The sequence below is a fragment of the Amycolatopsis cynarae genome (assembly GCF_026802195.1).
In the GTDB taxonomy this organism is placed as follows: domain Bacteria; phylum Actinomycetota; class Actinomycetes; order Mycobacteriales; family Pseudonocardiaceae; genus Amycolatopsis_E; species Amycolatopsis_E rhizosphaerae.
The window spans coordinates 3,782,211-3,897,553 of record NZ_CP113836.1; the positions used below are offsets into that span (position 1 = coordinate 3,782,211).

At 70.9% G+C, this 115,343-nt stretch carries 97 protein-coding genes (2 of these 97 cut by a window edge); 44 read left to right on the forward strand and 53 right to left on the reverse strand.

What is annotated here, in order from left to right; translation table 11 throughout:
- A protein-coding gene (locus ORV05_RS18095) for a non-ribosomal peptide synthetase (RefSeq protein WP_268440609.1) crosses the window boundary here: on the reverse strand, positions 1 to 3,597 show its 5' portion. Its footprint begins 1,389 nt before the window's first position; the window shows 3,597 of its 4,986 coding nt (coding positions 1-3,597); its start codon is at positions 3,595 to 3,597; its stop codon lies beyond the left edge, outside the window.
- 294 nt (positions 3,598 to 3,891) lie between these two features.
- Here ORV05_RS18095 and ORV05_RS18100 point away from each other — a divergent pair, with 294 nt between their 5' ends.
- Positions 3,892 to 4,887 (forward strand): TauD/TfdA family dioxygenase, encoded by a 996-nt coding sequence (locus ORV05_RS18100; RefSeq protein ID WP_268440610.1) that lies wholly within the window; start codon positions 3,892 to 3,894, stop codon positions 4,885 to 4,887.
- 52 nt (positions 4,888 to 4,939) lie between these two features.
- Here ORV05_RS18100 and ORV05_RS18105 read toward each other — a convergent pair whose 3' ends face one another.
- Positions 4,940 to 5,725, reverse strand: a complete 786-nt coding sequence (locus ORV05_RS18105; RefSeq protein ID WP_268440611.1) for an AfsR/SARP family transcriptional regulator — start codon at positions 5,723 to 5,725, stop codon at positions 4,940 to 4,942.
- Positions 5,726 to 6,005: 280 nt separating this feature from the next.
- Here ORV05_RS18105 and ORV05_RS18110 point away from each other — a divergent pair, with 280 nt between their 5' ends.
- The 5 genes from ORV05_RS18110 to ORV05_RS18130 are packed head-to-tail and all read left to right on the forward strand — an operon-like array spanning position 6,006 to position 12,288.
- The gene (locus ORV05_RS18110; protein ID WP_268440612.1) at positions 6,006 to 7,115 is read left to right on the forward strand and encodes a DegT/DnrJ/EryC1/StrS family aminotransferase; all 1,110 of its coding nucleotides are present in this window, start codon (positions 6,006 to 6,008) and stop codon (positions 7,113 to 7,115) included.
- A gap of 11 nt (positions 7,116 to 7,126) precedes the next feature.
- Complete coding sequence (locus tag ORV05_RS18115; protein WP_268440613.1) at positions 7,127 to 8,488, forward strand: NDP-hexose 2,3-dehydratase family protein; 1,362 nt, start codon at positions 7,127 to 7,129, stop codon at positions 8,486 to 8,488.
- Positions 8,489 to 8,502: 14 nt separating this feature from the next.
- Positions 8,503 to 9,111, forward strand: coding sequence for a dTDP-4-dehydrorhamnose 3,5-epimerase family protein (locus tag ORV05_RS18120; protein WP_268440614.1), 609 nt, complete (start codon positions 8,503 to 8,505; stop codon positions 9,109 to 9,111).
- Positions 9,098 to 10,114, forward strand: a complete 1,017-nt coding sequence (locus ORV05_RS18125) for an NAD-dependent epimerase/dehydratase family protein (RefSeq protein ID WP_268440615.1) — start codon at positions 9,098 to 9,100, stop codon at positions 10,112 to 10,114. Before ORV05_RS18120 ends, ORV05_RS18125 begins: the two co-directional genes overlap by 14 nt.
- Before the next feature lie 53 nt (positions 10,115 to 10,167).
- A complete protein-coding gene (locus tag ORV05_RS18130; RefSeq protein WP_268440616.1) occupies positions 10,168 to 12,288 on the forward strand; it encodes an AfsR/SARP family transcriptional regulator in 2,121 nt (706 codons plus the stop codon).
- 20 nt (positions 12,289 to 12,308) lie between these two features.
- Here ORV05_RS18130 and ORV05_RS18135 read toward each other — a convergent pair whose 3' ends face one another.
- Positions 12,309 to 14,228: an AfsR/SARP family transcriptional regulator gene (locus ORV05_RS18135; RefSeq protein WP_268440617.1), complete on the reverse strand. Its 1,920-nt coding sequence runs from the start codon at positions 14,226 to 14,228 to the stop codon at positions 12,309 to 12,311.
- A 279-nt stretch (positions 14,229 to 14,507) separates the two neighbouring features.
- Positions 14,508 to 15,416 (reverse strand): sulfite exporter TauE/SafE family protein, encoded by a 909-nt coding sequence (locus ORV05_RS18140; RefSeq protein WP_268440618.1) that lies wholly within the window; start codon positions 15,414 to 15,416, stop codon positions 14,508 to 14,510.
- A 457-nt stretch (positions 15,417 to 15,873) separates the two neighbouring features.
- Here ORV05_RS18140 and cysD point away from each other — a divergent pair, with 457 nt between their 5' ends.
- Positions 15,874 to 16,770, forward strand: coding sequence for a sulfate adenylyltransferase subunit CysD (gene cysD, locus ORV05_RS18145; RefSeq protein WP_268440619.1), 897 nt, complete (start codon positions 15,874 to 15,876; stop codon positions 16,768 to 16,770).
- Entirely contained in the window at positions 16,770 to 18,686 is a 1,917-nt protein-coding gene (cysN, locus tag ORV05_RS18150; RefSeq protein WP_268440620.1) for a sulfate adenylyltransferase subunit CysN, read from the forward strand. Before cysD ends, cysN begins: the two co-directional genes overlap by 1 nt.
- Positions 18,687 to 18,767: 81 nt before the next feature.
- On the opposite strand, the gene ORV05_RS18155 is transcribed toward cysN, so the two are convergent.
- Positions 18,768 to 19,502, reverse strand: a complete 735-nt coding sequence (locus ORV05_RS18155; protein ID WP_268440621.1) for an alpha/beta fold hydrolase — start codon at positions 19,500 to 19,502, stop codon at positions 18,768 to 18,770.
- A gap of 62 nt (positions 19,503 to 19,564) precedes the next feature.
- On the opposite strand from ORV05_RS18155, the gene ORV05_RS18160 reads away from it, so the two are divergent.
- Entirely contained in the window at positions 19,565 to 20,512 is a 948-nt protein-coding gene (locus ORV05_RS18160; RefSeq protein WP_268440622.1) for a helix-turn-helix transcriptional regulator, read from the forward strand.
- A 21-nt stretch (positions 20,513 to 20,533) separates the two neighbouring features.
- Here the strand turns inward: ORV05_RS18160 and ORV05_RS18165 are convergent, their stop codons facing one another.
- Together ORV05_RS18165 and ORV05_RS18170 are read right to left on the reverse strand one after the other, a co-directional pair.
- Positions 20,534 to 21,100, reverse strand: a complete 567-nt coding sequence (locus tag ORV05_RS18165; RefSeq protein WP_268440623.1) for a TetR/AcrR family transcriptional regulator — start codon at positions 21,098 to 21,100, stop codon at positions 20,534 to 20,536.
- 5 nt (positions 21,101 to 21,105) lie between these two features.
- Entirely contained in the window at positions 21,106 to 21,951 is an 846-nt protein-coding gene (locus ORV05_RS18170; RefSeq protein ID WP_268440624.1) for an alpha/beta fold hydrolase, read from the reverse strand.
- Between the two features lie 225 nt (positions 21,952 to 22,176).
- Between ORV05_RS18170 and rpmG the strand changes: the two genes are divergently transcribed.
- Together rpmG and ykgO are read left to right on the forward strand one after the other, a co-directional pair.
- Entirely contained in the window at positions 22,177 to 22,341 is a 165-nt protein-coding gene (gene rpmG, locus ORV05_RS18175) for a 50S ribosomal protein L33 (protein WP_268440625.1), read from the forward strand.
- Positions 22,342 to 22,427: 86 nt separating this feature from the next.
- Positions 22,428 to 22,550, forward strand: a complete 123-nt coding sequence (ykgO, locus tag ORV05_RS18180) for a type B 50S ribosomal protein L36 (protein WP_268440626.1) — start codon at positions 22,428 to 22,430, stop codon at positions 22,548 to 22,550.
- 110 nt (positions 22,551 to 22,660) lie between these two features.
- On the opposite strand, the gene ORV05_RS18185 is transcribed toward ykgO, so the two are convergent.
- Positions 22,661 to 23,128, reverse strand: a complete 468-nt coding sequence (locus ORV05_RS18185; protein ID WP_268440627.1) for a MarR family winged helix-turn-helix transcriptional regulator — start codon at positions 23,126 to 23,128, stop codon at positions 22,661 to 22,663.
- A gap of 59 nt (positions 23,129 to 23,187) precedes the next feature.
- Here ORV05_RS18185 and ORV05_RS18190 point away from each other — a divergent pair, with 59 nt between their 5' ends.
- Positions 23,188 to 23,592 carry a hypothetical protein gene (locus ORV05_RS18190; protein WP_268440628.1) on the forward strand — a complete coding sequence of 135 codons (405 nt, stop codon included), beginning with the start codon at positions 23,188 to 23,190 and terminating at the stop codon, positions 23,590 to 23,592.
- Positions 23,589 to 23,915, forward strand: a complete 327-nt coding sequence (locus tag ORV05_RS18195; RefSeq protein WP_268440629.1) for a YrdB family protein — start codon at positions 23,589 to 23,591, stop codon at positions 23,913 to 23,915. Before ORV05_RS18190 ends, ORV05_RS18195 begins: the two co-directional genes overlap by 4 nt.
- A gap of 3 nt (positions 23,916 to 23,918) precedes the next feature.
- Here ORV05_RS18195 and ORV05_RS18200 read toward each other — a convergent pair whose 3' ends face one another.
- On the reverse strand, positions 23,919 to 24,704 hold the full coding sequence (locus ORV05_RS18200) for an ion transporter (protein WP_268759803.1): 786 nt from the start codon (positions 24,702 to 24,704) through the stop codon (positions 23,919 to 23,921).
- A 191-nt stretch (positions 24,705 to 24,895) separates the two neighbouring features.
- Here ORV05_RS18200 and ORV05_RS18205 point away from each other — a divergent pair, with 191 nt between their 5' ends.
- Positions 24,896 to 25,348 carry a nitroreductase/quinone reductase family protein gene (locus ORV05_RS18205; RefSeq protein ID WP_268440630.1) on the forward strand — a complete coding sequence of 151 codons (453 nt, stop codon included), beginning with the start codon at positions 24,896 to 24,898 and terminating at the stop codon, positions 25,346 to 25,348.
- A 34-nt stretch (positions 25,349 to 25,382) separates the two neighbouring features.
- Here ORV05_RS18205 and ORV05_RS18210 read toward each other — a convergent pair whose 3' ends face one another.
- Positions 25,383 to 26,000, reverse strand: coding sequence for a dienelactone hydrolase family protein (locus ORV05_RS18210; protein WP_268440631.1), 618 nt, complete (start codon positions 25,998 to 26,000; stop codon positions 25,383 to 25,385).
- Positions 26,001 to 26,181: 181 nt separating this feature from the next.
- On the opposite strand from ORV05_RS18210, the gene ORV05_RS18215 reads away from it, so the two are divergent.
- Positions 26,182 to 28,440 carry a hypothetical protein gene (locus tag ORV05_RS18215; RefSeq protein ID WP_407652786.1) on the forward strand — a complete coding sequence of 753 codons (2,259 nt, stop codon included), beginning with the start codon at positions 26,182 to 26,184 and terminating at the stop codon, positions 28,438 to 28,440.
- Here ORV05_RS18215 and ORV05_RS18220 read toward each other — a convergent pair.
- Positions 28,427 to 29,212 carry an enoyl-CoA hydratase/isomerase family protein gene (locus ORV05_RS18220; RefSeq protein WP_268440633.1) on the reverse strand — a complete coding sequence of 262 codons (786 nt, stop codon included), beginning with the start codon at positions 29,210 to 29,212 and terminating at the stop codon, positions 28,427 to 28,429. The two genes, ORV05_RS18215 and ORV05_RS18220, sit on opposite strands and share 14 nt — an antisense overlap.
- 10 nt (positions 29,213 to 29,222) lie before the next feature.
- The gene (locus ORV05_RS18225; protein ID WP_268440634.1) at positions 29,223 to 30,185 is read right to left on the reverse strand and encodes an ATP dependent DNA ligase; all 963 of its coding nucleotides are present in this window, start codon (positions 30,183 to 30,185) and stop codon (positions 29,223 to 29,225) included.
- Between the two features lie 468 nt (positions 30,186 to 30,653).
- Here ORV05_RS18225 and ORV05_RS18230 point away from each other — a divergent pair, with 468 nt between their 5' ends.
- The 4 genes from ORV05_RS18230 (at position 30,654) to ORV05_RS18245 (ending at position 36,745) form a co-directional block, all read left to right on the forward strand.
- On the forward strand, positions 30,654 to 31,595 hold the full coding sequence (locus tag ORV05_RS18230; RefSeq protein WP_268440635.1) for an EamA family transporter: 942 nt from the start codon (positions 30,654 to 30,656) through the stop codon (positions 31,593 to 31,595).
- A 37-nt stretch (positions 31,596 to 31,632) separates the two neighbouring features.
- Positions 31,633 to 35,466 carry a non-ribosomal peptide synthetase family protein gene (locus ORV05_RS18235; protein WP_268440636.1) on the forward strand — a complete coding sequence of 1,278 codons (3,834 nt, stop codon included), beginning with the start codon at positions 31,633 to 31,635 and terminating at the stop codon, positions 35,464 to 35,466.
- A 185-nt stretch (positions 35,467 to 35,651) separates the two neighbouring features.
- Positions 35,652 to 36,173: a DoxX family protein gene (locus ORV05_RS18240; protein WP_268440637.1), complete on the forward strand. Its 522-nt coding sequence runs from the start codon at positions 35,652 to 35,654 to the stop codon at positions 36,171 to 36,173.
- A 74-nt stretch (positions 36,174 to 36,247) separates the two neighbouring features.
- Positions 36,248 to 36,745, forward strand: coding sequence for a flavin reductase family protein (locus ORV05_RS18245; RefSeq protein WP_268440638.1), 498 nt, complete (start codon positions 36,248 to 36,250; stop codon positions 36,743 to 36,745).
- A gap of 97 nt (positions 36,746 to 36,842) precedes the next feature.
- Here ORV05_RS18245 and ORV05_RS18250 read toward each other — a convergent pair whose 3' ends face one another.
- The 10 genes from ORV05_RS18250 to ORV05_RS18295 form a co-directional block, all read right to left on the reverse strand.
- Positions 36,843 to 37,421 carry a Rho termination factor N-terminal domain-containing protein gene (locus ORV05_RS18250; protein WP_268440639.1) on the reverse strand — a complete coding sequence of 193 codons (579 nt, stop codon included), beginning with the start codon at positions 37,419 to 37,421 and terminating at the stop codon, positions 36,843 to 36,845.
- 66 nt (positions 37,422 to 37,487) lie between these two features.
- Entirely contained in the window at positions 37,488 to 38,612 is a 1,125-nt protein-coding gene (locus ORV05_RS18255; protein ID WP_268440640.1) for a calcium:proton antiporter, read from the reverse strand.
- A gap of 11 nt (positions 38,613 to 38,623) precedes the next feature.
- Positions 38,624 to 39,808, reverse strand: a complete 1,185-nt coding sequence (locus ORV05_RS18260; protein WP_268440641.1) for a Cmx/CmrA family chloramphenicol efflux MFS transporter — start codon at positions 39,806 to 39,808, stop codon at positions 38,624 to 38,626.
- A 219-nt stretch (positions 39,809 to 40,027) separates the two neighbouring features.
- Entirely contained in the window at positions 40,028 to 40,261 is a 234-nt protein-coding gene (locus ORV05_RS18265) for an HNH endonuclease signature motif containing protein (RefSeq protein WP_326938065.1), read from the reverse strand.
- 312 nt (positions 40,262 to 40,573) lie between these two features.
- Positions 40,574 to 41,449 carry an LLM class F420-dependent oxidoreductase gene (locus ORV05_RS18270; RefSeq protein WP_268440642.1) on the reverse strand — a complete coding sequence of 292 codons (876 nt, stop codon included), beginning with the start codon at positions 41,447 to 41,449 and terminating at the stop codon, positions 40,574 to 40,576.
- Positions 41,450 to 41,602: 153 nt separating this feature from the next.
- Positions 41,603 to 44,080 (reverse strand): LamG-like jellyroll fold domain-containing protein, encoded by a 2,478-nt coding sequence (locus tag ORV05_RS18275; RefSeq protein ID WP_268440643.1) that lies wholly within the window; start codon positions 44,078 to 44,080, stop codon positions 41,603 to 41,605.
- 49 nt (positions 44,081 to 44,129) lie between these two features.
- Positions 44,130 to 45,128, reverse strand: a complete 999-nt coding sequence (locus ORV05_RS18280) for an ABC transporter permease (protein WP_268440644.1) — start codon at positions 45,126 to 45,128, stop codon at positions 44,130 to 44,132.
- Positions 45,125 to 46,084 (reverse strand): ABC transporter permease, encoded by a 960-nt coding sequence (locus ORV05_RS18285; RefSeq protein ID WP_268440645.1) that lies wholly within the window; start codon positions 46,082 to 46,084, stop codon positions 45,125 to 45,127. The genes ORV05_RS18280 and ORV05_RS18285 overlap by 4 nt, the downstream gene beginning before the upstream one ends.
- Positions 46,056 to 47,657, reverse strand: a complete 1,602-nt coding sequence (locus ORV05_RS18290) for a sugar ABC transporter ATP-binding protein (protein WP_268440646.1) — start codon at positions 47,655 to 47,657, stop codon at positions 46,056 to 46,058. The genes ORV05_RS18285 and ORV05_RS18290 overlap by 29 nt, the downstream gene beginning before the upstream one ends.
- Positions 47,657 to 48,745 carry an ABC transporter substrate-binding protein gene (locus tag ORV05_RS18295; protein WP_268759804.1) on the reverse strand — a complete coding sequence of 363 codons (1,089 nt, stop codon included), beginning with the start codon at positions 48,743 to 48,745 and terminating at the stop codon, positions 47,657 to 47,659. The genes ORV05_RS18290 and ORV05_RS18295 overlap by 1 nt, the downstream gene beginning before the upstream one ends.
- Before the next feature lie 159 nt (positions 48,746 to 48,904).
- Here ORV05_RS18295 and ORV05_RS18300 point away from each other — a divergent pair, with 159 nt between their 5' ends.
- The 3 genes from ORV05_RS18300 (at position 48,905) to ORV05_RS18305 (ending at position 51,345) form a co-directional block, all read left to right on the forward strand.
- The gene (locus ORV05_RS18300) at positions 48,905 to 49,906 is read left to right on the forward strand and encodes a LacI family DNA-binding transcriptional regulator (RefSeq protein ID WP_268759805.1); all 1,002 of its coding nucleotides are present in this window, start codon (positions 48,905 to 48,907) and stop codon (positions 49,904 to 49,906) included.
- Positions 49,907 to 50,175: 269 nt separating this feature from the next.
- The gene (locus ORV05_RS36510; RefSeq protein ID WP_407652787.1) at positions 50,176 to 50,226 is read left to right on the forward strand and encodes a tryptorubin family RiPP precursor; all 51 of its coding nucleotides are present in this window, start codon (positions 50,176 to 50,178) and stop codon (positions 50,224 to 50,226) included.
- A gap of 75 nt (positions 50,227 to 50,301) precedes the next feature.
- Positions 50,302 to 51,345, forward strand: coding sequence for a cytochrome P450 (locus ORV05_RS18305; RefSeq protein ID WP_268440647.1), 1,044 nt, complete (start codon positions 50,302 to 50,304; stop codon positions 51,343 to 51,345).
- Positions 51,346 to 51,390: 45 nt separating this feature from the next.
- On the opposite strand, the gene ORV05_RS18310 is transcribed toward ORV05_RS18305, so the two are convergent.
- Entirely contained in the window at positions 51,391 to 52,983 is a 1,593-nt protein-coding gene (locus ORV05_RS18310) for an aldehyde dehydrogenase (NADP(+)) (protein ID WP_326938066.1), read from the reverse strand.
- A 215-nt stretch (positions 52,984 to 53,198) separates the two neighbouring features.
- Here ORV05_RS18310 and ORV05_RS18315 point away from each other — a divergent pair, with 215 nt between their 5' ends.
- Genes ORV05_RS18315 through ORV05_RS18330 form a run of 4 tightly spaced genes read left to right on the forward strand, consistent with a single transcriptional unit; the run spans position 53,199 to position 57,584 of the window.
- Positions 53,199 to 54,569: an MFS transporter gene (locus ORV05_RS18315; RefSeq protein WP_268440648.1), complete on the forward strand. Its 1,371-nt coding sequence runs from the start codon at positions 53,199 to 53,201 to the stop codon at positions 54,567 to 54,569.
- A gap of 32 nt (positions 54,570 to 54,601) precedes the next feature.
- The gene (locus ORV05_RS18320) at positions 54,602 to 55,489 is read left to right on the forward strand and encodes a LysR family transcriptional regulator (RefSeq protein WP_268440649.1); all 888 of its coding nucleotides are present in this window, start codon (positions 54,602 to 54,604) and stop codon (positions 55,487 to 55,489) included.
- A 29-nt stretch (positions 55,490 to 55,518) separates the two neighbouring features.
- A complete protein-coding gene (gene kdgD / locus ORV05_RS18325; protein WP_268440650.1) occupies positions 55,519 to 56,433 on the forward strand; it encodes a 5-dehydro-4-deoxyglucarate dehydratase in 915 nt (304 codons plus the stop codon).
- A 14-nt stretch (positions 56,434 to 56,447) separates the two neighbouring features.
- Positions 56,448 to 57,584: an L-talarate/galactarate dehydratase gene (locus tag ORV05_RS18330; protein ID WP_268440651.1), complete on the forward strand. Its 1,137-nt coding sequence runs from the start codon at positions 56,448 to 56,450 to the stop codon at positions 57,582 to 57,584.
- Between the two features lie 11 nt (positions 57,585 to 57,595).
- On the opposite strand, the gene ORV05_RS18335 is transcribed toward ORV05_RS18330, so the two are convergent.
- The 4 genes from ORV05_RS18335 to ORV05_RS18350 form a co-directional block, all read right to left on the reverse strand.
- Complete coding sequence (locus tag ORV05_RS18335) at positions 57,596 to 59,203, reverse strand: MFS transporter (RefSeq protein ID WP_268440652.1); 1,608 nt, start codon at positions 59,201 to 59,203, stop codon at positions 57,596 to 57,598.
- Positions 59,204 to 59,336: 133 nt separating this feature from the next.
- Positions 59,337 to 61,034: a glycerol-3-phosphate dehydrogenase gene (gene glpD / locus ORV05_RS18340; protein ID WP_268440653.1), complete on the reverse strand. Its 1,698-nt coding sequence runs from the start codon at positions 61,032 to 61,034 to the stop codon at positions 59,337 to 59,339.
- A 31-nt stretch (positions 61,035 to 61,065) separates the two neighbouring features.
- Complete coding sequence (gene glpK / locus ORV05_RS18345; RefSeq protein WP_268440654.1) at positions 61,066 to 62,583, reverse strand: glycerol kinase GlpK; 1,518 nt, start codon at positions 62,581 to 62,583, stop codon at positions 61,066 to 61,068.
- Between the two features lie 48 nt (positions 62,584 to 62,631).
- The gene (locus tag ORV05_RS18350) at positions 62,632 to 63,459 is read right to left on the reverse strand and encodes an MIP/aquaporin family protein (protein WP_268440655.1); all 828 of its coding nucleotides are present in this window, start codon (positions 63,457 to 63,459) and stop codon (positions 62,632 to 62,634) included.
- Between the two features lie 156 nt (positions 63,460 to 63,615).
- Here ORV05_RS18350 and ORV05_RS18355 point away from each other — a divergent pair, with 156 nt between their 5' ends.
- From ORV05_RS18355 to ORV05_RS18385, 7 genes are all read left to right on the forward strand, one after another.
- Positions 63,616 to 64,380, forward strand: a complete 765-nt coding sequence (locus ORV05_RS18355; protein WP_268440656.1) for an IclR family transcriptional regulator — start codon at positions 63,616 to 63,618, stop codon at positions 64,378 to 64,380.
- Positions 64,381 to 64,417: 37 nt separating this feature from the next.
- Positions 64,418 to 66,394: a glycerol kinase GlpK gene (gene glpK / locus ORV05_RS18360; protein WP_268440657.1), complete on the forward strand. Its 1,977-nt coding sequence runs from the start codon at positions 64,418 to 64,420 to the stop codon at positions 66,392 to 66,394.
- A gap of 32 nt (positions 66,395 to 66,426) precedes the next feature.
- The gene (locus ORV05_RS18365; protein WP_268440658.1) at positions 66,427 to 67,440 is read left to right on the forward strand and encodes a M48 family metallopeptidase; all 1,014 of its coding nucleotides are present in this window, start codon (positions 66,427 to 66,429) and stop codon (positions 67,438 to 67,440) included.
- Between the two features lie 348 nt (positions 67,441 to 67,788).
- The gene (locus ORV05_RS18370; protein WP_268440659.1) at positions 67,789 to 70,695 is read left to right on the forward strand and encodes a ribonucleoside-diphosphate reductase subunit alpha; all 2,907 of its coding nucleotides are present in this window, start codon (positions 67,789 to 67,791) and stop codon (positions 70,693 to 70,695) included.
- 10 nt (positions 70,696 to 70,705) lie between these two features.
- Complete coding sequence (locus ORV05_RS18375; RefSeq protein ID WP_268440660.1) at positions 70,706 to 71,773, forward strand: ribonucleotide-diphosphate reductase subunit beta; 1,068 nt, start codon at positions 70,706 to 70,708, stop codon at positions 71,771 to 71,773.
- 323 nt (positions 71,774 to 72,096) lie between these two features.
- Positions 72,097 to 73,578, forward strand: a complete 1,482-nt coding sequence (locus tag ORV05_RS18380; protein ID WP_268440661.1) for a cytochrome P450 — start codon at positions 72,097 to 72,099, stop codon at positions 73,576 to 73,578.
- Positions 73,579 to 73,736: 158 nt separating this feature from the next.
- Entirely contained in the window at positions 73,737 to 75,584 is a 1,848-nt protein-coding gene (locus ORV05_RS18385; protein WP_268440662.1) for a putative bifunctional diguanylate cyclase/phosphodiesterase, read from the forward strand.
- A gap of 10 nt (positions 75,585 to 75,594) precedes the next feature.
- Here the strand turns inward: ORV05_RS18385 and ORV05_RS18390 are convergent, their stop codons facing one another.
- The 3 genes from ORV05_RS18390 to ORV05_RS18400 all read right to left on the reverse strand — a co-directional run bounded on the left by ORV05_RS18390 (position 75,595) and on the right by ORV05_RS18400 (position 78,198).
- Complete coding sequence (locus ORV05_RS18390) at positions 75,595 to 76,143, reverse strand: GNAT family N-acetyltransferase (protein WP_268440663.1); 549 nt, start codon at positions 76,141 to 76,143, stop codon at positions 75,595 to 75,597.
- 95 nt (positions 76,144 to 76,238) lie between these two features.
- A complete protein-coding gene (locus tag ORV05_RS18395; protein WP_268440664.1) occupies positions 76,239 to 77,417 on the reverse strand; it encodes an LCP family protein in 1,179 nt (392 codons plus the stop codon).
- Positions 77,418 to 77,517: 100 nt separating this feature from the next.
- A complete protein-coding gene (locus tag ORV05_RS18400; protein ID WP_268440665.1) occupies positions 77,518 to 78,198 on the reverse strand; it encodes an alpha/beta hydrolase in 681 nt (226 codons plus the stop codon).
- Between the two features lie 50 nt (positions 78,199 to 78,248).
- On the opposite strand from ORV05_RS18400, the gene ORV05_RS18405 reads away from it, so the two are divergent.
- Complete coding sequence (locus ORV05_RS18405; RefSeq protein WP_407652508.1) at positions 78,249 to 78,965, forward strand: sugar isomerase domain-containing protein; 717 nt, start codon at positions 78,249 to 78,251, stop codon at positions 78,963 to 78,965.
- A 4-nt stretch (positions 78,966 to 78,969) separates the two neighbouring features.
- Here the strand turns inward: ORV05_RS18405 and ORV05_RS18410 are convergent, their stop codons facing one another.
- Positions 78,970 to 80,838 carry an ABC transporter ATP-binding protein gene (locus ORV05_RS18410; RefSeq protein WP_268440667.1) on the reverse strand — a complete coding sequence of 623 codons (1,869 nt, stop codon included), beginning with the start codon at positions 80,836 to 80,838 and terminating at the stop codon, positions 78,970 to 78,972.
- A gap of 160 nt (positions 80,839 to 80,998) precedes the next feature.
- Here ORV05_RS18410 and ORV05_RS18415 point away from each other — a divergent pair, with 160 nt between their 5' ends.
- Positions 80,999 to 82,321 carry a glycosyltransferase 87 family protein gene (locus ORV05_RS18415; RefSeq protein ID WP_268440668.1) on the forward strand — a complete coding sequence of 441 codons (1,323 nt, stop codon included), beginning with the start codon at positions 80,999 to 81,001 and terminating at the stop codon, positions 82,319 to 82,321.
- Here ORV05_RS18415 and ORV05_RS18420 read toward each other — a convergent pair.
- From ORV05_RS18420 to ORV05_RS18435, 4 genes are all read right to left on the reverse strand, one after another.
- A complete protein-coding gene (locus tag ORV05_RS18420) occupies positions 82,299 to 82,508 on the reverse strand; it encodes a helix-turn-helix domain-containing protein (RefSeq protein WP_005437638.1) in 210 nt (69 codons plus the stop codon). The two genes, ORV05_RS18415 and ORV05_RS18420, sit on opposite strands and share 23 nt — an antisense overlap.
- 180 nt (positions 82,509 to 82,688) lie before the next feature.
- Complete coding sequence (locus tag ORV05_RS18425) at positions 82,689 to 84,317, reverse strand: ABC-F family ATP-binding cassette domain-containing protein (RefSeq protein ID WP_268440669.1); 1,629 nt, start codon at positions 84,315 to 84,317, stop codon at positions 82,689 to 82,691.
- A 125-nt stretch (positions 84,318 to 84,442) separates the two neighbouring features.
- A complete protein-coding gene (locus tag ORV05_RS18430; protein WP_268440670.1) occupies positions 84,443 to 85,099 on the reverse strand; it encodes an acVLRF1 family peptidyl-tRNA hydrolase in 657 nt (218 codons plus the stop codon).
- A complete protein-coding gene (locus ORV05_RS18435) occupies positions 85,096 to 86,658 on the reverse strand; it encodes a deoxyguanosinetriphosphate triphosphohydrolase family protein (RefSeq protein ID WP_268440671.1) in 1,563 nt (520 codons plus the stop codon). The genes ORV05_RS18430 and ORV05_RS18435 overlap by 4 nt, the downstream gene beginning before the upstream one ends.
- A 39-nt stretch (positions 86,659 to 86,697) precedes the next feature.
- Here ORV05_RS18435 and ORV05_RS18440 point away from each other — a divergent pair, with 39 nt between their 5' ends.
- Entirely contained in the window at positions 86,698 to 87,789 is a 1,092-nt protein-coding gene (locus ORV05_RS18440) for a lycopene cyclase family protein (RefSeq protein ID WP_326938067.1), read from the forward strand.
- 98 nt (positions 87,790 to 87,887) lie between these two features.
- Positions 87,888 to 89,567: a GGDEF domain-containing protein gene (locus tag ORV05_RS18445; protein WP_268759807.1), complete on the forward strand. Its 1,680-nt coding sequence runs from the start codon at positions 87,888 to 87,890 to the stop codon at positions 89,565 to 89,567.
- Positions 89,568 to 89,586: 19 nt separating this feature from the next.
- Here the strand turns inward: ORV05_RS18445 and ORV05_RS18450 are convergent, their stop codons facing one another.
- The 8 genes from ORV05_RS18450 to ORV05_RS18485 form a co-directional block, all read right to left on the reverse strand.
- A complete protein-coding gene (locus ORV05_RS18450; protein ID WP_268440673.1) occupies positions 89,587 to 90,120 on the reverse strand; it encodes a snapalysin family zinc-dependent metalloprotease in 534 nt (177 codons plus the stop codon).
- A gap of 190 nt (positions 90,121 to 90,310) precedes the next feature.
- Positions 90,311 to 90,706, reverse strand: coding sequence for a metal-sulfur cluster assembly factor (locus tag ORV05_RS18455; protein WP_268440674.1), 396 nt, complete (start codon positions 90,704 to 90,706; stop codon positions 90,311 to 90,313).
- Positions 90,703 to 91,149: a Fe-S cluster assembly sulfur transfer protein SufU gene (gene sufU, locus ORV05_RS18460; protein WP_268440675.1), complete on the reverse strand. Its 447-nt coding sequence runs from the start codon at positions 91,147 to 91,149 to the stop codon at positions 90,703 to 90,705. Before sufU ends, ORV05_RS18455 begins: the two co-directional genes overlap by 4 nt.
- Positions 91,146 to 92,450, reverse strand: a complete 1,305-nt coding sequence (locus tag ORV05_RS18465; RefSeq protein ID WP_268440676.1) for a cysteine desulfurase — start codon at positions 92,448 to 92,450, stop codon at positions 91,146 to 91,148. Before ORV05_RS18465 ends, sufU begins: the two co-directional genes overlap by 4 nt.
- A 44-nt stretch (positions 92,451 to 92,494) precedes the next feature.
- Positions 92,495 to 93,265 carry a Fe-S cluster assembly ATPase SufC gene (gene sufC, locus ORV05_RS18470; RefSeq protein ID WP_144586013.1) on the reverse strand — a complete coding sequence of 257 codons (771 nt, stop codon included), beginning with the start codon at positions 93,263 to 93,265 and terminating at the stop codon, positions 92,495 to 92,497.
- A 55-nt stretch (positions 93,266 to 93,320) separates the two neighbouring features.
- Positions 93,321 to 94,493 (reverse strand): Fe-S cluster assembly protein SufD, encoded by a 1,173-nt coding sequence (gene sufD, locus ORV05_RS18475; RefSeq protein WP_268440677.1) that lies wholly within the window; start codon positions 94,491 to 94,493, stop codon positions 93,321 to 93,323.
- A gap of 1 nt (position 94,494) precedes the next feature.
- A complete protein-coding gene (sufB, locus tag ORV05_RS18480) occupies positions 94,495 to 95,943 on the reverse strand; it encodes a Fe-S cluster assembly protein SufB (RefSeq protein WP_268440678.1) in 1,449 nt (482 codons plus the stop codon).
- Positions 95,940 to 96,692: a helix-turn-helix transcriptional regulator gene (locus ORV05_RS18485; protein WP_268440679.1), complete on the reverse strand. Its 753-nt coding sequence runs from the start codon at positions 96,690 to 96,692 to the stop codon at positions 95,940 to 95,942. Before ORV05_RS18485 ends, sufB begins: the two co-directional genes overlap by 4 nt.
- A gap of 95 nt (positions 96,693 to 96,787) precedes the next feature.
- Here ORV05_RS18485 and mptB point away from each other — a divergent pair, with 95 nt between their 5' ends.
- From mptB to ORV05_RS18510, 5 genes are all read left to right on the forward strand, one after another.
- Positions 96,788 to 98,416 carry a polyprenol phosphomannose-dependent alpha 1,6 mannosyltransferase MptB gene (gene mptB / locus ORV05_RS18490; protein ID WP_407652509.1) on the forward strand — a complete coding sequence of 543 codons (1,629 nt, stop codon included), beginning with the start codon at positions 96,788 to 96,790 and terminating at the stop codon, positions 98,414 to 98,416.
- An 11-nt stretch (positions 98,417 to 98,427) separates the two neighbouring features.
- The gene (locus ORV05_RS18495; RefSeq protein ID WP_268440680.1) at positions 98,428 to 99,354 is read left to right on the forward strand and encodes an ABC transporter ATP-binding protein; all 927 of its coding nucleotides are present in this window, start codon (positions 98,428 to 98,430) and stop codon (positions 99,352 to 99,354) included.
- Between the two features lie 56 nt (positions 99,355 to 99,410).
- Positions 99,411 to 100,136: an ABC transporter permease gene (locus ORV05_RS18500; RefSeq protein WP_268759809.1), complete on the forward strand. Its 726-nt coding sequence runs from the start codon at positions 99,411 to 99,413 to the stop codon at positions 100,134 to 100,136.
- 25 nt (positions 100,137 to 100,161) lie between these two features.
- Complete coding sequence (locus ORV05_RS18505; RefSeq protein ID WP_268440681.1) at positions 100,162 to 101,139, forward strand: COX15/CtaA family protein; 978 nt, start codon at positions 100,162 to 100,164, stop codon at positions 101,137 to 101,139.
- A gap of 145 nt (positions 101,140 to 101,284) precedes the next feature.
- The gene (locus ORV05_RS18510) at positions 101,285 to 102,220 is read left to right on the forward strand and encodes an acyl-CoA desaturase (RefSeq protein WP_268440682.1); all 936 of its coding nucleotides are present in this window, start codon (positions 101,285 to 101,287) and stop codon (positions 102,218 to 102,220) included.
- Between the two features lie 17 nt (positions 102,221 to 102,237).
- Here ORV05_RS18510 and ORV05_RS18515 read toward each other — a convergent pair whose 3' ends face one another.
- The gene (locus ORV05_RS18515) at positions 102,238 to 102,552 is read right to left on the reverse strand and encodes a hypothetical protein (RefSeq protein ID WP_144586005.1); all 315 of its coding nucleotides are present in this window, start codon (positions 102,550 to 102,552) and stop codon (positions 102,238 to 102,240) included.
- Positions 102,553 to 102,640: 88 nt separating this feature from the next.
- Between ORV05_RS18515 and ORV05_RS18520 the strand changes: the two genes are divergently transcribed.
- Positions 102,641 to 103,612 (forward strand): quinone oxidoreductase family protein, encoded by a 972-nt coding sequence (locus ORV05_RS18520; protein ID WP_268440683.1) that lies wholly within the window; start codon positions 102,641 to 102,643, stop codon positions 103,610 to 103,612.
- A gap of 100 nt (positions 103,613 to 103,712) precedes the next feature.
- Here the strand turns inward: ORV05_RS18520 and hpnH are convergent, their stop codons facing one another.
- From hpnH to hpnC, 7 genes are read right to left on the reverse strand one after another with little or no spacing between them, the layout of a single operon-like run.
- Complete coding sequence (hpnH, locus tag ORV05_RS18525) at positions 103,713 to 104,717, reverse strand: adenosyl-hopene transferase HpnH (protein ID WP_268440684.1); 1,005 nt, start codon at positions 104,715 to 104,717, stop codon at positions 103,713 to 103,715.
- A gap of 3 nt (positions 104,718 to 104,720) precedes the next feature.
- Positions 104,721 to 106,193 carry a 4-hydroxy-3-methylbut-2-enyl diphosphate reductase gene (gene ispH / locus ORV05_RS18530; protein ID WP_268440685.1) on the reverse strand — a complete coding sequence of 491 codons (1,473 nt, stop codon included), beginning with the start codon at positions 106,191 to 106,193 and terminating at the stop codon, positions 104,721 to 104,723.
- Positions 106,190 to 108,097, reverse strand: coding sequence for a squalene--hopene cyclase (shc, locus tag ORV05_RS18535; protein ID WP_268440686.1), 1,908 nt, complete (start codon positions 108,095 to 108,097; stop codon positions 106,190 to 106,192). Before shc ends, ispH begins: the two co-directional genes overlap by 4 nt.
- On the reverse strand, positions 108,097 to 109,107 hold the full coding sequence (locus tag ORV05_RS18540) for a polyprenyl synthetase family protein (RefSeq protein WP_268440687.1): 1,011 nt from the start codon (positions 109,105 to 109,107) through the stop codon (positions 108,097 to 108,099). Before ORV05_RS18540 ends, shc begins: the two co-directional genes overlap by 1 nt.
- The gene (gene hpnE, locus ORV05_RS18545; RefSeq protein WP_268440688.1) at positions 109,104 to 110,462 is read right to left on the reverse strand and encodes a hydroxysqualene dehydroxylase HpnE; all 1,359 of its coding nucleotides are present in this window, start codon (positions 110,460 to 110,462) and stop codon (positions 109,104 to 109,106) included. The genes ORV05_RS18540 and hpnE overlap by 4 nt, the downstream gene beginning before the upstream one ends.
- The gene (gene hpnD / locus ORV05_RS18550) at positions 110,459 to 111,316 is read right to left on the reverse strand and encodes a presqualene diphosphate synthase HpnD (RefSeq protein ID WP_268440689.1); all 858 of its coding nucleotides are present in this window, start codon (positions 111,314 to 111,316) and stop codon (positions 110,459 to 110,461) included. The genes hpnE and hpnD overlap by 4 nt, the downstream gene beginning before the upstream one ends.
- Positions 111,313 to 112,158, reverse strand: coding sequence for a squalene synthase HpnC (hpnC, locus tag ORV05_RS18555; protein ID WP_268440690.1), 846 nt, complete (start codon positions 112,156 to 112,158; stop codon positions 111,313 to 111,315). The genes hpnD and hpnC overlap by 4 nt, the downstream gene beginning before the upstream one ends.
- A 205-nt stretch (positions 112,159 to 112,363) precedes the next feature.
- Between hpnC and ORV05_RS18560 the strand changes: the two genes are divergently transcribed.
- Positions 112,364 to 113,584 (forward strand): PucR family transcriptional regulator, encoded by a 1,221-nt coding sequence (locus ORV05_RS18560; protein ID WP_268440691.1) that lies wholly within the window; start codon positions 112,364 to 112,366, stop codon positions 113,582 to 113,584.
- A gap of 55 nt (positions 113,585 to 113,639) precedes the next feature.
- Here the strand turns inward: ORV05_RS18560 and ORV05_RS18565 are convergent, their stop codons facing one another.
- Together ORV05_RS18565 and ORV05_RS18570 are read right to left on the reverse strand one after the other, a co-directional pair.
- A complete protein-coding gene (locus ORV05_RS18565; RefSeq protein ID WP_268440692.1) occupies positions 113,640 to 114,905 on the reverse strand; it encodes a wax ester/triacylglycerol synthase domain-containing protein in 1,266 nt (421 codons plus the stop codon).
- Between the two features lie 46 nt (positions 114,906 to 114,951).
- A protein-coding gene (locus ORV05_RS18570; RefSeq protein WP_268440693.1) for an SDR family NAD(P)-dependent oxidoreductase crosses the window boundary here: on the reverse strand, positions 114,952 to 115,343 show its 3' portion. It continues 367 nt past the right edge of the window; 392 of the gene's 759 nt are visible here — the last part of the coding sequence; its start codon lies off the right edge, out of view; the stop codon is at positions 114,952 to 114,954.

A 115,343-nucleotide genomic window follows, 5' to 3' on the forward strand; every position in this document is an offset into this window, starting at 1 on the left:
GGTGACGTCTTCGCTCGGCAGCGCGCCGAGCACCGCCACCGTATGCGGATCGTCCAGCACGACGAGGTTTCCGTCGACCGGGAGCGCACCGGCGGCCTCGGTACTGGTGAGTACCAGCACCGGATCGAGGTCGGTGAGCGTGAACGCGATCCGCTCCCGCGGATAGCTCAGGTCGACGGCCAGGTAGGCCGCGCCCGCCTTGAGCACCGCCAGCATGGCCACCACGAGATCGGTCGATTTCGGCAGCGCGACCGCGACGAACCGCTCCGGCCCGACTCCGGCCCGCACCAGCATCCTGGCCAGCCTGTTCGCGCGGGCGTCGAGTTCGGCGTAGGTCAGGGTCTCGTCCTCGAACACCACCGCGGAGGCGCCGGGCGCCCGGCGCACCTGAGTGGCGAACAGCTGCGGCAGCACGGCGTCGGGCACGTCGATGCCGGTTTCGTTGCACGCCACCAGCACCTCGTGCCGTTCGGCGACGGAGAGCAGGTCCAGCCGGCTGATCGGCGCGTCCGGCTCCGCCAGCGCCCCGCACAGCAGACGCACCAGGCGGGCCACGAGTTCCTCGGCCGTCACGGCGTCGAACAGATCGGTCGCGTAGTCGAGATAGCCCTCGATGGCGGAGGCGGTCTCCCAGACGAAGAAGGACAGATCGAACTTCGTCGTGCGCGAGCCCGCGAGATAGGGTTCGGCGGACAGCCCGGAAAAGTCCGGCCGGACGTCGGCGCCGCTGTCATAGGTGAGAATCACCTGGAACAGTGGGGTGTGGGACACCGACCGCGCCGGGTTGAGCGCTTCCACCAGCCGTTCGAAGGGGACGTCCTGATGGGCGTATGCGGCCAGGTCGGTCTCCCGCACCCGTCGCAGCAACACACGGAAGCTCGGATCGCCCGAGGTGTCGGTGCGAAGGACCACCGTGTTCACGAAGAACCCGATGACGTCGTCGAGCGTCTCGTCGTCGCGACCGGCGAGCACGGTGCCGACCGGGATGTCCGTACCCGATCCCAACCGGGTCAGCAGCGCCGCGAGCGCCGCGTGCACGACCATGAACACCGTCGTGCCCGTTTCCCTGGCCAGTCCGAGCAATTGCCGGTATGCCACGCCGTCCAAGGTGAAACGGACGCGGTCGCCCTGGTAACCCGCTTCCGCGGGACGTGGCCGGTCGGTGGGTAGTTCCAGCAGCTCGGGAGAGCCGTCGAGCGTGCGCCGCCAGTACTCCAGCTGCCCGGCGACCGGGCCCGGGTCGTCCCCGTCCGTCCCGCCGAGATGCTCTCGCTGCCACAGTGCGAAATCCGCGTACTGGATGCGAGGCGCCGGCAGGCCGGGCTGCCGCCCGGCCCGGCGTGCCGTATACGCCGCCGACAGATCGCGTACCAGAGGAACGATCGAACCGCCATCGGCGGCGATGTGGTGCATGACCACCAGCAGCACCTGCTCGAGCTCGCCCAGCGAGAACAGGGTCACCCGCAACGGGATGTCGACGGCGAGGTCGAAGGTCTGGGCGGCGGCCGCGGCGACCGCTCCGTCCAGCCCGGCCTCGTCCACGTCTAGAATGGACAACTCAGGACGGGTGCTTTCCATGCCCAGAACCAGCTGGTAGGGCTCGCCGTCACGTTCGAAGAACACCGTGCGCAAGGATTCGTGGCGGGCCAGCACATCGCCGAGCGCGCTGCTCAGCGCCGCCCGGTCCAGTTCGCCCGAGATCCGCACCGCCCAGACGACGTTGTAGGCCGGATTCGGCCCGTGAAACCGGTGCAGGAACCACAACCTGCGCTGCGCGAGCGAAAGCGGCACCAGCTCCGGCCGCTTCGCCCGGCTGATCGGCCGGCGCGCGCGGCTTTCGCCCTCGAGCCGGTCCAGCAGCGCGGCGGGCGACGGTGCCTCGAACACCGCTTGCGGCCGCACTTCGACACCCAGGGCCGACCGGATGCGGCTGATCAGGCGGAACACCAGCAGGGAATGGCCACCCAGCGCGAAGAAGTCGTCGTCCGCGCCGACCTGCCCGGCTCCCAGCACGTCGGCGAACAGCTCGCACAGGATCCGTTCCCGCTCCGACTCCGGCGCCCGCCCGGTGCCGGTGATCTCCGGTGCGGGCAGCCGCTTCCTGTCGAGCTTTCCGTTCGGCGACAACGGAAGCGCGTCCAGCGCGACGAACGCCGACGGGATCATGTAGGCGGGCAGCCGCTCACCCAGGTACGCGCGCAACCGTGCCGGTTCGAAGTTCCCGACCAGGTAGCCGACGAGCCGCTGGTCGCCGGGCCGGTCCTCGCGCACGGTGACGGCTGCCTGCGCCACACCGGGAACCTCCGCCAGCACTGCCTGGATCTCGCCGAGCTCGACCCGGTTGCCCCGCAGTTTCACCTGGTCATCGATCCGGCCGTGGAATTCCAGCGCACCGTCGGCCCGCTGCCGTGCGAGGTCGCCCGTACGGTACATGCGGGAACCGGGCACCCCATGGGGGTCGGCCACGAAGCGTTCGGCGGTCAGGGCAGGACGGCCCGCGTAGCCGCGGGCGATCTCGTCGCCGCCCAGGTACAGCTCCCCCACGGTGCCCGGCGCCACCGGCCGCAACCGTTCGTCGAGCACGGCGCACCGGGCGTTCGGAATCGGCCTGCCGATCGGGATCCGGGGCCCCCGTTCCCCGTCGACCGGGTGCCAGGTCGCGACCATCGTGCATTCGGTGGGGCCGTATTGGTTGATCAGCTTCCAGGCAGCGCCCACCGCGCCGGCGCGCCGGGTGTGTGCCAGGGTCAGTTCCTCGCCGCTCACCAGGCCCACCCGCAGCCAGGGTGACGGGGCTGTTCCGGTGGCCTCGGCCGCGTCGGCGAGCGCGCTGAGCATCGTCGGCACCAGCGCGGGCAGCACGGTCACCCGGTGCCGGTTCACCGCGGTGAGCAGCGCCCGGGGGTCCTTCGCCTCCTCGGGCGGCACCATGGCCAGCGTCGCACCCGCCGTCAACGGCCCGAAGATGTCGCGCACGGAGGGGTCGAAGGACACCGAGGCGAGGTTCAGCACGGTGTCCCCGGGGCCGAGCCCCGTGCACTCGTGCAGGTGCGCCAGGTAGCCGACGACACCGTGGTGCGGCACGACGACGCCCTTCGGCCGTCCGGTCGAACCCGAGGTGTAGATGACGTAGGCCGGGTGGGCGGCGGTCAGGGGAGCGCTCCGGTCCGCGTCGGTCGGATCGGTTTCCGGGTAGCCCGCCGGCTCGTCGAAGGTGCGCTCGTCGATCCGCGCCACCACGCGCACGTCCTCGTGCATGAAGGCGATCCGCTCCGGCGGATAGTCCGGGTCGATCGGCAGGTACGCCGCGCCCGCCTTGAGCACGGCCACCATCGCCACGACCAGTTCCACCGACCGCGGCAGGCACACCGACACGACCTTCTCCGGGCCGGCGCCGCGCGCGATGAGCGCGTGGGCGAGCCGGTTCGCCCGGACGTTCAGCTCACCGTAGGAAAGGCTTTCCGTACCGCAGACCACCGCCACGCGGCCGGGATCGCGGCGGACCTGCCGCTCGATGTGTCCGGGGAGCGGCTCCCCGGCATTCCGGTGCGCCGTTTCGTTCCGTCCCGCGAGCATCCGACCCGCCTGATCATCCATCGTGCAGACTCCAGTTCGCCCTGTCAGACACCCGAGAGAACGTTAGACCGCAACGGTTTCACCACGTTATCGGCGCGCTCTGGCCGTCCGCGCCGGGCTCCGGGGCCGAACCGGATCAGGTCGGAGGAGTTTTCGGGATCTTTTCGTCGCGATTTACCCCGTTCCGCCGGAAGTATCGAGGTCGACTCCGTCCCCGGCACCGTCCGGCCAATCAGCAAAATGGATTCAAAATTCGCCTCCGCTAGCGTCTTCGACACAACTTTCGCCGTTGTCCGGTATCTCCTGGAGGTCGTCGTGCCGTTGAGCGCCACCGAAATGCCCAGCTACCCGCTGACCGTCGAGGAGCGGCGCGCCTTCCACCGGCCGGCCGCCGATCTGGCCTGCAGGTTCGACTCCGCGCCGCAGGACACCGCGATCGCCGTCGAGGGCGTCCCGGCCGGCCTCGCGGCCTTCGTCTCGCGCTTCGCCGAGGATTCCGGCCGCCGCGGTTTCGCGGTGATCCGGGGTATCCCGATCGACGCGCTGCCCCCCACCCCGGACTCCTACACCACGGGTTTCCTCACAGAACACAGCACCAGCGGATTTCTCCTGCTGGTGGCCGGACTGCTCGGCTCACCGGTCGGCTACGCCGACGAAAAGGGCGGCACCCTGATTCACGAGGTACATCCGGTGCGGGGCGAGGAAACCCGCATCGAGAACACCGGCGCCCGCAACCTCGGTTTCCACACCGAGAACGCGCACCATCCGCTGCGCCCGGACTTCCTCGGCCTCCTGTGCCTGCGCCAGGATCGCGCCGGCCTCGGCGCGTCGCGGTTGTCGTCGGTGCGCGAGGCCGCGGAAGGGTTGTCCGCGGAGACCATCGCGATCCTTCGAAGCCCCGTCTTCCACAGCCTCTACCCCACCTCCTTCACGCGCGGTAGTGCGGGAGAGCGCCCGTCCAGCCCGCCCCATCCGGTGATCTCCGGCGAGGACGACGGCCTTCTCATGCGGTTCGACGCGCACAACACCTACTCGTACGATTCCCGGGGCAAGGCCGCGCTGCGGGAGCTGTCCGCCGCGCTCGACGCCAGTTGCCGGGAGATCATGCTGGAACCGGGCGACCTCATCCTCATCGACAACCACGTGGCCGCCCACGGCCGGTCGGCCTTCACCCCGCGATACGACGGCAACAACCGCTGGCTGCGCCGCTTCTACTCCCTGCGCACGGTGCCAGCGTGGATCCGCGACCACATGCCCGCTCCGCGCGTGCTGCCCTCGGTATCCGAAGTCACCCGTCTCGCCCGCGCCTAGGGTCTCCGCCAGGGGGACCACTCGCGCGGCCGCGGTGCCGTGAGGGGCCCCCTCACGGCGCGTCGGCAAGGCCGGGTGCCATGCCCAGCGTGCCGTCGCGGATCGCGTCGCGCAGCCTGCACAGGCGCGCGCTCGGCTCGATGCCCAGTTCCGTCAGGAACAGCTTCCTGGTGACCTGGTAGACGCTGAGCGCCTGGGTGCGGCGGCCGGACCGGTAGAGTGCGATCATCAGCTGTTCGCGGGGCCGCTCCCGCATGCCCCGGTCGGCGACCATCGCGGTCAGTTCGCCGATGACCGCCCGATGCCGGCCAAGGTCCAGGTCCCGTTGCACGCACTGTTCGAGCAACTCCACCCGGCGTTCCTCCCAGCGCACGATCTCCGGCGCGAGCGACCGGCCGCCCAGTCCGGGCAGCACCGGCCCGCGCCAGCACCGCAGGGCCGAACGCAGCTGAGCCAGTGCCTCCTCCCGCTCTCCCCTGGCCTCCGCGTCCCGTACGCGCGCGAGGTGGGACTCCACCCGCAGGGTGTCCAGCTGCCCCGGCTCGAGCCGGATGAGGTAGCCCGGTGACCGGGTGATGATGAACTCGCGCGGGGCTCCCGCCGCCCGCAGCCTTCTGCGCAGCGCGAGCACGCAGATCGCGATCTGGTTGGCCGGGTTCGCCGGCAGGTCGTCGTCCCACACCGCGGCGGCCAACCTGCCCGTCGACACGATTTCGTTGGGATGAAACAGCAACGCGGCCAGCGTGGCCCGTTCGCGGTGCGCCTTCACCGCGACGGGCCTGCCGCCCACCCGCACGTCGAGCGGCCCAAGGACACGGAAGTCGACCGGATCGGTCATTTTGCCCCCTCTGTCGCTCGCCTGGGCGCGATCGGCGCGCGCTTCACGACCGTCGACGACGCTATGGCGTGCCCTTTTCGTCTGCATATCGCGGCTCGGCCCACGGGCTTGCCGGCCCGCTGACCAGCCACTAAGGCGGCATGACACCGGCATTCGTCTGGTGAAAGCTACGTTTTGTGTCAGGCTGAAAAAAATCAGGATGCGGACGTCTGGGGTAGCGCACGCGCCGGTTTGCCCGGCAGCCGGGTGTGCGCCGCCGCCCTGTGGAGGTGAGTTTGCTATGACCCAGCTGGTGTGGGGATATCTGGACGAATACGAACAGGAACGGGACGACATACTGGACGCGGTGGACACCGTCTTCCGTTCCGGCAAACTCGTGCTCGGACCGAGTGTGAAGCAATTCGAAGAGGAGTTCGCCGCCTATCACGGCATTTCTCACTGTGTCGGTGTCGACAACGGGACCAACGCGATCGTGCTGGGCCTGCGCGCGCTCGGGGTGGGTCCGGGCGACGAGGTCATCACCGTTTCGAACACGGCGGCGCCGACCGTCGTGGCCATCGACGCGGTCGGCGCGACCCCGGTGTTCGTGGACGTTCACGACGACACCTGCCTGATGGACGTCGGACAGGTGGAGGCGGCGATCACCGACCGGACCCGGTGCCTGCTGCCCGTGCACCTGTACGGCCAGTGCGCCGACATGGACGCGTTGACCGCGATCGCCGAAAAGCACGGGTTGACCGTTCTCGAGGACTGCGCCCAAGCTCACGGCGCACGCTACCGGGGCAGGCTCGCCGGAACGATGGGTAAGGCCGCGGCCTTCTCCTTCTACCCCACGAAGGTCCTCGGCGCCTACGGCGACGGTGGTGCGACGATCACCGGCGACGCGCAGGTGGACGGAAATCTCCGCAGGCTGCGCTACTACGGCATGGAGCAGGTGTACCACGTCGTTCAGACACCCGCGTACAACAGCAGGCTGGACGAGGTGCAGGCGGAGATCCTGCGCCGGAAACTGCGCAGACTGGACGCCTACATCCAGGCACGCCAGGCGATCGCGGCGCGCTACGCCGAGGCGCTGGCCGGCACCGACCTTGTCCTGCCCCGGATCGCCGAGGGCAACAGCCACGTGTACTACCTCTACGTCGTCCACCACCCGGCACGCGACCAGATCCTCGCGGCGCTGCGCGAGCGCGGCATTTCGCTGTCGATCAGCTACCCGTGGCCGGTGCACCGCCAGAAGGGTTTCGCCCATCTCGGTTACCGCCAGGGCGCGCTGCCGGTGACCGAACGGTCGGCGGAGCAGATCTTCTCGTTGCCGATGTACCCGTCCCTGTCGCGCGGTGACCAGGACAAGGTCATCGACGCGCTGCTCGATGTCCTCGCGACGATGTGAAGGAAGTGGGCGTGACCGAGCGAACAAGGAGATCGCCGGGCGATGTGGTCCGGCCCGTGCGGGACGAAGTGCTGGCCGACGCCGAGGAGTTCCAGCGCTGGTGGACCCAGCGGCACCGCAGCGGAACCTTCGAAGTGACCAAGGTGCCCTTCGCCGACCTCGATCCGTGGAGCTTCGACCTCTCGACCGGGAACCTCAGCCATGCCAGCGGCCGGTTCTTCACCATCGAAGGGCTCCAAGCCGAGACCGGCGGGGTGGCCCTGCGCACCCAGCCGGTGATCAACCAGCCGGAAATCGGCCTGCTCGGCATCGTGGTCAAGACCCTCGACGGGGTGCTGCACTGCCTCATGCAGGCGAAGATGGAGCCCGGCAACATCAACACGCTGCAGCTGTCCCCGACCGTGCAGGCCACTCGCAGCAACTACACCCAGGTGCACCGGGGCCACCGGACCCGGTATCTGGAGCATTTCCTGGGCGCGGACCGGGGGGAAGTGCTCGTCGACGTCATCCAGTCCGAGCAGGGCTCGTGGTACTGGCGCAAGCGCAACCGCAACATGGTCGTGCACGTCGCCGGAGAGGTCCCGGTCACCGACGACTACCGGTGGATACCGCTGCCCCTGGTCTACGACCTGCTCCGGGTCGACAACCTCGTCAACATGGACGCCCGCACCGTGTTGTCCTGCATACCGCCCGGGGACGCCATCGCTCCCCACGACCACGACGACGACCGGGAGGACGACCGGGCGCTGCACGGCCTCGGCGAGATCCTGAGCTGGCTGATCGAGGCGAAGACCCGCTGCGACTGGAGCACCCGCCTGGTCCCGCTGCGCGACGTGTCCGGGTGGCGGCGCACCGAGGACGAGATCGCCGACCCCGACGGCCGGCACTTCCGGATCATCGGGGTCCGGGTCGCGGCCGGGAACCGGGAGGTCACGACGTGGCGACAGCCGCTGCTCGCGCCGTACGGGCCCGGCCTGGCGGCCTTCGTGCTGTCCCGGATCAACGGCGTGCCGCACCTGCTGGTGCAGGCCCGGCCGGAGATCGGCCTGCTGGACATGGTCGAGATGGGACCCACGGTTCAGCTGCTGCCCGGTGAGGACCCTTCCTCGGTCGGCCATCCGCTGCTGAAGGAAATCGCGCTCGGCGGGCTGGGCCGCCCGCGATACGACGCGACGCTCTCCGAGGAAGGCGGTCGCTTCTACCACGCCACGACGCGCTACCAGGTGATCGAGGTGGGCGAGGACTTCCCCGTGGACGTGGCCGACAACTTCCGGTGGGTGAGCCTGCGCCAGCTCATGACGCTGCTGCGGCACGGGCACTACGTGAACATCGAGGCGCGCACGCTGCTCGCGTGCGCACAGGCCGTCCTGTGACCAAGGAGATTCCCATGCAGGTACGCGAACTCGCCGTCGAGGGCGCTGTCGAATTCACCGCCAAGGCCTATCCCGACGACCGCGGGTATTTCGTCTCGCCGTTTCAGGAGGAAGCCTTCGTCGCCGCGGTGGGCAGGCCGTTGTTCCCGGTGACGCAGACGAACGTCAGCAAGTCCCGGCGCGGAGTGGTGCGCGGGGTCCATTTCACCGTCACCCCGCCAGGCGGCGCCAAATACGTCTGCTGCGTGCGCGGGCGGGCGATCGACATCGTGGTCGACCTCCGGGTCGGCTCACCGACGTTCGGGCGGTGGGACAGCGTGCTGATGGACCAGGAGTCCTTCCGCGCGTCCTACTTCCCCCTCGGCGTCGGACACGCCTTCATCGCGCTCGAGGACGACACGGTGATGAACTACCTGGTCTCGCAGAGCTACGTGCCGGAGTGGGAACTGGCGGTGTCCGCCCTGGACCCGGAGCTCGGGCTGCCGATTCCCACCGACATCGACCCGATCATGTCCGAACGCGACACGGTCGCGCCCACCTTGGCCGAAGCACTGGCGGCCGGCCTCCTGCCGGACTACCGGCAGTGCCAGGAACTGACGAGGAACCTGAATGCGATCGGCTAGCGCGGACGAGCGCAGGACCGTCGTGCTCGGCGCCTCGGGCCTGCTCGGTACCGCGATCACCAGGGAACTCGCGGCGCGCCCGGGACGACTCAGGCTGGTCGGGCGGCGGGAACCGGTGGTGCCCGCCGCCCCCCGGGCCGAAGTGGAGGTCCACCGCGCCGACCTCACCGAGCCGGGCGAACTCGCGCGCGCGGTTTCGGGTGCCGACGCGGTGGTGCATCTCGTCGCGCACACCACCGGAGCGGGGCAATGGCGGTCGGCGGAGAACGACCGCGCCGCCGAACGCGTGAACCTGGGCTTGATGCGCGACCTGATCGAGGTGCTCCGGGCACAGGAGGCCGCCACGCCGCCCGCCGTGGTGTTCGCCGGGTCGACCTCGCAGGTGGGCAAGCCGTCCACGCCGTTGCTCGACGGCAGCGAACCCGACCGGCCGATCACCGAATACGACCGTCACAAGCTGGCGGCCGAACGTGCGCTGGAAGCCGCCACCACCGCGGGAGTGGTCCGCGGCTGCACACTCAGGCTGGGCACCCTGTTCACCCAGGGCGCCGTGCCGGGCTCGCTCGACCGCGGGGTGGTCGCCACCATGATGCGCCGCGCGCTCGCCGGCCAGCCGCTCACCATGTGGCACGACGGCACTGTCCGGCGCGATCCGATCTGCGTGGACGACGTGGCGCGCGCGTTCGTCGCCGCGCTCGACCACGCGGACACGCTGGCCGGGCAGCACTGGCTGATCGGTACCGGACGAGCCGTCACCGTGCGCGACCTGTTCACCTCCATCGCCGCCGCGGTGGCGGAACTGACCGGAAAACCGCCGGTCCCGGTGGAGTGCGTGGCACCACCCGAGGAGTCGATCGCCGGCGACCTGGTGGACTTCGTGGCCGATCCCTCGGCCTTCCGCACCGCGACCGGGTGGTCCGCGCGGATCCCGCTACCCGAAGCGCTGGCACGCATGGCTAGCTCCTTCGCGGCGGAAGGGAGCCCTCCCACCACCGGCCGGTGAAGAGAAAGCGGTGCGACGAAACCCGTTGAAGCCGAAAAACTGGGGAACCAAGAATGTCGATCCAATTGGAGTTCTTTCTTTTAGGCGCGCTCGAGGCCAGGGTCGGCGACCGTCCGGTGGTGGTGGGCAGTCCACGGCAGCGGACCATCCTGGCCATGCTCCTGCTGTCCGCGGATCGGGTGATTTCGGTGGACAGCCTGATCGAGGCGGTCTGGAACGGGAGCCCGCCGGCCACCGGACGGACGCAGGTCGCGATCTGCATCGCCGCTCTGCGCAAGGCGTTCAAGGCCGCGGGCTATCCCGGGGAGGTGATCGTCACCGCGGCTTCCGGCTACGTGCTGCGCTCGGCCGAGCATCGTATCGACGCGGTCGAATTCACCGCCGCGGTGCAGGCCGCGCACCTCGCGGTGGAACGCGGGCAGATCGCCGAGGCCACCGACCTGCTGGGCCGGGCACTGAGCCTGTGGTCCGGACCGGCGCTGACCGGCGTGACCGGGTACCCGGTGGAGAGCGAGGCCGCACGGCTGGAGGAAGAGCGCCTGACCGCCTACGAGATGCGGACGGCGTTGCAGCTCGAACAGGGCCAGCACGGCCCCCTGATCAGCGAGCTCGCGGCGATGGTCCAGGAACATCCGCTGCGCGAACAGGTCCGCGCGCAACTGATGCTCGCGCAGTACCGGGCCGGCCGGCGGGCCGAGGCGCTGGAAACCTTCCGCACCGGACGCGATCACCTCGTCCGGGAAATCGGCATCGAGCCCGGGCGGGCGCTGCAGGAACTGCACAACGCGATCCTGGCCGACGACCCGTCGCTCGCCCTGCTACCGCACCTCGGCATCCAGTTCGGCGACGCGCTGACCCCTGCGCAGCTCCCGCCGGACCTTCCCGGTTTCATCGGGCGGGGCCAGGAGTTGCAGATCCTCGACGGGCTGCTGTCAGCCGAGACCGGGAACGCGCCGGCCGTCGGCGTCGTGATGGGTGCGGCCGGCGTGGGCAAGACCGTCCTGACCCTGCACTGGGCGCATCGCGTGGCGCACCGGTTCCCGGACGGTCAGCTCTTCGCCGACCTCAACGGCTACGACGAGCATGTCCAACCTCGCGAACCGCACGCGGTGCTCGAAGTTTTCCTGCGGACCCTCGGGGTCCCGGATGAGCGGATCCCGGACGAACTCCCTGAGCGCGTGGCCCTCTACCGCAGCCTTCTCGACCGACGGCGCGTCCTGGTGGTCCTGGACAATGTCCGCGGCCCCGAACAGATCCTTCCGCTGCTGCCGGGCAGCAGCCGGTGCTGCGTGGTGGCCACCGGACGCAGCGAGGTCGGCAGGCTGCTCGGCGGGCACGGCACGACCCAGGTCCGCCTCGGCGTCATGGCCGAGCGCGAGGCCGTGGAACTGCTGGACGTCGCCATCGGCGACAGCAGGCCGGCCAGCGAGCCGGAAAGTGTGGCCGAACTCGGTAAGCTGTGCGGCCACCTGCCGCTCGCACTGCGGATCTCCGCGACCAGGCTGGCCAGGAAGCCACATTGGACGGTCAAACACCTGGTGAGCCGGCTGAAGGATCATCGGCGCCGGCTGGACGAGCTGGATGCGGACAACGATCTGCGCAACAGCTTCGAACCCAGCTATCGCCTGCTGAGGCCGAACGCGGCGTTGCTGTATCGCAGGCTGGGCCTGCTCGATTCCGCGAACTTCGAGCCGTGGGTGGCCGCCGCCCTGCTCAACACCGATCTGGACCATGCCGAGGACCTGCTCGAGCAACTCGTCGACGCCCAGCTGCTGGACGTCGGTTCCGGCAGGTTCACCGCGCGGTACCGGTTGCACGAGCTGCTGTGGTTGCACGCCCGTGAGCACGCCTTCCGCGAGGAGACCCGCACGCAGTTGCGGGCCGCCAGTGAACGCGTGCTCGGTGGCTGGCTCGCGCTCACCGAAGAGGCGCACCGGCGCGACGTCGGCGATGCCCCGCTCGTCCTCGCCGACGTGTCGCCGCTGTGGCACTGGGATCGTGACTACCTCAACGAGTTGCTGCGTGAGCCCCGCGCATGGCTCGAGCAGGAGCGCGCGTCGATCGTGGCCGCGATGAACGAGGCGGTGCGCCTGCAGCTGGGGAACCTGGCCAGCTGCTTCGCCCACACCGTGGGCAAGCTGTTTCCCGGCCACGACGCGATGTGCCTTTTGTGACGCCGTGGCGCCCGGGCGTCTCAGGGCGGGCAGGAGGTGGACGGCGTCGGATACGGGCCGAGGACGAGGACGGCCTCCTGGCCGCCCTCGGGCTCGACCCCGCATCCGAGGGAAGCGGCGTACTGCCGCATGAGCTCCAGGAACCGGTAGCGACCGGGTACCAGTTCCTGCAGCATGTGCGCGTCCACGAGGTCCTCGAGCAGCGCCCCGGCGGTCTCGAGGCCGACACCGGCCAGCCCGGCGGCGGTGCTGGTGTCGAAGTCGCGGCAGGGGCAGGTGCCCAGGAGCCGGAACATCCGCTGCTGCTCCCGGGTGAGATTGCGGTACGAGACGCCGAACGCGGCGGTCACCCCTCGATCGCCCGCGGTGAGTTCGGCCAGCCGCCGTTTCCCCTCGCGGAGCCGGTCGGCCAGGTAGCCGATCGTCCACACCGGACGGTTGCGCAGCTTGACCGCGGCGCTCCTGACCGCCAGCGGAAGGTACCCGCAGAGACGCACCACCTCCTGGACGGCGTCCCTTTCGGTGCCCGCGCGATCCTCGCCGACGATGCGAGCGAACAGCGCGGAAGCCTGTGGCGGGGACAGCACGTCCAGGGACAGGTGCCCGGCGCCTTCGAGTTCCGCCAGGCGATGGCGGCTGGTGACCAGTGCCAGGCACCGGGCCGTGCCCGGCAGCAGCGGCCGTACCTGAGTGGTGTCAGAGGCGTTGTCCAGCACCACCAGGACCCGGCGGCTGGCGAGTTCGGCGCGCCACAGCGCGGCTCTCCCGTCCAGACCGTCCGGAATGGCCGCGGCGGGCACGCTGAGCGCACGCAGCAGGTCTTCCAAGGCCGTCGACGGATCGACCGGGCGGCGGCCGTAGGTGTGGCCGTGAAGGTCGAGATAGAGCTGGGCGTCGGGGTAGTTCCACGCGAGCCGGTGCGCCAGGTGCACGGCCAAGGCCGTTTTGCCGACCCCCGCCATGCCGTCGATGACCTGGACCGTGGCCGCGCCCGTCGAGGCGCCCGTCGAGGCGGACGGCAGGTCGCCGAGCACGCGCACTACTTCCTGCCGCCTGCCGGTGAAATCGATGACGTCGGCGGGGAGATCGTTGCGCCGGACGAACCGCTTGATCAAGGTGGATCTGGCCATCCCCACGTCGCCGCGCAGGATCCGCTCGTGCAGTTCCCGCAGTTCCGGGCCGGGATCGATGCCCAGCTCGTCGGCGAGCCTGCGGCGGACGTCCTGGAAGACCGCCAGCGCCTCGGCCTGCCGGCTGGCGCGGTAGAGCGCCAGCATGAGCAGTGCCGACAGGTGTTCCCGGCCGGGGTGCAGCGCCACCAGATCCGTGAGTTCGGCGATCGCCTCGGTCGTCCGGCCGCGGTCGATGTGGATCTGCGCGCGCAACTCCTTGGCGGTCAACTGCAAGTCGGCGAACCTTCGTCGCTGGGCCTCCACCACGGGTCCGTCGAGCCCGGTGAACGGATGGCCTTGCCACAGTTGGAACGCCAGGTCCAGTTGCGACCAGGCGGCAGGCAGGTCGCCGTGCTGGTGGCGCTTCCGCGCGGCGACAAGATGCCGCTCGAACATTTCCAGGTCCACCAGCGCCGGGTCACCCCGCAGCAGATACCCCGAGCCGGTGGAGACCAGCACTCTGTACGGCCGGCCCACGCCACGGGCCGGTTCTAGCAGACGGCGCAGCCTGCTGACATAGGTCTGGACCGCGTTGCGCGCGTCCCGGGGCATCTGCCGTCCGTGCCACACCGCCTCGATGATCGTCGCCATCGGCACCGGCCGGTTCATTTCGACCAGCAGTGTCGCCAGCACGGACTGCTGCTTGGCCCAGCCCAATTCGACCTCGCGGCCCGCTCGCTGCACGCTCAGCGGGCCCAGCGCCCGGTACCGCAGCTGATCGTTCACCTCGTTGCCGCCCTCGCGAGGGATCGGCACTTTCTTCGTCACGCTGCCCCCAGCCGACGGTGTGCGATCTTCGAACCTTACGTTTCGCCATGGTATCCATGAAAGGGCAGTACCGCAGGGGGCAGGTGCCGCAGTGGACTAGTCCAAATGACCGAGACCAGCGTCCGCACCAATTGCCCGCCATCGCGCCGCCATCGATTTCGGATTAATCACGGAAAGGTCGCGTGAAATGATGGCAGACACCGTTTTCGGCCGGATATCGAACGTGCCTTCGGCAGCGGCCGGACCAGCGCCCGCGGCCCGCGGAAGGCGCGGCGGGCGTCACCCGCCGGTGACGCCGTTCTCTTCCGATGCCGCCGCCGAGGCCGGCGTGGATTCCTCAGCGGCGGCCTGGCCGGCGCGCCATCGGGAGCCGATCAGGGCGGTGGTGGCGGCGACGACCGCGGTCGAGGCGATGAGCGCCGGGTCGCGGGTGAGCAGGGTGGTGCCGGTCGCCGCGAGCAGCACCGCCAGCACGCCGCGCAGGAACCGCGCGGGGATCCGGCCGGCCAGCAGGCTGCCGACCACGACCGCGGGCACGCTGCCGAGCAGCAGCGGCCAGGCCACCGACAGGTGGAAGTCGCCGATCAGCAGGTGGCCGATCGCCGCGGTGACGACGATCGGCAGCGCCTGGACGATGTCGGTCGCGACGATCGCCGACATGCGTAGCGCGGGGTATGCGAGCAGCAGAGATGCGGCCACGGCCGAACCGGACCCGACGGATGTGAAACCGACGAGCAACCCGGTCACGGCGCCGAGCAGCAGCGTCGGCACCCGGCGCACGGGAACCTGCCGCGGCCCCCACTGCCCGCGCGGGTCCCATTTCGACAGCGCCACCACCATCACGGCGGCGACGGCGAGCAGGATGACGCCCAACAGGATGTTGAGGACCCGCTGCACCACCGGTGTCGTGCCCATGTAGTGGATCACCACCGGGCCGAGGAGACTGGCCGGAACGCCGCCGAGCGACAGCCAGCCGACGATCGGCCAGTGCACGTCGCCGCGCCGCTGGTGCACCACGCTGCCCGTGAGCTTCATGCAAGCGGCGACGAGCAGATCGCTGGACACCGCGGCCGTCGGCGAGAGCCCGAACACCAGCACCAGAACCGGCGTGAGCACAGCGCCGCCGCCCACCCCGCTCATCCCGACCAGAAATCCGACGAGCATCCCGGCTGCCGTCAGCGACAACACCGGATCGACCCCGTTTCCATTGCGTCCCCCATTTACCGAAAAACCGATCCTTTCGCATACTACCCGCACCCGGGGATCTCATTCAGCACAATGGACTACTACTTGCGAAGTGGGCCGTTCGGCGCACGGGCCAACTGGTTCGACCGGACCAGCGAAGCCACGTTGACACCTCGGTTACCGAACAGATAGTTTCAATGCTTGTCTGGACATGGCCGCTGGGGAACCGGTGCGGGCGCGGGGTGATCACGCCAATCTGGTACAGACCACTATCCCGTAAGCGGCGGGCATCGAGCGCACCGAAGTGGACCGGCAGGCGCGAACGGGGAAACACACGGCATCGCGGACTCGCTGCCCGGCGCACGCGGCGCGGACATCTTGACCGGATTGCCGGCCAGCTGGGAGGAGACCTGACCGTGGGCGACCACGAACCGACAACGCAGCTCGCCGGGGCCGAGCCGTGCTGAGCCACTTGCGCCGCCTGGAGGCCGAGAGCATCCACATCTTCCGCGAGGCGGTGGCGGAGTCGGAGAACCCCGTGCTGCTGTACTCGGTCGGCAAGGACAGTTCGGTGCTGTTGCACTTGGCGCGCAAGGCTTTCCACCCCGGACCGGTGCCGTTCCCGCTGCTGCACGTCGACACCACGTGGAAGTTCCGGGAGATGATCGACTTCCGGGACCGGGTGGCGGAGGAGTACGGGCTGCGACTGCTGGTGCACCAGAACCCGGAGTGCGTAAGCCGAGGCATCAACCCGTTCACCCACGGCTCGGAACTGCACACCCGGCTGTGGAAGACCGAGGGGCTCAAGCAGGCGCTGGACGAGCACCGGTTCGACCTCGCCTTCGGCGGTGCCCGGCGGGACGAGGAGAAGTCGCGGGCGAAGGAGCGGGTCTTCTCCCTCCGCTCGGCCGGGCACACCTGGGACCCCAAGCGGCAGCGGCCGGAGCTGTGGCAGCTCTACAACGCGCGCACCGGACCGGGCGAGACGGTGCGCGTCTTCCCGTTGTCGAACTGGACGGAGCTGGACGTCTGGGCGTACGTGCACCTGGAGGCCATCCCCGTGGTGCCCCTGTACTTCGCGGCGGAACGCCCGGTGGTGCGACGCGACGGCGGCCTGATCATGGTCGACGACGACCGGATGCCGTTGGCGCCCGGTGAACGGCCCGTGCCGACCAAGGTGCGATTCCGCACGCTCGGCTGCTACCCGTTGACGGCGGCGGTGGAGAGCGCCGCCGACACCGTCGCGGCGATCATCGCCGAACTGGCGGCCGCCACCACGTCCGAGCGTGCCGGCCGGGTGATCGACCACGACACCGCGGGCTCCATGGAGCGCAAGAAGCGCGAAGGGTACTTCTGATGCTGACCGACACCGGCAAGGACGACAGCGCCGACGTGCTCGAGTTCCTGCGCGCGCACGCCGAAGCGGACCGGCTGCGGCTGGTCACCTGCGGCAGCGTGGACGACGGCAAGAGCACACTGATCGGGCGACTGCTGTACGAGTCCCGTGCGCTGTTCGCCGACCAGCTCACGACGCTGGCCGCGGACTCGTCGCGGTTCGGCACCCGGGGCGGCGAGCTGGACTTCGCTCTGCTGGTGGACGGCCTGGAGGCCGAGAGGGAACAGGGCATCACGATCGACGTGGCCTACCGGTTCCTCACCACACCGCGGCGGCACTTCGTGGTGGCCGACTCCCCCGGCCACGTGCAGTACACCCGCAACATGGTGACCGCGGCGTCCACTTCGGACGTGGCGGTGATCCTGGTGGACGCGCGCAAGGGCGTGCTCACCCAGACCCGCAGGCACACCCGCCTCGTGTCTCTGGTCGGCATCCGGCGCGTGGTGCTCGCGGTGAACAAGCTCGACCTGGCCGGGTACGCGCAGGACGTGTTCGACGGCATCAGCGCCGAGTACGCGGAACTGGCGGCGGACCTGGGTATCGAGGACGTGTCCGCGGTACCGGTTTCGGCGCTGCACGGCGACAACATCGTGCGGCCGAGCGAACACCTGCCTTGGTACCCCGGGAAACCGCTGTTGCGACTGCTGGAGGACATGCCGGTCCAGCGGGTGGGCGAGGGGCCGCTGCGGCTGCCGGTACAGCGGGTCGAACGGCCGGACCCGGACTTCCGCGGCTACTCCGGCTCGATCTGCGGCGGACGGATCGAGGTGGGCGACGAGGTGGCGGTGCTGCCGTCCGGGTCGCGGTCGCGCGTCACCCGGATTCTGTCGGCCGGGCGTGAAGCGACCGCCGCGGGCACCGGCGAAGCGGTGACCCTGGTACTCGCCGACGACATCGACGTCAGCCGAGGCGACCTGCTCTGCGCGGCGGACGACCGCGCACACTCCGGGCGCCGGTTCACCGCCCGGATCGTGTGGATGGCCGAGGAACCGATGCTGCCGGGCCGCCAGTACCTGCTCAAGATCGGCACGCTGCGCGCGGGCGCGCGCGTCACCACGCTGCACCACCGGGTGGACGTGGACACCGGCGAGCGGCTGCCCGCCGCCGAACTGGCGCTCAACGAGATCGCGCTCGCCGAGGTCGAACTCGAGACGGCGGCCGGCTTCGACCGCTACGCCCGCTGTCACGGCACCGGCGGGTTCATCCTGATCGACCGGCTGACCGGACTCACCGTGGGCGCCGGGATGGTCGAGGAGCCCAGTGCGCAATCCGCCGAGGTGCACTGGCAGGACCTGGACATCGACAAGACGGCGCGCACCCTGCTGCACCCGCACCGCCCCTGCGTCATCTGGTTCACGGGCCTGTCCGGCGCCGGCAAGTCGACCATCGCGAACCTCGTCGAACGCAAGCTGTACGCCCACGGCGTCCACACCTACCTGGTGGACGGCGACAACCTGCGGCACGGCCTCAACGCCGACCTCGGGTTCAGCGCCGCGGACCGGGTGGAGAACGTGCGCAGAGCGGCCGAGGTGGCCGCGCTGATGGTCGACGCCGGCCTGGTCGTGCTGGTGTCGCTGATCTCGCCGTTCCTCGCGGAGCGGGCCAGAGCACGGTCGCTGGTCGCACCGGACGAGTTCTGCGAGGTCCACGTCGACGTGCCGCTGGCCGTCGCCGAACAACGCGACCCGAAGGGCCTCTACCGCAAGGCACGCACTGGCGGACTCGCGGACTTCACCGGCATCAGCTCACCGTACGAGCCACCGCCCGACCCCGACATCCGAGTGGACACCACCGCGGTATCGCCGGAACAGGCGGCCGAGGAGATCCTGCGGGCACTGCGTGACCGGGGAACGCTGCAGCCACGAACGAGGCCGTGAGGGGTTCGCAGGGTCGTGCCCTCAAGGTGGCCTTGAGGGCGTTTATGACCCTGAAGGCCACCTTCAGGGCGCCGGGCAGGGTCAGCCCTGCTGGTCCAGGATGCGGGCGAGTTCGGCGGGCTTGTCCAGCATCGGCCAGTGCCACGTCGGCAGTTCGGCGAACTCCCACTGCTCGTCGGCCATGTGCCGGAACAGCGGCATCGCCGCCATCGCGCGCGCCTGTTCGGCGGTGAAGCTGGAGAGGATGCCCAGCCGCGGCAGCTTTTCCCAGGCACCGGTGAGGTGCACGGGTGAAGTCGCCGAAGCCCACGGATGCGGCACGGTCCGTTCCTCGAGCGCCTTCAGCATCGCCGGATCGAGATCGGGCACGGCCGCCGCGACCTGGGCCCACGGGGGCGGCGGCAGTTTCCAGCCCTCACCGGCCGAGGCCACCAGTTCGGCGTTGCGTGCCTGCTCTTCCGGCGAGCCGAACTCCGCCTGGGCGGTGCCGTCGGGCAGCGGGCCGGTGTCGACGAACACCAGCTTCTTCACCCGCTCCGGTGCCCGGTCCGCCACCGAGGTGATGACCACGGCACCGGCGTAGCTGTGGCCGACCAGGACGACGTCGTGCAGATCCTCGAAGCGCATCAGGTTGAGCACGTCCTCGACGTGCACCTCCAGGTCGGTCTCGGGCCGGGCCAGGTGCACCCGCTCCCCCAGGCCGGTCAGGCTGAGCGGGTGCACCTCGTGCCCCCGGGCCCGCAGATCTTCGGTCACTCCCCGCCAGGCCCAGGCGCCGAGCCACATTCCGGGAATGAGTACGTAGGTTTTCGTCATACCCCGACCGTAAGGTCAATACCGGGCAGAACCCGCCCGCTTTCGGGGAAAAGGACTCCATCGTGAACCGACCGACCGCCCGCGTGCTCGCCCTGCTGGAGATCCTGCAGGCCGGGGGCACCCGCACGGTGCCCGATCTCGCCACCCGGCTCGGTGTCGACGAACGCACGGTCCGCCGCTACGCCGGGCATCTGAGCGACCTCGGCGTTCCCGTCGAGGCACGGCGCGGGCGCTACGGCGGCTACCGGCTCGCACCCGGCTACAAACTGCCGCCCCTGATGTTCACCGACGACGAAGCCCTCGCGGTGCTGCTCGGGCTGCTCGCGGGAAAGCAGGCCGGGCTGGTCACGACCGCCGCGGAAAGCGCCTCCGCCAAGGTGCGCCGCGTGCTGCCCGCCGCGCTGGGACGCCGGCTGGCCGCGCTGCTCGACACCGCCGGGTTCACCTCACCGCCGCGCGCCGTCGCCCCGCCGGGCACGGACGTCCTGCTCACCCTGGCCGAAGGCGCGCGGCGCGGGCAACCGGTCACCATCACCTACACCAGTTGGCGCGGCACACCGAGCGAACGGGTCCTCCACCCCTACGGCCTGGTGTTCCATTCAGGACGGTGGTACACCACGGGCGCCGACGCGTCCCGTGGCGAGGTCCGCACCTTCCGCCTCGACCGCATCGGCTCCGCCACCCCCGCCCCGGGCCGGTTCGACCCGCCCCCGGACTTCGATCCGGTGTCGCGGGTGCTGTCGGGACTGGCCGGGGTGCCCTACCCGCACGAGGTGTCCGTGCGGCTGCGCGCCGGGATCGAGGAGGTGCGCCGCCGTGTCCCGCCCGGCATCGCGACGCTGACCGAGACCGCCGACGGGGTGCGGCTCGTGCTGCGGGCCAACCGCCTCGACTGGGCGGCCGGGGTGCTGGCCTGGCTCGGCTACCCCTTCGTCATCGACGGCCCGGAAGAACTGCGCGCCGAGGTGCGCGGCCTCGGCACCCGGCTCACCGAGTGGGCCGCGGAGTGAGCGGCGCCGCGATCCCCCCGGTCATTTCATCCGCCTGAGGCCCTCGTCGAGGAACCGGATCATCCAGTCGAAGCTCTCCTCCGGATCGCCGCTCCACCGGAACGCCCGGGAAGCCTGCAGCGTCGCGAAGCCGTGCAAGGTGCAGCGGATCGTGCGCATGGCGTGATCCAGCTGTCCCGGCTCGAGGTCGTAACTGCTCAGCATCGCCTCGACGGAACCGACCACCCGCGAGCTGGCCCGGAAGAGTTCGTCTTCGGGCCCCGCGAAGTCGGTGCTGATCGTGGCCGTGTACCGGCCGGGATGCGCCGTCGCGTAGAACCGGAAGGCCTCCGCCAGCGCGGCGAGCGCGTCGCGGCCGGCCTTTCCCTGCATCCGGTCGCGGATCTCGTCACCGAGTTCGGACACGGCCAGCACGGCGATGCGGCGCTGCAGGTCCGCCAGGCCGTCGACGTGCTTGTAAAGCGAAGGAGTGCGGATACCCAGCCGCTCGGCGAGCAGCCCCATGGTGAGCTCGCGGTAGCCCACCTCGTCGACCAGCTCGGCACCGGCACGGACGACGTCGTCGAAGGTCAGACGCTTCCTCGCCACCCGGCTCACCGGTCCGAAGCGGACATGGCGTGCTCGCTGAGGAAGGGCACCACGGCCGCGGCGATCTCGTCGGGGAACTGGGTGTGCGGGTAGTGACCGGCGCCCTCGATCGCGCACACCTGTCCGAGCCCGGCAGGCAGTTCGGCGACGATGCCCGCCGCTTCGGCGAGGGGGTCGGTCCAGTCGGGGTCGAGCGTGCCCATGACGATCAGCGCCGGGCAGCGCACGTTCGCCAGTTGCGCTCCGGCGTCGGTGGGTTTCGCGGTCGCCATCTTCTTCAGCACGGCCATCCGGCCGGGCTCGCCCAGGCTGGTCCGCAGCGCCGCGATCGCCTCGGCGTAGTCGGCCGGCCTGGTCCCCGGATAGGCGTGGTCGAGGTAGCGGACCCAGTGGCCGAGGCTGCCCATGGCACCGACCGTCACCAGCCTCAGTCCCTTGCGGTACCTGCCGTTGCGGAGCAGCCCGCCGAGGTTCAACCGCTGCGCCCGGGTGAACGAGCCGATCTCGACCACCGCACTGACCAGTCCGGGTTCCTTCGCCGCCGCGATCGTCGCGGCGCCGCCGGAGAACGAATGCCCGACGATCGCGGCCGGACCGCCCAGCCGCCGGATCAGGGCCAGCAGGTCTTCGGCGACGTCGGTGCGGGTGTAGGAGCTCCATCCGGTGCTCGACTCCCCCTGGCCCCGTAGGTCGGCGTTCGCCACCCGGAAACCCGCGGCGACCAGGCGGGGAGCAAGGAAGCGGAACGCCTGGCGGCGGTCGCCCATGCCGTGGGAGAGCACGACCAGCGGCCCCTCGCCGGCGACCTCGTAGGCGATCCGCTCTCCGTCGCGCTCCAGGAACTCGGTCATCTTGATCCTCCCAGTTGGCTAATCTGTGTAGCTAAAAGCTAATTGAATTAGCCTCAAGGGTCAAGACCCCCATCAACCACACGGCAGTGCCCCCCCGCGCGCGAAATAAAACGAAAATGACTATCGTTAGCAACGAGTGAAGACGGGTCCACCGTAGGCCAGTCACCAGCGTGGGAGGTGGCGCCGTGGTGGCCGAACCGCGCACGGAAGGGATGAAACTCCGACATGGCTCGAAACGCCGCAAGGCCGATCGTCAAGGTCCGCTCCACCGCCGGAACCGGCTACACCTATGTGACCCGCAAGAACCGCCGCAACGACCCCGACCGGATGGTGCTGCGCAAGTACGACCCGGTCGCCCGTCGGCACGTCGAGTTCCGGGAGGACCGCTGACGACGAGGAGATCGAGCGTCAGCAGGTCGGCCCGGTGAGCGGTGAGCAGCCCGCCGACACCCGGAACCAGCACCAAGGAGGCATCGATGAAGGTCCGTAACTCGCTTCGTTCGCTCAAGCGGAAGCCCGGCGCTCAGGTCGTCCGGCGGCACGGCCAGGTCTTCGTGATCAACAAGCGGGACCCGCGCTTCAAGTCTCGCCAAGGCTGAGCGCGGCCGACGGGCCCGTGCCTCGCGACGATCGAACTCGTCGCGAGGCACGGGCCCCGGCCGACCTCGACCGGGTTTCGGCGATCCTGCGCCGCATCCAGTCCGCCATCTCAGTCCACACGCGACTCCTCGGGAACCGGAAAACCGTTGCCCCCGGCCAGAATCCGCAGCGCAGTGCGCAATCCCTCGCGCTGTTCGCGCGTGAGCGCGGCGGTCAGCTCGGCGTCGACGGCGTGCGCCGCCGCGACACAGCTCTTGAGCAGGGCCCGCCCGTCCCCGGTCAGCGACAGGACCTGACGCCGCCGGTCACGGGGGTCCCGCTCGCGGACGATCGCCCCCAGCCCGGCCAACTGGTCCGCGAGCGTGACCACCAGGCTGGGCGCGACCCGCATCCGCTGGGCGATTTCCTGCTGCGATGCGCCACCTCCCTCGTCGAGCACGGCCAGCAGGCCGACGTGCTTGAGCGTCAGTGCGTGCTTCTCGAAACGCTCCGCGACCGCCGCGTTGGCGGTGGCGCCGAGCACGCCGAGCCGGAACGCGATCGTGCCGGTCAGCGGAAGACCCTTGACATCCTTCACGCCGAGAATGCTAGTCTCAGTCAATCATTCGACGCTAGAACGATTCCAGGAGAGAACGAATGGCCGCGAAGTCCGCCAAAGGGTTCCGCACCCTCGCCATCGCCAACGCTCTCGGCGCCGCCCTCTCCGTGGGCTCGGCCGTGGCCGGCCTGATCAAGCCGGAACTCGCACTGCCCGGGGCGAGCGGGAACGCCCTCTCCGGCATCTACACCCAGGCCTACGTCGCACGAGCGGTTCCGCTCGGCCTCGCCGTGCTGTGGCTGCTCGCCACGCGCCATCGTGCCCTCAAGCCGGCACTCGTCCTCGCGGGCGTCGTTCAGGCCGGAGACTCCGCCATCGGCCTTGCGCACCACAACTCCGGGATGACGGCCGGCGCGGCCGCGGCGGCCATGCTCCACCTCGGTTCGGCCTGGTGGCTCGCCCGCGCGGACCGCACGGCCGCTCCCGCCCCTGCCGCCGCATGATGTCCACAGTGGCCACCGACGCGGGGATGGTGCTGTCCCTGCTGCTGGAACTGTCGGTGTACGCCGCCACCGGATACTGGGGTTTCACCCTTCGGAAACCATGGCCTGTGCGCTGGCTCGCCGGCCTCGGCGTGCCCTTGCTGCTCGCCATCGCCTGGGGGCTCTTCGCCGCGCCCCGAGCGTCCCTCCCGCTGCACGGTTTCCCCCGCGGCGCCCTGGACGTCCTGTGGTTCGGCACCGGTTGCGCCGCCCTCGCCGGGCGGCGGCGCCGGGCGCTCGCCGCCGCGTTCGCCATCGTCTATCTGGTCGACCTCGCACTCTGACGGCTACCCCTTCGGCTCCGGCGCCTCCTCGGGGTGGTGCCGGTCGAACTCGTGCACGGCGGTCCGCTGGGTGCGCACGCGCAGCAGTCCGTCGTACGCCTCGTCCTCGGTTTCGTGCATGCCGAGTTGCACCGCCCGGCGGATCTGTTCCCGGTTCTCCCGCACCACCGAAGAGAAGAACTCGTCGACCCGCGGGTCGAGCAGCACTTCGAGCAGCACGCGGAACGAGGTGTCGACCACGGCGCGCACCATCTCGCCGTGGAAGGGCAGCCGCCGGAGCTTGCCCAGTTGAGGATCCTCGGACAGCTTCTCGGTGATGATGGCCATGAGCTCCGCCCGGTGCGCGGTGAGCGATCTGGCCAGATTCTCCGGATAATTGCCCGTTTCGAGCACCTTGACCACCTCGTCGAGCACCGCGATGGTGACCGGCTTCTTCACCGCCCGCACGATCGGATCGGACAGCTTGTCCACCAGGCGATAGGTGAACTGCTCCCCCACCGTGCGGTCGATCGCCCGGCCGATGCGCACCAGCAGCAGCATCGCGAGGACGAACCGGTGCCCGATCAGCGCCGGGTTCGTGACCGGGATCATCGCGAACAGCTCGTACCAGTTGCGGACCAGGAAACCCCGCGCCCACCCGCGTTTACGCCACCGCCACAGGAAGTCCCCGAGGAACACCGCGCAGACGGCGGAATCCGCGGCGAAGATCCACCACACCGTCTCGTGGTCCGGCTGGCCGAACAGCACGTACCCGAGCAGGCCCACCGACAGTACGGACAGGGCGAACATGACCCAGTCGTCGGCGCGGACATTGCCGGGAAGGACCCCGCTGTTCAGCTCCGGCTCGCCGGCCTCGCTCAGGTTGGGCATGCCCGATGATCGCATGCCCCGGCACGCCGCCGGGGCGGCCCACGACCGCCCCGACATGATATCCATCCAAGATATTATGAGTTTCATAGTAACTGGAGTACGGTGGGCTCATGGCACAGCAAGAAGCACAGAGCTACCGGCGCAAGGTCAACCGCATCAACAAGATGATCACTGGCCTCCAGCGGGTCGGGATCGCGTTCGGGCCGATGTATCTGCTCACCGTGCCGGGCCGCCGCTCCGGCGAGCCCCGCACGTTCCCGCTCGCCGTCCTGTCCCTCACCGGCGGGCGCTACCTCATCCAGGCGTTCCCGAAGGCCGCCTGGGTGGCCAACGCCCGCGCGGCGGACACCGCCGTCCTCACCCGGGGACGGCGGTCGAAGACGGTCCGTCTGGTGGAGGTGCCGGTCGAGGAGCGGCCGCCCCTGCTGCGCGAGGTGGTACGGACCAGCCCGCCCAGTGTGGGCAGGCGATACGTGACCACCGGCCTGGCCGAATCCCCCACCCCCGACGGCGTCGCCGCCGCCGCGGAACGGATCGCGGTGTTCCGGGTCGAGCCGGTGTGAAAGGCGAAAGACCGCAGGTGCGGCAGAAAGGTCCTCAGGGAAGCCACGCGCGCAGGCGGTCGAGGACGCGGGTTCGCGCCAGGGCGAAGGCCGCGGCGTCGAACGCGGGCGAATCCCGTTCGGCGAACCAGTGCCCGGCGTTGTAGCGATACGTACGCACCTCAGCCCCGGCGGCGCGGAAACCGCTCTCGGTGGCGGCCAGGTCCTCCTCCGGGAAGTACTCGTCGCCGGGCGCCACGTGCAGGTGCACCACGCGGGTGCGGGTCGCTTCGCCCCGGGGGGGCGCCCCGCCGTAGAACAGGATCAGCTCGTCCGGGCCGGCCTGGCCGCGTGCGGTGAGGGAGCACGCGAAGTCCGCGCCGAGGGAGAAGCCCATCGCCGTCCACGGACGCTCCGCCGCCGTGAGTTCGTCCGCGCAGGCGCCGATCAACCGCAAGGCCGACTCGGTGTCCATACCGTCGCGGGCGGCCTCGGCCTCTTCGATCGTCGTGGCGATCTTCCCGCCGTACAGGTCCGGCACCAGCACCCGGCGGCCCGCCTCGGCGAGGCTTTCGGCCCACTCGACGACCGCCGCCGTCACACCCCACCACGGGTGGAGCAGCAGCACTCCCGGCCGGTCGTCCATCCCGAACCGGCGTACCGAATCCCCCACCGCTGACCCTCCTCGCCCCTGACCTCCACGGACCGGCGGATCGTATCAGCGGAGTCCGACAAAACCGGGCCGCTCGGAGCGGGTGCCCCACGCACCGGAAAGAACGGCCGCACCACCGGCAGGCGAACTGTCCCGTTTCCCGCCGCGGGCACCGTCTCCTGTCCTACCCTCGACCTCCGTGATGGACGGCACCGAGCACCCGGGAGCGGCGGAACGGGAACTGGCCCACCTGATCCTCCAGGCGCTGGAGGACGAGGAACTCCGCCAGGCACTCGACGAGGAACTCATCGGGGAGGACGAGATCCGGGAACTGGCCGTGGCCGACGGGGTGATCCCGGCCCGGTTGCGTGACGAGCGCGAGACGTTCCTCCGCGACCCGGAACAGACCATGGTGGTGACCACCGAAATCGCCCGGCCCGGGCGCCGGGAAATGGGTGTGCTGACGATCGCCCTCGGCGTGGTCCTCGGATACCACCTGCTGCTTTTCGGCGCGTGGCCGGCGATGCCGCTGTGGCCCGCGCTGCTGGGCCTCGCCGGTTATGCCGCCGTCGTGCTCACCGCGGGGCGGTGGGCTCACCGCCGGGTCCTGCCGCTGCGCCAGGCGGTCGACCTCGTCGTGTCCGGGAGCGCCGCCCGGCTCTGGCAGAGCTTCGCGGTGGACGGCATCGTCCTCCCCGAACTGCGCAGGATCGTCCGGACCGAGCGAGACCCGCACTACGGCACCGAACTGACCTTCCGGGGAGTGCGCGACCTGTACTCGGAACAGACGGGGACGGCACCGGTGATCACGGCCGGGCGGGCCCAGCTGTGGCATGCGGTCGCCCGCTCGGACACCGGCGCCATCGCGCTCGCGGGGCATCGCGGGGTCGGCAAGACCACCGCGCTGCGGCACGTCGCGTCCGGTGTGCTCGGGGAACCGCGCGGCCCGGGGCCACTGACGGTCATCGCCTCCGCCCCCGCCCGCTACGACGCCCGCGACTTCGTTCTGTACCTGCATGCTCTGCTGTGCAAGGAAGTCCTGCACCGCGTCGCGGGCGAGGGCGGAGAAGCCGGAGAGCGCCGTCCTGCCTTCGCGCGCGTGACGGGGCCGGTGCGGCAGCGGGAACGGGCGCGTCACGCGTTGCGCCGGGCGCTCGGCCACGCGAGCGCGATCGCCGTCGTGGCGCTTCTCGGCATGTGGTCCTGGGGCGGGCCCGCCGCCTTCGCCGCCGGGCTGCGCCGCCTGCTGGCGGGCTTGCCGTCGTCGGCCTGGGAGGAAGTGCCCCTTCTCTCCGCGGGACGGATCGGGGTGCTGGCCGCGGGGGCGCTGGTGGCGCTGGGACTCGCCCGCGACCTCGTGCTGCTCGGCGTGTTCGTCCTGCGCCGGCTGCTCGGGAGGAGGGCCGGCGGCAGCCGCCCGCCCGCGGATCTCCGGCTGCGCGAACTGCAGGCGGTCGCCACGCGGGAACTGCGGCACATCCGGTTCCTGCAGACCTTCACCACGGGCTGGTCGGGAAAATTCGCCCTGCCGTTCCAGAACGAGGCGGGCTGGACCTCCTCGTCGCAGAGCGCGGAGCAGCAGCTCACCTATCCCGAGGTGGTCGACCAGTTCCGGGCTTTCGCCGAGTTCGCGGCCGAAGTGCTCACCCGCGCCGAGGTGGCCCAGCGCCTGATCGTGGCGATCGACGAACTCGACAAGATCGCCTCCCCGGAGCACGCGCAGGAGCTGGTCAACGACATCAAGGGCATCTTCGACGTGCGGGGCTGCCTGTTCCTGGTGTCGGTCTCCGACGACGCGATCATCGCGTTCGAGCGGCGCGGGATCCCGGCCCGCGACGCCTTCGACAGCGCGTTCACCGAGATGATCCGCCTGGAGAACTTCACCGCCGAGGAAAGCTGGACGTGGATCAGCCGGCGGATACTGGCGCTTCCGGTTCAGTTCTGCGCGCTGTGCCACTGCCTGTCCGGCGGTCTGCCCCGCGATCTGGGCCGCTACACCGTAGCGCTGCTCGACGTGGCCCGCGATTTCGACCGGCCCACCCTGGGCCCGGTCACCACGGCCCTGCTGCGGCAGGACCTGGCACGCAAGGCCCACGCCTTCCGCGGCGCCGCCGCCACTCTCGAGAGCTCTCGCGCCCGCTCGGCCTTGATAGCCCGGATCATCGCGATCCCGTCCTTTCCCGGAATGGACGAACTCGCCGCCCTCGCGGCCGACCTGATCGGTGAGGTGGGGGACCCGGCGCTGGACGCCCTGCGCCATCAGGTGGCGAGCTATCTGTTGTTCTGCGCCACGGTCGGGCAGGTGTTCACCGACGAACTGACCAGGGACGGGCTCGACGGCGTGCCGGGCGGCGAGGTTTCCCTGCTCGCCCTGGCCCGCCGTCAGCTCGCCGCCGATCCCGGTGTGTCGTGGGAACTGCTGGAGAAGTTCCGCGTGGCGCGGGGGCTCAGCGACCGGTGAACACCGGCTTCTCCTTGGCGAGGAAGGCATCGACGGCATTGCGGTGGTCCTCGCTGCCGCCGAGGCGCGTCTGCGCCTCACCCTCGCGGCGCAGCACGTCCTCCAGCGGGAACGCCGCCGCCAGCGCCCGCTTCGCCTCGGCGTAGGCCAGCGTCGGTCCGGCGGCCAGCGCCGCGGCGAGACCGGCAGCGGTCGCGGCCACCTCCGCGGCGGGCACGACGCGCCCCGCGATGCCCCATTCCGCGGCCTGCGCGGCCGTGAACGGCGAACCGAGCAGGATCAGTTCGGCAGCCCGCGCCGTGCCCACGGCTCTCGCGAGCGTTGCCGACAGACCCGAGTCGCAGGTCAGCCCGATGCCGGTGAACGCCGTGCCGAAGCGGGCCGTCTCCGCGGTCACGCGGACGTCGCAGGCGAGCGCGAAGCCCAGCCCCGCGCCGACGCAGGTGCCGTTGATCGCCGCGATGACCGGCTTCGGCATGGTCGCCAGTGTGGTGACGATGGGGTTGTAGTGCTCGTCGATGGTGGCGAAGGCGGCCGCCGGTCCGGCGCGCAGCGCCTCGGCGTGCTCGGCCAGGTCCTGCCCGACGCAGAAGGCCTTGCCGGTTCCGGTGAGGACCACCGCCCGCACACCCTCGTCGCGCGCCACTTCCGACAGCGCCTCGCGCAGCGCCACCTTGACCGCGGCGGTGAGCGCCGGGCGGAGCAGTGTCACCGTGGCGACCGCGTCCTGGCGGGCCAGGAGAACCTCGTCGTTCCTGCTTTCGTCAGCCATGGCGGCCAGGCTAGCGCACTTTCTGAACGTTCGGTAGGTTATCCAGCTGCAGCCGCAGCGACCCACGCCACACCGGATCGTGCGGGTCGATGTCGGTGCGGAGGCCTCGCCACGAGGGCCGTTCGAGGCGGCCGCCCGCGCCGATCGCCCGGTAGCCGACCTCCGCCACCAGTGTCGGGCGCACCCACCGGGCGAACCGGCTCTCCCCCGCCGGAGGCGGCGTGCCGAACGGGCACTCGTCCCGCGCGAGTTCTCGCAGGACGGCCCGGACGGCCCGGCGGGAGGCCTGGGTGAACCCCGTGCTCACCCGTCCTATGTAGACCAGCCGCCGGTCCTGGTCGTACACGCCGAGCAGCACCGAGCCGAGCCGGTCCTCTCCGCCGCCGCGCTCGGGAAGCCAGCCGCCGATGACGGCTTCACAACCGCGCAGGAGCACGAGCTCGATCCAGTCCTCCGACTCCCGGCCCAGCCGGTACGGGGAGGCGAGCCGCTTGCCGACGATGCCCTCGACGCCATGCTCCCTGGCCAGCTGCGCCAGCTGCGTCGCGGACAGGTCCCGGTAGCTGGGCGGCACCTCCATCCCCGGCAGCCGGTCGAGCGCGAGGCTGGCCAGCAGTTTCCGCCGCAGCAGGTACGACTCGCCGGTGAGGTCCTGCCCATCAAGGCACAGGATGTCGAAGGCCCGGTACGACACCGGCGCCCGGCCCCGGCCCGGCGGGCCAGGGATCACCCCGTCGAGCACCATCCGCCGTCCGGCCAGCGGGCGCGCCATCGCGGCGAGAGCGGGCCGGGCCGCGGCGACCGGCCGCCCACCGGGGCCCAGCAGGGTCACTCCACCGTCGTCGAAGGCGGCCAGCGCCCGCACCCCCGCGGACTTCAGTTCCCAGGCCCACCCCTGCTTGTGCACCGGGAGCCGTCCGGGCACCGCCCGCATCGGCCCCAGCACGAGCCGATCCCGTATTCGCGTCGTCACGGTAGGCAATGGAAACAGCGGGAACCAAGAAGCGGGCAACCTCCGTCCGGACGTCGCGTGAACGTTCGGTTGCCCCGGAAACGGGCACCGGCGGGCCGGCGGGGCAAGTGGCGACGATCACCGGGGCACCCTCGCAGGCCCGCTCCCGGGGGCGGGAGCGATCCCACGCTCGCAACCAGAGCACACGATTTCGGCCGTTCGGCACCGGAAGCGGGCAGAGCGGGCGTTTTCCCTGCTCCATCCGGCGCAGCGCACGCATTGTTCACCCGTCATTCGCTTGAGCGGCCGCGAAACACCGGCTTAGGCTGAAGCTTTTCCCTTTCCCGGCCGCCCGCGCGCGCGGCCACCCCTCGTTGGAGTCCGGTTCACCGGATGTTGCTTGAACCGGCCGCGGGCCCCATCAACGATGAGACGGCCCTTTCAGCAGCCGGATCGAAAATCCCTCTTACCGACGACACGGGGAAAACGATGCCCGCTCCACCCCGCCCTGGTCCCGCAACCGCACGCCGCAAGACCGCCACCGACACGGCGCTGACCGCGCTGGCCCCCGCGATCTGGGGCAGCACCTACCTGGTCACCACCCAGTTCCTGCCGCCGGACCGGCCACTGCTCGCCTCCGCGGTGCGGGCCCTGCCCGCCGGCCTGGTCCTGCTGGCCGTGACCCGCACCCTGCCCCGCGGCCGGTGGTGGTGGCGGGCCGCAGTGCTCGGCATCCTCAACATCGGCGGCTTCTTCTCGTTGCTGTTCGCCGCCGCCTACCACCTGCCCGGCGGACTGGCCGCACTGGTGGTGTCCGTGCAGCCGATGCTGGTGCTCCTGTTGTCCGCGCTGCTGCTGGGGGAACGGATCCGCACCCCGCAGGCCGCCTCGTGCCTGCTCGGCACGGGCGGGATCGCGCTGCTGGTACTGCGGCCGGACGCCGGCCTGGACACCGCCGGTGTCCTCAGTGGACTCGGTGCCGCCCTCTGCATGGCCTCGGGCATCGTGCTGACCAAACGCTGGGGCCGTCCGGAAGGCGTGGGCGTGGCCGCCTTCACCGGCTGGCAGCTGACCGTCGGCGGACTCGCCCTGGTACCGGCCTTTCTCGCGGTGGAAGGCGTTCCCGGCCACCTCACCGGCAGGAACCTCGCCGGTTTCGCCTACCTGAGCATCGTCGGATCGCTGTTCGCCTATGCGCTCTGGTTCCGCGGTATCGAACGGCTGCCCGCGCTCACCGTCTCGTTCCTGGGTTTCGCCAGCCCGCTGACCGCCACCGTGCTCGGCTGGCTCGTGCTCGGCGAGCGGTGGTCGCCGTGGCAGACGGCCGGTGCGGTGGCCGTGCTCGCCGCGGTCGCGCTGGCCCAGCCCCGGACGCCGCGCGCGGTCCGCGAGCGCCCCGACCGCGCGCGGCTGAGCACCCACGCCTCCTGACCGGACAACTCGCCCACGAGGAAGACAGAGGAATCCAGTGGAAACGACCCGGCTCCGCTCCCCCGAACCCACCCCGGCCCGCACCGGCACCGTCACCGTCCTGCCCGACCTGCTCCGGCGCCAGGTGCTGGCGCAGCCCGGCGCCATCGCGCTCACCTGTGGTGAAACGCGCTTGAGCTACGCCGAACTCGAACGGTCCGCGCTCCGGCTCGGCGCCTTCCTGCGCGAGCGCGGCGTGACGACCGGCGAATGCGTCGGCCTCTACGTCGAACCGTCGCCGGAGACGATGACCGGTGTGTGGGGAATCCTCTCCGCCGGGGCCGCGTATCTGCCGCTTTCACCCGACTATCCCGAAGAGCGCCTCCGGTACATGCTCGAAGACAGCGGCACCACCACCGTGGTCACCCAGCCCCATCTCGCCGGCAGGCTGGCCGCGATCGCCGCGCCCGGGACGCGCATCGTGACGCCGGGCGACGCACAGGGGTGCGAACCGGCCGTGAGCGCGGCCCCGTCCGCGGAGGATCTCGCCTACGTCATCTACACCTCCGGCAGCACCGGCCGCCCCAAGGGAGTGATGATCGAACACCGCAGCATCGTTTCGCAGCTGCGCTGGCTGCACACGGTGGGGCATCTGGGCAGTGACACCGTGATCCTGCAGAAGACTCCGATGAGCTTCGACGCGGCGCAGTGGGAGATCCTCGCGCCCGCCTTCGGCGCCCACGTCGTCATGGGTGCCCCCGGCATCTACCGGGACCCGGATGCCCTCGTCGAAACCATCGCCCGCCACGGCGTCACCACGCTCCAGTGCGTGCCGACCCTGCTGCAGGCGCTGCTGGACACCGAAAAGCTCGGCACCTGCACCACGCTGCGCCGCGTCTTCTCCGGTGGCGAAGCCCTTTCCCGCCCGCTGGCGCGGCAGTTCGTCGCCGAGATGCCCGGGGCCTGCCTGATCAACCTCTACGGACCGACCGAGTGCACCATCAACGCCACCGCCTACCTGGTCGATCCCGAAGCCATCGAGGACGGCGCCGGGTCGATCCCGATCGGGGTACCGGTGGACAACACCCAGTGCTTCATCCTGGACGACGAACTCTCGCCCGCGGACATCGGCGAGATCGGCGAGCTCTACATCGGCGGTACGCAACTGGCCCGGGGCTACCTCGGCCGGCCTGAGCAGACCGCGGAGCGCTTCGTCCGCTCGCCGTTCGTGCCCACCGACCGGCTCTACCGCACCGGGGACCTCGCCCACTGGAACCCGGACGGCAGCATCCAGTTCGCCGGCCGGGCGGACAACCAGGTCAAGCTGCGCGGCTACCGCGTCGAACTCGACGAGATCGGGCTGGCCATCGAGGAACACACCTGGGTCAAGCGGGCGGCGGTGCTCGTCACCGGCGACACCCGCACCGGCTTCGACAACCTGGTGGCCTGCGTCGAACTGAACCCGAAGGAAGCGGCCCTGATGGACCAGGGCAGCCACGGCGCGCACCACCAGTCCAAGCAGAGCAAGCTCCAGGTCAAGGCGCAGCTGTCCAATCCGGGTGTCCGCGATGCCGCGCAGCTGGACGGGAAGCCGGTGCTGCCGCTGCCGGGACGGCAGGAGACCGAGCGCCAGCGCCGCGAAACCTTCGCCCGCAAGACCTACCGGTTCTACGAGGGCGGCGAGGTCACTGTGGACGATCTGCGGGCCCTGCTCGGGTACCGGCCCGGGCGCGGGCGATCCCGCGCACTGGAAGAGCTGACGCTCACCGGGCTCGGAGAGATCCTGCGCTGGTTCGGTCAGTTCCACAGCGAGCAGCGGCTGTTGCCGAAGTACGCCTACGCCTCCCCCGGCGCCCTCTACGCGACCCAGTTGTACCTCGAGGTCTCGGGCGTGGCGGGCCTCGCGGCGGGTGTCTACTACTACCACCCCGTCGACCACAGCCTGGTGCGCATCGCGGACCGGGAAGCTGGTCCGAACGCGAAACTGTCGGTCCACTTCGCGGGCAGGCACTCGGCGATCGAACCGGTGTACAAGAACAACATCGTCGAGGTGCTGGAGTTCGAAGCCGGGCACATGCTCGGTGTGTTCGAGGAGATCCTGCCCGGGTACGGGCTCGAAATCGTTCCCCAGGGCCATTTCCCGTCCGAAAAGGACAATCTGGAGATCGCCGCCGAGGACCACTACCTCGGCACTTTCGGGATCCGCCCCGGCACGAACACCCCTCGGCACGACCCGTTGGAGCTCTACGTGCAGGCCCACCCCGGCCGGGTGGCCGGACTGCCCGCGGGCCTGTACCGCTGGGCGGAAGGGGACTTCGCCCGCGTCGCGGACGAAGTCGTGCGACGGCGCGACGTGATCGCCATCAACCAGCGCGTGTACGACCGGGCGAGCTTCGGCATCGCGGCGGTCGGCCGCGCCACCGAGCCCTGGCTGGACTACCTCTGCCTCGGCGCGAAACTGCACCACCTCCAGCGCAACGGCCTGGGGCTGGGCTTCATGTCCTCGGGCTACAGTTCCAAGACCGGTCACCCGCTGCCCGCCGCGCGGCGGCTCGACGCGATCCTCTCCGGCGCCGGGATCGCCCCTGGCGCGTCGTACTTCTTCCTCGGCGGGCGGGTCAGCGACGAACAGATCCGCAGCGAGGGCATGCACGAGGACGCGGTGCACATGCAGGGCCCGGCGGAGCTGATCCGCGACGACCTGGGGCGGCTGCTGCCCGACTACATGATCCCCAACCAGGTGCTGGTGCTCGACGAGCTTCCCCTGAGCGCGAACGGCAAGGTCGATCGCACCGCACTGGCCGCCTCCCCCCTGGTGCGCGCGGCCCGCACGGACACCCCCCACGTCGCCCCGGCCACCGAAACCGAACGACGGCTCGCCGGACTGTGGGGCACCGCGCTGAAGTACGACCGGGTGTCCACAGAGGACGACTTCTTCGCCTCCGGTGGCAACTCCCTCATCGCGGTCATGCTGGTGAACCGGATCAACGAAGCCTTCGGCACACGGATGCCGCTGCAGGTGCTCTTCGAACACCCGAAGCTGGCCGATCTCGCGGACCGGATCGGGCACGGGGCGGGGGAGACCTCTTCGCGGCTGGTGCCGCTGCACGGGGCGGGCGAGCCCGGGACGCCGGTGTTCTGCTGGCCCGGCCTCGGCGGCTACCCGATGAACCTGCGCGGGCTCGCCGCCGCCACCGCACTCGGCGGCCCGTTCTACGGCGTGCAGGCGCGCGGCATCAACCCCGGGGAGGAGCCCTACGCCACGATCCGGGACATGGCCGCCGCCGACGTGGGCGAGATCCGGCGGATCCGGCCGTCCGGCCCCTACCGGCTGTGGGGCTACTCCTTCGGGGCCAGGGTCGCCTTCGAAGCCGCATGGCAGCTGGAACAGCTGGGGGAGCGTGTCGAGCACCTCCTGCTGATCTGCCCGGGCAGCCCCAAGGTCCACGGCACCGGTTCCGCTCACGACCGGACGGCGTCCTTCGCCAACCCCGTGTACCTGACCATCCTGCTGTCCGTCTTCACCGGAACGATCGCCGGGCCGGAGGTGGCACGGTGCCTGGCCGAGGTGACCGACGAGGACACCTTCACCGCCTTCGTCCACGAGCACAACCCCGCGCTGGACGAGCAGATGATCCGCCGGATCACGCGGATCGTGGGCCGGACCTACGAGTTCGAGTACAGCTTCCGTGAACTGGTGCGGCGGCGCCTGAACGCACCGGTCACGATCTTCAAGGCCACCGGCGACGACTACTCGTTCATCGAAGGCAGGTCCGGCTACTCCGCCGCTCCCGCGGTGGTGGTCGAGCTGACCGGCGACCACTACGGCGTGCTCAAGGAGCACGGGGTGGGCGAACTCGCCGGGGCCATCCGCGTCCGGCTGCCGGGCTGACCTCCCCGAAAAGGCCGGAGACTCCCACGCCGGAAGAACCCCTGTTCCGCCTGGCGCCGGAAGGGCTTTCCCGTCATCACCGGCCACCGGCCCGAGATCCGGCCCCGCATCGTGGACGCGGCCTTCGAAGCACTTCCCGCGTCTGACCCCTGCCACCGCAAAACCCATGAAGGAGAAGGAGAATCATGTCGACGGCCACCTCCGGTACGGCCACCCGCCCCGCCACCCGGACCGCTCCCAGCCCACTCGATCTGGGCCTGCTGCTGGCCCGCGTCATCCCGTTCGGGGTACTCGCCGTGTTCGGCGCACAGAAGCTCTTCGGCGCGTTCGGGGGCAGCGGCCTGTCCGGCACCGAGGCCGCGTTCGCGCAGATGGGCTACCACCCCGCGCTGTTCTTCGCGATCCTCGGCGGGGCCAGTGAGCTCGTCGGCGGCCTGCTGCTGATGTTCGGCCTGCTCACTCCCCTCGGTGCCGCGATGGCGATGGGCGTGATGATCAACGCGTTCAGCGCGGTGTCGAGCGCGCCCCTGAGCACCTCGGGCTTCCCGATCGTGGTCGGCGGACTCGCGCTGGCCCTCGCCTTCACCGGTCCCGGCCGGTACTCGCTCGACGCCGGTCGCCCGTGGCAGCGCACGGGACTGGCCTGGGGCGGGCTGAGCGTCGCGCTCGCCGTGGTCACCGCCGTCGCCTCGCTGCTGGCGTCCTGACCGGAAACGCAGGGCCGCCGGGGGAATCCGGCGGCCCGGCGCGTTTTCCGCTGGCGCACGGGTACCTCCCGGTCATGCCCGACATCGCCGAAGAGGACTTCAACACCCTGGCCGGGAGCCTGGACTACCCGATGTTCGTGGTCACCGCCGCCGGTGACGCGGGCCCGGCGGGATGCCTGGTCGGCTTCGCCACGCAGTGCAGCATCGCCCCGCCCCGTTTCATGGTGTGGCTGTCGAAGAACAACCGCACCTACGGGGTCGCCCGCGACGCGCCGGTCCTCGCCGTGCACGTGCTCGACCGGGACGCCGCCGCGCTGGCGGAACTGTTCGGCGCGCGGACCGGGCACGACACGGACAAGTTCGCGCAGTGCTCGTGGCGTCCCGGCCCGGCCGGGGTGCCGCTGCTGGACGAGGTGGCCGCGCTGTTCGTCGGGCACGTCCTCGAACGGCACGACACCGGCGACCACGTGGGATTCCTGCTGCGGCCCACCTCGGTGCAGCTGGGCCATCGCGGCGACGGGCTGCTGACGTTCCAGGACGTCCGCGATCTCGAACCCGGCCACCGCGCCTGACACCGGTCAGGACAGTCACCCGGCGTCCGATCCCTGGTTGAGCCCGGCCGCGCGGCCGGGCGTCCACTTCGGACGACCGGCCGCGCGGCCGGTTCACCTAGGCGTCCTCGCGGTCCGGGTTCTCCAGGCGGAAGAAGTTGCTCTGCGTGCCGTCGGTGCGTTCTTCCTGGTAGATGAAGTTCAGGCCCCGCTGATCGAAGGTCTCGAACCACTCGTCCCAGCCGATGTGCTGCAGGTCCTTCCCGCCGTAGCCGGGAAAGTCGAACCGCAGCACGCCCGGCCTGCCGCCGTGCTCGGTGCCCGGCACCGTGGCGGGCTGCGCGTCCCGCCGCTCGGCCCACCCGCGGATGACGTCGTGGTTGGTGGTGACCAGGCTGCGGCCCTCGCGTTCGGGCTCCTCCTCGGGGGAGGAGATCTCCTGTGCGTACTTGACCGATTTCGTCTCCTCCGAGCCCGGTCGCGCACCACCGCCGTGACTGCCCTCGCTGCGCGGCGTGGGGGCTCCCTTCGTTTCCCGGCCACCCGCCTCGGCGAGGGCCTTCACCAGGTCGCCCTTGTGCATGTGCGAGGTTCCGCTGAGCCCGATCTCCCGTGCCTTGGCCCGGAGTTCGTCCACCTTCATGTCCTCGAGTTCGGACTCCGTAAGCGTCTGTTTCCCTTGCCGGGTCTTCGCCATGTTTGCCCTCCTTCCTGCGTCGTCCGGTACGGCATACCCGCTCCGCCGCGGGTTCATACCGCCGCCTCAGCCCCACCAGAAGGCGGTCGCGATGATGGCGTAGAGCGAAACCAGCGCCAGCCCCTCGAACCACGTGCCCTCGCCGTCGAGCACGACCAGCACCGTGATCACCACGGCGAGCACGAGCGCGGCGATCAGCAGCGGCGGCAGGACCAGGGTGAACGCCGCCGCGCCGAGCAGGGGCGCGATGAGCACCAGCACCGGTGCGAGGACCAGTGCGATCTGCAGTGGGCTCTGCAGGATCACCGACAGCGCGTATTCGGCCCGGCCCGCGGCCGCGAGCTGGATGCCCACCACGTTCTCCACCGCGTTGCCCGCGATCGCGACGATCACCAGTCCGGCGAAGGTCTGCGAAATGTGCAGCGAGTCCATCGCCGGCTGCAGCCCCTCGACGAACCAGTCCGAGACGAGCGCGGCTCCGGCTCCGGCCACGGCCAGCACCCCGAGCGCGACCGGCAGCGGCCATTCCGGTGGCCGGGCCCTGGCCGGCTCCGCGCCGGAGGGCTCCCGCAGGGCCGGGGTGGCCAGCGACAGCCCGAACAGCACGAGCAGGATCACCGAGACGATCCGGGAAAGCATCGCCTCGTGACCGAGCGCGGGGGTGTGCAGCAGTGCGGTGAGCGCGGGCACCAGCATCGCCGCGACCGACAGCACGAGCATCAGGCTCAGCATGCGTGCCGGTCCCGTGGCGAATTTCAGCGGCCCGCGGCGCAGAGCGCCGACCGTGAAGGCCAGGCCCAGCACGAGCAGCACGTTCGCCAGGATCGAGCCGACGATCGCCGCCTGCACCACGCCGATCAGCCCGGCACGCAGCGCGAAAATCCCCACGAACAACTCGGGGAGGTTACCGAGCGCGCTCTGCACGACTCCGGTCAGTGTCGCGCCGAGCCGGTCGCCCAGTGCCTCGACCCCGCGTCCCACCAGCCGCGCGAGCAGAGCCAGCGCCACCGCACTGAGCAGGAACACCACCACTTCGAAGAGCCCGGCGGCCCGCACCGCGTACGCGGCGAGCACGGCGAGTACGCACAGTGCCACCAGCCGGTAGTCCGCCCGCGTCGGCCGGGGACCGGTCTCGCTCCCGGTCCCCGGCCGCCCTTCGCGGGCCGCCGACTGCGCCGCCCCGTCTCGCATCGCCGGAGGACCTACCCGTCCTGGGCGAGGCCAAACGGGAGTTCGCGCCGGAGGCCTCGCCGGAGTGGAAGCGCCAGGAACAGCGCGCCCGCGACGAGAAGGGCGCTGGCCCACACAGGCCCCCGCTGGGCCAGCCCGGTGCCCAGTGTCGCCGCGGCTAGGACCGGCCCCCCGGCGGCTCCGACGTTGAGAGCGGCCGTGGCGTACGAGCCCGCCATGGTGGGCGCCTCCGCGGCCTCGTAAAGCACGCCGGTGATCAGCGTGCCGCCCACGGCGAAGGACAGCGCGCCCTGGGAGAAGGACAGCACCAGCAAGGCCGCTGGTTCGGCGGCGGCGAGGCCGAGGACGATCCAGCCCGTGAGCAGCAACGGTCCCCCCACCGCGAGCACGAGGCCGGGGCGCCGGTCGGAAGCCCGGCCGGCGGCGGTGACACCGGCGAAGGATCCCAGGCCGAACAGCACCAGCACCACCGGTATCCACAGTGGACCGAGCAGGGCCACCCCGGTCACGATCGGCGCCAGGAACGTGAAGGTGCCGAAGGTGGCGGCGTTGACCAGCGCGCCGAGCAGCAGAACCGCGATCAGCCGCGGTCGCCGGAGCGCGCCCAGTTCCCGGCGCAGATCCGGGATTCCCGCCGCCCCGGGCAGGCCCGCCGTGGCGGGAATCCCCTTCAGCACAACGAAAACGCAGGGCAGGCAGAGGAGCGCGACCACACCGAACGTGGCGCGCCAGTCGAGCAGCGTCCCCAGCAGCGCACCGGCCGGGACCCCGGCGATCATGGCGGCCGTGGTGCCGCCCAGCAGGACCGCCAATGCGCGGCCCCTGCGGTCCGCGGGGACGAGATCAGCGGCGGCGGTGAGGGCGATGGCGAGGAACCCGGCGTAGGCGAGCGCCGCGACGATCCGGGTGGTGAACAGCACGCCGAAGGTTCCGGTGCTCGCACCGACGGCGTGGGCGCCCACGAACAGGACCAGGAAACACACCAGGCCGGACCGCCGCGGCCACGGGCGCGCGAGCGCCGCCATGAGCGGGGCGCCCACGATCATGCCGAGGGCGAAGGCAGGCACCAGCAGCCCCGCCGTGGCGATCGGGACGGCGAGGTCCGCGGCGATGTCCGGCAGCAGGCCGGCGAGCATGAACTCCGAAGTGCCCATGGCGAACACCGCCACGGCAAGCAGGAACAGGGAAAAGGGCATCGAACGACTCCGAGGTGAGCAGAGAACGGTTGAGACGTCTCGTCACCCCGGTCAGCGACCCGTCACTCCCGTCAGCCGCCACGACAGGCGGCGGACGGGACCGGTGATTCAGTGATTCAGTGGTTCAGGGGGCTGACGGGGTGACCGAAAGCCCCCACCCTGGATGCCTCGGGACTCGACACGCGCCCCACATTACTCACCCCGCGCTGGAGCTGCGACTCAGGCGGCGGTGGTGAGGGGTTCGGGTTCGCTGCGGTAGGTGCGACCGGCCGGGGTGGTGATCTCCAGAACGCCGCTGTCGGTCATGCGGTGGTGCCAACCGGGCTCGTCCTTGAGCCGGTGATCGCGGCGGCACAGGCCACAAAGGTTGGTGCTGTCGGTGCCACCGCCCCCAGCCCAGGGTTCGACACGGTCCAGATCGCAGGCCTGAACCGGACGATGGCACCCCGGCATCCGGCATTCCCGGTCTCGTACCTGGACCAGGTCTTTGGTGGCGGCGGATGGCCGGTAGCGGTGGCGGCCAACCTCGAACGCCGATCCACACGGGTGTAGATCGTCGCGGCGCTCTCCGCCCGAAGATACGCGTACAGGGTGGCCATCCCGTCGTCCTCATGGCACAGCTGACACTATCAGGGATCATTTCGAACGAGCGAACCGATAGTCGCACGGAAAAAATTGATCGCGCGCCCGCGTCAGGTTCTCCCGACATGGGCCGATCCGATGCCGCAAGCCCGAAATCCGCCACTCCGGCCGGATCGGCGTGGGCTACCCGAGTTCGGCGAGTTGCGGGACGGCCGGTGCCATTTCCTCGATCCACGCCGCCGGGGTACGGGTGATGGGAGTGATCATCACGGCGTGCACGCCGAGCTTGGCGTAGTCGGCCATGGCGCGGACGAACTCGTCACGCTTGTCCGGGGTCGGCCGGGGGTTGTTGGGCGTGATGGTCTTGCGGATCTCGTCGTAGTCCCGGCCCACCTCGTCGCAGTGCCGCCGCAACACGTCGAGTTTGTGCTCGACGTCCGCGGGCGAGGTGCCGAAGAGGTTGCAGGCGTCGCCGTAGCGGGCGACCAGCCGCAGCGTCTTCTGCTCCCCGCCACCGCCGATGAGCACCCTGGGCCGCTTGATCGGCTGCGGTGAGCACAGCGTCTCGGCCAACTGGTAGTGCTTGCCCTCGAACGGGCCGTTGTTCTCCGGATCCCACATCTGCGCGCAGATGCGCAGCGTCTCCTCCAGACGCTCGAATCGTTCGGCCAGCGGGGGGAACGGCACGCCGAGGCCACGGTGCTCGCGCTCGTACCACGCGGCGCCGAGGCCGAGCACGGCCCGCCCACCGGACAGCACGTCGAGTGTGGTGACGATCTTGGCGAGCAGACCCGGGTGCCGGTAGGTCACCCCCGAGACGAGGAGGCTGAGGTCCATTGTGGAGGTGTGCGCGGCGAGGTAGCCGAGCGTGGTGTAGCCCTCCAGCATGTTCGCCTCGGCGGGAAACCCGGTCGGCTCGATCTGGAAGTAGTGGTCCATGAACGACAACCAGGTCGCCCCGGACTCCTCCGCCGCGGCGCCGACCCTGGCGAGTTCACCGGCGATGGCGGCGGTACCGCCCTCGATGTCGAAAATGGGGATGTGGAAGCCGAGCTCCATGAAACGATTCCTCACGTGTGGCTGGTTCTTCACGGCCACCGTAGCTGCTGGAGCGCGCTCCAGGTCAAGCCCGAGCCACCGGAGGGTGGGACACAACCGGACGCAAACGCCGCGGCAGGGCCGTGAGGGCGTCCCTCACGGCCCTGCCCCGGCTCACCTGCCGCTGGAGTACAAAGTGGACACCTCGGCGTCGGACAGTGCCCGGTCGTAGAGGTGCACTTGGTCCACCGCGCCGTCGACGTAGTCGACCGGGTTACCCCCGTACTGGCCGCGGCCGATCACGGTGTGCCCGGTCGCCGCCTCACCGAGGCAGACGGACTTCGTCGCCACCGGCTGCCCGTCGACGTAGAGCTTCAACGTGCCCGAAACCGCGTCACGGACGCCGACGAGGTGGTACCACCGGTTCGCTTCGGGCGCCACCGGTGCCAGGGCCCTGGCGCCCACGACGCTGAACGCCAGCCGGTGGTCGGCGCCCGAGTACTGCAGGAAGAACGCGCTGTGGTCCCCGCCGTCCTGGCTCACCACGGTCTGGAACCCGTCGCCGGGCGCGGTGAACTTCACCCAGGCCGCCACGCTGTAGCTGCCCTCGGTGTCGAGCAGGGCCGCGCCGGTGTCGGCGAACTGGCCGGAACCGTTGGTGGCCAGCGCCGATCCGCTCTCCCCCGTCGTCCACGACGCACCGCCGACGAGCGTCGCATCATGGCCGCCGACGACGTCCTTGGCGACCGTGCCCGCGTTCTCGTCGAACGGATACGCGGCGATGCCGTCGATGCCCGGCGTGCCGGAAGCCGCCACGGGCCCGGCCTGGACCGCACCCGTGACGCCGTTGATCACGTCCAGGTTCGCCGCCCGTACCGCCGCGAAGTCCATCTTCTGCACCTGCCGGTCGTAGGTGAGGAATCCGTTGACCTCCTTTTCGACGTCGGTGGTCTGCGTGTAGACCCCGGCGGACACCCCGCAGCGCTGTGCGACCAGCTTCAGCCGTTGCTGGAGTTCCGCGTAACGGCGGGTCAGCGTCGCGCTGTCCGGCTCCATCTCGTAGGCGAAACTGCCCGACGGATCGAACTGGTGACCGTCCACTTTGAGCCCCAGCCCGCCGTACTCACCGTCGACGGCGGCCCGCGTTCCCGCCTGGACGGGAGTTCCGGGGCCGGTGTAGGTGTGGTCGTCGTAGAGGTCGCCCCTGCCGCTGTCCGGTTCGGACCGGCAGCAGTTCACTCCCGACTCCGCGTCCACCAGCCTGCTCGGGTCCCAGGCCTTGACCTCGTCGGCGATCCGGCCGACTTCGTAGTCGCCCCAGCCCTCGTTGAACGGCACCCAGGTGACGATCGACGGGAAGCTGCGGTGCTGGTCGATCATCCGGTGGAGTTCGGACTCGAAGTTCACCCGGGCCGCCGGGCCGGGCTCGACGTCGTCCTTCATCGCGGGCATGTCCTGCCACACCATCAGGCCGAGCTTGTCCGCGTAGTAGTACCAGCGGTCCGGTTCGACCTTGATGTGCTTGCGCACCATGTTGAACCCGAGCGCCTTCTCCTGCTCGAGGTCGGACTTCAGCGCCGCGTCGGTGGGCGCGGTGTAGATGCCGTCGGGCCAGAACCCCTGGTCCAGTGGACCGATCTGCATCACGAACTTCCCGTTGAGCAGCATCCGTTCCCGCCCGTCGGCGGTCCTGCCCACTCCGATCGAGCGCAGGCCGAAATAGGATCCGGCCTCGTCACCGCCGGAGAGCCGGACCTGGAGGTCGTACAGGAACGGGTCGTCCGGCGACCACAGGTGCGGATTGCGGATGCTCAGTTTCAGCGGCTGGTTCGCGTCCCCGCCCGCGTGGCCGACGACGGTGCCGTGGTCGCGGGCGATGACTTCGACGTGCTGGCGGACGGGGCCGCCGACCTGGGCGGTCACCGTGACGGAACCGCTCGCGGCATCGGGAACGATGTCGAGGCGGTCGATGTGGGCGGGCGTGACCGGCTCCATCCACACGGTCTGCCAGATGCCCGAGGTCGGGGTGTAGAAGATGCCGTCACCGGGCGACCGCTGCTTGCCCAGGGGCTGCCCGCCCTGGTCGTTGGGATCGGTGACGCCGACGATCAGTTCCTGGTCCCGGCCGGTGGTCAGCGCGTCGGTGACGTCGACGGTGAACGAGTCGTAGCCACCGGTGTGGTGCGCCACGGTCCTGCCGTTGACGATGATCGTCGCCTCGTAGTCCACGGCCTGGAAGTGCAGGAGCAACCGCTGCCCCCGGCCGCTCTGCCAGTCGCGCGGTACCTGGAAACCGCGCCGGTACCACATCTGCGTCTCGTGCCGCATGATCCCGGACAGCGCGGATTCCACCGGATAGGGCACGAGGATGCGTTCGGGGAGAGCGCGGCCGACGGGCGCGGCATCCCCCGGCCCTGCCTTGGCGAATTCCCAGACACCGTTGAGGTTCTGCCACTTCTGCCGGGTCAGTTGCGGCCGCGGGTACTCGGGCAGGGCGTTCGACGGCGAGACGTCGGCGGTCCAGGGCGTGCTCAGGGGCGGCGTGAGCCGATGCCATTGCGGGGTGTCCCCGGCATGCGCGGCGGGGACCGCGAAGCCGAGGAGCGCGACGACGAAGGCGAACAGCATCGCCGTCCAGCGGGCACGGGACATGAATGACCTCCTCCACGTGATACGGGCAAGGAAGGCACCCGACCAGGGGTTACCCCCGGGTGCGGGCGAGCAGACGCTGGATCACCACCACGACGAGCAGGAAGGCCCCGCTCACCACGGTCTGGTAGTTGGCGTCGAGGGTGCCGATCTGGTTGATGACGTTCTGGATGAGGGTCCGCAGCAGGACGCCGACGAGCGTGCCGGCGATGGTTCCGGCGCCGCCGACGAGCAGCGTCCCGCCGATGACGACCACCGAAATCGCGTCGAGTTCGGTGCCCACCCCGATCACGGTGACCCCGGAGCGCAGGTAGGCCGCGGTCAGCACGCCCGCGAAGGAGGCGAGGGCGGCGCTGAGCACATACAGCTTGATCTTGGTGCGCGCCACGGGCAGTCCCATGAGCAGCGCGGACTGCTCGGCGCCGCCGATCGCGAACACGGAATGCCCGAAGGCGGTGCGTCGCAACAGGACGGAGCCGAGTCCGAACAGGACCAGCGCGAGATACACCGGGACGCCGATGCCGAGCAGTTTCCCCTGTCCCAGCTGGAGGAACGGCGAGCCGCCCTCGACCCGGTAGGTGTCGGCCCCCTCGCCGGTGATGGCGAGCAGGAGGCCGCGGGCGAACAGCAGCGTCGCGAGTGTCACGATGAACGGGGCCATCCCGGTGCGCGCGATGAGCAGGCCGTTGACCAGGCCGATCAGCGAGCACACCGCGAGTGGCAGGACGATCGCTACGATCGTGCCGTACTGGCTGCCGTACGCGGCGAGCACCCCGCCGAGCGCGTACACCGAACCCACGGACAGGTCGATGCCGCCGGAGATGATCACGAAGGTCATGCCGAGCGCGATGATCGCGAGGAACGAACTCTGCAGCGCCAGATCGCGCAGGTTGTCGGCCGACCCGAAGTGCGGGAAGGACAGCCAGGCGACGACGGCGCCGAGCACGAGCACCACGGCGGCACCCTGCCGTTGCAGCAGTCCGGCGACGGCGGCGTTGCGACTGGTGGTGCGGGTGGTGTCGCGGCCCGTCGGTGTGGCGGTGGCGGTCATCGGCCGCTCCGTTCGCGGGCGAGGTAGACCGCGACGACGATGATGGCCGCCTGAGCCATCTGTGCCGCCGAGTCCGGAAGATCGTGCTTGATGAGCGTGGCGTGCACGAGTTGCATGAGCAGGGCGCCGAAGACGGTGCCAAGCACGCGGACCCGGCCGCCGGTCAGGGGCGTGCCGCCGACGACGACGGCGGTGATCGCGGACAGCTCCATCAGCTGACCGAGGTCGCTGGGGTCGCCGGCGCCCAGCCGCGCGGTCGCCAGTACCCCGGCGATCGCGGCCAGCCCACCGGAAAGCGCGTACACGGTGAGCAGTACGCGCCGGACCGGGAGCCCGGCGAGGGCGCTCGCCGCGCGGTTGCCGCCGATCGCGACCAGCCTGCGGCCGAAAGCCGTCCGCTGCACGAGAAGTCCGGCCAGCACGGCCAGCACGCCCGCGACGAGCACCATGACGGGGACGCCGAGGACGTCGCCGGTGCCCAGCGCCAGGAACGTGGGGTTGTGCAGCCCGAGGAGCTGCCCGTGGGCGAGGACCAGTGCCAGCCCGCGGCCGCCGACGAGCAGCGCGAGCGTGGCGATGATCGGCTGGATGCCCAGGAACGCGACCAGGAAACCGCTGAACAGTCCGGAAAGGACACCGGCGGCGAGTGCGGCGGCGATCGCCGCCGCCGGTCCGGCACCGAGGTAGAGCGGGACGAGCGCGGCCGTCAGCGCCATCACCGACCCGACCGACAGGTCGATGCCCTCGGTACCGATCACCAGCGCCATCCCGAGCGCGACGATGCACACGGGCGCCGCCTGCACCAGCTGGGTACGGAAGTTGGCGGCGGACAGGAAGTTCGCCGTGAACAGGGCGTTGAACAGCAGCAGCACACCCACGGCGAGGTAGACGCCGTACTGCTGAAGCCAGGCGGTGACCCGGACGCGGTCAGGCGTGGTGAACGTGGCCGTCGCCATCGTGTCCCCCTCCCGCGGACTCGGCCGCGATGGCGGCCAGGACGTTCTCCTCGGTGATCGCCTCCCCGGTCAGCTCCCCCGCCACCGCACCGTCGGCGAGCACGACCACCCGGTCCGCGCCGTCGATCAGTTCCTCCAGCTCCGACGAGATCAGCAGCACGCCGAGTCCTTCCCTGGCGAGTTCGCCGATCAGGGCCTGGACCTCGGCCTTGGCGCCGACGTCGATCCCGCGCGTCGGCTCGTCCAGCAGCAGGACCTTCGGCCCGGTGGCCAGCCACCGCGCGAGCAGGACCTTCTGCTGGTTGCCGCCGGAGAGTTCGGCGGCCTTCTGTTCCGGGCTCGCGGCCTTGATCCGCAGCCGGTCCATGAAGATCCGCACGATCCGGTCCTGGCGGGACCTGCTGACCAGCCCGAACCGGGAGAGCCGCGGCAGTGCGGCCAGGACGATGTTCTCCCGGACCGACAGGTGCGGGATGATCCCGTCGGCCTTGCGGTCTTCGGCCAGCAGTCCGATTCCGGCCCGCACGGCCGCCGCCACACGACCGCGCTTCACCGGTCTCCCGGCGAGCAGTACCGTCCCGTCGTCCAGCGGGAAGGCCCCGATGATCGCCCGTGCCGTCTCGCTCCGGCCCGAGCCGAGCAGTCCCGCCAGTCCCACCACCTCGCCGGGCCGGATGCTCAGCGAGACACCGCGCAGGCGGCGCATCCCGGTCAGGTTTTCGGCCCGCAGCAACGGTTCCCCGCCGACCTCGTGCTCCTTTCCGTCACCGGTGACCCCTTCCTCGCGAATCCGGCGGATCTCTCGGCCCAGCATGAGCGAGACCAGTTCGATCCGCGGCAGGCCGGGCAGCGGTCCACTGTGGACGACATGGCCGTCGCGAAGCACGGTCACGCTGTCGCACAACCGGTAGAGCTCGTCCATGCGGTGGCTGACATACACCACCGCGATGCCCTGGCGGTGCAGCCGGTCCAGCACCTCGAACAGCTTCTCCGCTTCACGCGGTTCCAGTGACGAGGTCGGCTCGTCCATGATGACGACCCTGGCGTCGGTGGAGACGGCGCGGGCCAGCGCCACCATCTGCTGCGCGCCGACACCCAGCGAGTGCAACGGACGGCGGACGTCGCCGGTGATACCGAAGCCGGCGAGCAGTCCGGCGGCCGCGGCCTGCATCGCCTTCCGGTCCACGAGACCGGTCTTCGTCCGGGGTTCGCGCCCGAGGAAGACGTTCGCGGCGATGCTCATCAACGGAACGAGGTTGACCTCCTGGTAGATGGTCGAGATCCCGGCGCGCTGCGCCTCGTCCGGCCGCCGGAAGGCGACCGGCTCGCCGAGATAGCGGATTTCGCCCTCGTCCGGCCGGTGGACCCCGGTGAGCACCTTGATCAAGGTGGACTTCCCGGCCCCGTTCTCCCCCACCAGCGCGTGCACTTCGCCGGGCCGGAGCGTGAAGGCGACGTCGTCGAGCGCGAGCGTTCCCGGGAACCTCTTGGTGACGCCGCGGACTTCAAGGACCGGTCTCGTCGTCATCGCGGGCCCTTCGGAGGCGGGACCGGTGTCGGTGGCGGCGGTCATCAGTACGCGTTCCCGGCCTTCTGCGCCGCATTGGTCTCGTCGTAGGAATCGTCACTGATCACGATGCTCGCGGGAACCGGCAGGCCGTCGGCGAACTGCCGCAGCGTCTGGAAGGCGAGCCGTCCGAAACGCGGGTTCGACTCGATGACGGCGTTGTAGCTGCCGTCCGCGATGAGCTGGACCGCGTTGCGCGTACCGTCGATGGAGACGATCTTGACGTCCTTGCCCGGGGTCTTGCCCGCGGTGCGCAGCGCGTTGACCGCGCCGACGCCCATTTCGTCGTTCTCCGCATAGACCGCGGTGAGATCGGGATGGCTCTGGATGAGCTGTTCCATCACGGCCTGCCCCTTGGACCGGTCGAACTCGCCGGTCTGCTCGGCGACCACGGTCAGTCCCGGAGTCTTCGCCAGTTCGTCCTTGAAACCCTGGGTCCGGTCTGTGGTGACATTGTTGCCCGAAGAGCCGAGCAGGATCGCGACCTTGCCGGTCCCGCCGGTGACCCGCACGAGCTCGGCGGCGGCCCGCCTGCCCTGCTGGACGAAGTCGGAGCCGATGAAGGTCAGGTAGTCGGTACACGGCTGCGAAGTGACCTTGCGGTCGATCGTGACCACGGGAACCTTCTTCGCCTTCGCCGCGTCGAGTGCGGGCTGCAGGCCGTCGGAGTTCAGTGGCGCGACGATGAGCAGCTGGGCACCGCGGTCCAGCAGCGACTTGATGTCGCCGATCTGCTTGTTGAGATCGCTCTGGGCGTTGGTGACCAGCAGGTGGTCCGCCGGGATGCCGAGCGCCGCGGCCTCGTCGCGGATCGACTGCGTCTCGGCGATCCGGAACGGGTTGGCCTCCTTTTCGGACTGGGAGAAACCGACTATCGCGGTCTTCGGATCGATCTTCGGATAACCGGTTCTGGTGAGCGTGCAGCCGTCGCCGGCGGGGGCGGCGGAAGCCGCGGAAGCCGCCGAGGCGGCCGGGCCGCCGCCTCCGGTGGACGGGGTGGCGGACTGCTCGCGGCTGGTGCACGCGGCGAGCAGGAGTACGGACGAGGCCGCGGCGATCAGCGCGGCACGGGGACCAGGACGACGGACGGACAGGGGCACGACTACTCCTCGGGGCAGCGACGTCGATGACCCACTCGCCGGAGTGACTCAGGTCACTTCGGAAGCTGAAACCAGTTTTACATCGTTGGAACAACGTTGTAAAGCCGCCGGTCGAAGGTACGATCGGAGCAGTTCGAGGTGAAGGGACCGCTCGTGGCCGTGACCCTGAAAGACGTCGCGAGGCTCGCCGGGGTGTCGGTGAAGACCGTGTCGAACGTGGTGAACGGCTACGCCTTCGTCAAGCCGGAGAACCGCAGGCGCGTGGAAGAGGCGCTCGCCACCACCGGCTACCGCCCGAACCTCGGCGCCCGCAACCTGCGCCGCGGCCGTACCGGCTTCCTGGCACTGATGGTGCCCGAGCTGAACATCCCGTACTTCGGCGAACTGGCCGGACTGGTCCTCACCGCGGCTCAGAAGCGCGGGTGGGCCGTCCTCATCGAACAGACACAAGGGACACGAGACCGGGAGCGCGACACCCTGGCCTCGCTCGGCCCGCATCTGGTGGACGGGGCGCTGGTGCATCCGGAGGCACTGGAGGCGGCGGATTTCCCCGACCCGTCCGGCGGGATCCCGCTGGTGATGCTCGGCGAGCACGCGGTCGACGTGCCGATCGACCGCGTGGCCATCGACAACGTGCTCGCCGCGCGCACCGCCGTGCGCCATCTGGCCGGCCTCGGCCGCCGCCGCATCGCGGCGATCGGCCTCAACGCGGCGCGCGGCACCAGCGACCAGCGGATGGCCGGGTACCGGGCGGCGCTCGCCGAGACCGGTCTGTCCTATGAGGACGAACTGGTCGCTCCGGCGGAGAAGTACCACCGGGCCGACGGCGCGGCCGCGATGCGGGCCCTGCTGGCCCTGCCCACGCCGCCGGACGCGGTGTTCTGCTTCAACGACCTCCTCGCGATCGGCGCGCTGCGGGCGGCCACCGAATGCGGCCTGCGGATTCCGGAGGACGTCGCGATCGCCGGGTTCGACAACAACGAGGAAAGCGCGTTCTGCACCCCGACGCTCACCACCATCGCCCCGGACAAGGCCGCGCTGGCCGAAGCCGCCATCGACCTCGTCTGCCGTCGGATCGCCGGTGAGGCCTCGGCGCCCGGGCAGTACATCCAGACCCCGTTCGCCTTGAAGGTCCGCGAAAGCACCGGCGGCTGAAGACGACCCGAAACCGCGGTGTCCGATTTTCACCGGGTGAAAAGCCTACCCGGTGACCCCAATCGCGGCAATGGTTCAGACCGGGTACAGAACAACGCGAACCGAAACCTCGAACCGGCCGGGCAACGGGCCCGCCCTGGGCTTGACCGGGAAACCACCGGCGCGGTTACCCTCGCCGAGGGCCGGTATCGCCCGGCCCGTCACCACCGGCTGTTCCATTCCACGAGAAATCGGAGGTCACGGTGAAGTTCGTCCGACTGGTCAAGAGGATGCTGCCGCAGAAGAGCCTGAAGTCCTACGCCTGGTACGGCTGGATCTGATCGGGTAAGCGCCTACAGGGTCCGGTCCGGCGAAGTCCGCCGCCGGACCGGGCCCGAATTTCCGGGAGTATGGGCATGACCGTTTCCGCCGCCGCCAGGAAATCACGCGAGATCGTCTTCGCCCCGCGGATCGCGGACCTTTTCCGCCGATATCGCGGCGAATCCCTGTTCCGCCTGGAACCCGACACGGTCGGGGTCGCCGGTGCCGGGTTGATGGACCGGCTCCTGCGCAGCCGTCGTGCGAACGCGGAAGAGCGCCCCACGTTCAAACCCGTACTGGGCCGCCACATCACCAAGACCGAATCGGCCACGCTGATGCGGGCGGTCGGCGCCGATGTCCGTGCCGCGCTCGGGAAACCGCCGGGCGAGCCGGATCTCACCGGGAGCTGGCCGCAGGTTCCGCACAACTACCTGCGCGATCTGGTGTTCGGCTCGGAACGCCTGCGGTTCCGGATGCTGGTCGACCGCCGCCTCGAGCTCACCCCGAAGCTCACCTGGTCGGCCGTCACCTGGGCAGCGGCGCTGTTCGGCAGGCCCGCGCCCGAAGTCGCGCTCTCCTCCCTCGCGCGGCTCGTGCTCGAAGCGGACAACTTCGCCGACCGCCGCTTCGCGATGTACCTCTACCGGCGGGTCGCGGGCCCGGTCTGTTTCACGGTCGCCGCGCTGGTCACCAACGCACTGTGGCTCGGCGCGCCGTTCGCCGGGGACGTGCCCGACGAGTACCTCCTCAACGAAACCCTCCGGCTTCTTCCGCCGTCCTGGAACATCCTGCGCCGTCACTCACCGGAGTTCACCGCGGTCGACGGCCGGATCGGGCCGCGGGACGACGTCCTGCTCCTGCCGCTGCTCAGCCACCGCGACCCCGCCCTGTGGGAGGCCCCCGACGAGTTCCGTCCCGAGCGCTGGGCCGCGCTGGACCCGGACACCCACCCCGGCTACCTCCCGTTCGGCCACGCGACCGAACGCTGCTGGGGACGCCACATGGTGCTGCCGCTGGCGGCACGCATCCTCGCCCTCGCGCGCCGTGACGGGCTCACCGTGGATCCGCGCCAGGCGAAGGGCCGCGTGCACCTGGACGGCCTGCTGGAGGTGTCCGGCGTGCGGGTCGTCCGGTCGTGACCCCGGCGCGGCGGGCGAGCCCTCTCGAAGCGATCGAGAGGCCCCTCAGTCGCGGGTGAGGGTGCCGTCCACCCGGCGCCAGACCCCTTCGGGGTTGCCGTCGCGCAGCACCGGCGGCAGCAGTGCGGCGGGCACGTCCTGGTAGGCGACGGGCCGCAGGAAACGCTCGATCGCAAGCGAACCGACCGACGTGGTGCGGGCATCGGAGGTGGCGGGGAAGGGACCGCCGTGCACCATCGCGTGCCCGACCTCGACGCCCGTCGGCCAGCCGTTGACCAGGATGCGCCCGGCCCGCAGCTCCAGCAGCGGCAGCAGTGCGGCGGCCAGTGCGTGGTCCTCCGGTTCGGCGTGCACGGTGGCGGTGAGCTGGCCTTCCAGGCCGCGGAGCACCGTGGTCAGCTCCTCGGTGCCGGAGCACCGGATCACCACCGAGGTCGCGCCGAAGACCTCCTCGTGCAGTGCCGGATCGGCGAGGAAGGCGGCGGCGTCCACAGTGAACAGTGCGGCCGCACCGCACGCGGCACCCTCACCGGAGGCGCCGCGGGCCAGTTCGGTGACCCCGGGGCGTCCGGCGATCCCGTCCCGGCGCTCGGCGTAGCCGCGGGCGATGCCGGTGGTGAGCATGGTGGCCCCGCCGTTCGCCGCGACGGCCTTGGCGGCCGCGGCGAGGAATTCGTCGAGACCGGGGCCGTCGAGGACCAGCACCAGCCCCGGGTTGGTGCAGAACTGCCCGGCCCCCAGGGTCAGTGACGCCACGAAGTCCGCGCCGAGCCGCCCGGCCCGGGCTGCGAGCGCTCCCGGGAGCACGACGACGGGGTTCACGCTGCTCATTTCGGCGTACACCGGGATCGGTTGCGGCCGCGCCGCGGCGGCCCGCACCAGCGCCAGTCCGGCGGCACGGGATCCGGTGAACCCGACGGCCCGGATGCGCGGATCGGTGACCAGCCGCGTGCCCAGCTCCGGCCCGTCCCCGACGAGCAGGGAGAACACGCCTTCGGGCAGTTCGCAGGCTTCCACGGCGGCGCGGACGGCGGCCGCGACGAGTTCGGAAGTGCCCAGGTGCGCGTCGTGCGCCTTGACCACGACGGGACAGCCGGCGGCCAGCGCGGAGGCGGTGTCACCGCCCGCCACCGAGAAGGCGAGCGGGAAGTTGCTCGCGCCGAACACCGCGACGGGGCCGAGCCCGATCCGGCGCTGGCGGAGGTCGGGACGGGGCAACGGGGTCCGGCCGGGAAGGGCGGGATCGATCCGCGCGCCCTGCCAGCTGCCCTCGCGCAGCGTCTCGCCGAACAGCCTCAGCTGGCCGGTGGTACGGGCGACCTCGCCGGTGAGCCGGGCGGGCGGGAGAGCGGTTTCCCGGTGCGCCCGCTGGACGATCGCGTCGCCGCGCGCCGTGATCTCCTCCGCGATGCGGTCCAGGAAACGCGCCCGGGTCGCGGAATCCGTGGCGCGGTAAGGGCCGAACGCCGCTTCGGCCAGCGAAGCGGCCCGCGCCACCTCCTCGTCGCCGCCGTAGTGGTAGGCGGGGTCCAGCGGCTCCCCGGTGCGCGGATCCCACGACCGGACCTCCGGCCCCGTGCCGGTCACCCACTGGGCGCCGATGAGCATCCGTCCGGACGGTTCTCCGACGCTGGGCACGAAGTCCTCCTTCGACTCGCCATGGTTTCCCCTGACGACGGTAGACGGCCCGTCCGATACCCGTCCAAGACCTTCCGTGCATCGTCCGATACCCGCACAGGCCGATACCACGGGAGCATCACCTTATGCCGAAACAGTGTTGGACGGGTATTTCCGCAGCGTCCTAGGTTTCCTGTCGCCACCGCCCGCAGTCTTGGCGTACCAGGAGGACATCGATGTCTGACGCCGAAACGGCTTCGAAGCCCGTCACCACCGGCGCCCGGCAGGCGCGCCGCCGGATTCCCACCCGCTATCTCGTGCTGGCGCTCATCTTCGTCATCACGTCGGTCAACTACGCCGACCGCAGCAGCCTGTCGATCACCGGCAGCAGCCTGCAGAGGGAACTCGGCTTCAGCACGGTCCAGCTCGGCTACGTCTTTTCGGCCTTCAGCTGGGCCTACGTCCTCGCCCAGCTGCCCGGTGGCCTGCTGCTGGACCGTTTCGGCGCCCGCCGGATCTACGCGCTCAGCCTGGGCCTGTGGACGCTGGTGACGGCCGCGGTCAGCCTGGTCGGGCTGATCACCACGCCGGTGCTGGTGGCCCTCATCCTGGTGTTCGCGCTCCGGCTGCTGCTTGGCGTGTTCGAATCGCCCGCGTTCCCGGCCAACGCCCGCATCGCCACCACCTGGTTCCCGACGGCCGAACGCGGCCGCGCCACCGCGGTCTTCAACTCCGCCCAGTACTTCGCCACCGCCCTGTTCGCCCCGGTGATGGGCTGGGTGACCCACGAGTTCGGCTGGCGCTGGGTGTTCGTGCTGCTCGGCGTGCTGGGCCTGGCGCTGACCGTGCTGTGGCTGCGCTGGATGGACTCGCCCGCCGGCCACCGCCGCGTCACCCCGGCCGAGCTCGACGCGATCGTCTCCGGCGGCGGGCTCGTCGACCTCGAGCCGGGCAAGAGCCGCGGCGAGCACAGCCGTGCGCCGCTCGGCCGGCGCAGGATCGCCCGGATCTTCGGCACCCGTGCGCTGTGGGGCGTCTACCTCTCCCAGTACGCGGTGAACGCGCTGACCTACTTCTTCATCACCTGGTTCCCCGTCTACCTGGTCAAGGGCCGCGGCCTGTCCCTGCTCCAGGTCGGCTTCGTGGCGGCACTGCCCGCGCTGTGCGGCTTTCTCGGCGGCCTGGCCGGCGGCTTCTTCTCCGACACCCTGCTGCGGCGCGGCCGGTCGCTGACGCTGGCCCGCAAACTGCCCTCGATCCTCGGCATGGCACTGGCCACCAGCATCGCGCTGTGCACCTTCACCGACAGCAGCGCACTGATCGTCGCGATCATGACGCTGGCCTTCTTCGGCAAGGGCCTCGGCTCGCTCGGCTGGGCCATCACCACCGACATCGCGCCCCCGGAGGCGACCAGTTTCGTATCCTCGACGATGAACGCGTTCGGCAACATCGCGGGCATCGTCACCCCGATCGTCATCGGCTACACCGTGCAGGCGACCGGTTCGTTCGCCGTCGCGCTGTGGTTCGTGGCCGCGCACGGCCTGCTCGCCGTCCTCGCACTGGCCGTGATGGGGCCGATCCAGCGCATCCGGTTCGATGAACGGTGAGCGGGCGCCCCGCCGGGTACCATCCGGGTCCCATGCTGTCTCTCGAGCAGGTGCTGGGCTTCGTGGTCGTCGCGGAGGAAGGCAACTTCCGCCGGGCCGCGGAGCGGTTGAGGATGACGCAACCGCCGCTGAGCCGCCAGATCCAGAAGCTCGAACGCGAGATCGGGGTGGTGCTGTTCGACCGGACCCAGCGGCGGGTGGAACTGACCGCGGCGGGCGAGGCCTTCCTCGTCGAGGCGCGGCGGCTGCTGGCGCTGGCGGAGGCGGCACCGGGCACGGCGCGGCTGGCCGGGTCCGGGCAGACCGGCATCGTCCGGATCGGGTTCACCGCCGCGTCCGGCTTCCGCTTCCTCGGGCGGTTCCTCAACCACCTGGAGCGGGCCCTGCCCGGGGTCGAGTTCGTGCTGAGCGAAATGGTCAGTTCGCAGCAGCTGGAGAACCTGCGCAGCGGGCGGCTGGACCTGGCGCTGGCCCGGCCCCCGGTGGACGGGACCGAGTTCGGCTCACGGCTGGTGCACAGCGAACCGCTCGTGCTCGCACTGCCCGAGGGGCACCGGCTGGCCGGGGCGGACGGCCCGCTGCCGGTGCGGGAACTGGGCGAGGAAACGCTGCTGCTCTACACCCCGGGACAGGCGGGCTACTTCGCCGACCTGGTGGCCCGCGTCCTCGCCGGGGTGTCCTACGCCCCGGCCCACCAGCTCACGCAGGTGCACACCATGCTGTCGCTGGTCGCGGCGGGCCGGGGGCTCGCGCTGGTCCCCGAGACCGCGACCCACCTGCACCCCGACGGCGTGCGGTTCCGCCCGCTCGACGGCGCGGCCGCCGGGCCGGTCCTGCTGCACGCGGTGTGGCGGCGGGAGTTGCTCAATCCCGCGCTGCGCCGGGTCGTCGGCCTGCTCGGCTCGCTTCCCCCCAGCTGATTCCCCCGATTGTCCGAGAAGGAGAAACCGTGTCACACCTGCCCGCCGCGGACCTGGGCCCGGCGCTCGGCCGCGGGCTGCTGTCCTTTCCCGTCACGCATTTCCGTGCCGACCTGTCCTTCGACGAAGCCGCCTACCGAGACCACCTCGCCTGGTTGTCGCGGTACGAGGTGGCGGGCCTGTTCGCCGCGGGCGGTACCGGCGAGGGTTTCTCGCTGACCACCGCCGAAATCGACCGGGTGGTGCGCGCCGCCGTGTCCGAAGTGGACGGCCGCGTGCCGGTGCTCGCCCCGGCCTCGGCGGGCACGGCGACCGCGGTCGAACAGGCCAGGGCGGCCGAGGCCGCCGGAGCCGACGGCATCCTGCTCTTCCCGCCCTACCTGACCGAGGCCGGGCAGGACGGGCTGATCGAGCACGTGGCCGCCGTGTGCGGCGCGACCAGCCTCGGCGTGGTCTTCTACAACCGCGCCAACGCCGCCTGCGGCGACGTCACCGTGGCCAGGATGGCCGAGCGGTGCCCGAACCTCGTCGGGTTCAAGGACGGGGTCGGCAACATCGAGACGATGACCCGGATCGTGGCGCGGCTCGGCGACCGGCTCACCTACATCGGCGGCCTGCCCACGGCCGAGACCTTCGCGCCCGCCTACCAGGCGCTCGGCGCGACCACCTACTCGTCGGCGATCTTCAACTTCGTGCCCGAGTTCGCCCTGGAGTTCTACCGCGCCGTGCGCGCGAACGACCGCGGGACGGTGCAGCGGCACCTGCGGGAGTTCCTGCTCCCCTACCTGGACCTGCGCGACCGGCACAAGGGCTACGCGGTGTCGATCATCAAGGCCGGGCTGGCCGCGGTGAACCGGCCCGCCGGGCCGGTCCGGCCGCCGCTGACCGGCCTCACCGACGCCGAACTCGCCGAACTGACCGGCCTCGTCAACAAGATCGCGTGAACGGAGACCCCTCGATGACCACCCCGGCCACCCTCGACGAGATCACCCGCGTCAGGATCTCGTCGGTCACCCTGCCGCTGGCCACACCGATCAGCGACGCGAAGGTGCTCACCGGCCGCCAGAAGCCGATGACCGAAGTCGCCATGCTGTTCGCGGAGATCACCACGGCCGCGGGCGCCGAAGGCATCGGCTTCAGCTACTCGAAGCGCGCCGGCGGTCCCGGCCAGTTCGCCCACGCCCGGGAGATCGCCCCGGTGCTGCTCGGTGAGGATCCCAGCGATATCGCCAAGATCTGGGACAAACTGGTGTGGGCGGGGGCGTCCGTGGGCCGCGGCGGCCTGTCGGTGCAGGCGATCGCGGCCTTCGACATCGCGCTGTGGGACCTCAAGGCCAAGCGGGCCGGGCTGCCCCTGGCCAAACTGCTCGGCAGCCACCGCGACTCGGTGCGCTGCTACAACACCTCGGGCGGGTTCCTGCACTCCCCGATCGAAGAGGTGCTGGAGCGCGCCGCGGAATCCGTGGCGGGCGGCATCGGCGGGATCAAGATCAAGGTGGGGCACCCGGACCACGCCACCGACCTGGCCCGGGTCACCGCGGTCCGGGAGAAGATCGGCGACGGCGTCGCGCTGATGGTCGACGCGAACCAGCAGTGGGACCGCCCGGCCGCCCGCCGCATGTGCCGTGCCTTCGAACCGCTCGGCCTGGTGTGGATCGAGGAACCGCTGGACGCCTACGACTTCGAAGGCCACGCGATGCTCGCCGCCACCTTCGACACCTCGATCGCCACCGGCGAAATGCTGGCCAGCGCGGCCGAACACGCCGAACTGATCCGCGCCCGCGGCGCCGACATCGTCCAGCCCGACGCCCCGCGGGTCGGCGGGATCACCCAGTTCCTCAAGGTGATGGCGCTGGCCGAGCACCACCACCTGCAACTCGCCCCGCACTTCGCGATGGAGATCCACGTGCACCTCGCGGCCGCCTACCCTCGCGAAGGGTGGGTGGAGCATTTCGAATGGCTCGACCCGCTGTTCAACGAGCATCTCGAAATCAGCGGCGGCCGCATGCACCTGTCCGGCAGACCCGGCCTCGGCGTGACGATCAGTGAGCAGGCCCGGGCCTGGACCGTCGCCGAAACCGAGATCCGCGCCTGAGAACGGCTCGCTCAGGCCGGGGAGCGGCCGGGCTGGACGGCCGGGACGCGGCGGGTGAAGAAGATCGAGAGCACGGCGGCGAGGGTGAGCACCGCGATCGACGCCCGCAGCGCCTGGATGCGCGACTTCTCGTTCTCCGCGACGATCGCGGCGGCCGTCCGGTCCGGCACTCCCGCCGCCGCCAGCCTGCTGCCCAGGGTCGCGTCGGAGAGGAACGCGGCCCCGCTGACAAGCGAGACCTCGGCTTGCGCGCTCACCTGTGGGGGCACCGCCGGGTTCTGTGCGATGCCCTGCAGGAACGAGGTCGTCAGCGCCGCGATGAGCACCGAACCGGCGAGCGCGGTCCCGACGGAAGCGCCGAGGTTGGTGGCGGTGTTCTGCAGCCCGCCGACCTCGCTCGTCCGCTCGTCCGGCACCGCCGAGACGGTGACGCTGCCCAGTTGCGAGGCCAGCGCACCGATACCGAAACCGGCCAGCAGCATCGGCACGGTGGTGATCTCCGGCCCGGCCCCGAGTTCGAGCGCCGCCAGGAAGATCACGAGCGCGGCGAGCAGGGTGGTCAACCCCAGCCGCACGACACGCCGCGGCGAGACCTCCGGCCACACCTTCGGAATACCCGCCGCGGCCACCAGCAGCGCGACCGACAGCGGCAGCAACCGCACGCCGGTGTCCAGCGCGGACAGTCCCAAAGCGACGGACAGGAACAGCGGAACGACGAAGAAAAGACCGGCCTGCAGCAGGAACTGGAAGAAGAAGACGATCAGCCCGGTCCTGAGCTCGGCATTCCCGAACAGGGCCGGGTCGGTGAGCGGCTCGCGGCCCCGTTTGATCCGGTGGTGCTGCCAGCCCAGGAAGAGCCGCAGTACCAGTAACCCGGCCAGGATCAGCCACAGGCTGATCGACAGGCCGAAGAGGCTGGGCGCGCCCGCCTTCGGAAGCACCCAGCCCCAGGTGCTCGTCCGCAGGATCGCGTACACCACAAGGCCGAGTCCCGCGGCGGAGAGCACCGTGCCCACCAGGTCCAGCGACGGGTTCCGTTCCGGTGCCGACTCGGCCATGCGGCGGGCGAACACAAGAATGCCGAGCACGAGGAGCACCTCCGCGGCGAACACCCAGCGCCACGAGAAGTAGGTGGTGACCAGCCCGCCGACGAGCGGGCCGACGGCGACCGCCATCGCACCCGCAGCGGCGATCAACCCGTAGGCGCGGGGCCGCTGGTCACGGCCGAAGTTGGCGGCGACCAGCGCGACGATCGCGGGCATGATCAGTACCGCGCCCAGCCCTTCCAGCACCGACCACCCGACGATGAGCACCGCGAGGTCGGGCGCCAGTGAGGTGGTCAGCGAGCCGCACCCGTAGACCACGCAGCCGAGCGCGAAGGCCCGCCGCCGCCCGATCAGGGCCCCCAGCTTGCCGCCGGTGACCATGAACATCGCCATCACCAGGGTGTAGAGCGTGATGGCGGTCTGGATCCCGGTGACGGTGGTGCCCAGATCCTCGGCGACCTTCGCGATCGACACGTTGAGTACCGACGTGTCCAGGGTCATCAGGAACTGGCCGGCCGCCAGCGTCGACAGCACGAGGCCGCCACGAGCAGATCGCACCGGCGTGACGTCCATGCCGGTCATCGTAGGGAGGGTTGCACCGGGTCACCATTCGATACTCGGGGGCGAGCCGCTCCCTCCACGGCTCGCCCCCATCCCCGCGCACGACCGAAAACGCACCCGGGAGTACGGCGTCGTGCCGCCGGGTTCAGGTGGCGGGCAGCAGGTCCGGGGCGGCCAGGCGGCTGGCGTTGGCCGCCTCGTCGTCGGGCTGCTCCTGCGCCGCCCGCTCCGCCCGCACGCGTTCGAGGTAGGTGTGCACCTCGCGCTGCCGGGTCTCCTCGTCCCAGCCGAGCAGCGGCGCGATCAGCCCGGCCACCACCGGCGCCGCCTCGACCCCGCGGCCGGCCTGCTCGATCGAGATCCGGGTCCGCCGCGTGAGCACGTCCTCCAGGTGCAGGGCACCCTCGTGCGAAACGGCGTAGACGGCTTCCGCCTTGAGGTAGTCCTCGGCACCGGGGATCGGCTCGCCGAGCTCCGGCCGCTGGGCGATCGCGTCCAGCAGATCCTGGATCGCGCTGCCGTAGCGGCGCAGCAGGTGGACCACGCGTTCCGGCGCCAGCCCGGCCCGCTCCGCCAGCGCGCGGCGCCGCTCCCACAGCGAGTGGTAGCCCACCGCGCCGAGGATCGGCTCCTCCTCCGTGCGTGACGGCGGCACCGGGCGCCCGAGATCGCGGGCCGCCATGTCCACCGCGTCCTTGGCCATCACCCGGTAGGTGGTGTACTTCCCGCCCGCCACGATCGACAGGCCGGGCACCGGACGGGCCACCGCGTGCTCGCGCGACAGTTTCGTGGTCTCCGCGGCCTTCGCGGCCAGCAGCGGCCGCAACCCGGCGTACACGCCCTCGATGTCGTCGTGCGTCAGCGGGGTGCGCAGCACGCGGTTGACGTGCTCCAGGATGTAGTCGACGTCGGCCCGGCTGGCGGCCGGGTGGTCGCGGTCGAGGTCCCAGGGCGTGTCGGTGGTGCCGACGATCCAGTGCGTTTCCCACGGGATCACGAACAGCACACTCTTTTCGGTCCGCAGGATCAGGCCCGTGTGCAGGTCGATCTTCGCGCGCGGCACGACCAGGTGCACGCCCTTGGACGCGCGGACCGTGAACGGCGCGGGGATCCCCGCCGCCTCGGCCATGTCGTCGCTCCACACCCCGGTCGCCGCGAGCACGGCCCGGGCCCGGATCTCGAACTCCTCGCCGCTTTCGGTGTCCCGCACCCGCGCACCGCGCACGCGGCCACCCTCCCGCAGCAGGCTCGTCATCCGCACCCGGGTCAGCACCGACGCGCCGTGCCCGGCGGCGGTCCGCGCGACCATCATGGTGTGCCGGGCGTCGTCCACCTGGGCGTCGTGGTATTGGATCGCGCCGATCAGCGCGTGTTCGCTCAGCCCCGGCGCCTCGGCCAGCGCCCCCTGGCGGCTGAGGTGGCGATGCCGGGGCAGGGCGCGCGCCCCACCGAGCGTGTCGTAGAGCAGCACGCCCGCCCCGATGTAGCCGCGTTCCCATACCCGGTGCTGCAGGGGCAGGAGGAACTTCACCGGGCGCACCAGGTGCGGGGCCAGCCGGGTGACCAGCAGGCCCCGCTCCTTGAGCGCCTCCCGCACCAGCTTGAAGTCCAGCTGTTCCAGGTACCGCAGCCCGCCGTGGATCAGTTTGCTCGACCGGCTCGACGTGCCCGCGGCGAAGTCGCGGGCCTCCACGAGCACGACGGACAACCCGCGCGAAGCGGCGTCGAGTGCCGCTCCCGCGCCGGTCACTCCCCCGCCGACGACCAGGACGTCGACTTCCTCGCTCCGGGCCCGGCGCAGCGACTCGGCCCGGTAGCCCGGGGAAAGCGGTACGGATGACATGGCTGTTCTCCTTGCTGTTCGGGGCGGGATGTCAGTCGACGTCGACCCAGTCGAGGGTCCGGCCGACCGCCTTCTTCCATCCCGCGTATCCCTTGGTGCGCTGCTCCTCCGTCCACGACGGCTGCCAGCGCTTGTCCTCGTTCCAGTTCCGTTCGAGTTCTTCGGTGGAGGCCCAGAACCCGGTGGCCAGACCGGCGGCGTAGGCGGCACCGAGCGCGGTGGTCTCGGCGACCACCGGCTTCGACACCGGCACGCCGAGCACGTCGGCCTGCAGCTGCATGCACAGCTCGTTCGCGGTGACCCCGCCGTCCACCCGCAGCACGTCCAGCGTGACGCCGGAGTCGGCCTCCATCGCCTCCACCACGTCGCGGCTCTGGTAGCAGATCGCCTCCAGCGTCGCGCGGGCCAGGTGGGCGTTGGTGGTGGCGCGGGTCAGGCCGACGATCGCGCCGCGGGCATCGGAACGCCAGTACGGCGCGAACAGGCCGGAGAACGCGGGCACGAAGTAGATGCCGCCGTTGTCCTCCACCTCACGGGCCAGTGCCTCGCTCTGCGAGGCACCGCTGATGATGCCGAGCTGGTCGCGCAGCCACTGCACCGCCGAACCGGTGACCGCGATGGAGCCTTCCAGCGCGTACACCGGCTTGTCGTTGCCGAACTGGTAGCACAGCGTCGTCAGCAGGCCCGCCTTCGAGCGCACGAGCTCGTGCCCGGTGTTGAGCAGCAGGAAGTTCCCGGTGCCGTAGGTGTTCTTCGCCTCGCCGGGCCGGAAGCACACCTGCCCGACCGTGGCCGCCTGCTGGTCGCCGAGGTCACCGGTCAGCGGCACCTCGCCGCCCAGTGGCCCGTTCGCCCGGGTGACGCCGAAGGTGTCCGGATTGGACGAAGGCCGGATCTCCGGCAGCATCGACCTCGGAATGTCGAAAAAGGACAGAAGTTCCTCGTCCCACGACAGGGTTTCCAGGTTCATCAGCATGGTGCGGCTGGCATTGGTCGGATCGGTGGCGTGCACCCCGCCGTCCACACCCCCGGTGAGATGCCACAGCAGCCAGGTGTCGGTGGTGCCGAAGATCGCCTCCCCCTTCTCGGCGTCCTCGCGCACCCCCTCGACGTTTTCCAGGATCCACTGCAGTTTCCCGCCGGAGAAGTAGGTCGCCGGGGGCAGGCCTGCCTTGCGGCGGATGACGTCGCCGCGCCCGTCGCGTTCCAGTGCCGAGGCGATGCGGTCCGTCCGGGTGTCCTGCCACACGATGGCGTTGCAGTAGGGGCGGCCGGTCCGCCGGTTCCACACCACGGTGGTCTCGCGCTGGTTGGTGATGCCCAGTGCGGCCAGGTCGCCCGCGCGCAGATTGGCCTTGTTCAGCGCGGTCTCGATCACCGAGCGGGTGCGTTCCCAGATCTCGGTGGGATTGTGCTCGACCCAGCCCGGCTTGGGCAGGATCTGCTCGTGCTCCAGCTGGTGGCGCGCCACCTCGTTGCCACCGTGGTCGAAGATCATGAAGCGGGTGCTCGTGGTTCCCTGGTCCACGGCTCCGACGAAATCGGGCATGGCAAGCTCCTTTGCTGCGGGAAACGGGGATTGGCCGGGACGGCCGGATCAGGCGGCTTCGAGTTCGGGGCTGCTGCTCACCGCGGGCGTGGGCTCCGGCGCGTCCTTCGGCAGGAACCGCTCGATGAACAGCTTGTACAGACCGGCGCCGATCAGGCCGCCCAGAACCGGGGCGACGATCGGGATCCACCAGTAGGGGGAGCCGTACTGGTCGGTGAAGGCGGTGTCGTACCCGGTGAGCCAGGAGGCCAGCCGCGGCCCGAAGTCACGGGCGGGGTTGATCGCGTAACCGGCGTCGGTGCCCCACGCCATGCCGATGGCGACCACGGCGAAGCCCACGATCAGCGGGGCCATGTTGGCCGCGGGCGCGGTGTTGCGCAGGTCGGTGATGGCCAGGATCAGCAGGACGAGGATCGCGGTGCCGATGATCTGGTCGCGGAAGGCGCCCCAGTCGCTCACCGGCAGTGTCCCGTTACCCGGCAGCGTGGAGAACACGCCCTGCGTCTTGATGGTCAGCCCGGGGTCCTTCGCGTTGAGCACCTCGGTGTAGTTCCAGCGCACGAGCAGTGCCGCGATGAACGCGCCCGCGGTCTGCGCGAGCGCGTACGGGGCGACCTTGCGCCAGGAAAAGCCCTTGAACACCGCCAGTGCGATGGTCACCGCCGGGTTGAGGTGGGCCCCGCTGATCCGCGACGCCACGTAGACGCCCAGCGTCACACCGAGTCCCCACGCCCATGTGATGCTGTCGTGGTCGCCGATGCCGCCGGCCACGACCTGCGCCACCACGCCGCAGCCGAACAGGATCAGGATCAACGTGCCGAGGAACTCCGCGGCGAGTTCGCCGGGCAGCCCCATGGCCTTGAGGTTTCGCGCCATTGCATCCTCCACAAAGGACATTTCGTCCCACTACTGGTGCAAGGACGCTATGGTCGGCCCCGGGCAACGTCAACAAAGCGCGGTCGGCATTGTCGAACGGCTCCGGGACGGGGTTCGACATTGTCGAACCCGGGATGGCCGGGTTAGGGTTCCAGCGTGCCCGGCCCCATCCAGTCCATCGAACGCGCCGCCGCGATCCTGCGCCTGCTCGCGCGCGGTTCCGGCCGTCTCGGGGTGGGTGAAATCGCCGAATCACTGGAACTGGCCAAGGGCACCGCGCACGGCATCCTGCGCACCCTGCAGGGCGTCGGTTTCGTCGAGCAGGACCACGACACCGGCAAGTACCAGCTCGGCGCCGCACTGCTCCACCTGGGCACCAGCTACCTCGACGTGAACGAGTTGCGCTCCCGCGCGATCAACTGGGCGGACGCGCTCGCCGCCCGCAGCGGCGAGGCGGTGCGGATCGGCGCGCCGCTGGAGGGCCGCGTCCTGGTGGTGCACCACGTCTTCCGCCCCGACGACTCGCTGCAGACGCTCGACGTCGGCACCCTGCTGCCCCTGCACGCGACCGCACTGGGGAAGATCCTGCTCGCCTACGACGCCGATCTCCTGTCCTCACTGCGCCGCACCGAACCCGAGACCTACACCCGGCGCACCCTGGTGTCGCCGGTCCTGCTCAAACGTGCGCTGGCGAAGGTGCGCGAAGCGGGCTGGGCCGGCGAAAACGGCGAGATGGTTCCGGGCGAGGCCGGGATCGCCGCCCCCATCCGCGGCCACGGCGGCATCGTGGTGGGCGCGATCGGGGTGTCCGGCCCCGCGGAACGCCTCTGCGACTCCGCTGGGGAACCCGATCCCCGGCTGCTCAACCAGGTGCGCGACGCCGCACGCGCCGTGTCCCGGGATCTCGGGGCGTCCCGGTAGTGACCGCAGGCAACGAAGCCGAGACGGAGCGAGGACCATGGTTCAGCGTTACGTGATGTCCATCGACCAGGGCACCACCTCCACCCGGTGCATCCTGTTCGACGCACAGGGACGGCTGGTGTCGGTGGTGCAGCGCGAGCACCAGCAGCACTTTCCCCGCCCGGGCTGGGTCGAGCACGACGCCTCGGAGATCTGGCGCAACCTCGGCCGGATCGTGCCGCAGGCGCTGGCGCAGGCCGGGGCGAGCGCACAGCAGGTGGTCGGGCTCGGCATCGCCAACCAGCGCGAGACGACGGTGCTGTGGGACCGGCACACCGGAGCCCCGGTGAGCCGGGCGGTGGTGTGGCAGGACACCCGCACCGACGCGCTGACCGAGCAGCTCGCCCGCACGCCGGGCGCCGAACGGGTCCGGCACCTGTCCGGGCTCCCCCTCGCGACGTACTTCTCCGCCCCCAAGATCCGCTGGCTGCTCGACCGCACCCCGGGCCTGCGCGAGCGCGCCGAACGCGGTGACGTGCTGTTCGGCACGATGGAGAGCTGGCTCATCTGGAACCTCACCGGCGGCCCGGACGGCGGCGTGCACGTGACCGACGTGACCAACGCCAGCCGCACCATGCTGATGAACCTGCGCACGCTGTCCTGGGACGACGAGCTGCTCGCGTTCTTCGACGTGCCCCGCCGGATGCTGCCCGAAATCCGCTCCTCCACCGAGGTCTACGGCACCACCACGACGGTGGTGCCCGGCATCCGCATCGCGGCGGCACTCGGCGACCAGCAGGCGGCGCTGTTCGGCCAGACCTGCTTCGCCCCTGGCGAGGCGAAATGCACCTACGGCACCGGCAGCTTCCTCCTGCTCAACACCGGCGGCACCCCGGCGCATTCGACGCACGGGCTGCTCACCACCGTCGGTTTCAAGATCGGCGGCGAACCGGCCGTGTACGCGCTCGAGGGCTCGATCGCGGTCACCGGTTCGCTCGTGCAGTGGTTCCGCGACGGCCTCGAACTCATCGGCAGCGCACCGGAGATCGAAACGCTCGCGCGCACCGTGGAGGACAACGGCGGCTGCTACATCGTGCCCGCCTTTTCCGGCCTGTTCGCCCCGCACTGGCACAGCGAGGCGCGGGGCGTGATCGCCGGACTGACCTCCTACATCACCAAGGGCCACCTGGCCCGCGCGGTCCTGGAGGCCACCGGCTGGCAGACGCGCGAGGTGGTCGACGCGATGAACGCCGATTCCGGCCTCCGGTTGTCCACCTTGAAGGTGGACGGCGGGATGACCGCGGACAACCTGCTCATGCAGTTCGTGGCCGACGTGCTGGACGTGCCGGTGGTGCGGCCGATGGTCGCCGAAACCGTCTCGCTCGGGGCGGCCTACGCGGCCGGGCTGTCGGTCGGGTACTGGCCGGACCTGGAGGGCCTGCGCCGCAACTGGCACCGGGCCGCCCAGTGGCTGCCCTCGATGGACCCGGCACGGCGGGAATCGGAGTACGCGCACTGGCAGCACGCGGTCGAACTCACCTTCGGCTGGACGCGTCCCCTGGGCAAGCCGTCCGGGCCGGGCACCGACATCGTCGAGATGATCCTCGACGACCACCGCCGGATCGAGCAGCTGTTCCGGGACCTGCGCAATGCCGAATCCGAGCGCGGGGAAGCCCGCGCGGAACTGTCCGCGCTGCTGATCGCGCACGAAACGGCGACCGAGCGGGTCGTCCGCCCCTCCGTCGCCGACGGCCGCGACGAGGGCACGGGATTCGCGGGCGCGCTGCTTTCCTTGCTGGAAACCGAATCGACCGGGGGCGCGGAGTTCGACAAGGCGCTGGAGCAGCTCGAAACGGTGGTCGCCACCCATATCCGCGCCGAGGAGCGGCTGCTGCTCAACGGGTTGCGGCGCACGCTGTCCACCTCCGACCGGGCCTCCCTCGGCCGCGCCTTCGCCGCACAACGGCAACGGCAACTGGAATTCGACTGCGGCAGCGTGAGCCACGTGCGCGGACTCGCAGCGCCACACGGCTGAAACGGATCGGCCCCGGAAACGATCTGGAGAAGGTGACCAACAACGAGATCTCCCGGGCGCTGGTGCGTTTCCCCGGCATCAGCCCGCGGGCCTACGAGCATCCGGCCGACCGGGGCGCACTGGCGACCCTGCGGGCGGTACCCGGTTTCGCGCAGGTGCTCAAGGCCGTGTCCGGCGCGTTCAGCGAACGCGGGGAACGCCTGATGGCGCTTGCCTCGGCGATCCGCGTCGGCCCGCGTCAGTACCCGGAACTCGACCGGCTGCGGCACGAGTGCGCCGAGGTCCTCGATCTCGAAACCGTGCCGAACCTGTTCGTCATGCGCGACCCCGAGGTGCGCGCGATGACCATCGGCATGGACGAGCCGTTCATCCTGCTGTCCACCGCGGCGGTGGAGCTGCTGGACCGGGAGGGCCTGCGGTTCGTCATCGGCCACGAGATGGGACACGTGCTGTCCGGGCACGCGGTGTACCGCACCATGCTGATCCGGCTGATCAACCTCCAGCTGTCCCTGTCGTTCATGCCCGTCAGTGCGCTGGGCCTGCGCGTCATCATCGCGGCGCTGAAAGAGTGGTTCCGCAAGTCGGAACTGTCCTGCGACCGCGCGGGCCTGCTGTGCGGGCAGGACCCCGCGGCCGCGCTCCGGGTCCACGTCCTGCTCGCCGGCGGTCTCGACCCCGCGACCGTGGACACCGCGTCGTTCCTCGAACAGGCCCGCGAGTACGAGTCGGTGGACGACATCCGCGACAGCCTGCACAAGCTGCGCTACGTCGAGGACATGACCCACCCGCTCGCGGTGGTCCGCGCCGCGCAGCTGCAGCGCTGGGCGGCGAGCGAGGACTACCGCGCTCTGCTGGCGGGCGAGTACCCGCGCCGGGAGGACGACGCCCCCACCGCGGACTGGACGGAGGACGTCAAGGCCGCCGCCCGGTCGTACAAGGACTCCTTCACCACCTCCGCCGATCCGATCGTGAAGGTGCTCGGCGACGTCGGCGAAGCCGTCTCCGGCGCCGCAGGCAAGGTCTGGAACCGCTTCACCCGCGACTGACCCCGGCACACTTCGCCCCCGCCGTGCCGTGAGCGCCCCCTCACGGCACGGCCCCCTGGCGAGTCCCACCCTCACGCGCTTGTGTCCCACCTTCATGCACTTGTGTCCCACCCTCGCGCGCAGGGCGCCGGGGCGCGAGGCGCGGTCCATGGCTGGCGAAAGGGATAGCACATCCGGCCAACACGCCCGGATATTGGGGTGCGTGCACGGTGACACCCCTACATGTAGTCTCTGATCATCGGAAGCGCCCGGCCCGGGGTGATCGCTGGGCGCCCGGTACAGCCTTGCCCCCAGCACGCCGGCACCAGCCGCCGTGCCGATTCACCGCGCCCTTTTTTGGAGTGACGCATGTCCGTGAAGACCACTCGCCCGCCCGCGGGCACCGCACTGCGGGTCCTCCGGCGGGATGGCAGCGTGTCCCCGTTCGACGCGAGCAAGATCTCGGTCGCGCTGACCAAGGCCTTCCTCGCCGTCGAAGGCGGCGAAGGCCGTGAAGCCGCTGCCTCGTCCCGCCTGCCCCACCTGGTCGCCGAGCTGACCGCCCAGGTGGAGAACTCGCTGTCGCGGCACGCGAACCACGAATCGGTGGTGCGGACCGAGCAGATCCAGGATCTGGTGGAACTGGCCCTGATGCGCGGCGGCCACCACGAGGTGGCGCGTGCCTCCGTGCTCCACCGTGAGGAGCACGGCTCCGCCCAGCCGGCCGAGCCGGAAACCTCCTGGCACGTCAAGGATTCCGACGGCACCCTGCGGCCGCTGGACTGGACCCGCGTGGCGCACGTGGTCGGCGAAGCGGTCGCCGGGATCGAGGGCGCCTCCGCCGAACCGGTGCTGGCCGAGACCCGCCGCAACCTCTACGACGGGATCACCGCCGGGGAACTGGCCACCGCGCAGATCATGGCGGCCCGCACCCTGGTGGAGAAGGAACCTGGCTACTCGTACGTCACCGCCCGTCTGCTGCTGGACAAACTGCGCGGCGAGGCGCTGAGCTACCTGGCCGGAACTCCGCGCCAGGCGAGCCAGGACGAGATGGCCGACGCCTACCCCGGCTACTTCCGGGACTATCTGCACCGGGCGATCGAACTCGAACTCGTCGACCCCGAGCTGGCCACCTTCGACCTCGGGAAGATCACCGCGGCCCTGCGCCCCGAACGGGATCCGGACTTCACCTTCCTGGGCCTGCAAACGCTGTACGACCGCTACTTCCTGCACCACGGCGGTACCCGGTTCGAACTCCCCCAGGCCTTCTTCATGCGGGTCGCGATGGGACTGGCGATCCGCGAGGACGACCGGGAAGGACGGGCGATCGAGTTCTACGAACTGCTCTCGTCGTTCGCGTTCATGGCCTCCACCCCGACGCTGTTCAACTCCGGCACCACCCGGGCCCAGCTGTCGTCCTGCTTCCTGACCACGGTCGAGGATGACCTGGCGTCGATCTTCCAGTCCTACAAGAACAACGCGCTGCTCGCGAAGTACTCGGGCGGGCTGGGCAACGACTGGACCCCGGTGCGCGGCCTCGGCGCGCACATCAAGGGCACGAACGGGGCCTCGCAGGGCGTCGTCCCGTTCCTCAAGATCGCCAACGACACCGCGGTCGCGGTGAACCAGGGCGGCAAGCGCAAGGGTGCCGCGTGCGCGTACCTGGAGACCTGGCACATCGACATCGAGGAATTCCTCGACCTGCGCAAGAACACCGGGGACGACCGGCGCCGCACCCATGACATGAACACCGCGAACTGGGTGCCCGACGAGTTCCTGCGCCGGGTGGAGGCCGACGCGGAGTGGACGCTGTTCTCCCCCGACGAGACGCCGGATCTGCACGAGCTGTACGGCAACGCCTTCGCCGAGGCCTACCGCGCCTACGAAGCCGCCGCCGACCGCGGGGAGGTCAAGGTGTTCCGCCGGGTCCGCGCGGTGGAGCTGTGGCGGCGGATGCTGACCATGCTGTTCGAAACGGGCCACCCGTGGATCACCTTCAAGGATCCGTGCAACCTGCGTTCACCCCAGCAGCACGTGGGCGTGGTGCACTCGTCGAACCTGTGCACCGAGATCACGCTCAACACCAGCGCCGACGAGGTCGCGGTCTGCAACCTCGGTTCCGTCAACCTGGCGCGGCACGTGACCGGCGAGGGTCTGGACCTGGCGCGGCTGGAGCGCACCGTGAAGACGGCCGTGCGGATGCTCGACAACGTGATCGACATCAACTTCTACACCATCCCCGAGGCGAGCCGGTCGAACCTGCGCCACCGGCCGGTCGGGCTCGGCCTGATGGGATACCAGGACGCGCTGTTCGAACTGGGCGTTCCGGTGGCCTCCGACGCGGCCGTCGAGTTCGCCGACCGCAGCATGGAGCACATCAGCTATTTCGCGATCTCCGCGTCGGTCGACCTGGCGGCGGAGCGCGGGCGCTACGCCTCGTTCGAGGGATCCCTGTGGAGCCGGGGAATCCTGCCGATCGACTCGCTGCGCCTGCTCGCCGACGCCCGTCACGGCGACGCGCTCGACGTCGACCTCACGTCCACTTTGGACTGGGATGCGCTGCGGGAGCGGGTGCGCACCACCGGGATGCGCAACTCGAACGTGATGGCGATCGCGCCCACGGCCACGATCTCCAACATCTGCGGGGTCGGGCAGTCCATCGAACCGCTGTTCCAGAACCTGTTCGTCAAGTCGAACATGTCCGGCGACTTCACCGTGATCAACCCGCATCTGGTGCGCAGCCTGAAGGAGCGCGGGCTGTGGGACGAGGTGATGGTCTCGGACCTGAAGTACTTCGACGGCAGCCTCGGCGCGATCGACCGGGTGCCCGCGGATCTGAAGCGCCTGTACGCCACGGCTTTCGAGATCGAGAGCCGGTGGCTGGTCGACGCGGCCTCGCGACGGCAGAAGTGGATCGACCAGGCCCAGTCGCTCAACCTCTACATCGACGCGCCCAGCGGCCGCAAACTGGACGAGCTGTACCGGTACGCCTGGCACAAGGGCCTCAAGACCACCTACTACCTGCGGGCCCGGGCGGCGACCAGCGTGGAGAAGAGCACGTTGCGGGGCACCGACGGCAAACTCAACGCCGTGCCCGCCGGCACTGGAGGCACCAGCACCGTGCCCGCCGGCACTGGAGGCACCAGCACCGTGCCCGCCGGCATTGTCTCCCCTGTCGCACCGTCCCCTTCGTCGGTCCCCGGCCCGCTCGCGATGCTCGGCGCCGAGGCCGCGGCCTGCCGGATCGACGACCCTGACTGCGAAGCCTGCCAGTAAAGGAAAACCGATGACCAACACCGCAACCGCCGCCGGCCTCGGCTCGATCGACCGCGCGGGCGCCCGCGTGTCGGTGGACGACAAGGCGATGATCAACGCCCGTGCCGACGTGAACCAGTTGCTGCCGCTGAAGTACCACTGGGCGTGGGAAAAGTACCTCGCGGCGTGCAGCAACCACTGGATGCCGACCGAGGTGGCGATGCAGGCCGACATCGCGCTGTGGAAGTCCACGGACGGGCTGACCGAGGACGAGCGCCGCATGGTCAAGCGCAACCTCGGCTTCTTCGCCACCGCCGAGTCGCTGGTGGCGAACAACCTGGTGCTGGCGGTGTACCGGCAGATCACCAACCCGGAGTGCCGCCAGTACCTGCTGCGGCAGGCCTTCGAGGAGGCCGTGCACACTCACACCTTCCAGTACATCTGCGAAAGTCTCGGCCTGGTCGAGGGCGAGCTGTTCAACATGTACCGCGAGGTCCCCTCGATCACCGACAAGGACGCCTGGGCACTGCGCTACACGCGCAACCTCGACGACCCGGACTTCGAGACCGGGACGCCGGAGGCCGACCAGGACTTCCTGCGGGATCTGATCGCCTTCTACGTGGTGTTCGAAGGAATGTGGTTCTACACCGGCTTCGCGCAGATCCTCTCCCTGGGCCGCCGCAACAAAATGGTCGGCATCGCCGAGCAGTACCAGTACATCCTGCGGGACGAGTCGATCCACCTGAACTTCGGCATCGACTGCATCAACCAGATCAAGCTGGAGAACCCGCACCTGTGGACGCCGGAGTTCCAGCAGGAGGTGCGCGGAATGCTGACCGAGGCCTGCGCGCTGGAGGTGGCCTACGCGCGGGACACGATGCCGCGCGGCATGCTGGGCCTGTCGGCCGGGCTGTGCGGGCAGTACCTGCGTTTCATCACCGACCGGCGCGCGCAGCAGATCGGCCTGGACCCGATCTTCGGGGAGGCTGAGAACCCGTTCCCCTGGATGTCGGAGGCGATGGATCTGAAGAAGGAGAAGAACTTCTTCGAGACCCGGGTCATCGACTACCAGTCGGGTGCCTCCCTCGACTGGGACTGACCGGTCCGCGGCGCTCCCGTGAGGGGACCGGCAAAGTCCGGTCGGCTCGGGTCCGCCGGGCGAGTCCCACGCTGGGGCCGGGGCGGGATGCTCTGAAGGTCGCCTTCAGAGTCATCAACGCCCTCAAGGCCACCTTGAGGGCACACCCCCGGTCCCAGGAGTGCCGTTCCCCCGTCGAGCGACTGCCGGGACCCTGGTCGTAACGGCTGTGAGGGGACCCCTCACAGCGCACGGCAGCGCCCGAGCCGCGGCGCCGGGGGCTTCCCTCGCCGCGCCGAATGCGGGAAAGTGTCGGGGAGCAGGAAACGTTGCGAGGAGGCATCGTGACCGGTGCGATCGGCAGGGTGAGCGGCACGATCCGCGAGCGGGTACCACCGCTGACCGCGATTCCGCTGCCGCGGGCGGTGGATCGGCGGCTGCTCCACCAGCGCTGGCCGGTGCGGGAGTTGGCCTCCCCGCCGCCCGGCAGCGGCCTCGCCCCTGTCCTCGGCGACGCCGGCGCCCCGCTGGTCGGCCACTCGCTGGAGTCGATGCGGTTCGGCCTGGAGTTCGCGCTGCACCGGTACGAAACCTACGGCCCGGTGTCCTGGATGGGCGCGTTCGGGCAGCGGATCGCGGTGCTGGCCGGCCCGGAAGCCACGCAGATCGCCCTGGTCAACAAGGACAAGGCGTTCTCGCAGGAGGGCTGGAAGTTCTTCATCGAACGCTTCTTCCACCGCGGGCTGATGCTGCTGGACTTCGAGGAACACCTGCTGCACCGGCGGATCATGCAGGAGGCGTTCACCCGCGAGCGGCTGGCCGGGTACGCGCGGCAGTTCGGACCGGTGCTGCGCCAGGGCATCGCGGAGTGGGGTGCCCGGCCGAAACCGCGGTTGTACTGGGCGCTCAAGCGCCTCACCCTGGACGTGGCGACCCGGGTGTTCATGGACATGCCCAGTGGCCGCAACGCCGAACAGATCAACCGGGCCTTCGTCGACTCGGTGCGCGCGGCGACCGCGCTGGTGCGGTTCCCCGTCCCGGGCGGACGGTGGGCGGCGGGCCTGAACGGCCGCAGGCTGCTCGAACGCTATTTCGCGGAGAACCTCCCGGCCAAACGCCGGGCGCCGGGCGACGACCTGTTCTCCGCACTGTGCCTTGCCACCGGGGACGACGGCGAGCGGTTCGGCGACGAGGACGTCATCAACCACATGATCTTCCTGATGATGGCCGCGCACGACACCACCACGATCACCAGCACCGCGGCGGCCTACCACCTGGCCAAGCACCCGGAGTGGCAGGAGCGGGCCCGCGAGGAATCGCTCGCGCTCGGCGACGAGGCGCCGGATCTGGCCGCGCTGGACGGGCTGCGCACCCTGGACCTGGTGATCAAGGAGTCGCTCCGGCTGACCGCGCCGGTGCCGTCGCTGCCGCGCAAGGCGGTCAAGGACGTCGACGTGCTCGGCCACTACATCCCGGCGGGCACGCTGGTGAGCGTTTCGCCCAACGCGAACCACTTCTCGCCCCAGCACTGGACCCAGCCACGCCGGTTCGATCCGGAACGGTTCGCCGAGGGCCGCCGGGAGGACAAGTCGCACCGCTACGCCTGGATGCCCTTCGGGGGCGGCGCGCACAAGTGCATCGGCCTGCACTTCGGCACCTACGAGGTCAAGGCGGTGCTGCACGAGATGCTCCGGGCCTACCGCTGGTCGGTGCCGCGGGACTACCGGATGCGATGGGACTACGTGTCACTGCCGGTTCCCGTGGACGGGCTACCGGTGCGCCTCGCCCCGCTGCGCCGCGGTAGCCGGATCGTTCACAAACAGTGACCACATCTATACTGATCACCACTCATTCAGCCGATGGACAGGTTCGACCCGAAATGGTGCCGTGACATGACCCGGGTCGGCAGGAGTCGCTGAGGGGTGGTCGACCGCCCCTTACCGCGGCTGACCTGGACATCGTTCGTTCGGTAAGGGGTGGAAGCGTGCCGGAACCTGGCGACGCACCAGGGTTGGTGGAGGTCGTCCAGCGGTGGACAGCGCGGTGGGCCGACACGGATGGGGTATCGCTTTCCCCCGCGCAGCTCGAAGAACTCGTCGCCGGGGTGGCGCGCGATGCCGCCGCCCGGGCCGAGGCCGCGCGGGACGCCGCGTTGCGCCGGTTCTCCGCGTTGTACTCGGCCTCCCCCATCGGTATCGCCCTCGCCGACCCGAACGGGGAGATCGTCGAGGCCAACGCCGCGCTCGGCGCCTTCCTCGGCTGCAAGACCGATGATCTGCGCGGACGCGACCTGGCCGACCTCGGCTACGGCCCCAAGGATCGCCACGCCCTGCTCGACGGCCTGGACGAGGTGGACGAGGCCGGGTCGGAACCCTATCGGCAGCGGGTGCAACTCGCCCATGCCGACGACGTCGGCACCTGGGCGGACATCACCCTCGCCGTGCTACCCGGCGACCGGCCCGGCGCCGCCTACCCGGTGCTGATGGTCCTGGACGCGAACGAGGTGCACCAGCTGCAGGAGACCCTGCGCCACCAGAGCATCCACGACCCGCTCACCGGACTGTCCAACGCCTCCCGGTTCAACACGCTGCTCGAAGGCGCACTCGGCCCCTCGGCCCGCGACCAGATCGCCCTGGTCTACCTCGACATCGACGGGTTCAAGGTGATCAACGACGGGCTCGGCGCCGGCGTCGGCGACAAGGTGCTGCGCCGCATCGCCCGCCGCCTCCGCGAGGTCTTCACCAGCCACGATCCGCTGATCGCCCGGCTTTCCGGCGACGGGTTCGCCGTCCTGTTGCGTGGCAGGCTCACCGCGCAGGAGGTGATCACCCAGGTGCAGCGGGCCCTGGACGAACTGCGCGAGCCCATGTACGTCGACGATCACGGGATCGGTGTGAGCGCCAGCGCCGGGATCGTGGTGCGCGACGTCGCCGACGGTGGCCCGGAGGATCTGCTGCGTGCCGCGGAGCTCGCCCTGCACCGGGCCAAGGCGGCGGGCAAGGCCCAGTGGATGCTGTTCGACCCCGATCTCGACGTCAGGGACCGGGCGCGCTACCGGCTGGGCGCCGAAATCGGCGGCGCCCTGGAAAACGGCCATTTCGAGCTGGTCTACCAGCCGATGGTGAAGCTCGGCCCGTCCGGCGGGCTGGCCGCGGTCAACGCCGGGCTGCGCTGGAACCATCCCGAGTTCGGCGAACTCGGCTCCGAGGAGTTCTACCCGCTGGCCGACACCACCGGCATGACGGTCCAGCTCGGCAACTGGCTGCTCACCGAGTCGCTGGCCGCCGCCGCCCGCTGGCGGGAGCGTCACGGCGAGGCGGCGCCCGACATCTGCATCCGGCTCCCCGGCCGGCTGGCGGTCGACCCGGAGCTGGTGGGCGCGGTCAAGGAGCTCCTGGACCGCTACCGGTTGCCTGCCGGGGCGCTGCGGCTGTGCACCGACTCGCCGTCGTTGCACGATCCCCGCGGTGAGGTTCTGGAGTCTCTGTCGGTCCTGACCGATCTCGGCGCGAAGATGGTGCTCGCGGTCACCGGTTCGGCCGATCTGGAGCTCATTCCCCGGCAGGGGCTGAAAGTGCGGCAGATCATTCTCACCGGCCCGGTCGTGGACGCGCTCGGCGACAACCCCGACGCGGCCGCGGTGCGGCATCTGGATCAGCTGGTCGCCCGGGCCCGGGAACTGGGCCTGCGGGTCGGCGCCGACGGGGTCCGCACCACCGCGCAGGCCGAACTGCTGCGCGGGCACGGCGTCATCGCCGCGCGCGGCCCGTTCGTCACCGACTCGGCCACCGGCGACGAGGTGGACGACCTCATCGAGCGGTACACGGGCTGAACGGCCGGGTTCATTCCCCTGCGCCGGGCACGGTCTTGCGCCACACCACGAGCACCCCGGTGCTCGCGGTCCCGCCGGGCAGCTTCGGCGGGACCGTGCCGATCCGCGTGAAGCCGAGCCGCTCGGGGATCTTCCCGCTGCGGACGTTGGCCTGGTCGTGGTGGATCTCGACGGAGCGGGCGCCGATCCGGAACGCCTCCGCGGCGAGCAGCGCGGAGGCACGGGTGGCCAGGCCGCGCCCGGTATGCGGTTGGCCGATCCAGTACCCGATCTCCAGTGCGCCCGGCGCGAGCCGCGCCATCAGGCTGGCCGAGCCGAGGATTTCCTCCTCCGCGCCCACCAGGGCGTAGTCGAAGGCCTCGCCGGTGCGCCAGCGTTCCTGGCAGAGCCGGAGATAGGCGATCGCGTCCGCCTCGCTGTAGCCGTCGACCGCCCACGGCATCCACGGCGCGAGGTGGTCGAGGGACTCGTTGACGGCGCGGTGCAGCACGACGGCGTCCTTCACCCGCCACCGCCGCAGCCGTACTTCACCGTCGGTCAGCGTCGTCGAGGGCTCCATGCCCCGATCGTGCCCTGCCACCCCGCTCCCGCGCACGGCATTTTGCGGGCGTTTGCGCGAGTTCCACGCTCGGGCCGGTGTTGGGTACCCCAGGGTCAGTTCATGATCGCGCTGTCGGGCACCGCGGTGTCGCCCCGCAAGGCGTCGAACAGCTGCTTCGTCTTGGTCTTGTCCCAGTTCTCGGCCGATCCGGAGGTCACCGGCACGGTGGTGGTGACCACCCCGCCGTCGGAGATGCCCCGCAGCGCGAACGCCAGGCCCACCAGGTTGTTCAGGTGGTCGCCGGAGTCCATGGTCAGCGCGCCGGGGGCGGCCGAGAGCAGCGGGAAGAAGTCGAACGGGTTCAGCAGCGTGCCGGGCGTGGCGATCTGGCTGACCAGCGCGCCGATGAACTTGCGCTGGTTCTCCACCCGGTCGAGGTCCGACCGCGGGGTGGCGGCGCTGTGCCGCATCCGCACGAAGCCCAGCGCGTGCGGGCCGTCGAGCTTCTGGCAGCCCGCCGGAATGCTGATGTTGGTGTAGTCGTCGTGCATCTCCTTGTCGATGCACATGTCGACACCGCCGATCGCGTCCACGATGTTGGCGAAGCCGCCGAAGCCGATCTCGGCGTAGTGGTCGATGTGCAGACCGGTGGCCAGCTCCACGGTCTGGACGAGCAGCGTGGGCCCGCCGAGCGAGAACGCCGCGTTGATCTTGTTCTTGCCGTGCCCCGGAATGGTGACCTGGGAGTCGCGGGGCAGGCTGACCAGCGTCGGCTTGGTGCTGTTGTCCGGCAGGTGCGCGACCATGATGGTGTCGGTGCGGGTGCCCGCGCCCGCCGCCTCGGTGTCGCCGGTGGCCAGTCGCGCCTCCTGCTCCTGGCTCAGCCCGTCCCGGCTGTCGGAGCCGACGATGAGCCAGTTGGTGCCCGAGGCCGCGGCGGGCCGCCCCGAGTAGTCCTTGATCGCGTCCACCCGGTTGATCGAGGTCTCCAGGTAGATCCACACCCCGGCGAGGAACAGCACGAAGACCAGCAGCAGGCTGAGCAGGATCTTGCCCGGGCCGAAACGCCGCTTTCCCCGGCGAGGGGCCCGGGCGGCGGGCGGTCCGTCCCCGGGCGCCTGGGGCGGCGGCCCGGCCGGACGGGGCGGCGCCTGCCGGGGCGGCGGCTGCCGTCGCGGCGGGGCTTCCCGCCCCGGGATCGGCAGCATCTGGGCGCCCTGGTGCTGCCGTGGTCCTCGTGGCTGCTGACGCGGTTGCCCAGGGTAACCGCCGTAGTCACCGCCGTAGCTCATGCTGCCCTCACCCGTCCCCGATCTCCGGCCTGCGCGGCCCCTAGTGAACCGCAAGGCGTCCCGAAGGGGACGCCCGGCTCCCCGGTCCGGTTGCGCCTACCTAGCGCCGCAGGCGCAGACGCTGGTCGGGCGGCTTCCCCCAGACTCCGGCCTGCCGCACCCCGGCCGCGTCGAGGGTGAACTCGGACACCAGTCGGTTCCAGGTGCCGGGCCGGGCGAGCATCGCGTGTCCCTCCAGCATCAGCTCGAACCGGGCGAGCCTGTCCGCCGTGTACCGGGCCCGCTGCGCGTAGCGGTAGGACTCGGCGGGGCGGGTGATCCGGTCCTGGCTGCCGTGCACGATCACCACCGTGCGGCCGGTCACCGGCGCCACGGGTTCGCCGGGGGGCGTCCAGGGGGCCAGGGCGCAGACCGCGGTGACGGCGGGATCGTCGGCCACGCGCAGCGCGACCCGCCCGCCCATCGAGTGGCCCAGCAGGAAGACCGGCACCTCGGGCCGTTCCCGGCGGATCCGGGCCAGCGCCCAGCGCGCGTCCACCACCGGATGCAGTGCGGGCTCGTTCCAGCCCCGGACGCGGTTGCGCAGCAGGCGCACCTCCACCCCGTGCCCCGTCCCGGCCCGGTGGACCGCCTTGGCCAGGGGAACCATCCGCAGGTACGCGGTGTTCCAGGGTCTCACTCCGGACAGCCCCGCCTCGGCGCCGCCGTGCAGCACCAGGGCCACCGCCCGCACCGGACCGCGGGCGGGCCACGAGGACAACGACGGTTTTCGCTGGATCACAGGAAGAGCAACGCCCACGCCGGACGATTCTTCCCGATAAGGTCGGCGAGGTGATCGTCGATCTGGTGACTGAAGCCATACGGAACGCCGCCACGGGCAACGAGGAGCCGGTTTCCCAGACGGCCGCGCTGCTGCTGACCACGCTGACACGGGACGGGCTCGTCTACACCGCCGGGGCGGGTCATTCGCTGGCCGCGGTGGCCGAGACCTTCTACCGCGCGGGCGGCCTGGCCTGCGTCTACCCGCTCTACCACCCCGAACTGCTGCCGCTGCACGGCGCCGAGGCCAGCACCGGCGCCGAACGACGCCCCGGGCTCGCGGCACAGGTACTGGCCGCCGCCGGGCCCGGCCCGGACGACCTGCTGGTGGTGTTCTCCAACTCCGGGGTCAACCCGTACCCGGTGGAGCTCGCGCGCGCCGCCCGCGAGGCCGGCACGCCGGTGATCGCGGTGACCTCCCGCACGTCGGTGGCCGCCGCGCCCCGGCGGTCGGAGGGCACCCTGATCGACGCGGCGAGCGTCGTGCTCGACACCGGTGTCCGTCCCGGTGACGCCAGCTTCCCCGCGGACAACCCGCGCACGGCCGCGTTGTCGACCGTATTGAACGCCTTCCTGTGGAACTCGGTGCTGGCCGCGCTGGTGTCGCTGGCCGAGGAGGCCGGGAACGTCACCGTGCCGTTGTGGCGCAGTTCGAACGTCCCCGGCGGCGACGAGGCCAACGCCGCCCTGCTGGCGCGCTACCGCCCTCGCATCCCCGCCCTGGCGTGACGGGTCACGCCGCGGCGGCGGGCTCGTCGTCGAACTGCGTCCGGTAGAGCTCGGCGTAGCGCCCGTCCGCGGCGAGCAGCTCCTCGTGCGTGCCGCGCTCGACGATCTCGCCGGCCTCCACCACGAGGATCTGGTCGGCCGCGCGCACGGTGGACAGCCGGTGCGCGATGACCAGTGCGGTGCGGCCGGTCAGCGCGTGCGTGAGCGCCTCGCCGACCGCCACCTCCGAGGCGGAGTCCAGGTGCGCGGTGGCCTCGTCCAGCACGATCACCCGCGGCTGTGCGAGCAGGAGGCGGGCGATGGTCAGCCGCTGCCGCTCGCCGCCGGAGAGCCGGTACCCGCGCTCCCCCACCACCGTGTCGAGCCCGTCGGGCAGGCCGCGCACGAGCTCGTCGAGCCGGGCCTGTTCCAGTGCGCCCCAGATCTCCTCGTCGCTCACGCCGGGCCGCGCGTACTCGAGGTTGGCCCGGATGGTGTCGTGGAACAGATGCCCGTCCTGGGTGACCACGCCGACGGTCTCGCGGATCGCCGCGAAGCTCAGGTCGCGCACGTCCACGCCGCCAAGGCGGATGGTGCCGGAATCGGCGTCGTAGAGCCTCGGCAGCAGCGAAGCGATCGTGGACTTGCCCGCACCGGAGGAGCCGACGAGCGCCACCATCTGCCCCGGCTCGGCGCGGAAACTGATTCCGTGCAGCACCTCCTCCCCACCCCGGGTGTCCAACGTGGACACTTCCTCCAGCGAGGCCAGCGAGAACCTGTCCGCGGCGGGGTAGCCGAACCGCACGTCGGTGAACTCGACGGAGACACCCCCGCCGGGCACCGTCCCGGCGTCCGGCTTCTCGGTGATCATCGGCTTGAGATCGAGCACCTCGAAGATCCGCTCGAAGGACACCAGCGCCGTCATCACGTCCACCCGCAGGTTCGCCAGCGCGGTCAGCGGGCTGTAGAGCCGGGTCAGCAAAAGGGCCAGCGCGACCACGGTGCCCGGGGCGAGCTGCCCGCGGATCGCCAGCCAGCCGCCGAGGCCGTAGACGAGCGCCTGTGCCAGCGCCGAGACCAGGGTCAGGCTGGTCATGAACCACCGGGTGAGCATCGCCGTGCGCACCCCGATGTCGCGCACGCGGCCGGCGCGGCGGCCGAACTCCGCGACCTCGGTCTCCGGATGCCCGAACAGTTTGACCAGGGTGGCACCCGGCGCCGAGAAGCGCTCGGTCATCTGGGTGGTCATCCCGGCGTTGAGCTGTGCGGACTCGCGCTGCAGATCGGCCATGCGCCGCCCGATGCGGCGGGCGGGCAGCACGAACACCGGCAGCAGCACCAGTGCCACCACGGTGACCTGCCAGGACAGCGTCATCATCACGGCGAGCGAGAGCACCAGCTGGATCACGTTGGTGACCAGACCGGACAGCGTCGCGGTGAACGTGCGCTGCGCCCCGATCACGTCGTTGTTGAGGCGGCTGACCAGCGCGCCGGTGCGGGTGCGGGTGAAGAACGCCACGGGCATCCGCTGCACGTGTTCGAACACCGCGCGCCGCAGGTCCAGGATGAGCCCCTCCCCGATCCGGGCGGACTGCCAGCGCTCGGCCAGGCCGAGACCCGCGTCGGCGACGGCGAGCAGGGCGACCACCACGGCCAGCCCGATCACCAGGCCCGCCTCGTGCCCGGCGATGATCGCGTCGACCACCTTCCCGGCCAGCAGCGGGGTCGTCACCGCGATCACCGCGGAGATCACCGTCAGTACCAGGAACACCACGAGGCTCGCCCAGTACGGGCGGGCAAACCGCGTGACCCGCTTCACCGTCCCGGCCGCCAGGCCCCGCGGCGCGTTCGCGCTGCGCATCGCCGAGCTCAGCAACGACCAACTGTTGTCCACATCGCCCTCCACCCACTACCCGAAAGCTCGACATTACTTTAAGTATCTGGCCCCGATGCCCTGGACAACGCCGGGCCGGAGGAGAAGCTTCCCGCCGGGCCCGCCCGATTCTGCCCGGCCTCTCCCGACCCGCGGCAGGGGCTGGGTAATCTTGCTGACCATGGGTGTCGACGCGCCGAACCCCGCCCGCGCCCGCACCCTGGGCCGGGCCGGGTTCACTCCTCACCCGCTGGCGCTGGACCTGGCCTTCTACCTGGCCTGCCTGGCCTATGCGGTGGCCACGGCCTTCACGGCGGAGTTCTACGGATTCCGGATGTGGGGCGCCTTCGCCTCGGCCGGGTACGGCCTGGCCGCGCTGCACACGGGCTGGCTGCTCACCCGGCATCGGGAACCGGGGAAGCGGACGCACTTCCTGCGGTCACGCCGGGCCGGGCTCGCCGCGATCGGCGTCTTCGCCCTGCTGGTGCCGCTGGCGGTGCTGGTGGTGCGGAGGCTGACCGGGGTGGACTGGCTGATCACCCCGTTCTCCTGGGCGGCACAACCCGAGGTCTGGGTGATCGAGCGCTCCGCGAGCCTGCTGCTGCACCACGGCACGCCCTATGTGGACGTCACCGCGCTCGGCAGGCCCCCGGTGGTCAACGACTACACCCCCTACGGGCCGGTGATGGCGCTGTTCGGCCTGCCGCGGGCGCTGTTCGGCGGCACGGCCGCCGGGAACGCGCTGACCGACGCCCGCCTGGTGTTCGCGGTCACCGCGGTCGTGTGCGTCTGGCTCACGCTCCGCCTCCTGGGCCGGCCGCGCGTGCCGGTCCGCGCGGCCCAGCTCGCGATGGCCTGCCCGCTGACCGCGCTCACCTGGTCGGTGGCTGGGCCGGACCTGGCGATCCTCGGCCTGCTGCTGGTCGCCGGCGCACTGGCCGCGACGGACCGCCCGGTCGCCTCCGCGATCATGCTCGGGCTGGTGGTCAGCGCGAAGCTCATCGTGGCACCGGCACTGGTGGTGCTCGCCTTGCTGGTCCTGACCCGGCTCGGCGGGCGGGCGCTGGCCCGCTTCGCCGCCGCCTTCCTGGCCGCGGTGGCACTGCTCAACGTGCCCGTGCTGCTGGTCGACCCGGGCGCCTTCGTCGAGCACGTGCTGAAGTTCCCGGCGGGCCTCGGGGTGGTGACCTCTCCGGCGGCCAGCCCGCTTCCCGGCTACCTGCTCGCGAGCACGGGCCCGGCCGGGAAGGCGAGCGCCTTCCTGCTGCTCGGCGCGGCGGCGGTGGCGATACTCGTCTGGCTGGTGCGCCGTCCGCCTGCCACCGGCTCGGCGGCCATGCTCGCGATCGCGGCCGGGCTGGGCGCGTTCACACTCCTCACGCCGGCCACCCGGTACGGGTATCTCGTGTACCCGCTCGTGCTGCTCGGTGCGATGCTGTGTTTTCGCCGGGCGGAAGCCGTACCGGCTTCCGTGCCGGGTTTTACTTCTTCTTCACGCGGGTAGCGCCACCGCGCCCGCGCAACTGCACACCCGATTCGGAAAGTACGCGGTGCACAAAACCGTACGAGCGTCCGGTCGACTCCGCGAGGGCGCGAATACTGGCACCCTTCTCGTATTTCTTCTTCAGGTCAGCGGCCAGCTTGTCACGCGTGTTCCCGGTGATCCGCGCGCCCTTCTTCAGGTCAGCCACGTCATCCCGCCTTCCTCCACGACAGTGTTTCGGAGCCCGTCAGGCCCTGCACACGCAATGATCGAACACGGCGCGCCGGATTGCCAGACGAGGAGCGAAAAACCCTGCCGCTGAGCGGTAATTTTGGGCCGTAAGTATGGTTGTCTAACTCAACTAAAGACTCGGGCGGCTTTGTTTACCTCATGCCAACTGCACGAGTTCCAGGTAATCCGCGGACCAGTGGTCTTCGGTCCCGTCCGGCAGCAGGATCACCCGCTCGGGTTCCAGTGCCTCGACCGCGCCCGGGTCGTGCGTGACGAGCACGACCGCGCCGGTGTAACTGCGCAGCGCGTCGAGCACCTGCGCGCGGCTGGCCGGGTCCAGGTTGTTGGTCGGCTCGTCCAGCAGCAGCACGTTCGCCGCACTGGACACCAGGCCGGCCAGCGCCAGCCGGGTCTTCTCACCGCCGGACAGGGTGCCCGCGGGCTGGTCGAGCTGCTCCCCGGTGAACAGGAAGGAGCCCAGCAGGTTCCGCAGTTCCTGGGCACCGGTGTCCGGGGCGAGGTGCCGGATGTTCTCCCACACGCTCGCCTCGTGATCCAGCGTTTCGTGCTCCTGCGCGTAGTAGCCCAGGCGCAGACCGTGCCCGGGAACGACTTCCCCGATGTCCGCCTTCTCCATCCCGCCCAGCAGGCGCAGCAGCGTCGTCTTGCCCGCGCCGTTGAGCCCCAGCACCACGACCTTGGAACCGCGGTCGATGGCGAGGTCCACGCCGGTGAAGATCTCCAGCGAACCGTACGATTTGGACAGATCCGTGGCGGTGAGCGGGGTGCGGCCGCACGGGGCGGGCGCGGGGAACTTGATGTGCGCCACCTTGTCCGCGTGCCGCGTCTCGTCGAGATTCGCCAGCATCTGCTCGGCGCGGCGGGCCATGTTCTTCGCGGCGACCGCCTTGGTGGCCTTCGCCCCCAGCTTCGCAGCCTGCTGCTGCAGCGCGGCGGCCTTCTTCTCCGCGTTCGCGCGTTCCCGGCGGCGGCGCTTCTCGTCGGTCGCCCGCGCCTCCAGGTAACGCTGCCAGTTCATGTTGTAGTGGTCGAGCTCGCCGCGCGTCGCGTCGAGGAACCACACCTTGTTGACCACCTCGTCGAGCAGTTCGACGTCGTGGCTGATCACCACGAGCCCGCCGTCGTGCGCCTTGAGGAAGCCGCGCAGCCAGTTGATCGAGTCGGCGTCCAGGTGGTTCGTCGGCTCGTCGAGCAGCAGGATGGTGTCCGACCGGCCGGTGGCTCCGGCGTCGGAAGCGGCGAACAGGATGCGCGCGAGTTCCACGCGGCGCCGCTGGCCGCCGGAGAGGGTGCTCAGCGGCTGCGCGAGGACCCGCTCGGCCAGGCCGAGATTCGCGCAGATCCGGGCCGCCTCGCTCTCGGCGGCGTATCCCCCGAGCGCGGCGAACCGCTCCTCCAGCCTGCCGTAGCGGCGGACCGCCTTGTCCCGCGCCGCTTCGTCGACGAGCTCGGACATGGCGGTCTGCGCCTTCTCCATGTCGCGCAGCAGGGCGTCGAGGCCGCGCGCCGACAGCACGCGGTCCTTCGCGGTGACCGAGAGATCGCCCTCCCGGGGATCCTGCGGCAGGTAACCGATCTCGCTGGCGTGACGGACCTCGCCCGCGTAGGGCTGGCCCTCCCCCGCGAGCACCTTCAGCGTCGTGGTCTTGCCCGCGCCGTTGCGCCCGACGAGCCCGATGCGATCGCCGGGCTGGATGCGGAGGGTGGTGTCGGCGAGCAGGATGCGCGAACCGGCGCGCAGTTCCAGGCCGGTGGCCGTGATCAAGAGAACTCCCGGGGACGGGGGTGGACGAGGGGGCTGCGACGACGGCCAGCGGCGGTGCGCTCACACGGCCCGCGCGGCTACTCCAGGAGAACATCCACGAAGCCAGTGTAGTGGGCGGCGCCGGGTCACCCCTGCCTGACCACGATCTCCACCGCCCTCGCCCGTTCCGCCGCCTCGTCCAGCACCGCCCGCCTCGGCTCCGAGATGTCCAGGATCCGGGGCAGCGCAAGGGAAAACACCGGTTCCAGCCGCCGGTCCGCGCGCAGCTCGTCCAGTGCCCGCCGGTCACCGCCGAGCACCACGGCGTCGAGTTCGGACAGCCGGGGACCGAGCACCTCGAGCGCGTCGTCGGCGGCCTCGCGCAGGGCCTGGCGCGCCTGCCCCTCGCGGCGCCGCGCGAACCGCTGCTGCGACCAGCCGCCCGCGGCGGACCGCCCGTGCACGTGGTGCCGGTCGGTGCGCGACACGGTCACCTCGCCGCCTTCCGCGACCCCGACGCTGTGCGCACCCAACCGCACCAGCAGGAGGCCGACCCGGCGCGGCCGTTTGGCGTGCAGCACCAGGCGGACCGTCGGCGGGCCGCCGCCCGGCAGGGGCGGGAAGGGCACCGCCACCGTCGCGGTGGTGCCGTTGCCCGCGGTCACCACGACCTCGTCCTCCGTGGCGGCCGTCTCCCGGATGCCGTCGTTGCGCGCGGCGAACCGGTCGAACCAGCCCGCCAGCCGCTCCGGCGCCACCTCCACCACGCGGCCCCCGCCTGCCGCCGTCCGGACCTTGCTCACAGCACGAACGAATCCGACCAGGGCTGCGACGACCGGCCCGAAAGCGCGTCGAGCAGCGACACCGCCTGCTTGTCGGTCAGCGAAGCCACGAAATCGATCACGGCGCGGCCGCGGGCCAGCCCCCGCACCGCGTCCACCCCGCTCACCGGCTCCCCGGTGGCCCCGACCAGCAGTTCGGGCGCGTCGGCGACCAGCCGGGCGTACTCGGCGTGCGCGAGTTCGACGAGGTCGTGGAGCCGCCGGGGCAGCCGGGACGCCTCGTCGCGGTCCCCCAGCCACGCGTCGAGCGCGTCGACCAGCGTGGTCAGCAGGCTCGCCTGCCCCCGCTGGTGCAGCGCCAGTTCCGGCCGCAACAGCACGAACTGGCGGTGCACGAACTTGAGCACCTGCACCTCGTGCCACTGCTCCTGGCGCAGCGCGACATGCCCCGACCGGCTGCCCGGCTCCTCGAGCACCACCACCCCGCCCACCAGCCGCGACGTCCAGTGCGCGGAGAAGGCCGCGGTGGTCTGCTCGGCCTCGATCGACCCGTCGAACCCGCTGGCCAGCAGCCCGTCGACGAGCTCGGCACGCACCCGGGAAACGGCCTGCGCGAAGGCGGCGTCGTCGACGATCCACGCGTCGCGGACGTGCATCCGGCGGCGCAGCAGCTCCAGCGACCGGCCCGGCCGCCGGGCCTCCGCGGCCAGTTCCGCGGCGTCGAGCGCGGCCAGATCCAGGGCATGCGCAAGCCAGGAGCCCAGCTCGGCGGCCACCGGGGCGTACTGCAGGACCCCGATGCGGTGGAAGTCCTGCAGGTCGTGGATGGCGTAGGCGATGTCGTCGGCGGTGTCCATCACCGAGGCCTCGACGGTCTGCTGCCAGTCCTCGAGCCGCCCGGCGAACGGCGCCCGCGCCTGCAGCAGATCGTCCAACTCGGTGCTGTAGGCGGAAAACTTGCTCGACCCGGTGCCCGGGAGGTCGGCGGGTTCGGCGGCCCCGCGCGGCGGATTCGGCATCGCCGCCGGATGCGGCTGGGGCCAGTGCAGCCGGGCCCACGGATACTTGAGCACGGCCGCGCGGACCGCGGCGGTCAGGTCGAGGCCGACCACCGAGGGGCCGCGCACGTCGGTGGTGGTCAGGATGCGGAAGGACTGCGCGTTGCCCTCGAAGCCGTCCGCGAGCCCGAACCGGTGGCGCGCGATGCGGTCGAGCACTCCCTCGCCGAGATGCCCGAACGGCGGATGGCCCAGATCGTGGGCGAGCGCGGCCGCCTCGGCCACGTCCGGGTCGAGCCCGCCGAGTTTGGCGGTCAGCTCGGCCGTGCCCGGCGAGGCGAGTAGCCGCTCGGCGACGGCCCTGGCCACCTGTGCCACCTTGAGGCTGTGCGTGAGGCGGTTGTGCAGCAGGCCGGACCCGGCCGCGCTGACCACCTGCGTCACTCCGCCCAGCCGCGCGAAGAACGGCGACACCACGATCCGCTCGCGGTCGGCTCGGAACGGGTTGTCGGCGAGGTCCGGCCAGCCGGCCACACCGCCGGGGGGCTCGTCCCTGCGCAGTGCCCGGGGATCGCGTTCCATGGGGGTAACCGTATCCGTACGGGAAGCGGGGATCCGGTGATGGACGTGGTTGTCGCGGGCGCGGGGCCCGCCGGGTGGGCACTGGCCTCCGCGTGCGCCCGTGAGGGCCTGGAGACGGCCCTGATCGCCCCGGCGCCGGAAGCCCCCTGGTCCAACACCTACGGCCTCTGGCGGGACGAGGTGCCCGGCCTGCCCGCCGCGGCGATCGCGGCGGCACCGTCCCGCACACTCGGGGTGGGCACCTCGGAGCACTGGCTCGGCCGCCGGTACCTGATCGCCGACAACGACGGGCTGCGGCGGTGGCTGGCCCACGGCGGAGTGCGGGTGATCCCCGGGCGGGTGGCCGGTGCCAGCGCGGGCAAGGCGCACCTGGCGGGCGGCGGGATCGTGGCCGGCCGGGTGCTGGTGGACGCCACCGGCGGACGCCGTCCTGGCCTCGGCACCCAGCAGACGGCCTACGGGCTCGTCGTCGCGGCCCGGGAGGCCGAGCGGCTGGTGCCCTCCGACACCGCGGTGTTCATGGACTGGTCGGCCCCGGCCCGCGAGCCGACCTTCCTGTACGCGGTCCCCGTCGGCGGCGGACGCGTCCTGCTCGAGGAGACCTGCCTGGCCCGCAGGCCGGGACTGGGCCCCGATCTGCTCGCCGGACGCCTCCAGTCCCGGCTGCTCCGGGCCGGTGCCGCGCCCGAGGGCGACGAGGAGCTGGTGCGCATCACGCTCGACCCGCTGCGTCCCCGCGGCCTCGCGTTCGGGGCGGCCGCGGGCCTGATCCACCCGGCCACGGGATATTCACTGGCCGACTCGCTCCGCCTGGCGCCCGCCGTGGCCGCTGCGCTCGCCGAAGAGCTGCGGTCCGGCCCCGCGCAGGCGGTGCGGGCGGCACGGCACGTCCTCTGGCCCGCGGCGGCACGGACCGTGCACACGCTGCGCCGGTTCGGGCTGCGTGCCCTGCGCGAGATGCCCGGCGACCGGCTTCCGGAGTTCTTCGAACTGTTCTTCGGCCTGCCCAGCGAACTGCAGCGCGCCTACACCTCGGGCCGCACGGACGTGACCGGGACGGTGGCGGCGATGACGGCTCTGTTCCGCGCCGCCCCGTGGCGCCTGCGCGCACGGCTGGCGGGCTGCCACTAGGCCGTTGGGGTCATGGGGACGGACCCAGGATGAACATCAGTCGACATGTCTGGAGAAAACCCGCCCTGACCGGCGAAGATCTGGGCGTGTATGCAGCAATGAGCGCGGTCCGCTTCGCCTTCCAGCCGTTGTACAGCCTGCACACCGGTGGCATCGTCGCGCTCGAGGCGCTGGCCCGGCCGGGGAAGGGCTCGGTGCACGAGCTGCTCGACCTCGCCCGCCGGGAACGCCGGCTCGCCGAGGTGGACGTCGCGCTGGCGGTCCAGGCCGCGCGCACCGAGGCCGACTACGAAACGCTGCTCCCCCTGCACCTCAACCTGACCGCCCCCACCGCGGCCGCCCCCGAATCGGCCTTCGACCCGCTGCTGGACGCGCTCGCCCGCGTCGGCCGCCGGCCCCGCGAGGTCGTACTGGAGATCGGCCCGCCGTTCGTCCAGGTGTGGCCGGAGCAACTGCTCGCCGGACTGCACCGGCTCAGCGAGCTGGGGTTCCGGCTGGCACTGGACGGCCTCGGACGCGCGGACCTGCCGTTCTCCCTGCTCGCGGCCGCCCCCGCGGACGTGCTCAAGCTCGACCGCAGCCTGATGAGCGCCCTGCCGCACGACGCCGCGTCGGTCGCCGTCGTGGAATCCCTGGTGCACTACACCTCGCGCACGGACGCGCGCCTGGTCGCCACCGGGCTGGAGACCGAGGCGCAGCTGAGTGCCGTGCGCAAGCTCGGGGTCCGCATCGCACAGGGCAACCTGTTCGCCCCGGCGGCCGACGGCAGGCCGAAGACCCACCTGCTCACCCCCGCGAAACCCGAGGAAGGCGAGCGGCTGCTGACGGGGCCGATCACCATGCCCAGGGTGCGTGACTTCCTGCGCCCGGCCTCCACCCTGCCCGAGGACGCGACGTGCGACGACGTCCGCCACGTCCTCGTGGACGGCGACGCCCCTTCGGGCATCGTCGGGGTGGACGAGCACAACCGTCCACAATGGTCAATCGACCGGACGCGGTTCCTGGTCTCGGTGACCGGACCCTACGGGCACGCGCTGCACGCACGGCGCCCCGCCAGCCGCCTGGCCGACTCGCCGCACGTCATCCACGCCGACGCCGGCGCGTTCGAACTGCTCGAGCTGGTCACCGACGCGGACTGGAGCCGCACCGGCGACGACGTGGTGGTGGTCGACGACCACGGCCGGTGCCTCGGCGTGGTGCTGGTGACGGAGGTGGTGCGCGGTGTGGCCGAGGCGAAGGTCGAAGCAGCCGCCGCGCTCAACCCGCTGACCCGCCTGCCCGGCAGCGACACCCTCGCCCGCGACATCGACCGCAGGATCGCCTGCCGCGAAGCCTTCGTGATCGCCTGGCTGGACGTCGATGCGTTCAAGTCGGTCAACGACAGCTGCGGCTTCGCCGCCGGGGACGACCTGATCCGCGCGCTCGGCCGGACGCTCACCGACCTGGCCTCGCGGCTGCCACACCTGACCGTGGGCCATGTCGGGGGCGATGACTTCCTGGTGGCCTGCGACGTGGACGAGATCAGCGGCGTGGCCGCCGCCCTGCTGGACACCCCATGGTCGGCCGAGGGCATGCCGGTGACCGTGTCGCTGGCGACGCTGGTCTGCGCCACCTCGTCGATCGCCTCCTACCGCGAGGCTTCGCGGCTGCTGGCTCCGCTGAAGAAGCAGGCCAAGGCCGTGCCGGGGTCGAGTTGGGTGCTGGGCCGCCCCGGCACCGACCGGGTGGAGGTGCTGCGCGGCCGGGGCCGCCACACTCTCGTCGACCACCCCGCGTGAGTCCGCGCCGCACCCGATCTCAGCGCACGAGGCGCGTGAGCGCCGGGGATGCCGCCGCGAACCCCGCGGCGAAGTTCTGCTGGACCTCGGCCGCTTCCTGCGCGTCGGGGACGGCGTTGGTGCAGGAGGTGCCGGGCCCGTGTCCCGACATCAGCTCCGAGCACGGTCCGGAGTAGTCGTCGGCCAGCCCCAGGTTGTGGCCCAGTTCGTGCGCGGCGATGCGGGTGACCGAGTATCCTTCGGCGACCTGCTGCTGGTCGAGGTAGATCTGCCCGCGCCCGTGGCCGTCGGTGGTGGTGTACGACCCCTGGCCGTCGTTGGTCTCGTAGAACACGATGGTCGCCCCGGACCCCGGCACCAGCCGCACGTCGGTGACGGCGTGGTTCCAGTTCGCCGCGGCCTGGTCGATCTGGGCCACGTAGTCCGGTGCCCCCGAGGAGCTGTAGTAGAGCGTGGTGACCGTCGCGGCCTGTGCGGTGGAACCGGTGCCGAGTTGCGTGCCCAGCGCCGTCGCCGCCACCAGCATGCCCGCGAACACCCGCCTGCGATCCATGTCCTGCCCCCAGTTCCTTGCCGTTGGTGATTTACCAGCAAGGTAGCGAGAGGCGGATGTCGGTCACCACCGCCGAAAGTACGGGGTCGGGTATAGGTCGTTATACGGCGAGAAAGTACCCGGGAAACGTGCAGGCCCCTCGCGGAGCGTCCGCGAGGGGCCTGCACAGCACCCACTTGAGAAGTGGTCTTCACACGGTGAAACCGAGGGCCCGGAGCTGCTCCCGGCCGTCCTCGGTGATCTTCTCCGGCCCCCACGGCGGCATCCACACCCAGTTGATGCGGAAGTCCTTGACCAGCCCGGCGTTCCCGACCAGCACCGAGGCGGTCTGGTCCTCGATCACGTCGGTGAGCGGGCACGCCGCCGAAGTCAGCGTCATGTCCAGCGTCACCGTGTTGTCCGCCTCGACGCGGATGTCGTACACCAGGCCGAGGTCCACCACGTTGATCCCCAGTTCCGGGTCGACCACGTCGCGCAGGGCCTCTTCGATGTCCTCGATCTTCGCCACCTCGGCGGCTGGCGGCTGGGCCTGCTCGGGCAGGTCGGCCGCGGTGCGCCCCTCGCGGGTCTGCGTCTCCTCGCTCATGCCTCGGCTCCCTTCTCGGCACGGACCAGCGCGTCCTTGAACGCCATCCAGCCCAGCAGCGCGCACTTCACGCGCGCCGGGTACTTCGCGACGCCGGCGAAGGCCACGCCGTCCTCCAGCACGTCCTCGTCCGGCTCGACCTGCCCGCGGCCCTGCATCAGTTCCACGAACACGTCCATGGTGTGCAACGCCTCGTCCACCGCGTGGCCGGTGACCAGATCGGTCAGCACCGACGCCGAGGCCTGGCTGATCGAGCAGCCCTGGCCCTCGTAGGACACGTCCGTCACCTTGCCGTCGTCCACCTTGAGCCGCAGGGTGATCTCGTCCCCGCAGGTCGGGTTCACCTGGAACGACTCGGCGTCGTAGGGCTCCCGCAGGCCGCGGCCGTGCGGGTTCTTGTAGTGGTCCAGGATGATGTCCTGGTACATGCTTTCCAGGTTCATTCCGCCACCCCGAAGAACCGCTGCGCCTCACGGACCCCGTCGACCAGGGCGTCCACTTCGGACAGATCGTTGTACAGGTAGAAGCTGGCCCGCACGGTCGCCGGGATCTGGCAAGCCCGGTGCAGCGGCCAGGCGCAGTGGTGCCCGACCCGCACCGCGATGCCCAGGCTGTCCAGCACCTGCCCCGCGTCGTGCGGGTGCACCCCGTCGATCACGAACGCGATGGTGGCGCCGCGGTCGGTCGCCTCGGCCGGGCCGATGATCCGCACACCGGGGATCTTCGACAGCCCGGCCAGCGCGGCCTCGGTGAGGACGTGCTCGTGCGCGGCGATGCGGTCCATGCCGATCGCGGTCAGGTAGTCCACCGCCGCACCCAGACCGACCGCCTGGGAGGTCATCGGCACCCCGGCCTCGAACTTCTGCGGCGGCGGGGCGAAGGTGGTCCGCTCCATGGTGACCAGCTCGATCATGGAGCCACCGGTCAGGAACGGCGGCATGGCCTCCAGCAGCGGCCGCCGGCCGTAGAGCACGCCGATCCCGGACGGGGCCAGCATCTTGTGCCCGGAGAACACCGCGAAGTCCACGCCCAGCGCGTGGAAGTCGACCGGCATGTGCGGCACCGACTGGCAGGCGTCGAGCAGGGTGAGCGCCCCGACCTCCTTGGCCCGCTTCACGATCGGCCCGACCGGGTTGATCGTGCCGAGCACATTGGACTGGTGCGCGAACGCGACGAGCTTCGTGCGCTCGTTCACCAGTTCGTCCAGTTCGGACAGATCCAGCCGGAAGTCGCCGGTCAGCCCGAACCAGCGCAGCGTCGCCCCGGTGCGCTGGCACAGCTGCTGCCACGGCACCAGGTTCGCGTGGTGCTCCATGGCGGTGATGACGATCTCGTCGCCGGGGCCGACGACAAAGGACTCGGCGGCGTTCGACGTATCGGTGGCCGCGTTGCTCATCGCGTAGGCGACCAGGTTGATGCCCTCGGTGGCATTCTTGACGAACACCAGCTCGCCCGGGTCGGCGCCGACGAACTCCGCGGTGCGCTTGCGCGCGTACTCGTAGGCGTCCGTGGCCTCCTCGGCCAGTTGGTGCGCACCGCGGTGCACCGCCGCGTTCGAGGTCTCCAGGAATCGGCGCTCGGCGTCCAGCACCTGCCTCGGCCGCTGCGATGTCGCCCCGGAATCCAGGTACACCAACGGTTTCCCGTCACGGACCGTGCGCGACAGGATCGGGAAGTCGGCGCGCACCGCGGCGACGTCCAGAGCTGTAGCCGTCGTGTTGGCGTCCGAGCTCGTGGTGGTCATCGCGCCAACTCCTCTCTCACGTGCCAGTGGAAAGACGGATCGCGTCAGACGGCGGGGGTGCCGACGTACTTGACGTACCCGTTTTCCTCGAGTTCTTCCGCCAGTTCCTTGCCGCCGGACTCGACGACCCGGCCGTCGGCGAAGACGTGCACGAAGTCGGGCGTGATGTGGCGCAGGATCCGGGTGTAGTGCGTGATCAGCATGACGCCGACGTCGTTGCCCGCCTTGTAGTCGTTGACCCCTTGGGACACCACGCGCAGCGCGTCCACGTCCAGGCCCGAGTCGGTCTCGTCCAGGATCGCGATCTTCGGCTTGAGCAGGGCCAGCTGCAGGATCTCGTGCCGCTTCTTCTCGCCGCCGGAGAAGCCTTCGTTCACGCTCCGCTCGGCGAACTCGGGCGCGATCTCCAGCTTGCCCATCTCTTCCTTGACTTCCTTGACCCAGTGCCGCACCTTCGGCGCCTCACCGCGGACCGCGGTCACCGCGGTGCGCAGGAAGTTCGACATCGACACACCGGGCACCTCGACCGGGTACTGCATGGCGAGGAACAGACCCGCGCGTGCCCGCTCGTCCACCGTCATGTCGAGCACGTTCTCGCCGTCGAGCAGCACCTCGCCGGAGGTCACCTCGTACTTGGGGTGCCCGGCGATGGCGTAGGACAGCGTGGACTTGCCCGAACCGTTGGGACCCATGATCGCGTGGGTCTCGCCGGAACGGATCGTCAGGTTGACACCCTTGAGGATCTCCTTGAACGAGTCGCCGCCGTCGTCGGTTTTGACCCCGGCGTGCAGATCCTTGATTTCCAGTGTGGCCATGTCTGTGGTTCTTGTCCTTCGTGTGGCGGGAGGGGCGGTTCGGCTCAGCGGCGGCTCAGCGGCCGACGGCTTCCAGTTCGGCTTCGATCGCGGCCTGCAGGCGCTCGCGCACCTCCGGGATGTCGATCTTGGTGAGGATCTCGTGGAAGAAGCCGCGGACGACCAGCCGCCGCGCCGTCTCCTCCTCGATCCCGCGCGACTGCAGGTAGAACAACTGCTCGTCGTCGAATCTTCCCGTCGCGCTCGCGTGCCCGGCGCCGGCGATCTCGCCGGTCTCGATCTCCAGGTTCGGCACCGAGTCGGCGCGCGCTCCCGAGGTCAGCACCAGGTTCCGGTTGAGCTCGTAGGTGTCGGTGCCTTCGGCGGCGGCGCGGATGAGCACGTCGCCGATCCAGACGGTGTGCGCGTCGTCGCCCTGCAGCGCGCCCTTGTACATGACGTTCGAGCGGCAGTTCGGCACCGCGTGGTCGACGAAGAGCCGGTGTTCCTGGTGCTGCCCCGCGTCGGCGAAGTACAGGCCCAGCAGCTCCAGGTCGCCGCCCTTGTCGGCGAACGTCGCGGTGGGCGACACGCGCACGAGGTCACCGCCGAGGGTCACCACGATGTGCCTCAGCGTGGCGTCCTTGCCGAGCTTGAGGTGCTGTTCGGAGACGTGCACCGCGTCGTCGGCCCAGTCCTGCACGCTGACCACGGTCAGCTTCGCGCCCTCGCCGAGCAGGAACTCGACGTTGTCGGCGTAGGTGCCGGACCCGGTGTGGTCGAGCACGACCGCCGCCTCGGCGTAGGCCTCGGCGCGCACCTGGACGTGACCGTAGGCGACCGCGCCCTCACCGGGCCCGGTCAGCCGGAGCACCGTGGGCTTGGAGGCCCTGGTCTCCTTCCCCACGGTGACCACCGTCGCCGAGGTGAACGAGCTGTAGGCCTGTGCGGCGACCCGGTCGCCCGGTACGCCCGCCTGCCCCAGCCGCTCGTCGTCCCGGCCTACGGTCTCCACCCGGACCTCGGGGGCGGCGTCGGACTCGACCTTGATCTCCCCGGTGGCGGTGGCGGTGCCGTCGTGCAGCCCGCGCAGCCGCTTCATCGGGGTGAACCGCCAGTTCTCCTCGCGGCCCGTCGGGACCTCGAAGGCCTCGACGTCGTACCCGGTGAAGCGCTCGGCGCGGGAGGCCGCCGGAACGACGGCCTCCCCTGCCGCAGCGACGTTGGAGGTTTTGTCAGCCACCGTCATGTCAGCCGACGGCTCCTTCCATCTGCAGTTCGATCAGGCGGTTCAGTTCGAGCGCGTACTCCATGGGCAGCTCGCGCGCGATGGGCTCGACGAACCCGCGCACCACCATGGCCATCGCCTCGTCCTCGGTGAGACCCCGCGACATCAGGTAGAACAGCTGGTCCTCGCTCACCTTCGACACCGTCGCCTCGTGCCCCATGGACACGTCGTCGTTGCGGATGTCGACGTAGGGGTAGGTGTCCGAGCGCGAGATGTTGTCCACCAGCAGCGCGTCGCACTTCACCGTCGAGCGCGAGTGGTGCGCCCGCTTGGCCACGCGCACCAGGCCGCGGTAGGAGGTGCGGCCGCCGCCCCGCGCCACCGACTTCGACACGATGGTCGAGGAGGTGTGCGGCGCCAGGTGCTCCATCTTCGCCCCGGCGTCCTGGTGCTGGCCTTCGCCGGCGAAGGCCACGGACAGCACCTCGCCCTTGGCGTGCTCGCCCATCAGGAAGACCGAGGGGTACTTCATGGTGACCTTGGAGCCGATGTTGCCGTCGATCCACTCCATGGTCGCGCCCTCTTCGGCCTTGGCGCGCTTGGTGACCAGGTTGTAGACGTTGTTCGACCAGTTCTGGATCGTCGTGTAGCGGCAGCGGCCGCCCTTCTTCACGATGATCTCGACCACGGCCGAGTGCAGCGAGTCGGACTTGTAGATCGGCGCGGTGCAGCCTTCCACGTAGTGGACGTAGGCGCCTTCGTCGACGATGATCAGCGTCCGCTCGAACTGGCCCATGTTCTCGGTGTTGATCCGGAAGTAGGCCTGCAGCGGGATGTCCACGTGCACGCCCGGCGGCACGTAGATGAACGAGCCGCCCGACCACACCGCGGTGTTGAGCGCGGAGAACTTGTTGTCCCCGGCCGGGATGACCGAGCCGAAGTACTCCTTGAACAGCTCCGGGTGCTCACGCAGGCCGGTGTCGGTGTCCAGGAACACCACGCCCTGGGCCTCGAGGTCCTCACGGATCTTGTGGTAGACGACCTCGGACTCGTACTGGGCCGCCACCCCCGCGATCAGCCGCTGCTTCTCCGCCTCCGGGATGCCCAGCTTGTCGTAGGTGTTCTTGATGTCGGCGGGCAGTTCGTCCCAGCTGGCCGCCTGCTTCTCGGTGGAGCGGACGAAGTACTTGATGTTGTCGAAGTCGATGCCCGAGAGGTCGGCGCCCCAGTTCGGCATCGGCTTGCGCCCGAAGAGCTTCAGCGCCTTCAGGCGCGTTTCGAGCATCCAGTCCGGCTCGGACTTCTTCGCGGAGATGTCGCGCACGACATCCTCGTTCAGTCCACGCCGGGCGCTGGCTCCCGCCGCATCCGAATCGGCCCAGCCGAACGCGTAGTTGCCCAGGGAGTCGATGGTCTCTTCCTGGGTCAGCGGAGCTGTGGTGGGAGTGCGCTGCTCGGCAGCGGCAGTCATGCGCTGGTCCCTCCATCCGGAGTTCGTGGGTGACCCTGCGGGCTCTCCGCGGGGACGTGGGTGGTGCACGCGGCGTCACCACGCGCGATCGTCGCCAGGCGCTGCACGTGCGTGCCCAGCAACTCGGCGAACGCCTCGGTCTCGGCCTCGCACAGCTGCGGGAACTCGGCTGCGACGTGGGCGACCGGGCAGTGGTGCTGGCACAGCTGCTCACCGCTGCCGACCTGGCGGGTCGACGCAGCGTAACCCTCCCTGGTCAGGGCCGCGGCGAGGGCCTCGGCGCGGCGAGCGGGCTCACCGGAGGCGGTCACCGCCGACCGGTGCGGCTCCACCAGGGAGGCGACCCGCCGTTCGGCGAAGGCCCGGACCGCGTCCTCGCCCGCGTGCTCGGCGAGGAACCGGATGGCCGAGACGGCCAGGTCGTCGTAGGCGTGGCCGAACCGGGCCCGCCCCGCCTCGGTGAGCAGGAAGAGCTTCGCCGGACGGCCGCGACCGCGCGGGCCGCGCCGGGGCGCGTCCCTGGTCTCGGCCTCGCCGTCGGCCAGCAGGGCGTCAAGGTGGCGGCGGACCGCCGTCGGGCTGATGCCCAGCCGGTCCGCGACCACCACGGCGGTCATCGGCCCGTCCTCCAGCAGCAACCGCGCCACGGCGTGCCTGGTCCGGCCCTCGGTGCTCAGCTGTGCGGGCACCGTGACCTCCGGACGGCGTGGCTCGCCGTCCGGCTGTCGTGATGCGCCGCTCTTTTTCACAACATAAGTGTGTCGTATTTCGGCGCCGAGGGCAAAGAGAGATCAATCGGCAGTGACTCGCGTCACGGGTCCGCGCTTGTCGATACCCTTCCAAGGTGGCAATTGGCGAGCCGGAGACCGAAGAGCGACCTGTCGTGTCGCCCGTGCGGCCGCCCGAGGCCGGCGCACTGGAACCCGCGGAGCTGCGGGCCCTGGACGTGGTGCGCAGGCTGGGCACGGTGGGCGCCCTGTTCCTCGCGCTCGGCTCGCTGGGCGCGGGGGCCGCACCGGTGCTCAACCCCGTGCAGGACATCCCCGTCCTGAGGCTGTTCGCCCGCATCCCCACCGTTTCGCTGGCGATGGCGTTCACCGGGATGGGCATGATGGTGCTCGCCTGGCTGATGCTCGGCAGATTCGCCCGTCCGGGGCGCGCCCGGCTGGCCAGCAGACCGCAGCTGACCCGCACGCTGGTGATGTGGCTGACCCCGCTGATGGTCATCCCGCCGCTGTTCTCCCGCGACGTCTACAGCTACCTGGCGCAGAGCGAGATCGTGCACCGCGGGATGGACCCGTACTCCCTCGGCCCGGCGCAGGCCCTCGGCGTCGGCGACCCGCTGACCAGCGGCGTGTCCAACATGTGGCGCGAAACGCCCGCCCCCTACGGCCCGCTGTTCCTCAAGCTGGGCAGCCTGATCTCCGGTGTGGTCGGCGACAACATCGTGGCCGGGGTGCTGCTGCAGCGGGCGATGGCGCTGGCCGGGGTGGTGCTGATCATCTGGGCACTGCCGCGGCTGGCCCGCCGGTTCGGGGTCGAGCCCGCGACCGCGCTGTGGCTCGGCGCGGCCAACCCCCTGGTGCTGTTCCACCTGGTGGCGGGCGCGCACAACGAGGCGCTCGGCATCGGCCTCATGCTCGCCGGGCTCGAACTGGGCATCCGGCGGCTACCGGTCCGCGTGGCCGGTGACACCCCGCCCCCGCTCGCGCGGGGCGAACTGCTGTTCATCGTGCTCGGCGCGACCGTCATCACCCTCGGCGCCGCGGTGAAGATCAACGCGCTGATCGCGCTGGGCTTCTTCGGGGTGGTGATCGCGCGGCGCTGGCACGGCCGCATCGCGGACCTGCTGCGCGCGGGCGCCCTGATGACCGGCGTGTTCGCGGTGGTGATGGTCGCGGTCTGCTACGGCACCGGCCTCGGCTTCGGCTGGGTCGGCGCGCTGGGCACCCCCGGCCTGGTCCGCAGCTGGATCTCCCCCACCGCCGAACTGGCCAACCTCGGCGGCGTGCTCGGCATCGCGCTGGGTCTCGGCAACCACACCGATTCCCTGGTGTCGATCATCCAGCTGGCGGGCACGCTGGTCGCCGGGCTCATCACGGTGAAGTTCCTGTGGGACAGCTTCCGCTGGCGCTGCCGGCCCATCATCGGCCTCGGCGTCTCGCTCGGCGCGTTCATGATGCTGCACGTCGCGATGCAGCCCTGGTGGCTGCTGTGGGCGGTCATCCCGCTCGCCGCGGCCGCCGGGACCTCCCGCTTCCGGGTGGCGGCGACGGTGTTGAGCGCGGTGCTCGCCTTCCTGGCCGGTCCGCCGGGCAGCAGCTTCAACGGTCGTTCGTTCGTGCCGCTGCAGGCCTACGCCGCCGGAATCGTGGTGGTTTTGGTCGCTTTGCTTGTGGTGCGCCGCACAGCGCCCTCGTTGCTGCGCCGCGACCGGACCAGGCCCGCGCCGCTCGCCGGAACGGCGTCGTAGGCTTGTCGGTCGTGAGCACCCCTGCCGTCGAGATCACCGGACTGGTGAAGAGATACGGCTCGAAGACCGCCGTCGACGGCCTGGACCTCAAGATGGACCGCGGCCGGCTGCTGGCCCTGCTCGGGCCCAACGGAGCGGGCAAGACCACCACGGTGGAGATCTGCGAAGGCTTCCTGCGCCCGGACGCCGGCACCGTCCGCGTGCTCGGGCTCGACCCGGCTCGGGACGGCGCCGCCCTCAAACCCCGCATCGGCGTGATGCCCCAGGGCGGCGGGGCCTACCCCGGCGTCCGGGCCGGGGAGATGCTGGGCCTGGTCGCCGCCTGCGCCGCGGACCCGCTCGACCCCGCGTGGCTGCTCGACGTCCTCGGCCTGACCGCCGCCCGCCGCACCCCGTTCAAGCGGCTCTCCGGCGGCCAGCAGCAGCGGCTTTCCCTGGCCTGCGCCCTGGTGGGACGCCCGGAACTGGTCTTCCTCGACGAGCCGACCGCGGGCATGGACCCGCAGGCCCGGCGCCTGGTGTGGGATCTGCTCGGCGCGCTGCGCGCCGACGGGGTGAGCGTGCTGCTCACCACACACCTGATGGAGGAGGCCGAGGCGCTGGCCGACGACGTGGTGATCGTCGACGGCGGCCGGGTCATCGCCGAGGGCACGCCCAGCGCACTGACCGCGGAGGACGGCGACGCCGCGCAGCTGCGCTTCAAGGCGCGCGCCGGGCTGGACACCGCACTGCTGTCCGCCGCGCTGCCCGAGGGCTACCAGGTGGAGGAGCTCGTGGCGGGCAGCTACCGGGTACTCGGCCGGGTCGATCCGCAGGTGGTGTCCACCGTCACCTCGTGGTGTGCGCAACAGGGCGTACTGGCCGAGGAGCTGCACGTGGGCAGGCGTGACCTGGAAGAGGTCTTCCTGGAGCTGACCGGACGGGAGCTGCGCTCGTGACCACCTTCGCCCCCGGCACCTTCACCCCCAAGCCCGGCACCGGCCGTCGCGGGCGGATGCTGCTCGCCCACGCGAAGGTCGAGACGAGCCTCACCCTGCGCAACGGCGAGCAGATCCTGCTCACCCTGCTCATCCCGCTGGCCCTATTGGTCGGCCTCACCGTGCTGGACGTCCTGCCCACCGGCAACCTCGGTTCGGTGTCCAAAGTGGACTGGATCACGCCGAGGATCCTCGCGCTGGCGGTGATGTCCTCCGCCTTCACCGGCCAGGCCATCGCGCTGGGCTTCGACCGCCGCTACGGCGTGCTCAAGCGCCTGTCCGCCACCGCACTGCCCCGCTGGCTGCTGGTCGCCGGGCGCATCGTTTCGGCGCTGGTGGTGGTCGCGGTGCAGGTGGTCGTCCTCGGCATCGTCGCCGCGTTCCTCGGCTGGACCCCGTCCGGCGCCGGCGTGGCCGAGGCCGTCCTGCTGCTGGTGCTGGGCACGCTCAGCTTCGGCGCGCTCGGCGTGCTGCTCGGCGGCGCGCTGCGGGCCGAGGTGGTGCTCGCCCTGGCCAACATCGTGTGGTTCGCGCTGCTGCTGGCCGGAGGGATCCTGCTCGCCCCGTCCGCGCTGCCCTCCGGCGCGGCCACTCTTGTCGAACTGCTGCCCTCCGGCGCGCTCGCCGAGGGCCTGCGCCAAGCACTGGTCGACGGCACCCTCGGGCTGGAGCCCGTCGCAGTGCTGCTCGGCTGGGGTGTTGTGGCGGGCGTCATCGCCACCCGCACCACCCGGCTGACCTGAACCGGACCGGGCCTACCATCGGCGTGTGTTCCTAACGCCCTACGTCGAACGCCTGCCCTATCCGTCGCGCACGGTCCAGCGGGCCATCGGCGTGGCGGCGGTGGTGACCCAGGCCGGGATCGGCGTGACCGGTTCCGTCGTCCGCGTCACCGGCTCCGGACTCGGCTGCTCCACCTGGCCCCAGTGCCAGCCGGGCAGCATGGTGCCCGTCGACCACGCCCAGTACCAGACGATCACCCAGTGGATCGAGTTCGGCAACCGCCTGCTCACCTTCGTGCTCTTCGTCGCCGCGGTCGTGGCCGTGCTCGCGGCCTGGCGCATCGTGCTCGACCACCCGTCCCGGCGCCGACTGGTCAAGCTGGCCTGGACACTGCCCGGCGGCATCGTCCTGCAGGCCGTGGTCGGCGGGATGACGGTGCTCGCGAAGCTCGAATGGTGGACGGTGGCCATCCATTTCCTGGTCTCCACCCCCCTGGTCTGGCTCGCGGTCCTGCTGCTGCGCGCGTTCAACGAAGGCGACGAACCACCCCGTCCGGTCGTCCCCCCGCTCGCCCGGAAGCTGCTCCTGCCGCTCGTCGTGGTGATGTGGCTGGTGCTCGCCGCGGGCACCATGGTCAGCGGCGCCGGTCCGCACGGCGGCGACCCCGGCACCCACCGCTTCCAGGCCCCCATCGAGACGCTCGCCCAGATCCACGGCGGGCTGCTCGTGGCCTACCTGGTCGTGCTGGCGACCTTCGGCCTGGCGCTGATGCGCGGTCCCGTCCCGGCTGAGGTGTGGCGGCGCTACGGAGCCGTCTGGGCCGTGGCGCTCGCGCAGGGCCTGCTCGGCTCCGTCCAGTACGCACTGGGCGTGCCGGAGGTGCTGGTGGCACTGCACGTGCTCGGTTCGGCGCTGGTGATCATCGCGACCGCCGCCCTGTGGTGCGGCTCCCGCGACCGCGGTGCGCCGGTGTCGGCCACTCCCGCCCCGCGCGAATCCGGGGAACTCACCCCCGCCCGCTGAGTCCGCGGCGGACCAGGAGGTCTCCTGCCGGTCATGTGGCGGTAACGCGGCGGCGGCGTCCTCGACAGGACGGCCCGCTACGCTGCGCGTACCCAGGGTGGAATTGTCCGGTTTCACCCGCGGCCCGCAGTGAGGTCCCCGCCCCATGAGTGCCACCGACGTCCGAGCCGGCGCCAAACCGCTGATCTCCCATCACCGGCCGGCGGGGCAGATGATCGTGCTCAAGGCGTTCCTGCTGATCCCGTTCGCGGCCCTGCTCGCCGCCCTGCCCCTGGCCTGGGGCTGGGGACTGTCCTGGCTCGACCTGACGCTGGCCGCCGTGTTCTACGTGGTGGCCACACTCGGCGTCACCGTGGGCTACCACCGCTACTTCACGCACGGCGCCTTCAAGGCCCGGCGGCCGCTGCGGGTGGCCCTCGCCATCGCCGGCAGCATGGCGGTGCAGGGCTCGGTGATCTTCTGGGTGGCCAGTCACCGCCGCCACCACGCGTTCGCCGACCGCGACGGCGACCCGCACTCCCCCTGGCTGTTCGGCACCACACCGCTGGCACTGGCCCGCGGGTTCTGGCACGCGCACATGGGCTGGATGTTCCGCCGCGAGGTCACCAACTACGACCGGTTCGCCCCGGATCTGGTCGCCGACCGCGATCTGCGCCTGGTCAACCGGTACTTCTGGCTGTGGATCACGCTCAGCCTCGGCCTGCCCGCCCTGCTCGGCGGGCTGCTGAGCTGGTCGTGGCAGGGCGCGGTGACCGCCTTCTTCTGGGCGGGGCTGGTGCGCGTCGCCTTCCTGCACCACGTGACCTGGTCGGTCAACTCGATCTGCCACCTGATGGGCGCGCGGCCGTTCACCAGCCGGGACCGGGCGACGAACTTCTGGCCGCTGGCGATCCTGTCCATGGGCGAATCCTGGCACAACTCGCACCACGCCGACCCGACCTGCGCCCGGCACGGGGTGCTGCGCGGCCAGATCGACGTGTCGGCGCGGGTGATCTGGATCTTCGAGAAGCTGCACTGGGCCCGGGACGTGCGCTGGCCCCGGGCGGAGCGGCTCGCGGCCAGGCGCGTCAAGACGGCCTGACCGCGGGCGCAACGGCCTCAGCGACGGGCGCGCGGGCCCGCCATCCGGCGCCGGTGCTCCGGGCCGATCCTGGTGGCGTTGACGGTCTCGGCGTCCCATTCGGCGGGTTCGAGGTCGGCCACCGCCTCGACGAGCGCCTCGCCGGTCGCAGGCGCGGGCACCAATACGTCGCCCAGTGCGCCGTCGGCGCCGACCAGCACGACACGGGCCCCGGCCCGGCCGATGTTCTCCACGACCGCCTTGGACGGCTTGCCGTGCTCGGCGACGAAACGCCGGGCCGCGTTCAGCTGCGCGGCGGTGGGTGCCTTGATCTTCTCGGTCTCTTCAGCCACTCGCGCATCTTAAGCCGTGGGAGCGGAACATCTCACCGACTGTGAGACTTGGTACGGGGGAACGGCAGTCATGATCCGAGGAGGTCCCATGCCCACGGCAGTGCAGATCCACCAGACCGGCGGCCCGGAAGTGCTCAAGGCCGGCGAGGTCGAGATCGGCGATCCCGGCCCCGGGGAACTGCTCGTCGACGTGGCCGCGGCGGGCGTGAACTACATCGACACCTACCACCGCAGCGGCATCTACCAGCTGGAACTTCCCTCCACCCTGGGCATGGAGGGCGCCGGGACGGTGGCGGCCGTCGGCCCCGACGTGACCGGGTTCCGTCCCGGGGACCGGGTCGCCTGGCAGGGGCAGCTCGGCGGGTACGCGCAGCAGGCCCGCATCCCGGCCAGGATCGCGGTGCCGGTGCCGGAGGGCGTCCCGGACGAGACGGCGGCCGCGCTGCTGTTGCAGGGCATCACCGCGCACTACCTCGTGCGCTCCACCTACGAGGTGAAGGAGGGCGACGACATCCTGGTGCACGCCGCGGCGGGCGGGGTGGGGCTGCTGCTGGTGCAGCTGGCCAAGGCCCGCGGCGCACGGGTGATCGGCACGGTGTCCAGCGAAGAGAAGGAGAAGCTCGCGCGCGAGGCCGGTGCCGACGACGTGATCCGCTACGACCAGGTGGACTTCGCCCAGGCCACCCGCGACCTGACCGGCGGCGAAGGGGTCGCCGTCGTCTACGACGGGGTCGGGAAGAACACCTTCGACGGCAGCCTCGCGAGCCTGCGCATCCGGGGCGTGCTCGCGCTGTTCGGCGCGGCGAGCGGCCCGGTGCCGCCCTTCGACCCGCAGCGCCTCAACTCCGGCGGCTCCCTGTACCTCACCCGGCCCACGGCCGCCCACTACGTCCGCACCCGGGAGGAGCTGGACTGGCGGGCCCGGGAGCTCTTCGACGCCGTGACGGGCGGCACCCTCACCGTCCGCATCGGCGGCCGCTACCCCCTGGCCGACGCCCGGCGGGCGCACGAGGACCTGCAGGGCCGCCGCACCACCGGCAAACTCCTGCTCATCCCCTGACCTGGACTCTCCCGGCCATCCCGGGGCTGTGGCGAGCCGTGAAGGGTCCCTTGGTCGAACCGACGGTGAAGGGACCCTTCACGGCCTCAGGCCTCAGGCCTCAGGCGCCGGCGGCGGCGCGGAGGGTCTCCTTCAGCGAGCCCGTGGTGGCGATGACCGCGGTGGGCTCGTAGCCGCAGTGCGCCATGCAGTTGGCGCAGCGCGGGTCCTTGCCGCGGCCGAAGGCGTCCCAGTCGGTCTCCTCGATCAGCTCGCGCCAGGTCTTGGCGTACCCGTCGTCGAGGAGGTAGCACGGCCGCTGCCAGCCCAGCAGCGAGTAGGACGGGATGCCCCACGGGGTGCATTCCAGGTCGCGCTTGCCCTCCAGGAAGTCCAGGAACACCGGCGAGTGGTTGAGCCGCCACTTCTTCCGCCTGCCCCCGGCGAACGCCTTCGCGAACAGCTCGCGCGTCTGCTGCACACCGAGGAAGTGCTCCTGGTCCGGTGCCTTCTCGTAGGCGTAACCCGGTGAGAGCTGCATGTTGTCCACGCCCACCACGTCGTTGAGGTAGTCGAGCACGTCGATGACGTCCTGTGGGGCGTCGGTGTTGAAGAACGTGGTGTTGGTCATCACCCGGAACCCGGCGTCCTTCGCCAGCTTGATCGCGTCGATCGCGGCCTGGAACCCGCCTTCCTTGCGCACCGACGCGTCGTGCTTGTCCTCGAGGCCGTCGATGTGCACCATCCACGCGAAGTTGCGGTGCGGCTTGAACCGGTGGAGGTGCTTGGGCAGCAGCAGCGCGTTCGTGCACAGGAACACGATCTTGTGGCGCTCCAGCAGGATCCGGGTGATCTCGTCGATCTGCGGGTGCATCAGCGGCTCACCCCCGGCGATGGAGACCATCGGCGCCCCGCTCTCCTCCACCGCGCCGATCGCCTGCTGCACCGGCATCCGCTGTTTGAGCAGGTGCGCCGGCTGCTGGATCTTCCCGCACCCGCCGCATTTGAGGTTGCACGCGAACAGCGGTTCCAGTTCGACGAGGATCGCGTACTTGTCCCGGCGCAGCAGTTTCTGCTTCGCCAGGAAGGCCCCCAGCCGGACGGACTGCCGCAGTGGCATGGCCATGGCTTACCCCACCTCTCGCGGTAACGTGAAACGGATGTCTTCGTCGGCCACCTGGCTGTCCCGGACGCGGGTCCGGCCGAGACCGCTCAGGCATCGGGTCAGCTCCTCCACCAGGTGCGGCGGCGCCGACGCACCCGCGGTGATCCCGATCCGCCGCGCCCCGGCCAGCCATCGCAGGTCCACTTCGGACACATCGTCGACCAGATGGGCGGGCGCGCCCTGCCGCCTGGCCACCTCGACCAGCCGCTTGGAGTTGGACGAGTTGGCGGAGCCGACGACCAGGACGAGGTCGGCCTCCCCGGCCACGGCCCGCACGGCCCGCTGGCGGTTCGTCGTGGCGTAGCAGATGTCGTCGCGCCGGGGCGCCTGCATCGCCGGGAACCGCTCACGCAGCACCGTGGCGATCTCTTCGGCCTCGTCGACGGCGAGGGTGGTCTGCATCGCGTACGCCACCTTGCCCGGGTCGCGGGGCTGCACATGGGCGGCGGCGGCCGCGTCCTCGACGACGACGACCTGCCCGGGTGCCTCGCCCACGGTGCCCTCGACCTCTTCGTGGTCGGCGTGGCCGATGAGGAACACCGTGTCACCGCGGGCCGAATAGCGGCGAACCTCGTTGTGCACCTTGGTGACCAGCGGGCAGGTCGCGTCGATCACCTGGAGTTCCTTCGCCGCGGCGGCCTGGCGCACCGAGGGAGCGACCCCGTGGGCGGCCAGCACGGTGGTGGCCCCGGGCGGCACGTCCTCGATCTCCTGCACGAACACCGCACCCAGGCCTTCCAGCCGCCGCACCACATGCACGTTGTGCACGATCTGGCGCCGCACGTAGACCGGGGCGCCGTACCGTTGCAACGCCCGTTCCACGATCTCGATCGCGCGGTCCACACCGGCGCAGAACGACCGCGGACTGGCGAGCAGGACCTCGCCGCTGCCCGTGGCCTCGCACCATTCCCGCAGCACCGGCGCCGCCGCATGCAGGGAGCGCAGCCCGGCGATGCCGCGCAGCACGGTTCCCGGGCGCCACAGTGGACGGTCCGGGGTGTCCACGATGGCACGGACCACGGCCAGTGGGCCCGGGACCCCGGCGAACTGTGCGGACTCCATGTCGACCGCGAGCGCACCGCCGACGGCCAGCCGTGCCCGGTCCGCTCCCTCCACCAGGGTGTCCGAGGAAGCGATCGGTCCGGTATGGACGGTCAGGCCGAGGCGGCGCAGCGCACCGGCCAGCAGGTGCGCCGAGGGCAGCCGCACCGGCCCCCCTGGTCCGTCGATCTCGGTGGCGACCACCAGATCGCCCGGCCGCACCCGCCCGGTCAGCCCGCCGGCGACCCCGGCGACGAGCACCGCGGTGTCGCCGCCGAAGCGGCGGGCGGATTCGGCGGCGCGGCGCGGTCCCATTCCCGTGTGCAGCACCCGCAGCCCGGGAACCCGCACCGCGGCGGCCTCCAGGTACATCGGCGCACACACCACACCGTTCATCGTGCCCCCACGTACCGGCCCAGCGCGGAGATCGGGAAGACCAGGCGGTAGAGGTGGTAGTTGATGTAGAAGTCGCCGGGGAAGCCGGTCCCGGTGAACTGCGGCTCGTCCCAGCCGCCCTCGGGCCGCTGGGTCTCCAGCAGCCACCGCACCCCGCGCTCCACAGTGGACGATTCGTGTTCACCGGCGGCGAGCAGGGCCAGCAGGGCCCACGCGGTCTGGGAAGCGGTCGAGGTGCCCTTGCCGATCCAGGACCGATCGCGATAGGACCGCAGGTCCTCGCCCCAGCCGCCGTCGGGATTCTGGTGGGCGGCCAGCCAGTTCACGGCGCGGCGGATCGCCGGAACACCCGCCGGTACCCCCGCCGCGACCAGCGCGGGGACCACGGCCCCGGTGCCGTAGACGTGGTTGGCGCCCCACCGGCCGAACCACGAGCCGTCCTCCTCCTGCGCGCCGAGCAGCCACGCCACTCCCCTGCGGCATTCGGTGGTGCCCGCCAGCCCCTCCGCGGCGAGCATCTCCACCACGTGCGCGGTGACGTCGGCCGAGGGCGGGTCGATCACCGCGCCGAAATCGCAGAACGGCAGTTGCGTGGTGACCGTCCGCGTGTTGTCGGCGTCGAAGGCACCCCAGCCGCCGTCGGCGGACTGCATGCCCAGCAGCCAGGTGATCGCGCGCTCGATCGCGTCCTTCAGTCGCGGCTGGTCCGGGTGCGCGGTGCGCCGCAGGGCGAGCACCACTTCGGCGGTGTCGTCGGTGTCGGGGTAGATGTCGTTGGCGAACTCGAAGGCCCACCCGCCCGGCGGGGTGGCGGGGCGCCTGACCGACCAGTCCCCTCGCTGCCGGATCTCCTCGCCCAGCAGCCAGTCCGCCGCCTTGAGCACGGCCGGATCGTCCGCGGGGACCCCGGCGTCGGCCAGCGCGGTGAGCGCCAGGCCGGTGTCCCACACCGGTGACTGGCAGGCCTCCAGCCTGCGCACCCAGCCCTGCCCGGTGTGCTCACGGATGACGAAACCGTCCAGGCCCGTCAACCCGGCCCGCATCGCCGGATGCTCGAACGGATAGCCCAGCAGGTGCAGCGCCAGCAGCGAATACACCCACGGCGGCTGGATTCCTCCCCACGAGCCGTCGGCCTCCTGGCGGGCCAGGATCCACTCCGCCGCCTGACGCATCGCCAGGCCTCGCAGGGGTTTCACCGGCAGCTTCGCGTAGGTGTGCAGGGCCTTGTCGAGGTAGTGGAAGGCCCCCGGCCAGGTCCACGGCCTGACCTTCGTGCGGAGCCGCAGCCCGGTCCGCAGCTCGTCGATGCCGAACGGCAGCGGCCGCACCGGCCGGAGCGTGGCGACCACGGTCAGCGGCACCACGGTCTGGCGCGCCCAGCAGGCCCAGTCGTAGACGTTGAGCGGGAACCACGAGGGCAGGAAGATCAGCTCGGGTGGCATGTTCGGCAGTTCGTCCCACGACCACAGGCCGAACAGCGCCAGCCAGATGCGGGTGAACACCCGGCTGCGTTCGACCCCGCCCTGCGCGAGCACGAACTTCGCCGCCGCCGCCATGTGCGGCTCCTCCGGCGCATCCCCGGCCAGCCGCAGCGCCACCCAGGCTTCGACGGTGGTGGACAGGTCTCCGGGGCCGCCGTAGAAATTGGCCCAGGTGCCGTCGGGCCGCTGCTGCGAGCGGATCCACCGCGCGGCCTCCTCGGTCTCCCGTGCGGTGCGGATGCCGAGGAACTCCCGCAGCAGCAGGTCCTCGGCGTCCTGGGTGACGTTGGTTTCCAGCTCGCCCTTCCACCAGCCGCCGGGTTCCTGCGCGGCCTTCAGGTGCGCCACCGCCCGGCCGAGGGCGGCGCCGGCCTCGGCCGCGAGCGGTCCGGGGCGGTGGACGGGCTCGGTCGTGGACGTCATCAAGCCTCCCTGGTGACGATGAACCGGGCCAGCGACAGCAGTTCCTCGCGGGCGCGGTCGGCTATGGCGGCGTCTTCGAGCTTGCGTTGCCCGGCGGCCATCCGCCGGTAGGCCTCGTCGAGAGCCCACGTCCGGCCCCCGGCGCCCTCGACCAGCTCCGCGGCGCGCCGCACGGAATCCTCGCCCGGAGTGCCCGGACGGGCGAGCCACTCCGCCAGTTCCCGGCCGAGCGCCCCGCCGTGGGTAACCGCGTAGGTGACCGGCAGGCTCTTCTTGCGCGCACGCAGGTCCGAGTGGACCGGCTTGCCGGTGACCTCGGGCTCGCCCCAGATGCCGAGCACGTCGTCGACGAGCTGGAAGGCCAGCCCGAGATCGGCCCCGAACCCGGCGAGGGCTTCGACGGTCTCCTGTGGTGCGCACGCCAGCACGGCACCGATCGCCGTGCTCGCCGACAGCAGCGCCCCGGTCTTGCCCGCGGCCATGTCCAGGCATTCGTCGAGCGTGACGTCGTTGCGCTGTTCGAACGCGACGTCGAGCACCTGCCCGCGGATCAGTTCGTTGGTGGCCTCGGCGAGCAGGCGCGCGGCGGCCACCGCGCCCGGTCCTTCCCCGTCGAGCAGCACCTCCTGCGCCAGGGACAGCATCGCGTCGCCGGTCAGGATCGCACTGGCCGCGCCGCGCACCGCCCACACCGTCGGCCGGTGCCGCCGTTCGGTGTCGCCGTCCATCAGATCGTCGTGCAGCAGCGAGAAGTTGTGCACCAGTTCGACGGCGACCGCGCCGGGCAGGCCAGTTTCCGGGCAGGCCCCGGCCGCTTGGGCGGACAGCAGCGCGAGCGCCGGGCGCACCGCCTTGCCTCCGCCCGCGGTGGGCTTGCCGTCCAAGTCGGTCCAGCCGAGGTGGTAGTAGGCGATCGACCGGCTGGTCGGATCCAGCCGCTCCAGGGCCGCCCGCATCGCGGGCATGATCGCCTGCCTGCCCTGGTGGAGAGCATCGAGAACAGCGGTCATGCGGGTATCCCTTCCGATCTGCCCGGCACCCCCGGGATGCTGCCGAGTAGGGCTTGGGTGGCCGCTTCCCCGCTGCGCGCGGCGCCTTCCATGGTCGCGGGCCACCCGGTGGCGGTCCACGCTCCGGCGAGCACGACGCCCTCGGCCGCGGTGACGGCCGCCGGGCGCAGCGCCGCGCATCCCGGCGCCGGCCGGAACGTGGCGTGCCGCTCCCTGGTGACGAAGAAGTCGCGGACGGACGCCCCGGCCGACGACGGCAGGAGCCGCCGCAGGGCGGGGACCATCCGGCGGCGGATCTCGGCCACCGGGAGGTCGATGAACTCGTCGGCCGCCGACAACGAGACGGCCAGGTACTGCCCACCGTCCACACCGGAGGGTGCGGTCCGGTCGAACACCCACTGCACCGGGGAGTCGACCGCGGCGAAGAACGGTTCGTCCAGCACCCGCCGGTCGAACACGACGTGCGCGTTGACGATCGGCGAGCTGCCGAGAGCGTCGTGCCAGCCCGCGGGCAGGGTCACGCTGCCGGGCGGCAGCAGCCGCGCGGCCACCGGCGGGGGCACCGCCAGCACCACCCGGTCGGCCTCCAGCGCGCCGGTGGAGGCCGCGATCCGCCAGGTGCCGCCGCCGGGCACCAGCCCGGTGACCTTCGCGCCGGTCAGCACCCTGGCCCCGGCCGCGGCCAGCCGCTCCGCCGCCGGGTCGCCGTGCAGTTCCCGCAGCGGCACCGTCGACCAGCCGATGTCGGCCGCGTCGGCCTCGGTCAGCAGGCCGAGCTGGAACACCGTCGCGGCCAGCCCGAGCGAGGCGCCGGTGGCGGGCGCGTTCAGCGTGGCGATGCCGACCAGGTCCCACAGCTTCCGCACGGCCTGCTCGCTCTGCCCGTGCTCGGACAGCCAGCCACCGAAGGACCGCCGGTCCGAAGCCGCCGACACCGGATCGACCCTCCGCAGGGCCAGTGCCGCACCGGCGAAGCGCATCCGGTCCAGAAGCGGCAGCGGCCGGTACTTCAGCACGGAGTCCGCCAGGTGCCAGGGCGCGGGGAGGCCGTTGCGGCGCAGCCACACGGGTGCGGGCAACCGGGGCGAGCGAACCTGGATCGCCAGCCTCGGCTGCAGGTACACCTTGCCGGTCACGCCCAGCCGGTCCAGCAGGCGGCGGTAGGAGGTGCAGCACCGCAGGAACACGTGCTGGCCGTTGTCCACCGCCAGCCCGCCGCGGCGGAAGGAGTGCGTCAGCCCGCCGAGATGGCCGCGGGATTCGAGCAGCGTCACGTCCAGGCCGGCGTCGGCGCACCCCAGGGCCGCGGTGATGCCCGCGAGCCCGCCGCCGATCACCGCCACCCGGGTTCTCACGCCGCCCGCCCCGACAGCGCCCGCGCCGCGACCCCCAGTTTTTCCCGTCCGGACAAGGACAGCCTCCGCTCGAACACGGCCTCGGGCCGTTCCGCGATGCGGTCGGTGAGCCTGCGGTAGATACCCGCCATGGCCTGGCAGCAGGCCGCGCTGCGGCGGTCCAGCAGCGGCGCGAGACGCAACCCGTCGGCGTACCACGCCCGGGCCCGTGCCGCGCTGAACCGGATGAGCTCGCTCAGCGCTCCGTCCCGGTCGATCAGCCGGCCCCGGGCGTCGAGGGCCAGTTCGACGCCGAACGCGTCGAGGTCCTCCTGCGGCAGGTACACCCGGCCGTTGCCGAGGTCTTCGCGGATGTCGCGCAGGATGTTGGTCTGCTGCAACGCGATGCCGAGCGCGTCCGAATAGCGGGGAGCCTCGGGATCGGGCCGGTGCCCGAACACGCCCAGGCACAGGCGTCCGATGGAACCCGCGACGCAGCGGCAGTACGTGGTCAGCTCGTCGAAGGTGGCGTAACGCCGCCCTTCGACGTCCATCCACACCCCGTCGAGCAGTTCGTCGAAAGCACCGAGCGGAATCGGGAACCTGCGGGCGGCGTCGGCGAGGGCGACCAGCACCGGATCGGCCGATTCCTGGAGTGCGGCCAGGGATTTGCGGACCTCCTCCAGCCGTCCGGACTTCTGCTCGACCGGAAGGTCGCCGTCGCCGATGTCGTCGATCCGGCGTGCCAGCGCGTAGACCGCGCACAGCGCGGCCCGGCGCGGCCTGGTGAGGAGACGGATTCCGTAGAAGAAGTTGCGGGCCTCGGTCCTGGTGATCTCTTCGCAGGCGCGATACGCCTCTTCGACCGTGGTCACCGGCGCCCACCCCACACCATCAGCACGGCCAGATGGCGCAGGACGTCCCGCTTGCGTGGCCGCGGCGTGGCGGACAGGACATCCCATCGGGCACGGCGGAGCGCGTCCGCGGTCGCCAGACCGCCGGCGACGTAACCGGAGATGGCGGGCCGGGCCCAGCCGTGCACCTGCGACACCAGTACCGCTCCCTGTCTCAGCTGATCCTGTGCTTTTCCGGTCTGCGCCGCCACGACTCCCCGCAGTCCTCGGCTCGCCGAGACGGCGTCGAGGTCCTCCTCCGGGACGGAAAACGCTTTCAAATCCTCTTGGGGGAGGTAGATCCGGCCCTTGCGCCGGTCCTCCGCGACGTCCTGGCAGTGCTCGAGAAGCTGGAGCGCGGTGCAGACCAGGTCGGACGCGCGCGCGGCCGCCGAGGAATCAGCCGACTCGGCCCCGAAGATCCGCAGCACGATCCGGCCGACCGGATTCGCGGACAGTGCACAGTAGGCCTCCAGTTCGGCCTGGGTGGCATAGCGGGTGATGCGCTGGTCCTGCAGGTTGGCGAGCACCAGCCGGTCGAAGGGTTCCCGGTCCAGCCGCCTCGCCCGGATCGTGGGCACGAGACGGCGCAGGACCGGCTCCTGCGGGGCACCTTCCCAGGCGCGAGCGAGGTCCTTCCGGAACCGTAGCAGCGCGGCGGTCGCGTCGCCTGCCGACTCATCCCCCAAATCATCGATAACGCGCACGACGTCATACACCGCGCCGAGATCGCGCCGAAGGTCACGCGGGAGTATCCGCAACGCTACCGGAAAGTTTTCCGCGCGTTTCTTTTCCTCGAGGGCTGCGCCGGTCGTGGCCACCATCCGGGGTGGGATCCGGGGTAGTCCAGGCCCCTCGACCGTGTCGTCACCTGTCGGTGCTGGCCTCATTCGCCCATAATCCAACCAGGGACGGCCGGGATTCTTCACGCGGGAAACAAAAAACGGCGAGCCCCGGTTGTCACGAGCGAACAGTATTGACCCGATCGAAGGACGACTGCGGACTACGGGCAGGAGGGCGCCGGAGAGCGTGGAAAAGAGAGCCGACCCGAGCGAGTCGAAACTGGAAGAACTGGCCTCGGCCACGGCCGACCGGCTGCCCCGCATGCTCGACGACGTCACCCGGCTGCTGCGCCACGACTGGCCCGACTACGCGGACTTCATCGTGACCGAGCGGGACGAGGTCCTGGTCGCGGCGAGCATCTTCCTGCACCGTCTGGTGCGGATGGCCAAATGGGACATCACCGAGTTGTCGGAGCTGTCGGAGGCCCCCGACCAGCAGCCGGACCAGCTCGGCGAGCAGTCGGTGTTCGAGGAGATCGGCCGGGCGCAGTGGCAGCAGGGCCGCGACCTGACCAGCCTGCTGTCGGCCTACCAGATCGGCGCCAGGGTTGCCTGGCACCATGTGGCCGAGGTCGCGCTCGAAGTCGGCGTCTCCCCCGACGTGTTCGCCTCCCTCGCGGAGGCGGTCTTCATCTTCGTGGACCAGTTGTCCTCGGCGTCGGCACGCGGGTACGTGCTCGAACAGTCCGAGGCCGCCGCCGCGCGGGAAAGGCTGCGCGACGAACTGGGCGGCATGCTGCTCTCCGACCGGTCCGACACCGCCGCGATCCGCGCCGCCGCCGCCCGGGTGGACTGGCCGCTGCCGCGGGAGGCCGCGGTCGTCCTGGTCGAACCCGACAATCCGGTCGGCACCGCGCTGCTGGCCCGGCTCGACCACTCGTGCCTGCACGTGCGGCGGCAGCGGACGGTGTGCGCGATCATCCCCGATCCGAACGGACCCCAGCGGCGGCAGCGGCTGTCGGTCGCCCTGCGGGGCGCCGGGGCCGTGGTCGGGCACGCGGTGCCGCTGGAGAACCTGCCCGCCAGCATGCGGGTCGCCGAGGTCGCCGCCCAGCTGCGGCACGCGGGTGTGCTGGGCGACGATCCGGTGTTCGTCGACGAGCACCTGGATTCGATCATCGTGCACCGCGATCCCCGGCTGCTGGACGCGTTCCGCACCCAGTGCCTGGCCCCGCTGGACGCGCTGGGCCCGGTGACCCGGCAGCGCCTGTGCGAGACCCTCGCGTCCTGGCTGCGGCACCTGGGCGACCGGCGGGCGGTGGCCGAGGAGCTGCACATCCACCCGCAGACCGTGCGCTACCGGCTCAGCCAGCTGCGCGAACTGTTCGGCGAGCGGCTCGACGATCCGGACAACCGCCGCCGTCTCACCCTGGCACTGGCCTGGGGCGACCCCTCCCCGGCCCGGTGAACACCACCCCGGCGGTTTTGCCGGGGGGACCGGCGTTGTGCCGTGAGGAACCCGGCTAGGACAGCTCGTCGAGGATCCGGCGGAACTCCTTGAGGAAGGGCTCGGCGTCATCGAGGAAGGCCGGGTCGGCGGCCAGGGTCATCGAAAACACCCCGTGCCAGCCGAGCACGCCGACCACGAAGGGGGTGCCCGGCGCCAGCGGGATGATCGGGTACGCGGTGATGAGCGGATAGCCGTTCATGGCGACCTGCCAGGTGGCGCCCGGCATGTTCGAGGCGATCCCGTGGAAGAACCGGCCCCCGTAGACGGTGCGCGCGAACCAGGAGTGCAGGACCGGCGGCATCAGGCGGCCCAGGGCGTGCATGACGAAGCGGGAGGCGATCACCCGCGTCCCGGTCCGCAGCCGGGTGCTCGCCTTCGCCACCGCCGCGAGGCGCTGCGCCTCGGGCATTTCCCCCAGCGGCACCTCGACCATCACCGCCGCGGTCACGTTCCCGGCCCGTCCCGCCCTCGGTTCGGCCGCCATCAGCGGTACCGACACCAGCAGCTTCGACGGCAGCGGTCCCTTCGCCAGGCGGCGCAGCGCACCGGCCGTCCCGGCCAGCAGCAGGTCGGTCACCCGGACCCCGCGGCGCCGCGCCAGCTCCCGCACCTCGTCCAGGTCCAGTGCCAGGGTGCCGAAGGTCCGCCCGGCCGTCCCGCTCACCGCGAGCCTGCCCCGGGGCCGCCGGTCGAAGGCCAGTTGCGCCAGGCCCACGGCGCCACCGAGCACCTGGCGCAGGCGCCCCGGCCGGGCCATGTCGCCCATCGCCGAGGTCAGGTCCGGCGAGTCGAACATGCTCAGCATCAGGTTGATCGTGCCGATGCCGTCGGCCACCGAATGGTGCACCAGGGAGATCACCGCGGCCACGTGTTCCTCGATGCCGGTCACCACACACAGCCGCCACAGCGGGCGATCCCTCGGCAGCGGCTGCCCGGCCAGCTCCGCGACCAGCCGGTGCAGCGCCGGCATCCCGCCGGGCCGCCCGTCGGGACGGCGCAGATCGAACTCCGGCACGTGCCATGCCCAGTCGATCGCGGTATGGGCGATCCAGCGCAGGGGCCGCCAGCGGGTCGGTGGTGCCAGGCGCCAGCGGAAACCGGGCAGTCCCGGCAGCGCCGCGACGATCTTGGCCCGCAGCTGCTCACGGGTGGGCGGGCCGTCCTGGCCCGAGGTGTCGAGCATGATCAGGCCGCCGACGTGCTGCGGCGCCCACGGGGTCTCCACGTGCAGGAAGAACGCGTCCGAGGCCGGGATCCGGCCGGTGTCTCGCCTCGCCACACCGCGATCATGGCACCGCGGCCGCGGGGACGGCACTTCCAGCGGGTCAGGAGCCACCGAAGCGGGTGGCGAGCGTGCGGTAGAGCGAGGGCATCAGGCCCCGGACCGCGACGGGCAGCCGCAGCCAGCCGGGCACGTACGCCTCGGCGCGGCCCTCGCGCAGCGACCGCAGCACCGCCAGCGCCACCCGGTCCGCGGGCACGGGACGCGGGCTGCTGCGCTGGTAGGGCCGTCCGCGGCGGGTGAAGAACGCGGTGTCCACCACCCCGGGGACGACCACGCCGACGTGCACGGCGGTATCCGCCAGCTCGAACCGGAGACTTTCCGCGAAGGCGTCGACCCCGGCCTTGACGCCGGAATAGACCGCCTCGCCCGCGACCCCGGTGCGCCCGGCGATCGAGGTCACGAACATCACCGAGGACCGCGGGCGGGCACGCA

Coding starts and splice junctions, on each gene's coding strand:
- ORV05_RS18105 (WP_268440611.1), bottom strand. CDS start 5,725: ATGACCGATCCGGTCGACTTCCGTGTCCTTGGGCCGCTCGACGTGCGG.
- ORV05_RS18110 (WP_268440612.1), top strand. CDS start 6,006: ATGACCCAGCTGGTGTGGGGATATCTGGACGAATACGAACAGGAACGG.
- ORV05_RS18120 (WP_268440614.1), top strand. CDS start 8,503: ATGCAGGTACGCGAACTCGCCGTCGAGGGCGCTGTCGAATTCACCGCC.
- ORV05_RS18125 (WP_268440615.1), top strand. CDS start 9,098: ATGCGATCGGCTAGCGCGGACGAGCGCAGGACCGTCGTGCTCGGCGCC.
- ORV05_RS18130 (WP_268440616.1), top strand. CDS start 10,168: ATGTCGATCCAATTGGAGTTCTTTCTTTTAGGCGCGCTCGAGGCCAGG.
- cysN (WP_268440620.1), top strand. CDS start 16,770: ATGCTGACCGACACCGGCAAGGACGACAGCGCCGACGTGCTCGAGTTC.
- ORV05_RS18155 (WP_268440621.1), bottom strand. CDS start 19,502: ATGACGAAAACCTACGTACTCATTCCCGGAATGTGGCTCGGCGCCTGG.
- ORV05_RS18170 (WP_268440624.1), bottom strand. CDS start 21,951: ATGACCGAGTTCCTGGAGCGCGACGGAGAGCGGATCGCCTACGAGGTC.
- rpmG (WP_268440625.1), top strand. CDS start 22,177: ATGGCTCGAAACGCCGCAAGGCCGATCGTCAAGGTCCGCTCCACCGCC.
- ykgO (WP_268440626.1), top strand. CDS start 22,428: ATGAAGGTCCGTAACTCGCTTCGTTCGCTCAAGCGGAAGCCCGGCGCT.
- ORV05_RS18190 (WP_268440628.1), top strand. CDS start 23,188: ATGGCCGCGAAGTCCGCCAAAGGGTTCCGCACCCTCGCCATCGCCAAC.
- ORV05_RS18195 (WP_268440629.1), top strand. CDS start 23,589: ATGATGTCCACAGTGGCCACCGACGCGGGGATGGTGCTGTCCCTGCTG.
- ORV05_RS18200 (WP_268759803.1), bottom strand. CDS start 24,704: ATGTTCGCCCTGTCCGTACTGTCGGTGGGCCTGCTCGGGTACGTGCTG.
- ORV05_RS18205 (WP_268440630.1), top strand. CDS start 24,896: ATGGCACAGCAAGAAGCACAGAGCTACCGGCGCAAGGTCAACCGCATC.
- ORV05_RS18215 (WP_407652786.1), top strand. CDS start 26,182: ATGGACGGCACCGAGCACCCGGGAGCGGCGGAACGGGAACTGGCCCAC.
- ORV05_RS18220 (WP_268440633.1), bottom strand. CDS start 29,212: ATGGCTGACGAAAGCAGGAACGACGAGGTTCTCCTGGCCCGCCAGGAC.
- ORV05_RS18230 (WP_268440635.1), top strand. CDS start 30,654: ATGCCCGCTCCACCCCGCCCTGGTCCCGCAACCGCACGCCGCAAGACC.
- ORV05_RS18240 (WP_268440637.1), top strand. CDS start 35,652: ATGTCGACGGCCACCTCCGGTACGGCCACCCGCCCCGCCACCCGGACC.
- ORV05_RS18245 (WP_268440638.1), top strand. CDS start 36,248: ATGCCCGACATCGCCGAAGAGGACTTCAACACCCTGGCCGGGAGCCTG.
- ORV05_RS18250 (WP_268440639.1), bottom strand. CDS start 37,421: ATGGCGAAGACCCGGCAAGGGAAACAGACGCTTACGGAGTCCGAACTC.
- ORV05_RS18255 (WP_268440640.1), bottom strand. CDS start 38,612: ATGCGAGACGGGGCGGCGCAGTCGGCGGCCCGCGAAGGGCGGCCGGGG.
- ORV05_RS18260 (WP_268440641.1), bottom strand. CDS start 39,808: ATGCCCTTTTCCCTGTTCCTGCTTGCCGTGGCGGTGTTCGCCATGGGC.
- ORV05_RS18265 (WP_326938065.1), bottom strand. CDS start 40,261: ATGCCGGGGTGCCATCGTCCGGTTCAGGCCTGCGATCTGGACCGTGTC.
- ORV05_RS18270 (WP_268440642.1), bottom strand. CDS start 41,449: ATGGAGCTCGGCTTCCACATCCCCATTTTCGACATCGAGGGCGGTACC.
- ORV05_RS18275 (WP_268440643.1), bottom strand. CDS start 44,080: ATGTCCCGTGCCCGCTGGACGGCGATGCTGTTCGCCTTCGTCGTCGCG.
- ORV05_RS18280 (WP_268440644.1), bottom strand. CDS start 45,128: ATGACCGCCACCGCCACACCGACGGGCCGCGACACCACCCGCACCACC.
- ORV05_RS18285 (WP_268440645.1), bottom strand. CDS start 46,084: ATGGCGACGGCCACGTTCACCACGCCTGACCGCGTCCGGGTCACCGCC.
- ORV05_RS18290 (WP_268440646.1), bottom strand. CDS start 47,657: ATGACCGCCGCCACCGACACCGGTCCCGCCTCCGAAGGGCCCGCGATG.
- ORV05_RS18305 (WP_268440647.1), top strand. CDS start 50,302: ATGACCGTTTCCGCCGCCGCCAGGAAATCACGCGAGATCGTCTTCGCC.
- ORV05_RS18315 (WP_268440648.1), top strand. CDS start 53,199: ATGTCTGACGCCGAAACGGCTTCGAAGCCCGTCACCACCGGCGCCCGG.
- ORV05_RS18320 (WP_268440649.1), top strand. CDS start 54,602: ATGCTGTCTCTCGAGCAGGTGCTGGGCTTCGTGGTCGTCGCGGAGGAA.
- ORV05_RS18330 (WP_268440651.1), top strand. CDS start 56,448: ATGACCACCCCGGCCACCCTCGACGAGATCACCCGCGTCAGGATCTCG.
- ORV05_RS18335 (WP_268440652.1), bottom strand. CDS start 59,203: ATGGACGTCACGCCGGTGCGATCTGCTCGTGGCGGCCTCGTGCTGTCG.
- glpD (WP_268440653.1), bottom strand. CDS start 61,034: ATGTCATCCGTACCGCTTTCCCCGGGCTACCGGGCCGAGTCGCTGCGC.
- glpK (WP_268440654.1), bottom strand. CDS start 62,583: ATGCCCGATTTCGTCGGAGCCGTGGACCAGGGAACCACGAGCACCCGC.
- ORV05_RS18350 (WP_268440655.1), bottom strand. CDS start 63,459: ATGGCGCGAAACCTCAAGGCCATGGGGCTGCCCGGCGAACTCGCCGCG.
- glpK (WP_268440657.1), top strand. CDS start 64,418: ATGGTTCAGCGTTACGTGATGTCCATCGACCAGGGCACCACCTCCACC.
- ORV05_RS18370 (WP_268440659.1), top strand. CDS start 67,789: ATGTCCGTGAAGACCACTCGCCCGCCCGCGGGCACCGCACTGCGGGTC.
- ORV05_RS18375 (WP_268440660.1), top strand. CDS start 70,706: ATGACCAACACCGCAACCGCCGCCGGCCTCGGCTCGATCGACCGCGCG.
- ORV05_RS18390 (WP_268440663.1), bottom strand. CDS start 76,143: ATGGAGCCCTCGACGACGCTGACCGACGGTGAAGTACGGCTGCGGCGG.
- ORV05_RS18395 (WP_268440664.1), bottom strand. CDS start 77,417: ATGAGCTACGGCGGTGACTACGGCGGTTACCCTGGGCAACCGCGTCAG.
- ORV05_RS18415 (WP_268440668.1), top strand. CDS start 80,999: ATGGGTGTCGACGCGCCGAACCCCGCCCGCGCCCGCACCCTGGGCCGG.
- ORV05_RS18435 (WP_268440671.1), bottom strand. CDS start 86,658: ATGGAACGCGATCCCCGGGCACTGCGCAGGGACGAGCCCCCCGGCGGT.
- ORV05_RS18440 (WP_326938067.1), top strand. CDS start 86,698: ATGGACGTGGTTGTCGCGGGCGCGGGGCCCGCCGGGTGGGCACTGGCC.
- ORV05_RS18445 (WP_268759807.1), top strand. CDS start 87,888: ATGAGCGCGGTCCGCTTCGCCTTCCAGCCGTTGTACAGCCTGCACACC.
- ORV05_RS18450 (WP_268440673.1), bottom strand. CDS start 90,120: ATGGATCGCAGGCGGGTGTTCGCGGGCATGCTGGTGGCGGCGACGGCG.
- ORV05_RS18455 (WP_268440674.1), bottom strand. CDS start 90,706: ATGAGCGAGGAGACGCAGACCCGCGAGGGGCGCACCGCGGCCGACCTG.
- sufU (WP_268440675.1), bottom strand. CDS start 91,149: ATGAACCTGGAAAGCATGTACCAGGACATCATCCTGGACCACTACAAG.
- ORV05_RS18465 (WP_268440676.1), bottom strand. CDS start 92,450: ATGACCACCACGAGCTCGGACGCCAACACGACGGCTACAGCTCTGGAC.
- sufC (WP_144586013.1), bottom strand. CDS start 93,265: ATGGCCACACTGGAAATCAAGGATCTGCACGCCGGGGTCAAAACCGAC.
- sufD (WP_268440677.1), bottom strand. CDS start 94,493: ATGACGGTGGCTGACAAAACCTCCAACGTCGCTGCGGCAGGGGAGGCC.
- sufB (WP_268440678.1), bottom strand. CDS start 95,943: ATGACTGCCGCTGCCGAGCAGCGCACTCCCACCACAGCTCCGCTGACC.
- ORV05_RS18500 (WP_268759809.1), top strand. CDS start 99,411: ATGCTGCTCGCCCACGCGAAGGTCGAGACGAGCCTCACCCTGCGCAAC.
- ORV05_RS18510 (WP_268440682.1), top strand. CDS start 101,285: ATGAGTGCCACCGACGTCCGAGCCGGCGCCAAACCGCTGATCTCCCAT.
- ORV05_RS18520 (WP_268440683.1), top strand. CDS start 102,641: ATGCCCACGGCAGTGCAGATCCACCAGACCGGCGGCCCGGAAGTGCTC.
- hpnH (WP_268440684.1), bottom strand. CDS start 104,717: ATGGCCATGCCACTGCGGCAGTCCGTCCGGCTGGGGGCCTTCCTGGCG.
- ispH (WP_268440685.1), bottom strand. CDS start 106,193: ATGAACGGTGTGGTGTGTGCGCCGATGTACCTGGAGGCCGCCGCGGTG.
- shc (WP_268440686.1), bottom strand. CDS start 108,097: ATGACGTCCACGACCGAGCCCGTCCACCGCCCCGGACCGCTCGCGGCC.
- ORV05_RS18540 (WP_268440687.1), bottom strand. CDS start 109,107: ATGACCGCTGTTCTCGATGCTCTCCACCAGGGCAGGCAGGCGATCATG.
- hpnC (WP_268440690.1), bottom strand. CDS start 112,158: ATGGTGGCCACGACCGGCGCAGCCCTCGAGGAAAAGAAACGCGCGGAA.